103 protein-coding genes, 1 tRNA gene, 1 pseudogene and 2 riboswitches (1 of these 107 running past the window's edge) are annotated in these 115343 nt (G+C 63.7%); of the genes and pseudogenes, 39 read left to right on the forward strand and 66 right to left on the reverse strand.

The features are described from left to right. Window positions 1-1808: FAD-dependent oxidoreductase (locus FJ986_RS17385; protein WP_140675220.1), on the forward strand; the 1808-nt coding region annotated here is incomplete at its 5' end. A 9-nt stretch (window positions 1809-1817) separates the two neighbouring features. Next, window positions 1818-3173: a Xaa-Pro peptidase family protein gene (locus FJ986_RS17390; RefSeq protein WP_140675222.1), complete on the forward strand. Its 1356-nt coding sequence runs from the start codon at window positions 1818-1820 to the stop codon at window positions 3171-3173. On the opposite strand, the gene FJ986_RS17395 is transcribed toward FJ986_RS17390, so the two are convergent. Both FJ986_RS17395 and FJ986_RS17400 read right to left on the reverse strand, forming a co-directional pair. After that, window positions 3138-3968: a PhnD/SsuA/transferrin family substrate-binding protein gene (locus FJ986_RS17395; protein WP_140675224.1), complete on the reverse strand. Its 831-nt coding sequence runs from the start codon at window positions 3966-3968 to the stop codon at window positions 3138-3140. The genes FJ986_RS17390 and FJ986_RS17395 overlap by 36 nt on opposite strands. 91 nt (window positions 3969-4059) lie before the next feature. After that, a complete protein-coding gene (locus tag FJ986_RS17400) occupies window positions 4060-5067 on the reverse strand; it encodes a fatty acid desaturase (protein WP_140675226.1) in 1008 nt (335 codons plus the stop codon). 229 nt (window positions 5068-5296) lie between these two features. On the opposite strand from FJ986_RS17400, the gene FJ986_RS17405 reads away from it, so the two are divergent. Beyond that, window positions 5297-6154 carry a helix-turn-helix transcriptional regulator gene (locus FJ986_RS17405; RefSeq protein WP_140675228.1) on the forward strand — a complete coding sequence of 286 codons (858 nt, stop codon included), beginning with the start codon at window positions 5297-5299 and terminating at the stop codon, window positions 6152-6154. A gap of 116 nt (window positions 6155-6270) precedes the next feature. After that, window positions 6271-7293, forward strand: coding sequence for a betaine--homocysteine S-methyltransferase (bmt, locus tag FJ986_RS17410; protein ID WP_181171974.1), 1023 nt, complete (start codon window positions 6271-6273; stop codon window positions 7291-7293). 16 nt (window positions 7294-7309) lie between these two features. On the opposite strand, the gene FJ986_RS30490 is transcribed toward bmt, so the two are convergent. The 6 genes from FJ986_RS30490 to FJ986_RS17440 form a co-directional block, all read right to left on the reverse strand. Beyond that, window positions 7310-7573, reverse strand: a complete 264-nt coding sequence (locus FJ986_RS30490; protein WP_181181899.1) for a hypothetical protein — start codon at window positions 7571-7573, stop codon at window positions 7310-7312. A gap of 209 nt (window positions 7574-7782) precedes the next feature. Further along, entirely contained in the window at window positions 7783-9897 is a 2115-nt protein-coding gene (locus tag FJ986_RS17420; RefSeq protein ID WP_140675230.1) for a VWA domain-containing protein, read from the reverse strand. Window positions 9898-9899: 2 nt separating this feature from the next. Beyond that, the gene (locus FJ986_RS17425; protein ID WP_140516325.1) at window positions 9900-10460 is read right to left on the reverse strand and encodes an RNA polymerase sigma factor; all 561 of its coding nucleotides are present in this window, start codon (window positions 10458-10460) and stop codon (window positions 9900-9902) included. A gap of 146 nt (window positions 10461-10606) precedes the next feature. Further along, entirely contained in the window at window positions 10607-11344 is a 738-nt protein-coding gene (locus tag FJ986_RS17430; RefSeq protein ID WP_140516327.1) for a dienelactone hydrolase family protein, read from the reverse strand. 105 nt (window positions 11345-11449) lie between these two features. Continuing rightward, window positions 11450-12139 carry a 4Fe-4S dicluster domain-containing protein gene (locus tag FJ986_RS17435; protein ID WP_140495660.1) on the reverse strand — a complete coding sequence of 230 codons (690 nt, stop codon included), beginning with the start codon at window positions 12137-12139 and terminating at the stop codon, window positions 11450-11452. Between the two features lie 89 nt (window positions 12140-12228). Continuing rightward, on the reverse strand, window positions 12229-13803 hold the full coding sequence (locus FJ986_RS17440) for a trimethylamine methyltransferase family protein (RefSeq protein ID WP_140516329.1): 1575 nt from the start codon (window positions 13801-13803) through the stop codon (window positions 12229-12231). Between the two features lie 289 nt (window positions 13804-14092). On the opposite strand from FJ986_RS17440, the gene FJ986_RS17445 reads away from it, so the two are divergent. From FJ986_RS17445 to FJ986_RS17490, 9 genes are all read left to right on the forward strand, one after another. Next, window positions 14093-14791, forward strand: coding sequence for a B12-binding domain-containing protein (locus tag FJ986_RS17445; RefSeq protein WP_140495658.1), 699 nt, complete (start codon window positions 14093-14095; stop codon window positions 14789-14791). 286 nt (window positions 14792-15077) lie between these two features. After that, on the forward strand, window positions 15078-15704 hold the full coding sequence (locus tag FJ986_RS17455; protein WP_140555044.1) for a DUF1638 domain-containing protein: 627 nt from the start codon (window positions 15078-15080) through the stop codon (window positions 15702-15704). A 262-nt stretch (window positions 15705-15966) separates the two neighbouring features. Then, the gene (locus FJ986_RS17460) at window positions 15967-16542 is read left to right on the forward strand and encodes a DUF4893 domain-containing protein (protein WP_140516333.1); all 576 of its coding nucleotides are present in this window, start codon (window positions 15967-15969) and stop codon (window positions 16540-16542) included. A 93-nt stretch (window positions 16543-16635) separates the two neighbouring features. Then, window positions 16636-17418, forward strand: coding sequence for a formyl transferase (locus FJ986_RS17465; protein ID WP_140516335.1), 783 nt, complete (start codon window positions 16636-16638; stop codon window positions 17416-17418). Between the two features lie 202 nt (window positions 17419-17620). Then, window positions 17621-17923: a virulence factor gene (locus tag FJ986_RS17470; RefSeq protein ID WP_140495651.1), complete on the forward strand. Its 303-nt coding sequence runs from the start codon at window positions 17621-17623 to the stop codon at window positions 17921-17923. After that, the gene (locus FJ986_RS17475; RefSeq protein ID WP_140670275.1) at window positions 17916-18536 is read left to right on the forward strand and encodes a methylenetetrahydrofolate reductase C-terminal domain-containing protein; all 621 of its coding nucleotides are present in this window, start codon (window positions 17916-17918) and stop codon (window positions 18534-18536) included. Before FJ986_RS17470 ends, FJ986_RS17475 begins: the two co-directional genes overlap by 8 nt. Then, window positions 18533-19624, forward strand: a complete 1092-nt coding sequence (locus tag FJ986_RS17480) for a methylenetetrahydrofolate reductase (RefSeq protein ID WP_140675233.1) — start codon at window positions 18533-18535, stop codon at window positions 19622-19624. The genes FJ986_RS17475 and FJ986_RS17480 overlap by 4 nt, the downstream gene beginning before the upstream one ends. 81 nt (window positions 19625-19705) lie before the next feature. Continuing rightward, window positions 19706-20680 (forward strand): methyltetrahydrofolate cobalamin methyltransferase, encoded by a 975-nt coding sequence (locus FJ986_RS17485; protein ID WP_140495648.1) that lies wholly within the window; start codon window positions 19706-19708, stop codon window positions 20678-20680. Beyond that, entirely contained in the window at window positions 20631-22760 is a 2130-nt protein-coding gene (locus FJ986_RS17490) for an ASKHA domain-containing protein (RefSeq protein WP_140495647.1), read from the forward strand. Before FJ986_RS17485 ends, FJ986_RS17490 begins: the two co-directional genes overlap by 50 nt. 41 nt (window positions 22761-22801) lie before the next feature. Here FJ986_RS17490 and FJ986_RS17495 read toward each other — a convergent pair whose 3' ends face one another. Further along, complete coding sequence (locus FJ986_RS17495) at window positions 22802-23830, reverse strand: acyltransferase (RefSeq protein WP_246681810.1); 1029 nt, start codon at window positions 23828-23830, stop codon at window positions 22802-22804. A gap of 101 nt (window positions 23831-23931) precedes the next feature. Here FJ986_RS17495 and FJ986_RS31170 point away from each other — a divergent pair, with 101 nt between their 5' ends. Continuing rightward, entirely contained in the window at window positions 23932-24321 is a 390-nt protein-coding gene (locus tag FJ986_RS31170) for a hypothetical protein (RefSeq protein ID WP_348640449.1), read from the forward strand. Between the two features lie 246 nt (window positions 24322-24567). Next, window positions 24568-25548: an alpha/beta hydrolase gene (locus tag FJ986_RS17505; RefSeq protein WP_140559611.1), complete on the forward strand. Its 981-nt coding sequence runs from the start codon at window positions 24568-24570 to the stop codon at window positions 25546-25548. On the opposite strand, the gene FJ986_RS17510 is transcribed toward FJ986_RS17505, so the two are convergent. Then, window positions 25549-26448, reverse strand: coding sequence for a LysR substrate-binding domain-containing protein (locus tag FJ986_RS17510; protein WP_140495644.1), 900 nt, complete (start codon window positions 26446-26448; stop codon window positions 25549-25551). It abuts the gene before it with no gap. Between the two features lie 217 nt (window positions 26449-26665). Between FJ986_RS17510 and FJ986_RS17515 the strand changes: the two genes are divergently transcribed. From FJ986_RS17515 to FJ986_RS17525, 3 genes are all read left to right on the forward strand, one after another. Beyond that, window positions 26666-26851, forward strand: coding sequence for a hypothetical protein (locus tag FJ986_RS17515; protein ID WP_140495643.1), 186 nt, complete (start codon window positions 26666-26668; stop codon window positions 26849-26851). Window positions 26852-27209: 358 nt separating this feature from the next. Further along, complete coding sequence (locus FJ986_RS31095; protein WP_127853696.1) at window positions 27210-27344, forward strand: hypothetical protein; 135 nt, start codon at window positions 27210-27212, stop codon at window positions 27342-27344. 272 nt (window positions 27345-27616) lie between these two features. Then, window positions 27617-28618 carry a GlxA family transcriptional regulator gene (locus FJ986_RS17525; protein WP_140495642.1) on the forward strand — a complete coding sequence of 334 codons (1002 nt, stop codon included), beginning with the start codon at window positions 27617-27619 and terminating at the stop codon, window positions 28616-28618. Between the two features lie 9 nt (window positions 28619-28627). Here FJ986_RS17525 and FJ986_RS17530 read toward each other — a convergent pair whose 3' ends face one another. The 15 genes from FJ986_RS17530 to FJ986_RS17600 form a co-directional block, all read right to left on the reverse strand. Then, a complete protein-coding gene (locus FJ986_RS17530; RefSeq protein WP_140675238.1) occupies window positions 28628-29413 on the reverse strand; it encodes an ABC transporter ATP-binding protein in 786 nt (261 codons plus the stop codon). Further along, on the reverse strand, window positions 29410-30186 hold the full coding sequence (locus FJ986_RS17535; protein ID WP_140495640.1) for an ABC transporter permease: 777 nt from the start codon (window positions 30184-30186) through the stop codon (window positions 29410-29412). Before FJ986_RS17535 ends, FJ986_RS17530 begins: the two co-directional genes overlap by 4 nt. Window positions 30187-30248: 62 nt before the next feature. Further along, a complete protein-coding gene (locus tag FJ986_RS17540; RefSeq protein ID WP_140555034.1) occupies window positions 30249-31193 on the reverse strand; it encodes an ABC transporter substrate-binding protein in 945 nt (314 codons plus the stop codon). Window positions 31194-31333: 140 nt separating this feature from the next. Continuing rightward, entirely contained in the window at window positions 31334-31678 is a 345-nt protein-coding gene (locus tag FJ986_RS17545; protein ID WP_140495638.1) for a peptidase inhibitor family I36 protein, read from the reverse strand. Window positions 31679-31888: 210 nt separating this feature from the next. After that, window positions 31889-32734 (reverse strand): DUF1194 domain-containing protein, encoded by an 846-nt coding sequence (locus FJ986_RS17550; RefSeq protein WP_140564158.1) that lies wholly within the window; start codon window positions 32732-32734, stop codon window positions 31889-31891. Between the two features lie 102 nt (window positions 32735-32836). Next, complete coding sequence (locus FJ986_RS17555; RefSeq protein ID WP_140675241.1) at window positions 32837-35398, reverse strand: FAD-dependent oxidoreductase; 2562 nt, start codon at window positions 35396-35398, stop codon at window positions 32837-32839. 148 nt (window positions 35399-35546) lie between these two features. After that, on the reverse strand, window positions 35547-36305 hold the full coding sequence (locus tag FJ986_RS17560; protein WP_140670271.1) for an FkbM family methyltransferase: 759 nt from the start codon (window positions 36303-36305) through the stop codon (window positions 35547-35549). Beyond that, window positions 36302-37534 carry a DUF2029 domain-containing protein gene (locus FJ986_RS17565; RefSeq protein ID WP_140670269.1) on the reverse strand — a complete coding sequence of 411 codons (1233 nt, stop codon included), beginning with the start codon at window positions 37532-37534 and terminating at the stop codon, window positions 36302-36304. The genes FJ986_RS17560 and FJ986_RS17565 overlap by 4 nt, the downstream gene beginning before the upstream one ends. An 11-nt stretch (window positions 37535-37545) precedes the next feature. Further along, entirely contained in the window at window positions 37546-38976 is a 1431-nt protein-coding gene (locus FJ986_RS17570) for an aspartate aminotransferase family protein (protein WP_224681054.1), read from the reverse strand. 105 nt (window positions 38977-39081) lie between these two features. Beyond that, entirely contained in the window at window positions 39082-40089 is a 1008-nt protein-coding gene (locus tag FJ986_RS17575; RefSeq protein ID WP_140670265.1) for an NAD(P)-dependent oxidoreductase, read from the reverse strand. After that, a complete protein-coding gene (locus FJ986_RS17580) occupies window positions 40086-40535 on the reverse strand; it encodes an EamA family transporter (RefSeq protein WP_140521117.1) in 450 nt (149 codons plus the stop codon). Before FJ986_RS17580 ends, FJ986_RS17575 begins: the two co-directional genes overlap by 4 nt. A 123-nt stretch (window positions 40536-40658) precedes the next feature. Further along, a complete protein-coding gene (locus tag FJ986_RS17585) occupies window positions 40659-42011 on the reverse strand; it encodes an FAD-binding oxidoreductase (RefSeq protein WP_140670263.1) in 1353 nt (450 codons plus the stop codon). A gap of 2 nt (window positions 42012-42013) precedes the next feature. After that, window positions 42014-43447, reverse strand: coding sequence for a UbiA family prenyltransferase (locus FJ986_RS17590; RefSeq protein WP_140670261.1), 1434 nt, complete (start codon window positions 43445-43447; stop codon window positions 42014-42016). A 205-nt stretch (window positions 43448-43652) separates the two neighbouring features. Then, on the reverse strand, window positions 43653-43916 hold the full coding sequence (locus FJ986_RS17595; protein WP_140521120.1) for a hypothetical protein: 264 nt from the start codon (window positions 43914-43916) through the stop codon (window positions 43653-43655). A gap of 154 nt (window positions 43917-44070) precedes the next feature. After that, complete coding sequence (locus FJ986_RS17600) at window positions 44071-46560, reverse strand: mechanosensitive ion channel family protein (RefSeq protein WP_140675243.1); 2490 nt, start codon at window positions 46558-46560, stop codon at window positions 44071-44073. Between the two features lie 442 nt (window positions 46561-47002). Here FJ986_RS17600 and FJ986_RS17605 point away from each other — a divergent pair, with 442 nt between their 5' ends. From FJ986_RS17605 to FJ986_RS17625, 5 genes are all read left to right on the forward strand, one after another. Continuing rightward, window positions 47003-48262 (forward strand): sarcosine oxidase subunit beta, encoded by a 1260-nt coding sequence (locus FJ986_RS17605; RefSeq protein ID WP_140675246.1) that lies wholly within the window; start codon window positions 47003-47005, stop codon window positions 48260-48262. 54 nt (window positions 48263-48316) lie between these two features. After that, complete coding sequence (locus FJ986_RS17610) at window positions 48317-48613, forward strand: sarcosine oxidase subunit delta (RefSeq protein ID WP_140516363.1); 297 nt, start codon at window positions 48317-48319, stop codon at window positions 48611-48613. Further along, window positions 48610-51603, forward strand: coding sequence for a sarcosine oxidase subunit alpha (locus FJ986_RS17615; RefSeq protein WP_140675249.1), 2994 nt, complete (start codon window positions 48610-48612; stop codon window positions 51601-51603). Before FJ986_RS17610 ends, FJ986_RS17615 begins: the two co-directional genes overlap by 4 nt. Next, window positions 51596-52183, forward strand: a complete 588-nt coding sequence (locus tag FJ986_RS17620; RefSeq protein WP_140559599.1) for a sarcosine oxidase subunit gamma — start codon at window positions 51596-51598, stop codon at window positions 52181-52183. Before FJ986_RS17615 ends, FJ986_RS17620 begins: the two co-directional genes overlap by 8 nt. Window positions 52184-52343: 160 nt before the next feature. Further along, entirely contained in the window at window positions 52344-53786 is a 1443-nt protein-coding gene (locus FJ986_RS17625) for an MFS transporter (RefSeq protein ID WP_140631071.1), read from the forward strand. Between the two features lie 24 nt (window positions 53787-53810). Here the strand turns inward: FJ986_RS17625 and FJ986_RS17630 are convergent, their stop codons facing one another. Beyond that, a complete protein-coding gene (locus FJ986_RS17630; protein WP_181169597.1) occupies window positions 53811-54515 on the reverse strand; it encodes a nitroreductase in 705 nt (234 codons plus the stop codon). A 224-nt stretch (window positions 54516-54739) separates the two neighbouring features. On the opposite strand from FJ986_RS17630, the gene FJ986_RS17635 reads away from it, so the two are divergent. From FJ986_RS17635 to FJ986_RS17650, 4 genes are read left to right on the forward strand one after another with little or no spacing between them, the layout of a single operon-like run. Beyond that, on the forward strand, window positions 54740-55282 hold the full coding sequence (locus tag FJ986_RS17635) for an XRE family transcriptional regulator (RefSeq protein ID WP_224681008.1): 543 nt from the start codon (window positions 54740-54742) through the stop codon (window positions 55280-55282). Between the two features lie 30 nt (window positions 55283-55312). Further along, window positions 55313-57766, forward strand: a complete 2454-nt coding sequence (locus FJ986_RS17640; RefSeq protein WP_140631067.1) for an FAD-dependent oxidoreductase — start codon at window positions 55313-55315, stop codon at window positions 57764-57766. After that, window positions 57766-58947 carry a pyridoxal phosphate-dependent aminotransferase gene (locus FJ986_RS17645; RefSeq protein WP_140656972.1) on the forward strand — a complete coding sequence of 394 codons (1182 nt, stop codon included), beginning with the start codon at window positions 57766-57768 and terminating at the stop codon, window positions 58945-58947. The genes FJ986_RS17640 and FJ986_RS17645 overlap by 1 nt, the downstream gene beginning before the upstream one ends. Continuing rightward, window positions 58944-61403, forward strand: a complete 2460-nt coding sequence (locus FJ986_RS17650; RefSeq protein ID WP_140656970.1) for an FAD-dependent oxidoreductase — start codon at window positions 58944-58946, stop codon at window positions 61401-61403. The genes FJ986_RS17645 and FJ986_RS17650 overlap by 4 nt, the downstream gene beginning before the upstream one ends. 46 nt (window positions 61404-61449) lie before the next feature. Here FJ986_RS17650 and FJ986_RS17655 read toward each other — a convergent pair whose 3' ends face one another. From FJ986_RS17655 to FJ986_RS17690, 7 genes are all read right to left on the reverse strand, one after another. Then, window positions 61450-62037, reverse strand: a complete 588-nt coding sequence (locus FJ986_RS17655; protein ID WP_140656968.1) for an NAD(P)H-dependent oxidoreductase — start codon at window positions 62035-62037, stop codon at window positions 61450-61452. Then, window positions 62037-62618, reverse strand: a complete 582-nt coding sequence (locus FJ986_RS17660; RefSeq protein WP_140656966.1) for an NAD(P)H-dependent oxidoreductase — start codon at window positions 62616-62618, stop codon at window positions 62037-62039. Before FJ986_RS17660 ends, FJ986_RS17655 begins: the two co-directional genes overlap by 1 nt. 286 nt (window positions 62619-62904) lie before the next feature. Continuing rightward, window positions 62905-64308, reverse strand: coding sequence for an FAD-binding oxidoreductase (locus tag FJ986_RS17670; protein WP_140675252.1), 1404 nt, complete (start codon window positions 64306-64308; stop codon window positions 62905-62907). Continuing rightward, window positions 64308-65609, reverse strand: coding sequence for a cytosine deaminase (locus FJ986_RS17675; protein WP_140675255.1), 1302 nt, complete (start codon window positions 65607-65609; stop codon window positions 64308-64310). Before FJ986_RS17675 ends, FJ986_RS17670 begins: the two co-directional genes overlap by 1 nt. A gap of 4 nt (window positions 65610-65613) precedes the next feature. Then, window positions 65614-66462 carry an ABC transporter permease gene (locus tag FJ986_RS17680; RefSeq protein ID WP_140675258.1) on the reverse strand — a complete coding sequence of 283 codons (849 nt, stop codon included), beginning with the start codon at window positions 66460-66462 and terminating at the stop codon, window positions 65614-65616. Next, window positions 66449-67279, reverse strand: coding sequence for an ABC transporter ATP-binding protein (locus FJ986_RS17685; protein WP_140623229.1), 831 nt, complete (start codon window positions 67277-67279; stop codon window positions 66449-66451). Before FJ986_RS17685 ends, FJ986_RS17680 begins: the two co-directional genes overlap by 14 nt. An 11-nt stretch (window positions 67280-67290) precedes the next feature. Then, entirely contained in the window at window positions 67291-68295 is a 1005-nt protein-coding gene (locus tag FJ986_RS17690; protein ID WP_140495611.1) for an ABC transporter substrate-binding protein, read from the reverse strand. A gap of 269 nt (window positions 68296-68564) precedes the next feature. Between FJ986_RS17690 and FJ986_RS17695 the strand changes: the two genes are divergently transcribed. Next, the gene (locus FJ986_RS17695) at window positions 68565-68948 is read left to right on the forward strand and encodes a RidA family protein (protein ID WP_140495610.1); all 384 of its coding nucleotides are present in this window, start codon (window positions 68565-68567) and stop codon (window positions 68946-68948) included. 54 nt (window positions 68949-69002) lie between these two features. Beyond that, window positions 69003-69806, forward strand: coding sequence for a creatininase family protein (locus FJ986_RS17700; protein ID WP_140675261.1), 804 nt, complete (start codon window positions 69003-69005; stop codon window positions 69804-69806). A gap of 2 nt (window positions 69807-69808) precedes the next feature. Here FJ986_RS17700 and FJ986_RS17705 read toward each other — a convergent pair whose 3' ends face one another. Together FJ986_RS17705 and cobD are read right to left on the reverse strand one after the other, a co-directional pair. Beyond that, a complete protein-coding gene (locus FJ986_RS17705; protein ID WP_140675264.1) occupies window positions 69809-70318 on the reverse strand; it encodes a tyrosine phosphatase family protein in 510 nt (169 codons plus the stop codon). Continuing rightward, window positions 70315-71361: a threonine-phosphate decarboxylase CobD gene (gene cobD, locus FJ986_RS17710; RefSeq protein WP_140675267.1), complete on the reverse strand. Its 1047-nt coding sequence runs from the start codon at window positions 71359-71361 to the stop codon at window positions 70315-70317. The genes FJ986_RS17705 and cobD overlap by 4 nt, the downstream gene beginning before the upstream one ends. Between cobD and cbiB the strand changes: the two genes are divergently transcribed. Continuing rightward, complete coding sequence (cbiB, locus tag FJ986_RS17715; RefSeq protein WP_140675269.1) at window positions 71360-72328, forward strand: adenosylcobinamide-phosphate synthase CbiB; 969 nt, start codon at window positions 71360-71362, stop codon at window positions 72326-72328. The genes cobD and cbiB overlap by 2 nt on opposite strands. Window positions 72329-72659: 331 nt before the next feature. Here cbiB and cobO read toward each other — a convergent pair whose 3' ends face one another. Genes cobO through FJ986_RS17735 form a run of 4 tightly spaced genes read right to left on the reverse strand, consistent with a single transcriptional unit; the run spans window position 72660 to window position 74776 of the window. After that, the gene (cobO, locus tag FJ986_RS17720) at window positions 72660-73274 is read right to left on the reverse strand and encodes a cob(I)yrinic acid a,c-diamide adenosyltransferase (RefSeq protein WP_140555012.1); all 615 of its coding nucleotides are present in this window, start codon (window positions 73272-73274) and stop codon (window positions 72660-72662) included. Window position 73275: 1 nt separating this feature from the next. Next, entirely contained in the window at window positions 73276-73791 is a 516-nt protein-coding gene (gene cobU / locus FJ986_RS17725) for a bifunctional adenosylcobinamide kinase/adenosylcobinamide-phosphate guanylyltransferase (RefSeq protein ID WP_140675272.1), read from the reverse strand. Beyond that, entirely contained in the window at window positions 73784-74581 is a 798-nt protein-coding gene (locus FJ986_RS17730) for a CbtA family protein (RefSeq protein ID WP_140675274.1), read from the reverse strand. Before FJ986_RS17730 ends, cobU begins: the two co-directional genes overlap by 8 nt. 15 nt (window positions 74582-74596) lie before the next feature. Then, window positions 74597-74776, reverse strand: a complete 180-nt coding sequence (locus FJ986_RS17735) for a CbtB domain-containing protein (RefSeq protein ID WP_140495602.1) — start codon at window positions 74774-74776, stop codon at window positions 74597-74599. A gap of 35 nt (window positions 74777-74811) precedes the next feature. Next, window positions 74812-75008, reverse strand: a riboswitch (cobalamin riboswitch). A gap of 133 nt (window positions 75009-75141) precedes the next feature. Between FJ986_RS17735 and FJ986_RS17740 the strand changes: the two genes are divergently transcribed. Next, window positions 75142-76311 (forward strand): aromatic ring-hydroxylating dioxygenase subunit alpha, encoded by a 1170-nt coding sequence (locus FJ986_RS17740; protein WP_140559588.1) that lies wholly within the window; start codon window positions 75142-75144, stop codon window positions 76309-76311. A 3-nt stretch (window positions 76312-76314) separates the two neighbouring features. Here the strand turns inward: FJ986_RS17740 and FJ986_RS17745 are convergent, their stop codons facing one another. Further along, entirely contained in the window at window positions 76315-77514 is a 1200-nt protein-coding gene (locus FJ986_RS17745; RefSeq protein WP_140675277.1) for an MFS transporter, read from the reverse strand. A gap of 232 nt (window positions 77515-77746) precedes the next feature. Between FJ986_RS17745 and FJ986_RS17750 the strand changes: the two genes are divergently transcribed. Then, complete coding sequence (locus FJ986_RS17750) at window positions 77747-78751, forward strand: DUF1624 domain-containing protein (protein ID WP_140559586.1); 1005 nt, start codon at window positions 77747-77749, stop codon at window positions 78749-78751. Next, entirely contained in the window at window positions 78748-79224 is a 477-nt protein-coding gene (locus FJ986_RS17755) for an isoprenylcysteine carboxylmethyltransferase family protein (RefSeq protein ID WP_140559585.1), read from the forward strand. Before FJ986_RS17750 ends, FJ986_RS17755 begins: the two co-directional genes overlap by 4 nt. A gap of 298 nt (window positions 79225-79522) precedes the next feature. Here the strand turns inward: FJ986_RS17755 and FJ986_RS17765 are convergent, their stop codons facing one another. The 3 genes from FJ986_RS17765 to FJ986_RS17775 form a co-directional block, all read right to left on the reverse strand. Continuing rightward, window positions 79523-79909: a MerR family DNA-binding transcriptional regulator gene (locus FJ986_RS17765; protein ID WP_006203215.1), complete on the reverse strand. Its 387-nt coding sequence runs from the start codon at window positions 79907-79909 to the stop codon at window positions 79523-79525. 125 nt (window positions 79910-80034) lie between these two features. Further along, window positions 80035-81453: a magnesium transporter gene (mgtE, locus tag FJ986_RS17770; protein ID WP_140495597.1), complete on the reverse strand. Its 1419-nt coding sequence runs from the start codon at window positions 81451-81453 to the stop codon at window positions 80035-80037. A gap of 195 nt (window positions 81454-81648) precedes the next feature. Continuing rightward, a tRNA-Leu gene (locus FJ986_RS17775) sits at window positions 81649-81733 on the reverse strand. Between the two features lie 180 nt (window positions 81734-81913). On the opposite strand from FJ986_RS17775, the gene lipB reads away from it, so the two are divergent. Beyond that, entirely contained in the window at window positions 81914-82657 is a 744-nt protein-coding gene (gene lipB / locus FJ986_RS17780) for a lipoyl(octanoyl) transferase LipB (RefSeq protein ID WP_140555005.1), read from the forward strand. Window positions 82658-82673: 16 nt separating this feature from the next. Here lipB and FJ986_RS17785 read toward each other — a convergent pair whose 3' ends face one another. The 23 genes from FJ986_RS17785 to FJ986_RS17895 all read right to left on the reverse strand — a co-directional run bounded on the left by FJ986_RS17785 (window position 82674) and on the right by FJ986_RS17895 (window position 107834). Next, window positions 82674-83921, reverse strand: a complete 1248-nt coding sequence (locus FJ986_RS17785; protein ID WP_140675280.1) for a site-2 protease family protein — start codon at window positions 83919-83921, stop codon at window positions 82674-82676. Between the two features lie 711 nt (window positions 83922-84632). Further along, complete coding sequence (locus FJ986_RS17790) at window positions 84633-85316, reverse strand: ABC transporter ATP-binding protein (RefSeq protein ID WP_181165304.1); 684 nt, start codon at window positions 85314-85316, stop codon at window positions 84633-84635. Then, window positions 85313-86599, reverse strand: a complete 1287-nt coding sequence (locus tag FJ986_RS17795) for a lipoprotein-releasing ABC transporter permease subunit (RefSeq protein WP_140559583.1) — start codon at window positions 86597-86599, stop codon at window positions 85313-85315. The genes FJ986_RS17790 and FJ986_RS17795 overlap by 4 nt, the downstream gene beginning before the upstream one ends. Then, window positions 86596-87924 carry a proline--tRNA ligase gene (proS, locus tag FJ986_RS17800; RefSeq protein WP_140495593.1) on the reverse strand — a complete coding sequence of 443 codons (1329 nt, stop codon included), beginning with the start codon at window positions 87922-87924 and terminating at the stop codon, window positions 86596-86598. The genes FJ986_RS17795 and proS overlap by 4 nt, the downstream gene beginning before the upstream one ends. Window positions 87925-88555: 631 nt before the next feature. Then, a complete protein-coding gene (locus FJ986_RS17805) occupies window positions 88556-88840 on the reverse strand; it encodes a DUF1467 family protein (protein WP_140495592.1) in 285 nt (94 codons plus the stop codon). Then, window positions 88837-89241: a methylmalonyl-CoA epimerase gene (gene mce / locus FJ986_RS17810; RefSeq protein WP_140495591.1), complete on the reverse strand. Its 405-nt coding sequence runs from the start codon at window positions 89239-89241 to the stop codon at window positions 88837-88839. Before mce ends, FJ986_RS17805 begins: the two co-directional genes overlap by 4 nt. Window positions 89242-89350: 109 nt before the next feature. After that, window positions 89351-91021 carry a ribonuclease J gene (locus FJ986_RS17815; RefSeq protein ID WP_140495590.1) on the reverse strand — a complete coding sequence of 557 codons (1671 nt, stop codon included), beginning with the start codon at window positions 91019-91021 and terminating at the stop codon, window positions 89351-89353. A gap of 94 nt (window positions 91022-91115) precedes the next feature. Next, complete coding sequence (locus tag FJ986_RS17820) at window positions 91116-91937, reverse strand: biotin--[acetyl-CoA-carboxylase] ligase (RefSeq protein ID WP_140656949.1); 822 nt, start codon at window positions 91935-91937, stop codon at window positions 91116-91118. Between the two features lie 4 nt (window positions 91938-91941). Then, entirely contained in the window at window positions 91942-93378 is a 1437-nt protein-coding gene (nuoN, locus tag FJ986_RS17825) for an NADH-quinone oxidoreductase subunit NuoN (RefSeq protein ID WP_140623207.1), read from the reverse strand. Between the two features lie 19 nt (window positions 93379-93397). Further along, a complete protein-coding gene (locus FJ986_RS17830) occupies window positions 93398-94903 on the reverse strand; it encodes an NADH-quinone oxidoreductase subunit M (protein WP_140675283.1) in 1506 nt (501 codons plus the stop codon). Beyond that, the gene (nuoL, locus tag FJ986_RS17835; protein WP_140516407.1) at window positions 94903-96876 is read right to left on the reverse strand and encodes an NADH-quinone oxidoreductase subunit L; all 1974 of its coding nucleotides are present in this window, start codon (window positions 96874-96876) and stop codon (window positions 94903-94905) included. The genes FJ986_RS17830 and nuoL overlap by 1 nt, the downstream gene beginning before the upstream one ends. A gap of 10 nt (window positions 96877-96886) precedes the next feature. After that, window positions 96887-97195, reverse strand: a complete 309-nt coding sequence (nuoK, locus tag FJ986_RS17840; RefSeq protein ID WP_019858930.1) for an NADH-quinone oxidoreductase subunit NuoK — start codon at window positions 97193-97195, stop codon at window positions 96887-96889. Between the two features lies 1 nt (window position 97196). After that, complete coding sequence (locus tag FJ986_RS17845; protein WP_140495585.1) at window positions 97197-97817, reverse strand: NADH-quinone oxidoreductase subunit J; 621 nt, start codon at window positions 97815-97817, stop codon at window positions 97197-97199. 225 nt (window positions 97818-98042) lie between these two features. Beyond that, window positions 98043-98534, reverse strand: a complete 492-nt coding sequence (nuoI, locus tag FJ986_RS17850) for an NADH-quinone oxidoreductase subunit NuoI (protein WP_140495584.1) — start codon at window positions 98532-98534, stop codon at window positions 98043-98045. Beyond that, complete coding sequence (gene nuoH / locus FJ986_RS17855; protein ID WP_140495583.1) at window positions 98534-99577, reverse strand: NADH-quinone oxidoreductase subunit NuoH; 1044 nt, start codon at window positions 99575-99577, stop codon at window positions 98534-98536. Before nuoH ends, nuoI begins: the two co-directional genes overlap by 1 nt. Window positions 99578-99579: 2 nt before the next feature. Next, window positions 99580-101661: an NADH-quinone oxidoreductase subunit NuoG gene (nuoG, locus tag FJ986_RS17860; RefSeq protein WP_140675286.1), complete on the reverse strand. Its 2082-nt coding sequence runs from the start codon at window positions 101659-101661 to the stop codon at window positions 99580-99582. A 73-nt stretch (window positions 101662-101734) separates the two neighbouring features. Continuing rightward, window positions 101735-102430: an NADH-ubiquinone dehydrogenase gene (locus tag FJ986_RS17865; protein WP_140495581.1), complete on the reverse strand. Its 696-nt coding sequence runs from the start codon at window positions 102428-102430 to the stop codon at window positions 101735-101737. A gap of 76 nt (window positions 102431-102506) precedes the next feature. Continuing rightward, window positions 102507-103811 carry an NADH-quinone oxidoreductase subunit NuoF gene (gene nuoF, locus FJ986_RS17870; RefSeq protein WP_140516413.1) on the reverse strand — a complete coding sequence of 435 codons (1305 nt, stop codon included), beginning with the start codon at window positions 103809-103811 and terminating at the stop codon, window positions 102507-102509. Window positions 103812-103821: 10 nt separating this feature from the next. Continuing rightward, the gene (locus tag FJ986_RS17875) at window positions 103822-105099 is read right to left on the reverse strand and encodes an NADH-quinone oxidoreductase subunit E (protein WP_140675289.1); all 1278 of its coding nucleotides are present in this window, start codon (window positions 105097-105099) and stop codon (window positions 103822-103824) included. Next, window positions 105100-106290 (reverse strand): NADH-quinone oxidoreductase subunit D, encoded by a 1191-nt coding sequence (locus FJ986_RS17880; protein WP_140495578.1) that lies wholly within the window; start codon window positions 106288-106290, stop codon window positions 105100-105102. Further along, complete coding sequence (locus FJ986_RS17885) at window positions 106290-106892, reverse strand: NADH-quinone oxidoreductase subunit C (protein WP_140495577.1); 603 nt, start codon at window positions 106890-106892, stop codon at window positions 106290-106292. Before FJ986_RS17885 ends, FJ986_RS17880 begins: the two co-directional genes overlap by 1 nt. Before the next feature lie 4 nt (window positions 106893-106896). Beyond that, the gene (locus FJ986_RS17890; protein WP_140495576.1) at window positions 106897-107478 is read right to left on the reverse strand and encodes an NADH-quinone oxidoreductase subunit B; all 582 of its coding nucleotides are present in this window, start codon (window positions 107476-107478) and stop codon (window positions 106897-106899) included. Further along, window positions 107469-107834 carry an NADH-quinone oxidoreductase subunit A gene (locus FJ986_RS17895; protein ID WP_140495575.1) on the reverse strand — a complete coding sequence of 122 codons (366 nt, stop codon included), beginning with the start codon at window positions 107832-107834 and terminating at the stop codon, window positions 107469-107471. Before FJ986_RS17895 ends, FJ986_RS17890 begins: the two co-directional genes overlap by 10 nt. Before the next feature lie 333 nt (window positions 107835-108167). Here FJ986_RS17895 and FJ986_RS17900 point away from each other — a divergent pair, with 333 nt between their 5' ends. The 5 genes and pseudogenes from FJ986_RS17900 to cobG all read left to right on the forward strand — a co-directional run. Continuing rightward, the gene (locus FJ986_RS17900; protein WP_140495574.1) at window positions 108168-109367 is read left to right on the forward strand and encodes a winged helix-turn-helix domain-containing protein; all 1200 of its coding nucleotides are present in this window, start codon (window positions 108168-108170) and stop codon (window positions 109365-109367) included. 29 nt (window positions 109368-109396) lie between these two features. Continuing rightward, a riboswitch (cobalamin riboswitch) is annotated at window positions 109397-109601 on the forward strand. Window positions 109602-109638: 37 nt separating this feature from the next. Beyond that, on the forward strand, window positions 109639-110085 hold the full coding sequence (locus FJ986_RS17905; protein WP_140495573.1) for a DUF1636 family protein: 447 nt from the start codon (window positions 109639-109641) through the stop codon (window positions 110083-110085). A 2-nt stretch (window positions 110086-110087) separates the two neighbouring features. Continuing rightward, entirely contained in the window at window positions 110088-111140 is a 1053-nt protein-coding gene (gene cobW, locus FJ986_RS17910) for a cobalamin biosynthesis protein CobW (RefSeq protein WP_140495572.1), read from the forward strand. A gap of 16 nt (window positions 111141-111156) precedes the next feature. Beyond that, complete coding sequence (locus FJ986_RS17915) at window positions 111157-114900, forward strand: cobaltochelatase subunit CobN (protein WP_140675291.1); 3744 nt, start codon at window positions 111157-111159, stop codon at window positions 114898-114900. Beyond that, window positions 114897-115343: pseudogene (gene cobG / locus FJ986_RS17920) on the forward strand (precorrin-3B synthase) (it continues 1123 nt past the right edge of the window). Before FJ986_RS17915 ends, cobG begins: the two are co-directional and overlap by 4 nt.

Here is a 115343-nt window from a genome sequence, read left to right on the forward strand (position 1 = left end):
CCCGCCAGGAGCGCAACGGCATCCTGCTTGGCACTTACGAAAAGGCGTGCAAGCCGTGGTCGCCGGTCAACACGCCCTGGGATTTCGGCCACGAGCTGTTGCAGCCCGACCTCGACCGCATCGCCCCGTCGCTGGAGGTCGGCTTCAAGCATTTCCCCGGCATCGAGAAAGCCGGCATCAAGCAGATCATCAACGGTCCCTTCACTTTCGCATTGGATGGCAATCCGCTGGTCGGCCCGGTGCAGGGCCTGACCAACTTCTGGTGCGCCTGCGCCGTCATGGCCGGCTTCAGCCAGGGCGGCGGTGTCGGCCTGGCGCTGTCCAACTGGATGGTGCATGGCGATCCCGGCTTCGACGTCTGGGGCATGGACGTCGCCCGCTTCGGCGAATGGGCCAGCCTGCGCTACACCAACGCCAAGGTGCGCGAGAACTATTCGCGCCGGTTCTCGATCCGCTTCCCCAACGAGGAACTGCCGGCAGCGCGCCCGGCGCAGACGACGCCGCTTTATGACACCATGCTCGCCAACAACGCCGTCATGGGCGACTCCTGGGGCCTTGAGACCCCGCTATGGTTCGCGCCGAAGGGCAAGGAGCCGAAGGATATCGTGTCCTTCCACCGCTCCAACGATTTTGGGCCGATCGGCGAGGAAGTGCGCGCCACGCGCGAGCGCGTCGGCGTCACCGAAATCGCCAACTTCGCCAAATACGAAGTCTCCGGACCGGGGGCGGAGGATTTCCTCAACCGGCTGATGACCAACCGCATGCCGAAGGCCGGCCGCATCGTGCTGACCCCGATGATCAACGAATTCGGCAAGCTGATCGGCGACTTCACAATCGCCAAGGCCGCGGAAGACCGCTTCATGATCTGGGGCTCGTCGGCCGCGCAGAAATATCACATGCGCTGGTTCGAAAAGCACCTGCCGAAGGATGGTCCAAGCGCGTCAGAGGTGCGCATCCACCGCTTCGACCAGACGCTTGTCGGCCTGTCGATTGCCGGACCGAAGTCGCGGGATCTCCTGCAGAAGCTGGTCGATGTCGACATCTCGACCAAGGCCTTCCGCTTCATGGATTTCCGCGAAATGGCGGTCGGCGGCGCGCCCTGCATGGTCAACCGCATTACCTATACCGGCGACCTCGGCTACGAGATCTGGATGGCGCCAGCCTATCAGCGCCTGGTTTACAAGGCGATCAAGGACGCAGGCGAAGAATTCGGGCTGGTCGATTTCGGCATGCGCGCCCTGCTCTCGATGCGCCTGGAAAAGAACTTCCCGACCTGGTTCCGCGAATTGCGGCCGATCTACGGACCGTTCGAAGGCTCGATGGACCGCTTCATCAAGCTGGAGAAGAACGACTTCATCGGCCGCGACGCGGCCGCCAGGGAACGGGCTGAAGGACCGAAGCTGCGCCGCGTGTCCTTCATCGTCGAGGCGGCCGACGCCGATGTGATGGGTGACGAGCCGATCTGGGCCAAGGTCGGCAAGGACTATGGCACAGTGGAAAAGCCGCATGGCTTTGGCGCGCCGCGTTTCGATGCAGCCGGCAAGGAAGTTCGGGGCTCCAAGGCGGCGCAAGGCGCGTCCGCTGTGCGCGGCATCGTCGACGGCGACTGGCGCGTGGTCGGTTGGGTTACCTCCGGCGGCTATGCCCACTATATCCAGAAGTCGATGGCGCAGGGCTACGTGCCGGCGGCGCTGGCCGAGGATGAAAGTGCCGGCCTGTTCGAGATCGAAATCCTCGGCCATCGCCGTCCGGCCCGCATCAATGTCGAGGCGCCGTTCGACCCGAGCGGCGAGAAGATGCGGAGCTGAGGTTTCGCCATGGACAGCGCGGCGCCAAAGGGGAGCTTCGGCCGCCACCGCAAGATCATGCCGTTTGTGCCGGGCTCGATCGAGGCGCTGCGCGACGCCTCCCGCCGGAAGGCGGCTGATCTCAACCAGCATGTGCTGGGCTACGGCGCGACAGCCGAAGCGGAATGGGCGGCGGCAGGCATTGCCGCCCCCGACCTGGCCGAAATGCGCAAATACCGGCTGGAGCGCATCCGCACCGAGCTGAGGCGCCGGGGCTACGCCGGCGCGCTGCTCTACGATCCCATCAACATCCGCTATGCGACCGATTCCACGAACATGCAGCTTTGGGTGGCGCACAACCCGACACGGCATTGTTTCGTCGCCACCGAAGGGCCGGTGGTGCTGTTCGACTATTTCTCCTGCGAACATCTGTCGGACCATTCCGGCGTCGTCGACGAGGTTCGCCCCGCCGTCTCGTGGATGTATCTGTACAGCGGCGAACTCACCGAGCAGAAGGTCCGCCGCTGGGCGGGCGGGATCGCCGATCTGGTGCGGGAACATGGCGGCGGCAACAGCCGCATCGCGGTCGACCACATCAATCCGGAAGGCGTCGAGGAACTTGCGCGCCTTGGCATTTCCATCGGCAATGGCGAAGCGGTGATGGAGAATGCGCGGCTGATCAAATCCCCTGACGAGATCCTTGCCATGCGACGCGCCATCGTCGCCTGCGAGTCGGCAATGGGCGAGATGGAACAGGCGCTGAAGCCCGGCATCTCTGAGAATGAATTATGGGCCGAACTGCACCGCGGCAACATTGCACGCGGCGGCGAATGGATCGAGACGCGGCTGCTGACGTCGGGACCGCGCACCAATCCCTGGTTCCAGGAATGCTCTTCGCGCGTCATAGAAGCCGGCGACCTCGTTGCCTTCGACACCGATCTGATCGGCCCTTACGGCTTCTGCGCCGACCTGTCGCGCACCTGGCTGTGCGGGGATGTGATGCCAACCGACGAACAGCGCGATCTTTTCCGCATCGCCGCCGACCAGATCGCGCACAACACCGAATTGATACAGCCGGGCACCGCCTTCCGCGACCTTGTCGACCGCTCGGCGGTGCCGCCCGGCGACTGTTTCCCGATCCGCTATGGTGTGCTCTACCATGGCGTCGGGCTGGCGGACGAATACCCGACCTTGCCGCATGCCGACGACTGGACATCGGACACGCCCGACGGCGTGATCGAGCCAGGCATGGTGCTGTGCGTGGAGAGCTATATCGGCAGGCTCGGCGGGCGCGAGGGCGTCAAGATCGAGGAACAGATCCTGGTCACCGGCACCGGCAACGAAAAGCTTTCAACCTATCCGCTGGATGCGAGGCTGCTCGGCTAAGCCGGCAAGGGCCTCGCGCATCGCGGCAACCGTTTTTTCCGGCGTCGTTTTCGCGGTGATGAAGGGCAGGCCCTTACGCAGGCCCGTCCAGCCGACGACCTTCACTTGCCGGGCGGCCCGCTCGAAGCGCTGCGCCAGCGCCCAGCTCTCGCAGTCGATCGCCGCGACATCGGCCCTGCCCTCGGCCACGGCGACGATCGAAGCGCGATGTCCGCCGCTTTCGCTGCGCGAGGAAAACACATCAAGGCTTTCGCCCAGCGCCTCCAGGTCTCGCGTCGGCGCGATGATACCGGACATTGAATCGAGGCTGTTGAAGGTGAAGCGCTTGCCCCGGATCAGATCGAGCGGGATGACGGGCCTGCCATTGCCAGGCGCAGGCACCGACGCCTTGCCGTCCGCCCGCATCACCAGCGCGCTCGAATAAAGCTCGCCCTGGCCGCCTTCGTAGACGTCATAGCTCGGCTGGCCGACAACCTGCACATGGCCGGCCAGGCCAAGCTCCATCGGCCCCCAGCAAGTCTGCGCGAACAGCAGTGCGGGATGCAGCCAGAGCTGGTGAAAATCGAGCGCGTCCGGCGGCAGTGTCGCGGGGTCGGGCGCGATCAGAACGCCGGTGCCACTATGAATGCCACCCGGCACCGGCGGCAGATCGCCGTTGCGGCGAATGACGGTCTCCGGCGCATCGATTATCCCCCCTTGACGGAAGGCATCGCGCAGCAGTGCCCATTGGTCGTCGACCTCGCGGCGCACTTCCGGCCAGTCGTACATCGGCAGCGCTGCAACGAATTCGCTCATGCCGGGATCTGACCATTAAATCTGGAGAGAGGTTCACAAAAACGCGGCGTCGGATTTGAGTTAGCCGACACCGTCCGTCGTGTCGCGGGCTTCATTCCTTGGGCGGCTCGGCCGGGACTGGCGCGGTGCCGAGCCCGCTGATGCTCCGCGCCCTGACGCGCGGCTTGAACGCCCTGCCCGGCTCCGGCTGGCGCCGCAACACCGGATGCACGATCGGCTCCTTGGCCTTGAAAGCATAGGACCTGATCAGCGCGAAATAGCTGGGATAGGCATAGCCATTGTTCATCCGCAGCCATTCCTCGCGACGCTCGCGAAACAGCTGAGGCAGCCGGTACCAGGCCACCGTCGGGGTCTTGTGGTGGACGAAGTGCAAATTGTTGTTGAGGAACAGGAACGACAGCGGCGAGCGCTCGATGATCACCGTGCGGCCTTCCGGATGCTCGGACCATTGATGCTCCGCAAAAGTGCGGATCGCGATCAGCGACTGGCCGAGCCACACCGGCAGAATATAGAGCCAAAGCGGAATGCCAAAGCCGAACTGCACGATCGGCGCCACGACGGCGAGGCCGATCGCATGCAGCAGCCAGGCTTTGCGGATGGCCTTGTCGCCGGCCATTATGTGCTTGGCATCGTCGATGAAGAAGCCGATGCAGGACAGCCAGGGACCGAGCAAGAACCGGCCGGCCATGGTGTTGTTGACCTTGAGCAGGAATTTCATCGTCGGCGGCAGGTCGTCATGCTGCCACAGCGCCTGGTAATAGCTCTCCGGATCGTCGAGCGGATCGGTCAGGCGCTCGTCGGCATGATGGCGCAGATGAAGCGTCTTGAAACGGCGGAACGGCCAGACCAGACCAATCGGCAGGAAAACGAAAGCCTCGTTGATCAGGGCATTGCGCGTCGGATGGCCGTGCAGCACTTCGTGCATGATGGACGACTGAAGTGCCAGGATGAAACCGAGGAGAGCGAGCGCGAAGATCGGATAGGACGGCCAGAGCAGAAGGCCGGTGGCGAGCCATGCTCCGTAACAGAAGAAAGCGAGGGCTACGGTTGGCCACTCGATGGCCGGTGTATTGCGTCGCCTGATGCTCTTGCCAGTCATGCTATCGACCACTGCCCCTCAGTCGCCGGAACCCCAGTGGCTCCTGACAGCATAGTGTCAGGAGAAACGATTCCACTCAACGAGACAAAGTGTACAAAATGTTGCGATTGCGCATTTTCAACCGCACATGTTACAGATTGTAAACAGACCTAAAGATTCATTTGCGCCTGAAGCGCCTCGTCAGGGCGTTCCGGCGAAAATTTTTCCTCATGATTCGGAGAGTCGGGAGATGGACAAACGGGATTTGTCAGCGATCTTTCGGGAGCGTCTTAAGCTGCTCCTGACACGGTCCGACCTCAACCAGTCCGCCTTCGCCACCGCCGTCGGCATCGATCGGTCGGCGCTGTCGCAGCTGATGTCGGGCGCGTCGACGCGCTTGCCGCGGGCCGAAACGCTGCTCAACATCGCGGCCGAGTTCAAAGTGTCGCTGGATTGGCTGCTCGGCCTCAGCCAGGACGAGGGCGTCACTGGTGAAATCCGCGAAAGCCTGGAAATCGAGGAAGCACCCGACGGTTTCGACCGCACGCTTCTGGCCAGATGGTTCGCCGAGGCCGCAGGCACCAAGATCCGCTATGTGCCGGCCGGCATCCCCGATCTTCTGCGGACGCACGCGCTGGTCGACTATGAGGCAAACATCACCAACAGGAGCAGGCTCGCACAGGCCAGCGAGACCCAATACCGCATCGAATACAACCGGCGCCCAGAGACCGACATGGAAGTCTGCATGCCGCGACACACGCTGGAGATTTTCGCACGCGGCCTCGGCGTCTGGGACCGCTTTCCGGAGGCCGACCGTCGGCAGCAACTCGCCCATATGGCGACGCTGCTTGACGATCTCTATCCGACTTTCCGGCTGTTTCTCTACGACGGCCGCATGCGCTATTCGATCCCGCTCACCATCTTCGGACCATACCGCGCCGCTATTTATGTCGGCGACATGTATGTCGTGCTGAACGCCACCCAGCCGGTCCAGGCATTGACCCGGCATTTCGACAATCTGATCAGGGCCGCCGACGTCAACCCGCATGAGGCAGCAAGCTTCGCGCGCAATCTGGCCAGCATGTCGTTCCCATCAGGTTCCGCATGACAGCGCGCACCCGTAACCGCGCCCTTTAACTGCGACTCCGCCGTCGCTATTTTATTGACTGGACATAAAGACTTCTTTATATCCTTATTCGAATTCAGAATGTGAAAGCCAATCCGATGACGACGACCAACCCGATCGACGCGCTGCTGGCGCAAAAAGGCGTGCTTTTGGCTGACGGCGCCACCGGCACCAATTTGTTCGCAATGGGTCTGGAGGCTGGCGAGGCGCCGGAGCTGCTGAACGAGACCAAGCCCGACACCATCACCAGCCTGCACCAGAATTTCGTCGATGCCGGCGCCGACATCATCCTGACCAACTCCTTCGGCGGCACCCGTCACCGGCTGAAGCTGCATCATGCCCAGGACCGCGTGCACGCTCTGAACAAGCGCGCCGCCGAGATCGCCCGCGCCGTTGCCGACAAGGCCGGGCGCAAGGTGATCGTCGCCGGCTCCGTTGGCCCGACCGGTGAGTTGCTGGTGCCGCTCGGCGCCATGACCTATGACGAGGCGGTCGACGCCTTCGCCGAGCAGATCGAAGGCCTCAAGGAGGGCGGCGCCGAGGTCGCCTGGATCGAGACCATGTCGGCGCCCGACGAGATCCGTGCCGCCGCCCAAGCGGCGATCCGCGTCGGCCTGCCCTATACCTATACCGGTTCCTTCGACACCGCCGGCCGCACCATGATGGGCCTGCTGCCGAAGGACATACACGGCGTCGCCGATGGCTTGTCGCAAGCACCGCTCGGCGTCGGCGCCAATTGCGGCGTCGGCGCTTCCGACATCCTCGCCTCGCTGCTCGACATGACCCAGGCGAAGCCGGAGGCAACCGTGATCGTCAAGGGCAATTGCGGCATTCCCGAATTCCGCGGCACCGAGATCCACTATTCCGGCACGCCCGAACTGATGGCCGACTATGTGCGCCTTGCTGTCGACGGCGGCGCGAAAATCATCGGCGGCTGCTGCGGCACCTCGTTCCAGCACCTGGCCGCCATGCGCAAGGCGCTCGACGCCCACACCAAGGCGGATCGTCCGACCGTCGAGACGATCGTCGAGCGCATCGGTCCGATGCGCAACAAGGTGGCCACGGCGAACACCGCCGAGACCAGTGAGGCCCGACGCGAGCGTCGTCGCAGCCGGGCCTGAAGCCACCGCTTTCTAATTATTCGCTGTTGTCGGCGTAGCTCGACTGCGCCGATTTAAGATCGACGACATTGGCGCCGCGCATCGTCATCAGCGCTCCGGATGAAACCGGATCGGTGATCTGCTCCAGCATGATGCGGAAACGATCGTTGGTCAGAGCCGACATGGCGGTGTGGCACGCCTGCGCGACATCGTCGCCGATGCGCCTGGATTCGGCTGATTGGGCGGCCGCCGAAGCGTCCCGTGCCGGCGGTGTCGAGTTGGCGGTAGTCCTGATCTGCAATTCCGACTCCCTCAAGCCCCACACACCTATCCGGCGTAACAAGAGGAAATTGCGATCCGGTACCGGAAATGCCGCGCAATTTAACGATCGCAAATTCCGAAAAAAACGGGCCGGCAGGGAATGCCCCCTCGCCGGCCTCGCCTCACCCGCCCGTGGCCGGTTTTCCCATCAGAACGACCCCATCTGGAAGAAACCGACCGTCATCAACATCAGCGGTTGCCGCTCAGCGCCGAGGCAAGGCGCACAAGCGAGAGGAACTCGGACCTGTACCCAAACGGGTCGGCTCCCCGGGCGGCTGTGGCGATCTCCAAGATCTTGTCGTAGCCGAACTTCGCCGTTGCATCCTCCTCGCGCAGCTTCTGGCCGAACGCCGCGACGGCGACGGAGAAACGCTGGTCGGTGCTGGCCTGGTCGAAGGACGCAACCTCGTTGGCCGACGTCACCGGCGTGGTGATCAGCTTCGAGACGTCCTCGTTGGGCAGCTTGTAGCGGATCTTGACGAAGGCGTATTCGTCCGCGTTGGCGACGCCGCCATTGTTCACCGCGGCCTGGCCATAGCGCAGCGGTTCGATCTGTTCGCCGCCGCTGCCTTTGGGCGTGATCTCGTAGATCGCGGTGACCGAATGGCCCGAGCCGATGTCGCCGGCATCGACGCGGTCATTGTTGAAGTCCTCGCGGTTCAAGGCGCGGGTCTCATAGCCGATCAGCCTATATTCCGAGACCTTGGCGGGATTGAACTCGACCTGGATCTTCACGTCCTTGGCAATAGGGAACAGCGTCGACGAGGCATCCTCGACCAGCACCTTTTCCGCCTCGGCCAGCGTGTCGATATAGGCGGCGGTGCCGTTGCCGTTCTGGGCGATGGTCTGCATCATCTGGTCGTTGAGATTGCCGCGGCCGAAGCCGAACACCGACAGGAAGACACCGGTCTTGCGCTCTTGTTCGATAAGGCGCTTGAGATCGTCGTCGTCGCTCTGGCCGACATTGAAGTCGCCGTCGGTGGCGAGCATCACGCGGTTGATGCCACCCTTGATGAAGGACTGCTCGGCCAATTTGTAGGCCTCCTTTATGCCCGCCTCGCCGGCCGTCGAGCCACCCGGCTGCAAATTATCGATGGCGTTGAGGATCTTGTCCTTCTCGGCAACCTTGGTCGGCATCAGCACCGTGCCGGCATCGCCGGCATAGGTGACGATCGAGATGGTGTCGTCGGTCTTCAGCTTGCTGACCAGAAGCCGGAATGCCGACTTGAGCAGCGGCAGCTTGTCCGGCTCGTCCATCGAGCCCGAGACGTCGATCAGGAACACCAGATTGGCCTTGGGCTGTTCGGCCGGCTTGACGTCGAAACCCTTGATGGCGACATGCATCAGCTTGCTGTGCGCGTTCCACGGCGTCGGCATGACGCTGACGGTCGAATTGAACGGCGTCGACGCCGCATCCGGCCCCTTCCAGTCATAGGGGAAGTAGTTGATCATCTCTTCGACGCGCACCGTGTCGGCCTGCGGCAGGAAACCCTCCTTCAGCGAACGGCGCACGAAGGAATAGGAAGCGGTGTCGACATCGATCGAAAAGGTCGAGACCGGGTCCTCGAGTGCCGAATGCACCAGATTGGTCTTGAAATCCTGGACGCGGTCGCGATTTTCCTCCGGTGGTGCGATCTGGTCCGCCGGCGCCACGGCCGGCTGCTGCGGTGCTATCATTTTGGACATGCGTGCGGCTCGCGACGTGCTGGGCGCGGCAGTGCTATCCAGGGCGAACTCGCCCGTTGGGGCAGGTGGCGCAGGTTCCGCCGGCGCAACCTGTTCCTGCGCATTCTGCGGCGCCAGGCCTCCAGCAACGGCCGATTCGGATCTGTTCGGCGCCGCCAAGGCCTCCGTTTCGTCGCGGCTTTCTGCGTCGGTCTTCTTGTCTTTCTCAGGCGCGCTCGTTGCGAGCGGTTTGTCGATCGCCTGATCGCCCGTGGCCTGTTTAGCCAGCGGCTTCACCGTGGCGGGCTTGTCGGCCAGCGTCTCGGTGATCTTTTCGCCGCCGCCGAAAGTGGACGGCTGTTCCCTCAGCATATGGAAAGTGGCGTATCCGGCAATCGGCAGGGCGACGAGCCCGGCAATAGCCGGCGTGGCAATGAGTTTCTTTTGCATGATTTCGCTCCAGAGCTTTCGTGCTCGCTCTGTGAGACGAAGACCGCCGACCGATCCTTGGCTGACAGCGGAAATATTTTCCTCATCATAGGCGCGCATGGCGGCCTCGAAGGCGCGCGCCTTCGCGCTCTCGCCGGGAGCCGGGATCACTATGTCGCGCAGCCTCTTGAGTTCGTTCTCGTCGACCATGGTCACACTTCCCCGGCTGAACGCATGAGCGTCTTCAGCCGTTTCTTCGCTTCATGGATGTGCCAGGAAACAGTCGTCTCCGAGATCGCCATCGCCTCGGCGGCGGCCGCGTGGCTCAAGCCCTCGCCATAGACCAGCAGCACGGCGTCGCGCTGCTTGTCCGGCAGTCGCCGCACCGCGGCCCACAGCGCCTCGGCAAGATCCTCGTTCTCGGCCGGAGCCTCGCCCGAAATCAGCGCATGAACGCCATAGGCTTCGGTCTTGACCGTCTCGCGGGCGCTCTTGCGCATCATGTCGCGCGCGGCGTTCAGCGTCATGGCATAGAGCCACGTGGTGAAGGCGCTGCCGCCGCGATAGTCGCGGATCGCCTTGCCGAGCCGGACGCAGACTTCCTGGGCGATGTCTTCGGCGTCCGCCTTCCGACCGCACCAGCGGTAGGCGGCGCGATAGACGAAGTCATAGTGCCTTTCGAGCAACGCGCCGAAAGCTCCCCTGTCTCCGCCCTTCGCCCGCCCGATCAGTTCGGCGTCGGAGGCTTCGCTCTCATCCAGCATCATCGCCATCATTTGCCTGTTGGACGAAGGCTAATGGCCAATCCTTGGGGTGAGGGAAAGATTTTTTTACTGGTACCTCTTCCTTCTCCCCGTTCTACGGGAGAAGGTGCCCGAAGGGCGGATGAGGGGCGGCGCCGACCTCTCGAAGATTGGCTTTACCCGAGCGTCTCGGAAAACAGGGTGATCAACCGGTTCCAATGCCGCTCGGCGCCATCTTCGTTGTAGACGCTGTGGTCCGGCACGCACCAGCCATGCGCCATGCCGACATAATTCTCCAGCACGTAATCGACTTCCGCCGCCCTGAACGCCTCGGCCAGCCGCGCTGATTGTTCGGGCGGAAAACTCCTGTCGACGCCGGCCATGCCGACATGGACGCGTGCCTTGACCGACCCCGCCTTGCGGTGCGGACTGTCGGCCGCGTCGCTGGCGAGATTGCCGCCGTGGAAACTGGCCGCCGCCCTGATGCGATCCGGATAGGAGGCGGCTGCGTTCAGCGCCCGCGCGCCGCCCATGCAATAGCCGACAACGCCGATCGGCCCGGTGACGCCTTCGGCAGCGAGTGCGTCGAGGAAGGCGCCGCTGTCGGCAATCGTCATCTCCTGCGTCGTGGCGCTGATCAGCGCCATCAGCGGCACCTTGGTTCTTTCCTCGACGAACGCGGTTTTGGCATCGAACGGACCGTAGGGCGCGTTGCGATAGAAGAGATCGGGCACCAGCACCGGATAGCCCTCGTCCGCCAGCCGCCCGGCCATGCCGTCGAGCGCGGGGCGCGGGCCGAAGGCATCCATATAGAGGATGATGCCGGCCTTGGGCGGGGAAGCGTTGGCCGGGCGGAACAGCCCCGCCCTCGCCATACCGTCCCTGGTCTTGATCTGAAGGTCTTGTTTCGCCATCGCCAGCTCCGTTCGGTTGCTGGGCGATACATATCCGGGCACGCCGACAGGGCAAGCTGTTGCCTGATTTTGGCAGTCAACATTTCGTGCGGCAGCGCGACGAGCTTACCGGCCCGCGAACGCTGCCATGTGGAAGGCCTGCACCTCTGAGGGGTAGCGATAGGCTGTGCCATAGGGACAGGCGTTGCGGTCAAGGCAGCCGCCGTCACAACAGGGCCCGCCACTCGGCCCGCGCACATGCGCCAGGCAGGCCTGGTAGGCGAAGCCTTGGATGGAATAGGCATCGACCGGACAGGATTTCAGGCACGGTTTGTCGACACAGGTGTCGCAAAGATGGACCGCCTCGCGAGCCTCCGGGAGCGCGATCTCGTCCTCGAACAGCAGCGCGCCGCGATAGGCATGCCAAAGCCCATATCGCGGATGCATGAGGATGCCGAGCGGTGACGGCTTCAGGCCCTCGGCCCGCATCGCCCATCGCTGGAACGGCAGATAGGGCTTGTCGGACGGCGACACGGCGCGTGCGCCGAATTCTTCCGCGACCGCGCCTATGACCTGCCGGGACCAGGTGTCGAGCGGATTGGCGATTGCTCGCGGCTGCTTTTCACGCCAGCGCAGAAAATGCGGCCAGGGTGCTGCCCCCGCCTGTCCCACCAGCAGCGCCGACCTGGTTGGTGCACCGGAGCGGCCACAAGGCGCCGCCTCGCCGTCCCCAAAGGTGAAGCCGCCACGCAGGATGAGGCCGTCGGCGCCAAGCGCGGCCGCAATCTCCTCCATCCTGCCGCGCGAAGGAATCATCCCTTCTTGACCGGATCGGAGAAGGCGCTCCGCCAGACTTCCTTGTGGATGATGTTGGCGACTTTAGCCCCGCCTGACTCGGGCTCCTTTCACGTGAAGGCGTCGGGCATCGACCCCTTCTTCTTGGCGATGAAGTCCTTCAGCGCTTCGTCGATCGCCGGATCGAGATGCGGCGCCTCATAAGATTCCAGCCAGCGGCGGGCGAGTTCGTTGGCGCGCTGCGGCGCGGTCTTCTCGCCTTCGGCCAGCCACTGCTCGTATGAATTGTTGTCGGCGATGTTGGAGCGATAGAAGGCAGTCTGGAAATTCGCCTGCGTGTGGTCGCAGCCGAGATAGTGGCTGCCCGGCCCGACTTGGCGGATGGCGTCCATCGCCTGGCCGTTTTCCGACAGGTCGACGCCTTCGGAGAATTTTTGCGTCATGCCGAGCTGGTCGATGTCCATCATGAATTTTTCGTAGCAGGACGCCAGCCCGCCCTCGAGCCAGCCGGCCGAATGGAGGACGAAATTGGTGCCGGCCAGAATGGTCGAGTTCAGCGTGTTGGCACTTTCATAGGCTGCTTGCGCATCCGGGATTTTGGAAGCGCAGAGCGAACCGCCGGTGCGGAACGGCAGGCCGAGGCGCCGTGCGAGCTGTGCGGCGCCGTACGACACCAGCGACGGCTCCGGCGTGCCGAAGGTCGGCGCGCCCGACTGCATCGAGATCGACGAGGCGAAGGTGCCGAACAGCACCGGCGCGCCGGGCCGGATCAGCTGCGTGAACGAAGCGCCGGCAAGCACCTCGGCAAGCACCTGGGTCAGCGTGCCGGCCACCGTCACCGGGCTCATCGCGCCGGCGAGGATGAACGGCGTGACGATGCAGGCCTGGTTGTGGCGCGCATAGACCTTCAGCGCGCCAAGCATGGTCTCGTCGAAGACCATCGGCGAGTTGGCGTTGATCAGGCTGGTCAGGACCGTGTTGTTTTCGACGAAGTCGTTGCCGAACACCAGCTTGGCCATGGCGACCGTGTCCTCAGCACGTTCCGGCGCGGTGACCGAACCCATGAACGGCTTGTCGGAATATTTGATGTGCGCGTAGATCATGTCGAGATGGCGCTTGTTGACCGGTACGTCGACCGGCTCGCACACGGTGCCGCCCGAATGGTGGATCGAAGGCGCCATGTAGGCGAGCTTCACGAAATTCTGGAAATCCTCGATCGTCGCGTAACGCCTGACGCCGTCGAGGTCGCGCACGAAGGGCGGTCCGTAGACCGGGGCGAAGACGGTGGCATTGCCGCCGATCTGCACCGAGCGTTCGGAATTGCGGGCATGCTGGGTGTAGATGGGGGGCGCGGTCTTCAAGAGCGAACGGCAGAGCCCCTTCGGGAAATGCACGCGTTCGCCCTTGACGTCGGCGCCCGCCTCTTTCCACAGCTGCAACGCCTCCGCATCGTCGCGGAAGATGATGCCGATTTCTTCCAGCACCGTGTCGGTGTTCTTCTCGATCAGCGCCAGGCCTTCCTCGTCCAGCACTTCATAGACGTTGATCTTGCGCTTGATGTAGGTGAGCTGGGTGCCGGGACCGCCGCCCGAACGCGCCGCCCGCCGTGCCGCCGCCCCGCCGCTGGCGCCGCGTCCACGTCGCGCGTTTGACGCTTCCTGGTCCACTGCCGCGTGTTCGCTCATGATCGTTCTTCCCTGAATTTGGACCGGCTTGACTAGCGCCCGGCCCGGAACCGTTGTGGCCGCCGAACGCGGCTTCCGGCGGATCGTAGCCATGCACCCTATTCGAAACGGCCCGTCCGCGCCAACGCCTGTCGCAAAATCGACAAGAAAACCGATAGATTTTTCAGTCGCTTTCCTTTTGCGGGAAGTCGCAAATCAGCTATGGATACCCGCCCCTTGCGGGTTAGGTATTGGCGCGTTGATTTTAAGCTGCCATGGTCGTTCCCGGCAGCAAGGAGCCTGAGAAACAATGTCCGACGACGAGATTATCCTCTCCGAGCTTTCCGACGACGAGTTGGTGCAGCAGATGCACGACGATCTCTATGACGGTCTGAAGGAAGAGATCGAGGAAGGCACGCGCATCCTGCTCGAGCGCGGCTGGGCACCCTACAAGGTGCTCACGGAAGCGCTGGTCGAAGGCATGCGCATCGTCGGCGAGGATTTTCGCGACGGCATCCTGTTCGTCCCCGAAGTGTTGCTGTCGGCCAATGCGATGAAGGCCGGCATGTTCATCCTGCGCCCGCTGCTCGCCGCCACCGGCGCGCCCAAGCAGGGCAAGATGGTGATCGGCACCGTCAAGGGCGACATCCATGATATCGGCAAGAACCTCGTCGGCATGATGATGGAAGGCGCCGGCTTCGACGTCATCGACCTTGGCATCAACAATGCGGTCGAGAAATATCTCGATGCCATCGAGCAGCACCAGCCGGACATTATCGGCATGTCGGCGCTGCTGACCACGACCATGCCTTACATGAAGGTCGTCATCGACACTATGAAGGAAAAAGGCATCCGCGACGACTACGTCGTCCTGGTCGGCGGCGCGCCGCTGAACGAGGAATTCGGCAAGGCGGTCGGCGCCGACGCCTATTGCCGCGACGCCGCTGTGGCGGTCGAGACCGCCAAGGACTACATGAAGCGCAAACACAATGTGCGCGCTTCCGCCTGATACAAGGGCAAGGCGGACGCTCAACAAACGAAGCCGCGCCTTGCAGCGCGGCTTTTTTGTTCCCAGATGTTGGGAGCGGCGGTCAGGGTTTTTTGACGGTATCGTCAACGGCCTTCGCGGTAGACTTGATATCCCTGCCGACGCCGCGGACGGTGTTGGCACAGGCCGAAAGGGCCAGGGCACAAGCCAGGATTGCGATTGGCGCAATGCGTAACAGTTTCATCGACGGTTTATCCCTCTCTCGGTAGATCGCCCCACAGCAACGAAAGCCGGCTCGGCTGGTTTCATGAAGATGCCCAGACCCAAGCAGAATCAAGCGGACAAGCTGCTCATCATCGCCTGCGGGATGATTGCGCGCGAGGTGTTGGCCGTCAAGGAACAGCTCGGGCTCCATCACCTCGAATTGACATGCCTCCCGGCCGAGTTTCATTTCTATCCGGACCGCATCGCGCCGGCAATGGACAAGGCCATCGAAAAGGCCAAGGCGGAAGGCTACAGCAACATCTTCGTCGGTTACGCCGATTGCGGCACCGGCGGCCTGCTCGATCGGGTCTGCGAGAAGCATGGCGTCGAACGCATGGCCGGTCCGCATTGCTTCGCCTTCTACCAGGGCATGGATGCCTATGCGAAGGTCGCCGACGACGACATGATGTCCTTCTACATGACCGATTTCCTCTGCCGCCAGTTCGATGCCTTCTTCATGAAGCCGCTCGGCCTCGACAGGCATCCGGAGCTGATCAAGGACTATTTCGGCAATTACGAGAAGCTGATCTACCTGGCCCAGACCGACGATCCGGAGCTCGACAAGGTCGCGGAAAAGGCCGCGAAACTGCTTGGCCTCGTCTATGAGCGGCGCGCGACAGGCTATGGCGATCTGACGGCTGGGCTGGCCAAGGCCGCGGCTGACGTCTGACGTCTGACGCTGGCTGGGCTGCGGCCCTCTTGCGCGGCGATTGGCGATTATCGCCCTTTCCGAAGGCGAAGACAGGACGGATCGCCGCCTTCTACTGGAGAATGGCCTTGATCTGTTCCCAGGCCAATTGCCTTAATTTGGATCGCGGCGTGGTTTCGTTGTTAAGCACGGATGACAGCCTGCCGCGAATGGGTAAATTGCGCGCAACCCATGCAAAGGCGCCGTCCAGTGGTCGGCTGCCGGACACCGACGAGGAATGCCGATGACCCTTCGCCTGATGCTTGCCGTTGCCGGCCTTCTCTGCTGCACCTTGCCCGCGCTTGCTGACGGCGAGGTGCAGAAGCTGATCACCGCCGCCGACAAGGCGCGGCTGGACAAATATGGCGAGACGCGCAAGGCGGCTCTTGCCGAGGCGAAGGCGGGCAATCCTGGCGAGGTCAGGCAACTCGACGCCTTGCTTGCCAAGCCGCTGGTTGCCTTCTCCGACAAGGACCTCACCGGCAAGTGGCAATGCCGCACCATCAAGGTGGGCGGGCTGAGCCCGCTCGTTATCTATGGCTGGTTCAAATGCAGGGTGACCGACGACGGCTCCGGCTGGCGGCTGGAAAAGCTCACCGGCTCGCAGCGCACCAAGGGCCGCTTCTTCGACGACAGCGAAAAGCGTGCGATCTATCTCGGCTCCGGTTCCGTCAACAACGATCAGGCAAAACCCTATGGCAGCGGCCCCCGGACCGACCAGGTCGGCTACGCCTTCCGCAATAGCGCCGGGGAATGGCGCATCGAGTTCCCCGCTCCCTATTACGAATCGAAGCTCGACATCATGGAGTTCAAGCGCTGAGCGGAGCCTTCCTGACGACTCCGGCATACCAAGGATTAACCCGCCTCGTCTAAGCTCCGGCCGTGGCAGTTGGTCCCAGGGGTGGCAAGATCAATGGCAGTACCGGAAACCAATCCGAGACCGATCGTGGTTGTCACCGGAGGCGGCCAGCACGTATGGGCAATGGTCAACGCCATTGCCGATCGTGTCGGCCCAGTCATCGTGATCCTGGAAGTCCCTGAATCCAAAAAGCGATTGCTGCTTGGCCGTGCCCGTCGCCAGGGCTGGCTGCAGGCCATCGGCCAGTTCGGCACGATGGTGCTGAGCAGGCTGGGCAAGCGGCTCTACGCCAGCCATGCCGCCCGGTTGATTGCGCAGGAGAAGCTCGATACCGAGCCGCGGCCGGGCCAGGAGATCATCCATGTTGCCTCGGCCAATGGGCCGGAGTGTCTCGCGGCGATCCAGAGAATCCAGCCAGGCGTCGTCCTGCTTAACGGCTGCCGACTCCTGTCGAAGGACGTGTTGGCCAGGATGCCTTGCCCGGTGCTCAACTATCACGCAGGCATCACGCCGAAATATCGCGGCATGAACGGCGGCTACTGGGCTTTGGCATCAGGCGATTCCGCGAATTTCGGCACCACGGTGCATCTGGTCGATGCCGGCGTGGACACGGGCGGCGTGCTGAAACAGGCATACGGCCAGCCGAAACCAGGCGACACGATCTCAAGCTATGCGCTGCGCCAAACGGCGTTTTCGCGCGACATCTGCGTCGAGGCGGTCAGCGATGCTCTGGCCGGAAAACTGACGACGTTCGATCCGGGCCTGCCATCGAAGCAGTGGTACCATCCGACGATCTGGTATTATCTCTGGACAGGGTTCAGAACCGGCATCTGGTAGCGCATTCCGCGTCCGGCGCCGCGTGCCGAAGGCAGGGCTATCCCAGCGTCTCGAGCCTGCCGACGCGCAAGCCGGAACGAATAAACGCGCCTTTCATTTTACGACATCCAAATGCGTCGCTTTTGAATGCGCGCGCGTCGTCCCATAACAAGCGACCCAATTGCGCATGCGGCAATGCTCGCAGATCGAGGAGTGAGAATTCATGGCCGATCTGATCGTCGTCTACTGGCGCGACATCCCTGCCCAGGTCATCGTCAGGAAAGGCCGCCAGAACGCCAAGCGCGAACTGCCGTTGCGCTTCACCGAGGCGATCGACATGTGCGCCATGCGCACCGGCGCCGGCGGCACCGACGACTATCTGGCCGAATGGCGCAAGGCCGATCCGGTTCCGGTCGGCGACGACCTCGAAGCCGAGGTCGAGAAGGCATTCCAGGACATCGACGCGAAATATGACCGCGAGCGGCTGATCGCTCTGGTGAAGGCGGGCGGCAAAGAAAATGTCTGAAACCATTCCCGCCAAGGAGAGCCCGGCTCTCCAGCCGATCACCCAGGCGACCCTGGTCAAGAAGGCAGCACCGAAATCCGACTACAAGCCGGCCGACGTGTCGCCACAGCGCCGCGTGCAGCGCTCCTTCGCGGTGAGATTGTGGTCGGTCCGGCACTCGCGCCTGCTCGAATGGTTCTATGCCCGCTTCGCCGACATGTTCCTTCTGCTGCATCCCTTGTGGAAAGGTATCGGTTACAGCCGTGTCGAGGCCCCGGTGAAGTTTGTCGAAAAGCGCGTCAAGGGCTTCATGTTCGACTGCCGCATGTGCGGCCAGTGCATCCTGTCCTCGACCGGCATGTCGTGCCCGATGAACTGCCCAAAACAGCTGCGCAACGGCCCCTGTGGCGGCGTGCGCGCCAACGGCAATTGCGAGGTGGAGCCCGACATGCCTTGCGTCTGGGTCAAGGCCTGGGAGGGGGCGCGCAACATGGAGCACGGCGACAGGATTCTCGCCGTGCAGAAGCCGGTCGACCAGTCGCTGCGCGAAACGTCCGCCTGGCTGCGCGTCACCGCGCAGGCGGCAGCGGCCCGTGAAGCCGCGGCCGATGGGACGACCGGAGCGGCCGCATGATCGCCCGCCAGCGTGACGAGAACCCGGCCGGCATCCATCTGCCGCTCGACCCCTTGCCCGGCCATACCTCGCGCGGCCGGCTCGAACGCGTCCTGCGACGCGGTGAATTCGCGGTCACCACAGAGCTCAACCCGCCCGACAGCGCCGATCCCGAAGACGTCTACAACAGGGCGAAGATCTTCGACGGCTGGGTCGATGCCATCAACGCCGTCGATGCGTCGGGCGCCAATTGCCACATGTCGTCGGTCGGCATCTGCGCGCTCCTGACCCGCATGGGCTATGCCCCGATCATGCAGATCGCCTGTCGGGACAAGAACCGCATCGCCATCCAGGGCGACGTGCTGGGCGGGGCTGCCATGGGCGTCGCCAACATGCTGTGCCTGACAGGCGACGGCGTGCAGGCCGGCGACCAGCCCGGCGCCAAGCCGGTGTTCGACCTCGATTCCATGTCGCTGCTCGAAACCATCCGCATAATGCGCGACAACGGCAAGTTCCTGTCCGGCCGCAAGCTCACCACGCCGCCGCAGCTGTTCCTCGGCGCGGCCGTCAATCCATTCGCGCCGCCCTTCGATTTCCGCCCGATCCATCTCGGCAAGAAGATCGCCGCCGGCGCGCAGTTCATTCAAACGCAGTATTGTTTCGACGTGCCGATGTTCAAGGCCTTCATGCAAAAGGCACGCGATCTGGGCCACACGGAGAAGGTGTTCGTCCTGTGCGGTGTCGGACCGCTCGCCTCGGCCAAGACCGCCAAATGGATCCGCTCCAACGTGCCGGGAATCCATATTCCCGATACCGTCATCAAGCGGCTGGAAGGCGCCCAGGACCAGAAGAAGGAAGGCAAGCAGCTCTGCATCGACATCATCAACGAGGTGAAGGAAATCCCAGGCGTTTCAGGCGTCCATGTGATGGCCTACCGCCAGGAGGAGTATGTCGCCGAGATCGTCGATGAATCGGGCGTGCTGAAGGGCCGCCAGCCGTGGAAGCGCGAAATCCGCCGCGACGACCAGATGGTCGCCGACCGGCTCGACCATATCCTGCACGACGATGTTACCGAAACCCAGGTGGACATGGTGAAGACCGCGCATTGACTTGCGCGGAGAACCACCATTCGCTTGATCGACAAGAGATAACGATATAAAGAACTCTTTATATCACGACGGAGAGATTTCATGACCCGGACCATCGTTGCCTCGGCGACACGAGAAATCATCATCGGCTTCGACCAGCCCTTCTGCGTGATTGGCGAGCGCATCAACCCGACCGGCCGCAAGAAGCTCGCCGCCGAGATGATCGCCGGCAATTTCGAAACCGTCATCAAGGACGCGCTGGAACAGGCCGCTTGCGGCGCCACCATGCTCGACGTCAATGCCGGCGTCACCGCCGTCGACCCCAACGCGACCGAGCCGGCATTGCTGGTACAGACGCTGGAGATCGTCCAGGGTCTGGTCGACCTGCCGCTGTCGATCGACTCCTCGGTCACCGCTGCGATCGAGGCGGCGCTCAAGGTCGCCAAGGGCCGTCCGCTGGTCAACTCCGTCACCGGCGAGGAGGAAAAACTCGAAGCCATCCTGCCGCTGATCAAGAAATACAACGTGCCGGTCGTCGCCATCTCCAATGACGAGACCGGCATTTCGATGGATCCGGATGTGCGCTTCGCCGTCGCCAAGAAGATCGTGCAGCGCTGCGCCGATTTCGGCATTCCGGCGCATGACGTCGTCGTCGACCCGCTGGTCATGCCGATCGGCGCGCTCGGCGATGCCGGCCGCCAGGTGTTCGCCCTGCTGCGGCGCCTGCGCGAGGAACTGAAGGTCAACACCACCTGCGGCCTGTCCAACATCTCCTTCGGCCTGCCGCACCGCCACGGCATCAACGCCGCCTTCATCCCGATGGTGATCGGCGCCGGCATGACATCGGCCATCATGAACCCGGTGCGTCCGCAGGAAATGGAAGCCGTGCGCGGCGCCAACGTTCTGAACGGCACCGACGAGAATTGCACCAACTGGATTCGCACCTATAAGGATTACAAGCCGGCCGAAGGCGGCCAAGCGGTCGCCGCTCCGACGGCGGTCAATGCACCAGGCGAAGGCGGCGGCAATGGCGGTCGCCGTCGTGGCGGTCGTGAAGCCCGCATGGCAAGGGGATAAGCGCGCAATCGTGAATTCGCATACCAACATCACCGATCCGCTCGTGCTGTTCATGCCGTCGGGCAAACGCGGGCGGTTTCCGGTCGGCACGCCGGTGCTCGATGCCGCACGCCAGCTCGGCGTCTATGTCGAGAGCGTGTGCGGCGGGCGCGCCACTTGCGGGCGCTGCCAGATCGAGGTGCAGGAAGGCAATTTCGCCAAGCACAAGATCGTCTCCTCCAACGACCACATCTCGCCCAAGGGGCCCAAGGAAGAGCGCTATGAGCGCGTGCGCGGCCTGCCGGAACGGCGCCGCCTCTCCTGCTCGGCGCAGATCCTCGGCGACCTTGTCATCGACGTGCCGCAGGACACGGTCATCAACGCACAGACCATCCGCAAGGATGCCGACACCAGGGTGATCGCGCGCGATACGGCGATCCGCATGTGCTATGTCGAAATCGAAGAACCCGACATGCACAATCCTTCAGGCGATCTCGACCGGCTCAAGATCGCGCTGATGAAGGACTGGAACTTCAAGAACCTCGAATTCGATTTCTATTTGCTGCCGCAGGTGCAGGGCATCTTGCGCAAGGGCAACTGGACCGCGACCGCCGCCATCCACAAGGATGCCGACAGCGATATCGCGCGCGTCATCGCTTTGTGGCCCGGCCTCAAGAACGAGGCCTATGGGCTGGCCTGCGATATCGGCTCGACCACCATCGCCATGCATCTGGTGTCGCTGCTGTCGGGCCGCGTCGCCGCTTCGTCAGGCACGTCGAACCCGCAGATCCGCTTCGGCGAGGATCTGATGAGCCGCGTCTCCTATGTGATGATGAACCCGGATGGCCGCGAAGGCATGACGGTCGCGGTGCGCGAGGCGATCTCGGGCCTCGTCGACAAGGTCTGCGCGGAAGGCAGTGTCCAGCGCAACGACATCCTGGATTCCGTCTTCGTCGGCAATCCGATCATGCACCATCTGTTCCTCGGCATCGATCCGACCGAACTCGGCGGCGCCCCCTTCGCGCTCGCCGTCTCGGGCGCGGTGCGCATCAAGGCCTCGGATATCGGCCTCAAGCTCAACCCGGGCGCACGCCTCTACATGCTGCCCTGCATCGCCGGCCATGTCGGCGCCGACGCGGCGGCGGTGACGCTGTCGGAGGGCCCGCATCGCCAGGACGAGATGATGCTGATCGTCGACGTCGGCACCAACGCCGAGATCGTGCTCGGCAATCGTGCCCGGGTCGTGGCTGCTTCCTCGCCCACCGGTCCGGCCTTCGAAGGCGCCGAAATCTCCGGCGGCCAGCGCGCCGCGCCCGGCGCCATCGAGCGCGTGCGCATCGATCCCGACACGCTCGAGCCGAAATACCGCGTCATCGGCTCTGAACTGTGGTCCGACGAGCCGGGTTTCCTCGACAGCGTGCAGGCGACCGGCGTCACCGGCATTTGCGGCTCCGGCATCATCGAGATCGTTGCGGAGATGTATCTGGCCGGCATCATTTCGGAAGACGGCGTCGTCGACGGATCGCTCAGCATGCGCTCGCCGCGTATCGTCGCCAACGGCCGCACCTTCTCCTACGTGCTGAAGGAAGGCGAGCCGAAGATCACCATCACCCAGACCGATGTGCGCGCCATCCAGCTCGCCAAGGCGGCGCTCTATGCCGGCACCAAGCTGTTGATGGAAAAGCAGAACACCGAGCATGTCGACCGCATCCACTTCGCCGGCGCCTTCGGCTCCTTCATCGATCCGAAATACGCCATGGTGCTGGGCCTGATCCCCGATTGCGACCTCGACAAGGTCTCGGCCGTCGGCAACGCCGCCGGCGCGGGCGCGCGCATGGCGCTGCTCAATCGCGGCTATCGTCGCGAGATCGAGGAGACGGTGAGCCAGATCGAGAAGATCGAGACCGCACTGGAGCCCAAATTCCAGGAGCACTTCGTCTATGCGATGGCGTTGCCGAACAAGGTCGATCCGTTCCCGAAACTGTCGGCGGCGGTGAAGCTGCCGCCGCGCAAGACGGTGAGCGAAGACGGCATCGCCGGCGACGCCACCCCGCGCCGGCGCTCGCGCGAAGGCCACGCCGCGCGACGTGGCCGGGAATAAAATTAGGGCACAATGCAACGCCGAGGCGCCTTGGCCGCTTGTCAGTCGTTTGCCTCATTCGATGGCAAGCGCAAGCTGGGCCGCTGAGCCAGCAACGGCATGCTTTTGACGCGCGACCGGTTGAGAAAGCCCGTCAGCGGCTTTTCAATCGACAGGTAAAGCATCGCGGAAAGCGCGATGCTGATCAAGGCAATCGGCGCCGGCTGCCAATTTGGCGGAACCCCAAGCCGCAGCATGAGGCCAGTTACCACGACAACCACCAGCACATGCCACAAGTAGATCGAATACGAGGCACTACCAAAAAATGTAAGCAAGGCCACGGGGTTGAACGGTCTGGCACGCTCGGCAAAAACCGCTCCGGCAACGATCAGGGTCGCCGGAATACCCCAACGCAGAACACGAGGCAGCTCGGGGTCAAGCATCTGGATCGTCATCAACAGGAGAAATCCGCCAACAACCAGCGCCAGCGCCGGCACAAGCCGGAGCCGAATATCCTCCATCCACAGCCGCCCGATAACAATGCCGGCCGCGAACTCGAGCATGAGGGGAGAGGTAAAGCGGTAGCCTTTGAGCAGCAAGTTCGATGCGACCATCACCGTCAGCACGCCGATCAGCGCGGCAAAACGCTGCTTCTCGCCTAAAAAGAGCGCCAAGGCGAAAATGACGTAAAACATCATTTCATAGCACAGCGTCCAGCCCTGGATCACCACGGGATGAAGTACCCCATCCTGCACGATCGGAAGAAACACCAGCGAGCCGAAAAAATTTTCCGGGCTCAGCACATGTCCGTAGAGAAATTGCGGCTTGAGGAAAATTGCCAGCGCGGTCAGCACCGTGACGATCCAATAGAGCGGCACGATGCGAACAATCCGACGCCATATGAAACGCCGTGGATTGGCAGGGCGATCGGCCGTGGTCACCCACATGATGAAACCGCTGATGACAAAAAACAGGTCGACGCCAGCAGCACCGACCGCGAACGGACCGCCGAACTGCTCGTTGATGTGAAAGCAAACTACCGCGGAAGCGGCGAGTCCTCGAAGGTATTGGATACTGTGAATGTCATTCACGCCATACTCCTTACCCGCACCCCCGATGCTGCAGTGCACAATAGCAGACATCCGCCATCTGCTGTCAACGGGCAAGCTAGGTAGGATCGCGGCACGCCCTCTTGGACGCGGCCGAGAAGCGATCGCTCGGGGGTGTCAATCACCTGCAATTTCATTTGTATGCAAATGTTTCCGGATTGACTGATCCGGAAACCAAATCACCGTTTTCGCGAAATCCGACCGATACATGGCAGGCGCATTTACCCGGCATCGAACGGCGGTCGAAGATAATCCTCGGCCGCCGCCGTTCTTCAAGGGAGATGAAAATGTCGATGTTCGAAAATCTCGGCCGCTACGGTGCGACCATCAGGCAGGCCCGTGCCAGGAACAAGGCCGTCCGCGCCCTGAACAGCCTGCCGGCGCATGTCCAGAAAGACATCGGCTGGCCGGCCTCGCCGCCCAGCGACCCGCAGGCGGCGCTTTCCGCCCTGCTTTTGGGCTTTACGCGCTGATGACCTTCGCCGAAAAGTGCAAACTGCTCGGCACGCGCCGGAGCCCGCGCGGGGCTCCGGCCGTCACCAGCAACCGCCTGCGCGCAGCCCTTCTGCCGCAGCGCTGATCCCTCCCGCGAGAAATGCGGGGCCCATCACAGCGACGTGTGCACACAGCGTAAATCTTGACATCTTCGACCAGGGCACGATCTTCAAATATGAAGGGGACTTCTCTTAGTCGGCAGCCGCCGAAGTTCGTGTATCCGCATGCCAAGTTTGAAAAGCCACGTCGTATCCTTCGTGCTCAGGCACAGTCGCAAGAAGGCGTTTTCCAGCCCGGAAAACCTGCAGCGCTGGATCGCTGCGGCGCGCCGGACAGAGGACCATCACCCTCCGGTGTCAGTGCAGCAGCGCTTCAACATCGAGACGCGCACCGTCGACGGCTTTCCCGTCTACGAGATCGCCCCCAGGGCCGGCGAGCGCAAGCGGGTTCTCTATCTGCACGGCGGCGCCTATGTCTTTGAAATCACGCCCTATCATTGGCACCTGATCGCCGACATGGCCGACCGGCTGGGCTATGCCTTTACGGTGCCCATCTATCCCATCGCGCCCGAGCATGACTTCCACGCCATGTTCGGCATGGTCGGCGACGTCTATCGCCGGATGCTCGGCGAGACGGAGGCGGAAGACATCATCTTCATGGGCGATTCCGCCGGCGGCAACATGGCCGTGGTGCTCACCATGATGGCTGCCGAAGAAGGCCTGCCCTTGCCGTCGCGCCATGTGCTGATCTCACCCGGGCTCGACGTCTCGCTTGCAAACCCCGAGGTGTTCGAGGCGGAGCGGAACGATCCCTGGCTGGGAATCGCGGGCGGACGGGAGGCCATCCGGCTCTACAGTGCCGGAATAGACCCGACGGACTGGCATATCAGCCCCGTCTATGGCGACCTCTCGGTGCTGCCCAGGACATTGCTCCTGGCGGGCTCTCGCGATCTTCTCACGCCCGACAATCTGATCTTCGCACAAAAAGCACGGGCCGCTGGCGTCGAGGTAGAGCTCGTGCACGAGGAAGGCATGTTCCACGTCTGGCCGCTGATCGACATGCCGGAATCGCGCCGCGCGCGCGAACGGATCGTGGCGTTTCTGACCGAGAACCCCTCGCCCCCTGTTGAAGGCGCCGGAGCAGGCTTCGAAGCGCCGTCCACCGAGGCTTCGGGGCAGGGCCTCCAGTCAGAGTACCCCGGTTGATCAGAACTTGCCGGTTTCCCGGAAGACTTCGAACGTCGCCCGGATGTGGTCGGCCACCGCCTTGACCGGCGCGCTGGCGTCCGGCGCTACCACCATGGCGAGGTTGTAGGTGCCGATATCGGGCATGCCGTCCTTGGGACAGAGCTCGACCATGTCGTTGCCGAGGAAAGACTTCGGCAACGGCGCCACGGCGAGATCGGACATGATGGCGGCGCGCTGGCCGGCCGTGTGCGCGCTCATATAGGCGATGCGGTAGTTGCGGCCCTCGCGGCTCAGCGCTTCGAGCGCCCCTGCCCGCCAGGCGCAGCCCTCTTCCCACAGCGACACCGGCAAGGGTTCGCGCAGATGCGCGCAGCCGCCCTTGGCGCCGGCCCAGACGATCGGCTCCGTCAACAGCACCTCGGCGCCGAGCGCGCTGGTCTTGTAGGAATTGGTGAGCAGCGTGATGTCGAGCGCCCGGTCATCCATGCGCCGGCGCAGATTGCTGCTCTGGTCGATGGTGACGTCGACGGCGATCGATGGATGCGACTGCGCAAAACGCTTCAGCACATGCGGCAGCACGCGCTCGCCATAATCGTCCGGCGAACCCAGCCGCACCACGCCGACAATGTCGGGAATGATGAACTTGGACACCGCCTCGCGATTGATCGACAGCAGACGACGGGCATAGCCCAGCAGCATTTCCCCGTCGGTGGTCAGCGTCACCGAGCGCGCATCGCGCGCGAACACCGAGCGGCCCAGAATATCTTCCAGCTTCTTGATCTGCATGGAGACCGCCGAGGGCGTACGGAAGACCGCATTGGCCGCGGTGGTGAAGCTGCCGGTTTCGGCGATCGCCACGAAAGTGCGCAGCACGTCGAGGTCCAGCAGCGGCAGCGGATGATTGAGTGGGGCGTTCATGACGATCGACCTTCAATTTTTCTGATGCAAACTATCATTCCATTTCGTTTGATTGAACATCAGTTCGAGCGCATAGTCAACTCCATCGAAGCAGGATGCTGCCAAGGCAGCCACGAAACGATCACGACACAGACCTGCCTTCGACATGCAATGAAGCTGATACAGACCTGACGTAAGGCATTGCCGGGCACTTCCGCCCCGACATGAGGAGATCGAAATGTCTATCCTGTCATCCATCGGTCGGCTTGCGACCGAATTCAGCGCGGCCCGCGCCCGCTACCAGACCGAACGCGCCATCCGCTCCCTGCCGATCGAGCTGCAGAAGGATATTGGCTGGCCTGAAGCGGCCGACACGAAGGCCGGCATACGCGCCGGCGTCGGATCCTGGGCTGGAGCAAAGTAAACCGTGTGTACCATGCATTGAAGGCCTGCCGCGCAAACCGCCGGGCAGGTCTTCTTGTTTTACCGACCTGTTTTGCCGTTTTATTTGCGTTCACATGAATTTCGGAGCCATGCTGCCGCTGCATGGCGCATATGAACAAGCCGCATAGCGGCTGCGTTTTGAGCTAACGCTTTGTAAGCTAACGAAAAATCCGGGAGTGCCTACAAAGGCTCCCGCCTTGCGTGTCGCTTTTCATATCAAGTGCTTCGCTTTTGCGATTTAGTTTTTACTTACACAAGCCTATATCCACGCCAGCAAACGAGCTGCCCCACTCCATCAAGCGAAGGCGACCCGTCTGAGCAACCGATTGGAGATGAACATGAAGCTTTTTGCCCGCCTTTTCCCTCGCCGCGAAATGAACCTGACCACGGCCCTCGAGCGCCAGCGCCTTGCCAACACCATGCCCGGCCAGACCGGCGCCATGGCTGCCGCACGCCTCGGTTTTGTCGCCTGAACCGATCCCGCAGGCAGCGCTCCCTCGCGCTGCCTGAATAGATGACGCCGCCCGGTTCCGCCGAGGCGGCGTTTGTTTGCACACCCCTGACGGCGCTTCCATCATGGACGGCGCCGCGGCTGCGCGGCATCGCAACACGATTGCTCATTTGCGACCCATGTCGCAAATTAAATCTTGCTAAAGCTCCTTAGCCGATTGACAAGGATGGTTTTTCCTGTTGTCGCTATGCTATTCGCGACATTCTGTTCGCGCCATGGCTGCGTGAGGTTCCCGTGAACGCCGTTAAGCATCCGATCAAGCGATCGTTTGTATTTTTTCTCATTCCCGACTTCACCATGATCGCCTTTGCGACGGCGCTCGACCCGCTGCGCTCGGCCAATCGCATGCTCGGCTACGAGGCCTATCGATGGCGCCTCGCCAGCATCGACGGCAAGCCGGTGCGCGCTTCGAACGGTGTCGAATGCGCGGTCAACACCTCGCTGGAGGAGGAGCGCAGGAAGATGGGAGGGCCGGATCGCCCCAACATGGCCATCGTCTGTAGCGGCACCAATGTCGAGCGCTATCAGAACAAGTCCGCCTTTGCCTGGCTGCGCGAGGAATACAATCGCGGCGTCTCCGTCGGCGGCCTGTGCACCGGAGCGCATGTTCTGGCCGCTGCCGGCCTGTTGTCCAACAAGCGCTGCGCCATCCATTGGGAGAACCTGCCCGGCTTCTCCGAGGCATTCCCGAAGGCCAATGTCTTTGCCGACCTGTTCGAGATCGACCAGAACATCTACACCTGCGCCGGCGGCACCGCCGCGCTCGACATGATGCTGAAGCTGATCGGCGACGATTTCGACGAGAATCTCGTCAACCGCGTCTGCGAACAGGTGCTGACCGACCGTGTGCGCAGCCCCACCGACCGCCAGCGCCTGCCGCTGCGCGCCCGGCTCGGCGTACAGAACTCGAAAGTGCTGACCATCATCGAACTGATGGAAGGCAATCTGTCGGAGCCGCTGTCGCTGATCGAGATCGCCGACCATGTCGACCTGTCGCGTCGCCAGATCGAGCGGCTGTTCCGCACCGAGATGGGACGCTCGCCGGCCCGTTACTACCTCGAAATCCGCCTCGACCGTGCAAGGCATCTCTTGATCCAGTCCTCGATGCCGGTGGTCGAGGTGGCGGTCGCCTGCGGCTTCGTCTCGGCCTCGCATTTCTCGAAATGCTACCGCGAGCTCTACGCCCGCTCGCCGCAGCAGGAGCGCGTCGACCGCAAGCAGCTGCTGGCGGCATAGAGGCGCGCCTCAGAGCACCTCTGTCGACCGCATCGCCTCGACGCGGATGTCCTCGGTCAGCCGCGCCTTCAACACGGAGAATTCCGGACTGGTCTTCAGCGTGTAGTGGCGCGGGTGCGGCAGGTCGATGGCGACGTCCGACTTGATCCGGCCGGGCCTGGCCGTCATCACCACCACGCGCGATGCCATGAAGATCGCCTCCTCGATGTCGTGGGTGACGAACAGAACCGTCTTCTTGCGCCGTTCCCAGATGCCGAGCAGCAACTCCTGCATGAGCCCGCGCGTCTGGTTGTCGAGCGCGCCGAACGGCTCGTCCAGCAAAAGGATCGCGGGGTCATTGGCCAGCGCCCTGGCGATCGCCGTGCGCTGCTGCATGCCGCCGGAAAGTTGCTTCGGCCAGTGGTTCTCGAAGCCCTTCAGCCCGACGAGGTCGATATAGGAGGCGACGATTTCGCCCCTCTCCCGCTCGGCCATGCCGCGTTCGCGCAGGCCGAAGGCGATGTTTTCGGCGACCGTCAGCCAAGGGAACAGCGTATAGGACTGGAAGACCATGCCGCGATCCGGCCCCGGCCGGATCACCGCTTTGCCGTCGAGCAGCACGCGCCCTTCGCTCGGCGCCTCCAGCCCGGCGACGATGCGCAAGAGCGTCGACTTCCCGCATCCCGAAGGTCCCAGGATGGTGATGAAATCATTGGCCGCGACCGCCAGGTCGACAGGCATCAGCGCCTGGACCGGTGAGCCGCCGCGCACGCCGGCGAACGTGCGCGAGACGCCCTCGATGAGAAGCTTGCTCATGCCAGGCTCCATGGGAAGAGCCAGCGATTAAGCGCCTTGAAGGCAAGATCGGACAACAGCCCGATCAGCCCGATGACGATGATGCCGAAGATGATCTGGCCGGTTGCCAGTCGCGACTGGCTGTTGATGATCATGTAGCCGATGCCCGACGACGAGCCGATCAGTTCAGCGACGATGACATAGGTCCAAGCCCAGCCGAGCACCAGCCGCAGCGTCTCGGCGATCTCGGGCGCATTGGCGGGCATGATTACACGCTTGACGATGCCGTTGTCCGTGGAGCCGAGCGTGTAGGCCGCCTCGACGAGATCGCGGCGCGTTGAGCCGACCTTTACCGCGATGATCAGGATGATCTGGAACACGGAGCCGACGAAGATGACCAGCAGCTTCTCCAGTTCGCCTATGCCGGCCCAAAGGATGAGCAGCGGAATGAAGGCCGAGGCCGGCAGGTAGCGGGCGAAGGAGACGAACGGCTCCAGGAACGCCTCGACAGGTTTCCACGCGCCCATCGCTATGCCCAGCGGCACGGCGACGGCCGATGCCAGCACAAAGCCGCCGAAGACGCGCCAGATGGTGATCAGTATGTCGAGCCAGAACCGGTCCTCGACCAGCAGCCGCCAGCCATCCCGCAGCATCGACAGCGGATCGGCGAGAAAGATGCGGTTGACGTGGCCGCCAAGCGTGATCCACGCCCAGAAAACGACGAACAGCACGAAGAAGGAAATGCCGAGCACGGTTCGCGTGCCCGGCGAGATCGGATGCAGGGGGCGCGGCATTTACAACGGTCCTTGTGGAAGCGAAACGGCGGCGCGGGGCGCCGCCGCAAGACAGCGGCCGCTCAGTTCGCCACGGCGCTGGTATCGGCCAGCGTGGAGACGTCAGGCGCTTCCTTGATCAGCCCCATCTGCAGCAGAAGCTCGCCGGCGGTCTTGGAGAAATCCTGGAACTCCTTGGTGAAGAACTGCTTGTTCTCCGCCCGGTCGGCCCATTTCAGGTACTTCGCCGAATCCTCGAACTCCTTGGCCGACTGTTTCACGTCCGCGCCCATGATGCCGTAGGATTTCTGCGGGTCCTTCTTGATCAGGTCGAGCGCGTCGAAATAGCTGTCGGCAAGCGCCTTGGCGGCGTCCGGATTGGCTTTGAGGAATTCGGGCGTGCAGCCGACCGTGTCGAGCACCATCGGGTAATCGAGCGTGGTCGCCAATATGTGGCCCTGGTCGGCCTTGTCGCGCACCGCCGAGATGAACGGCTCATAGGTGACGGCCGCGTCGTTCTGGCCGGCAAGGAAGGCCTGCGCCGCCGCGTCCGGCTCGAGATTGACGACCGTGACATCCTTTGTCGACATGCCGTTCTTGTTCAGCACCCAGGCCAGCAGGAAATAGGGCGAGGTGCCCGGCGCCGAGGACGCGACAGTCTTGCCCTTGAGGTCGGCGACGGTCTTGATGTCGTTGCGCACCACGATGCCGTCGGCGCCGTAGGATTTGTCGAGCTGGAAGATCTGCTTGGTGGTCACGCCGCTGGCGTTCCACACCTGCCACGTCTCGACCGTGGTGGCGGCGCATTGCAGGTCGCCGCTGGCGATGGCGAGCGGGCGGCTGGCCTGCGGCACTTTCTTCAAGGTCACGTCGAGGCCGTGCTTCTCGAAGAGTCCCGCCTGTTTGGCGAGCGTTAGCGGCGCGAAGCCGGTCCAGCCGCTGATCCCGATAGTGACCGATGTGGCGGCCGTCGCCGGCGCGGACAAGCCGGCGGCAAGCGCCAGCGTAAGGATAATGGTCCTGTTCATGTCAGTTCCCCTTTGTTTTCTCTGGGGGAATGTTCACGGACGCCGCCCGGCTGTCAATGAACAGGGCCGTGTTTGCCCACATCGTCGGCGACGAAGGTTCGCCTTGCCGCCACAAAACGGCAAGGCCGAGGACCTTGTCGTCAATACTGGTCGCAGTAGCACTCCGCGGACGAGATTCGGTCGTTCCAGTCGCTACCGCCGAAATCGCGGACCCTGCGCCTGATCTCGATCGATCGGCCTCCCCTGCGCGAATCCTCATAGGCAACGAGAGTGCAGCCTCGGCGAACGATCACCGACGACACGCGGTCGTTCCAGAACTCGCGGCCGCGAAAATTGACCGAATCGTCGGCCCCGAGCGCGATCGACCGTCCGCGAAAATTGCCATTTTCGAACATGATGCAGGCGGCCTGATCGTCGTATTGGGCGCTGGCGCCGTCGGCGTAAAGCATGGACGCGACCGCAGTCAGGATAGCTAGACGTCTCATCTGGTGTTTCCTCGGTTTGACCGCGTCACCCCGCCCGCCGGATGGCGCGGCAAGATCAGTTTGCCACTGCTTCTGCCGGACTGGCAAGCCTGGAACAGTTCGGCATTTCACGGAAACGCCGAACCGCTTTAACTATTTTTTTCAATCAATTCCAAAGGGAAAGCGTTACGCGCGTACCGGCAAAGCGCTATGCGCTTTTTCTGGAATTTCTCAGCGGCTATCGAGCATCCAATTGCGGTTGCGCCACATCTTTTCGCCGACCAGGCAATCGCTGGTTTGTTCGGCCTGCGCCAGCACCACCGGCGGACGATTGGCCTGGTCAACCGACCGCGGCGAGGCCGGGCCGGCGAGCTCAAGCACAAGCTTGCGGCGGATAGCTTCGGGAAACTGCGTCCAGTCGTTGACCGGAACCATGAAGGCTCCGGGACCGCCGATGACGCAGTCGCTGTAATAGCGGTCGAGATCGTTGACATCGTAGGCGCTGGTGAAACCGCCGCGGGTCATCAGCGGCAAGCCGTTTATGACGATGCCTTGCTTGACCACCTCGTCGCGGATGATATCGACCGGCGCGCCCTGGTTGTTGGGGCCGTCGCCGGAAATATCGATGACCCGCTTCGTCCCTTGAAAGCCACTTTCTGCGAAAAGGTCCGCGCCGAATTCCAGCGCGCCGGAGATAGACGTGCGCCGCGCGCTGTTGGGAGGCTGGGCGGACAGCCGCGCCACCACCTGCTCGGCGTCGGCGCGAGTGGAGATCACCGTCCACGGCACGATGACGTGCTGCGAGTTGGTGCCAGCCCATTCGACATAAGTAACGGCGATCCTGCCATAAGCGCCGGCGGCGATGGCTTGCAGCACATGATCGTGCGTCAATGCAGCCGCGTAGCCGCGACGCTGGATCTCGAGCTCGTCCGCCGACATGGACAGCGAGACGTCGACCGCCAGCACCAGTTCGACGTCGACGGGTTCGTCCGCGAGCGACACCGGGGCCAGCCACAGCATCAGCGCCAGGGCGGCGGCGCCTGAAAGCAGATGTCTTGCGCGAGCAAAAGCAGACATGCCGCAGGGTAAGCCAGAATCGCCAGCCGAAAAAGAGAAAAGCCCGACCTTGGCCGCCGGGCTTATCCAAAAATTTGCTCACGAGTCCTGCTGGGAGGTTGCCTAGCTTCTCGGCTTCAGATTCTCCGGATCGTAGAGCGGCTTGTAGCCGACACCAGCGACTTCGACCGGATAGGTCTCGCCGAAATACTCCACCTTCAGCTTGCGGCCCTCTTGGGCATAGGCCCATGGCAGATAGGCGAGCGCGATGTTCTTGCCGATGGTCGGGCCGTAGGCGACCGACGTGGTGAAGGAACGGCGGCCGAGTTCGTCGACCAACGTCTCGCCGGTCTCGGGGTCCAGCACCGGCATCGTGCCCACCGGATAACGCGCCACACCCTTGGAATCGGTGTTTTCGGTCATCACCAGCGTGCACAGCATCGCCGGCTGGTGCTCGCGGGCGCGGTATTCCAGGTGCTTGGCCTTGCCGCAGAAGTCGTTCTCCTTGACTTTCGGGCGGGCAAGATCGGCCTCGAGCAGGTTGTACTCGGTGAGCAGATCGGCATTCTGCAAACGCAGGCTCTTTTCCATGCGCCGCGTATTGGCATAGGTCTCGACGCCGAACGGCATGACGCCGGTCGAGCGCAGCGCATCCCAGACGGCCAGGCCGTCCTCGTAGCGCATGTGCAGTTCCCATCCCTGTTCGCCGACATAGGAGATGCGGAAGGCGGTGACGTCCTTGCCGGCGATCCGGATCGGCTTGATCGCGGCGAACGGGAAATTCTCCAGCGCAAGGCCCTCGGGATTCTCGACCACCTTTTGCAGGGTTGCTCGCGCGTTCGGGCCCCAGATGCCGATGGTGACGTATTTTTCCGTCACATCGGTGATGGTGACATCGAAACCTTTATCCTGCGCGGTGCGGCGCATGTACTGGAAGTCGCGCGGGCCGGCGTCTGCGCCATCGATCAAACGGCAGCGGTCGGCCATGCGGATGACCGTGAAGTCGGCGCGCACCATGCCTTCCTCGTCGAGGAAGTGGGTGTAGATGCCCTTGCCGATATTGTTGTCGCCGCCGATCTTGGCCGCGCACAGCCACTCCAGCAGCGCGACGTGGTCGGGTCCCTCGATGTCATACATCGAAAAGTGCGACAGGTTGACGATGCCGCAGTCTTCGCTCATCGCCAGATGCTCGGCATTGGACACGCGCCAGAAATGGCGGTTGTCCCATTCGTTCTCGCGCACCGGCACCCGGTTGGCGTATTTCTCCAGAAGATGCTCGTTGGCGGCATAGCCGTGCGCGCGCTCCCAGCCGCCCAGCTCCATGAAATAGCCGCCGAGTTCCTTCTCGCGCTCCCAGAACGGCGAGCGCCTGATATTGCGGCCCTTGGAGAAGGGCTCGCGCGGATGCACGGCAGGATTGTAGACCTTCATCGCCGTCTCGGTGCAGCGATCCCAGATGAACTGCTCCTTGGTCTGGTGCGGATAGAAGCGCGCATAGTCGATGGCGTGATGGTCGATCGAGGTGCGGCCGTCCGTCATCCAGTCGGCGATGAGCTTGCCCATGCCGGGGCCGTCCTTGACCCAGATGGCGACGGCATACCACAGCCCCCTCACCTTCTGGCTCTCGCCCATGGACGGACCGCCATCCGCCGTCACCTGCAGCAGGCCGTTGAAGGAATGGCTTTCGTTGTAGCCGAGTTCGCCCAGGATCGGCGTCAGTTCCATGGCGCGCTCCAGCGGCGCCAGGATCTGCTCCATGTCGAGGTCGCGCTGCGAAGGCGAAAGCCGGGCCTGGTCCTTCTCGAGCAGGTCGCGCGGATGGCAAAGGCGTGGATTGGTCTCTTCGTAGTAACCCCACTCGATCTGCCCGCCCTCGGCGGTCTTGGGATCACCGGTGTCGCGCATATAGGCGGAATTGCCCTGGTCGCGCAGCAGCGGCCAGCCGATCTCCTTGCCCGTGCCAGCGAACTCGTTGTAGGGGCCGAAGAAGGTGAGCGGATGGTCGATCGGCATGACGGGCAGGTCCTCGCCCACCATCTCGGCGATCAGCCGCCCCCAGATGCCGGCGCAGACGATGACGTAGTCGGCCTCGATGGTGCCGCGGTCAGTCACCACGGCGCTGATGCGGCCGTCCTTGACAACGAGCGACCGGGCCGGCGTGTTGGCGAAGGATTTGAGCTTGCCCGAGGCTTCCGCCTGGTCGACGAGCTTGCCGGCGACCGTCTGCGAGCGCGGGATGACCAGGCCGGCGTCGGGATCCCACAGGCCGCCCTGCACCATTGCCTCTTCGATGAGCGGGAATTTCTCCTTGATCTCGGCCGGTTCGATCAGCCGGGCGCGCGTGCCAAAAGCCTTGGCCGAGGCGATCTTGCGCTTGATTTCGTCCATGCGGCTGTCATCGCCGAGGCGCGCGACTTCGAGGCCGCCGATGCGCGCGTAATGGCCCATCTTCTCGTAGAAATCGATGGAGTAGAGCGTCGTCCAGCAGGACAGGAAATCGTGGCTGGTGGTGTAGCAGAAGTCGGAAGCGTGCGCCGTCGAGCCGATGTCGGTCGGGATGCCTGATTTGTCGATACCGACAATGTCGTCCCAGCCGCGTTCGATCAGGTGATGGGCGATCGACGCGCCGACAATGCCACCCAGGCCGATGATGACGACCTTCGCCTTGTTCGGAAACTCTGCCATTGCCCGCGACTCCAGGTGCTGTTGCGGGCGGCGTCGGCGCCCGTCTGATCGGCGCACAATATGCAGACGACGATGAGCGCGCTACCGCCTGTTTGCGACACGCCGCGAATGCGTCGCGACCCGATTTGGATCAGGAAAATCGCTGCCGTCAGGCGAAGGCCCAGATGTCCTCGGCCTGGAAACCGACCTGGTAGCCGGCGGTCTTGAGCTTGACCACGATCTGGCCGATCTCCGGAGCGGGCAGTGCGCCGACCTCGACCTTGATCATGCCCGGACGGTAGCGTTGGAGATCGAGTTGCTCGAAGACCATCCAGTCTGCGCCCTCGCAATCGACGAGGAAGGCGTCGATATGGCTGATGCCGTTGCGGTCGAGCAATGTCTGCAAGGTCTCGGACGGCACTTCGATGTCCCTGAGATAGGGCGCGAATTTGTTGAAATTCACGTCATCCTCGCCCCAGGCATTCTTGCCCGACATCAGGTTGGTGTCGGTAACCGAGGAGCAGCCGATGAACTCGATCGGCAGCGTGCCGGCCTCGAGCGCGGCGGCATCGAAGGTGTGGACGGTGATCGTCCCCCTTGTTTTCGTGACGGCAACCGGCTCGATGATGAAGCGGCTGGTATCGGGATAATTGGCGCGCAGGCGCTTCTGGTTATAGGGGATCGGCTCGACCAGCAGGGCACGGGCGCCCGGTATGCGATGCAGCCACGGCGTGACGTCGTCGAACAGGGCGCCGTCGCAGGCACCGACATTGACCATCTGGAAAGGCCGCCTTGTCCCGCCGAAGCGCGCTTTCAGTGCCGCCCCGGCCAGGAATTTCGTGCCGCGCAGCGACGGACCGCGGTCGAGCAAACCAGCCGGAAGGCCAAGCGACAGCGCGATGCGCGTCAGGCTGGATAGCGAACTCATGGCGTGTCTCCGGGAATGGCATGCAAGGCGGCGCGGTGCTGGCCGCGGGCGATCGTCGCCCACAGCGCCATGAAAGGGGCGGCCAGCAGCAGGAATGGCGGGACCAGATGCGGGAAATAGATGCGCGTGTCGTGGATCGGGAAGACGGTGAATTTAGCCAGCGCGCCGAGCACGAGCGCCGCGAACAGAATGCCGGCGCGTCGGTTGATCCGGAAGCCGGCACGGCCGACCGCGTACCAGCCGGCCAGCGCCAGCACCGAGACGCCGACCCAGCTGTTCAGGTTGACGGCGCGCAGCAGCGATGCGGCAAATGCCTTGAGATAGGCAACGACGGAGAACGGCGGCTCGAACCCGTCCATATTGTAGTGCTGCTCGACGCTGGAGAACCACAGATGCGGCCACCAGCCAGGATGATGCGCCCAGTGCGAGATGGCGAAATAGGCGACGAAGGACGCCGCAAAACCGACCAGCGCACCCCATGCCTGCTGCCGGAAGGCGATGAGCAGAACGGCGAAAACGGCAAGAAAGACAATATTGTCCGGCCGCACCATGAAGGCGAGGAAGAGCAGGATCGCCGTCGCCGCCTCGCGGCCCCTGACATAGGCGTAAAGCCCGCCGAGCAGCAGCGCCGAAGTCAGCAGATCCGGCGTCGAGGCGCGCGCCGCATCGCCGAAATCGGCCATGATCAACACCGCGCCGATCACCGGCGCCAGCGCCAAGGCCTTTTCCGAGCGCAGCCAGAGCAGCGTGATCGCGCCGAACAGCAGCACCGAGGCTACCTGCACCAGCCGCATCGCCTCGACCGGCGACATCGCCGCGCTCAGCGTCGACAGGATCTCGGCGTAGAGGAACTTGATCCGGTACATGCCGAGCAGCGAATGGAAGTCGGCGGCATTCTCCGCCATGTGGCTGCGGAAGCCGCCGCCATCATCGGTCAGCGTCTTGTAGTCACCTGCCGAGACCCCGGCCTTGACGGTGTTGTAGGCATAATCATGCAGCGCCTGCGCATCGGGGTATGTGCCTTCCTCTGATATGGCGAGATAGGGAAGCATGTCCCAATTAGAATCGGGCATCAACCAGGCCGTCAGCGCCGTCAAAAGGATGTAGAGCGCGAAAGCCGCCGCGCCGATGGGTGCCGCCAGCCGCGCATAGGTCCCCTCACCCCACGCCAGGCCGGCCGCTGTGAGCCGGTCGAGCGGGTTTTGCGGAGTGGGCGACTTGGTCAGCATCGTCGTGGGGCTCAACGAACCTGGCTTTTGACGAAATCCTTCACGATTCCCACAATGCCGCGCGACAAAAGGCTGTCGAAAGCATCGACAAACCGGTCGACATGCTCGCGCTGGCAGATCAGCGGCGGCTCGAGCCGGATGACGTTGCGGTTGTACTCGGTGAAGGCGACGAGCACGTCATAGTCACGCAGCAGCAGCGCGCCGACGAAGCCCGACAGCGAGCCCTTCAGCTTGTCGTCAAGCACGCTGACCACCGGCCGCAACACGGTCGGCAATGTCTGCGAGAAATCATGGAACTCGAGCCCGATCATGAGCCCCTTGCCGCGGACGTCCTTGATGATCTTGGGGTATTTGTCCTTCAGTGCCTGGAGGCGCTGCAAAAGGTACTCGCCGGTAGCGGCGGCATTGTCGATCAGGCCCTCGTCATAGAGAACGTTGAGCGCTTCGATCGAGGTGACGCAGGCCTCGCCCATGCCGCCGAAAGTCGCCATGGCATGGATCATCGCCGTCTTCGGCGTGCCGTAGGCCTTCATATAGATCTCGCGCCTGGCGACCATCGCGCCGACCGCCGCCTTTCCGCCGCCGAGCGACTTGGCGAGCGCCGTCACGTCGGGAACGACGCCATAATGTTCGAAAGCATAGAAGCGGCCGGAGCGGCCATAGCCGCACTGCACTTCGTCGGCCACCCACAGCACACCGTATTGATCGCACAATGCGCGCAGCTTCTGCCAATATTCCGCGGGCGCCTGGATGATGCCGCCGCCGCCCTGGATGGTTTCCAGCACGATGACGCCGATCTCGGGATCGGCGCGGAATGCGCGCTCGACCGCTTCGATGTCGGCGAACGGAATCCGGACCGCATTGTCCGCCACCTTGAAATCGGCGCGGTAGAGCTGGCCGTCGGTGATCGCCAGCACACCCTTGGTCTTGCCGTGGAAGGAATTCTCGGCATAGACGATTTTCGGCCGCTTCGGGCCGGCGGCACGCTCGGCGAGTTTTACCGCCGCTTCCATCGCTTCCGAGCCGGACGAGCCCAGAAACACCATGTCGAGATCGCCGGGCGAACATTTGGCGATGTTGTGGGCCAACGCGGCCGCATATTGCGACATGAAGGCGATGGCGATCTCCTGGCGCTTCTCCTCCTGGAATTTCTTGCGCGCTTCGAGGATGCGCGGATGGTTGTGGCCGAAGGCCAGCGAACCGAAGCCGCCGAAGAAATCCAGGATCTTGCGGCCGTTCTGGTCGATGTAGAACATGCCCTCGGCGCGCTCGATCTTGATCTTGTGGAAGCCGAGCAGCTTCATGAAATGCAGCTGGCCCGGGTTGAGATGCGCCTTGAACAGGTCGGTCATCGCAGCGACGTCCATCGCCTTGGCCTGCTCGACGCTGATCAGGTCAGGCTTGGCGATGGTGGCTGGCGACAGCGCCGGCGCGCTGACCATGGTGCGCGCGCTCGCCTGATCGGGCTTGGCCATGACGGTCATTTTCAATCTCCTGTCCGCGCGCAGGATCGGGGATCGTGCGCAGATGAAACTGTTGGCGGGCTGCTATTCGGCGGGCACATGTTTGGCGGCGACGGCGTGGCCGGCCTTCCTGGCGCGGTATTCGCTGTAGGCGGCGATCAGCATGTCCTCGTCGCGATGTTGCGGCACCCAGCCGAGCTGGCGTCCCGCTTTAGAGACGTCGAGCACGCACTCCTCGTCGGCGATCAGATATTGCTCCGGATCCATGATCGGCAGGTTCATGAGGTCGAGCAGATCGAGCGTGCGCTTCACCGCCCAGCCCGGCGTCGGAATCAGGATCGATTTCGAACCGGCATGCCTGATCAGGTCGCCGAGCAATTTCCTGACCGGCGGCGGGTTGAGCGAACCCAGATTATAGACCTCGTTCGGTACGCCGGCTTTCCAGGCCGCGCGGGCAGCTTCCGCACAATCGAAAACAGAAATGAACTGGTATGGATTCCGGCCCGAGCCGATCATCGGCACCGGAAGGTTCCAGTCGATCAGCTTGAACAGTTTTTCAAGGATGCCGAGCCGGCCGGGACCGATGATCAGGCGCGGACGAAACAGCGAGATCGACATGCCGCGCTTGCGCCATTCGGCGGCCAGTTCCTCGGTCATCTGCTTCGACCAGCCATATTCGCCGAGCGGCGCGACCGGATGTTCCTCGGTCATCGGGAAGGTGACCGTATGGCCGTAGATCATGTCGGTCGTGTAATGCACGAGCCGGGGCGCGCCGGCCTTGTCCATCGCCTGCATGATATGCTCGGTGCCATGGAAATTGACCGGAAAGAAGAAATCGTGCCGCTTGGCGCGCACCTGGATCGGCGACAGCATCTTTGCCGACAGATTGTAGATCATGTCGTCGGCCTTCAGCCCAACCGCCGCCACCGATGCGGGATCGGTCACGTCGCAATGGATGAAGCCGACGTTGCGATAATGCGCCAGGTCGCTCTTGACGATGTCGGCGACGACAACCTCCTCGCCATCCGCCACGAGCTTCGGGGCAAGGTGGCGACCGACAAAGCCGTCGCCGCCGAAAATCACATGTCTCATCGAACGATCTCGCTGGTGCCGATCTTGTCGGAGGTGATGGAAACGGTCTGCTCGTCATGCCCGTGGTCACCCAGGTCTCGGCCGCTTTGGGCGATTAGCACTGTGCCCACGCAGATGCAGCCGATACCTGCGATGCGCCAGCCATTGAGGTCCTCGCGAAAGACGAAATAGGCGAAGACCGCGACGGCGACATAGGCGAGGCTAAGGAACGGATAGGCAAAGGAAAGCTCGACCTTGGACAGCACGTAGAGATGCGAGGCCATGGAAATGACGAAGGTGCACAGGCCGAGGAACACCCAGGGGCTGAAGACGATCTGCAACAGCCTGATAAGCGGGTTGGCGCCTTCGAACGAGATCGGCCCAAGCGACATCATGCCTTGCTTCAGCATCAGCTGCGCGGCCGCATTCGTCATGACCGTAAAGAGAATGAAGACGATATATTTCATGTCAGCTCACCCACCCGTGACGCCTTCTATTACAAACCCGAAAAGATTTCGTGAACTCACAAGGACGTTTTGAGTAAATCTTCTCGTTAACCGATCGCTAACCACGATCCATTTCAATTTTATCTATTCCGCGGCCTCGGCACCCCGTCTTCGCAGGTCGATGTTTTTGGCTGTGCGCGCCCAGAAGCCGGACATGAAGGCCGGGTCGCGCTGCGCCTCCAGCCGTGACCACTCCGGAAAGGACGCGGCGAAGGTCGCGGCGCTCATACGCGCATCCTTGTAGGGGTTGACTGCCCCGCCGGCTCCGATGGCGATGCGGTCGAGTTCGTCCAGCAACGCCAGGGTCGCGGCTCCCCTGTTGGGGAAATCCAGCGTCAGCGTGTAGCCAGGTCGCGGGAAGGAGAGCAGCGCCGGGGATCGGACGCCGCCGAAGCGTTTCAGAACAGTGAGGAACGAGCTCTGCCCGGCCCGCCTGGCAGCCGCGAGCAGCATCGGCACCGCTTCACGCGCGGCTTCTTCCGGCACAACGCTCTGGTGCTGGAACAGCCCGTTCGGACCGTAAAGCCGGTTCCAATCGCGCACGCCGTCCAGCGGGAAGAAGAAGCCCTGGTAGCCGACCTGGCGCGGCGCGGCAGAGCGGCCCTTCCGCCATCGGTAGGCCGCATTGAAGGCGCTCAGGAACGGCCGGCTGAGCACATTGAAAGGCGGCTGGAACGGCACCGCGAAATTGCTGCCGGCGCGCGCGGCGGTATGCGAGCCATGCTCGGCGTGATTGCCCGTGAACAGCAGGCCGCGCCCGCTGCGCCGGCCGCCGGCGAGCTGATCGATCCAGGCGACCGCATATTCATTGGCCTGGTCCGCCGCCTCGGCCAGCTCGAAAAATTCGCCCAGGTCGCGAAACGGTGTCACCTTCTCGATGATGTCGAGGGAATGCACCCGCATCAACCGGATCGAGGCCGACAGGATCAGGCCTGTCAGCCCCATGCCGCCGATCGTCGCCCGGAACAACCGCGGATTGTCTGTCGCGGAGCAGCGGTAGGTCCTTCCATTGGACCGCAGCAGCGTGAAACTTTCGACATGGCAGCCGAACGTGCCGCGCCGGTGATGGTTCTTGCCGTGGACGTCGTTGGCAATGGCGCCGCCGAGCGTGACGAACTGCGTGCCCGGAACGACTGCCGGGAAGAAGCCGTAGGGCGCGGCGTGGGCAATGATGTCGGACAGAAGCACGCCCGCATCCGCTTCGAGAAGGCCGATCTCGGCATTGAAGGCGCGGATGCGGTTCAACGGCCGCATGTCGACGACCGCGCCGGCCTCGTTCTGGCAGGAATCGCCGTAGGATCTGCCATTGCCATAGGCAAGCAGCGAGGCGTGCCTGGCCTGGCCGCCCTTCAGCAGCACGATAGCATCATCGACGCCGATGGCGTGGGGCGCGGGCGGCGTCGCGCGCCCGAAGCTGTCGAAGCGCTCGCCGGCCATGTCTACCAGCCCCCGATCACCAGCAGCACGGCGCCGATCAGCACCACGATCTGGCTGCGCCAGTCGCGGATGATGAACACGACCGGATCGTCATGCATCTCATCGCGACGCGCCAGGATCCAGACCCGCATGGTGAGATAAAGCACGATCGGCGGCAGCGGCCAGATCAGCCAGGGATGCGGGTAGAGCTCACGCACTGCAACACTATCCATGTAGAGCGCCAGCACCAGTGCCGAGGAGAAGGCCGAAGCCATGCCGGCCTGGGCGACGATCTCCTGGTCCTCGGTGCGATATCCGCGCCCGGCAATGCGCTCGCCGGGTGGAATGGCCGTGGTGCGCAATTCGACGAAGCGCTTCACCAGCGCCAGCGACAGGAAGAAGAAGATCGAGAAGGCGAGCAGCCAGAACGAAACCTCGACGCCGGTCGCGGCCGCGCCCGCCAGAACGCGGATCGTGTAGAGGCCGGCCAGCGTCAGCACGTCGACCAGCAGCATGCGCTTGAATGACAGCGAGTAAGCCGTGGTGACAGCCATGTAGCCGCCGAGCACGGCGAGGAATTCGGGCGCCAGAAACAGTCCTGTGCCGATGCCGATCGCCAGCAGCACCGCGATCGCGCCGATCCCGAACGGGATGGAGAGCGCGCCGCTGGCGAATGGCCTGTGACGCTTGGTGGCATGCTTGCGGTCAAGCGCCAGGTCGAAGAAATCGTTGAGGATATAGATGGCCGACGCCACCGCGCTGAACGAGATGAACGCCAGCACGCACTCCCAGATCATGCCGGCGTTGAAATATTCGTGCGACAGCACCATCGGCACCGCGATCAGCGAATTCTTCAGCCACTGATGCACGCGCAGCATTTTGACGATGGTACGCAGTGTCGGTTTCGGCGCCGACATGGTTTCGGCGCCATGCGCAGCCTGCCAGCGCGCGGCGTGGCGATCCGGCGCCACCACGATCGCGCTGCGTGCCGCATCGAAAACCTTGAGATCATGGCGGCTGTTGCCGGCATAATCGAAGCCGCCATCGCCATAGGCCGCAATAAGCGAGGCACGCTTCTTGCCGGAAGTCAGATTGTCGACCCCGTCCGTCGCCAGCACCCTGTCGAAGACACCGAGGTGGCGAGCGATGGCGTCGGCGAATTTGCGCGGCGTGCCTGTCGCCAGCACGATCTTGCGGCCTTCGGCATGCTCGGCCCGTATGCGGTCGAGCAATGGCGCGCGGTAAGGCAGCGACGCGGGATCGATATCGACGCGCTGGGCGATGGCTTGCTTCAGCCGGGCCGGCCCGGCGGCGGCCCAGAAAGGCACGAGGAAAATGTAGAGCGGGTTCTTCTTGAGAAGGATGAACAGTCCTTCCCATAGCAGGTCGGTCGCGATCAGCGTTCCGTCGAGATCGACCGCAAGCGGTATTGCGTTTCCGTCGGACCGCGCGTCCATGTCGTCCTGCCCTGCCTCGAACCCGCCGCGCCGTTTGTCGGCGTCTTCGCAAGACGTATAGCGGGGAGATGGCGTAACGAACGTTAAAACGCCCGGTTGTGGGCGGCTGTCGCCGCGGTATTTCCGGCGTCATTGTTAAACAACCGCTACCGAAAACAATAAAAGGCCGGACAAATGTCCGGCCTTTCAAGGCATGCCGTCGAAATTACTTGATGCGGGCGACGCCGCCCGAGATCTCGACCGTTTCCGAGCCGGTCAGGGCTTCGAGGTCGCCATTGGGCAAGGTGACGAAACAGCCATTCGGGCAAAATTCCACGGTTTCGCCGGCGGCCAACGCCAGGTCGGTCTTGCTGCCACCTTCCGTCACGATCAGCGTGCGGGTCTCGGCGTCCTTGTTGACCGCGCTGGCGGAATGGGCCGAGCCGCTCACGGCGAGCAAGGCGACGGCAGCGACGAGAGACTTCCACATGTGCAATATCGGTGTTCCCACCGCCTCTGTTGCATTTCGCAAGGCATTCTCGCCTTTGCATGGGAGCTTATATGAGATGGAAGCTGAACCGCAACTGAATGCCGCATTCATGCCGCAATTGGTTTCGACGGCCTGAAACCTTCCGATCGCCGATCTAATCCGGATCAGGTTTCTTCGCCTTGCGTCCTGATCTGGCTAGACGTTTGGCCTCGGCCGCGGCTTCCGCCTTTGCCCGTTCCTGCTCGGCGAAATCGGCCTCGATCTTGTCGTCGTCGGTCGGCCAGGCCTTCGCATGCTTGGGCTCGACGACCGCGCGTGGCGTCGAGGGTATCTCGATATGCTGGTCGCTGAACGTCTCCAGCACGGTGAAGCGGATATCGTTCTGCACGATGTTGCCGTTCATCACATCCGCCAGGAACAGGCGGATCTCGAATTCCAGCGCGGCAGGCCCGAAATTGGAAAACAGCACGAAGGGTTCGGGGTTCTTCAGCACCAGCGGATGACCGCGGGCGATCTCGAGCAGGACGGCGTGCACCTGCTTGACGTCGCTGCCATAGGCGACGCCGACCTTGATGTCGATGCGGCCGAGCTTGTTGCGGTGCGTCCAGTTGCCGACGGCGTTGTTGATCAGGTTCGAATTGGGCAGGATCACCGACTGCCGCTGGAAGGTCTCGATCTCGGTGGCGCGCACGCTGATCTTCTTGACGGTGCCGCTGATGTCGCCGGCGACGATCCAGTCGCCGACCTTGAACGGCCGCTCGGCCAGCAGGATCAGGCCCGAGACGAAGTTCGACACCACGTTCTGCAGGCCAAAGCCGATGCCGAGGGAAAGCGCGCCGGCGACCAGCGCCAGGCTGGACAGATCGATGCCCGCCGCCGAGATGCCGATCAGTGCCGCGAGTGCCACGCCGGCATAGCCGACGGCCAGCCGGATCGAGTTGCGCACGCCCGTGTCGACCTTGCCGCGCGCCATCACCGAACCGTCGAGCCAGCCCTGGAACCAGCGCGTCAGGAAATAGCCGATGATGAAGACGACGATGCCCGAAAGGATGCCGGTGACCGAAATCGTCACCGAACCGATATTAATCCCAGTCGCCAGTTTGTAAGCCCAGGCCTGGATGTCGCCCGGTTGGAAGCCCCACATCAACAGGATCAGCGGCAGGAAGACCAGCACGATCATCACATTGATGGCGACGCTGACGACAAGGCCGAGCTGGTCGAGTGCGGTGTCCTCGTAGCTAGAATTGGCCGACAGCCAGCGCCCGACCGACGTGTTGGCGAAGGCGCCCTCGTCGCCGATCGCCTGTGCCGACAGGAAGCCGATATAAGCGGTGACGAGCGCCGTGCCGGTGACCACCACCTGCAGCGAGACGAACAGCGCAAGGCCGATATAGCCAAGCAAGGCGGCTATGATGGTGAAGAGTCCCAGAGCCAGCGCCAGGTAGCGCAGCCATGCCGGCCAAGGCCGCCAGCTGCCGTCACGGGCCTTGAACGGCCGCAGCATCGCCATCAGGATCAGGATGATGCCGACGACGATGGTGGCCACGAAACTGCGCGCGATCGTCAGCGACAGCGGCGATCCCATCTTGTCGTTGATGACGGACAGGAAGGTGTTGACGCTGATGACCACGGCCATGGCGGTAGTCAGGCGCACCAGCCAGCGCGCCGGGCCGGATTCGACCGGGATCAGGCGCCAGTTCGGCAGCCGTGGCTCGAGCGCCGCATTGGCCAGCCGATTGACGCAGAACACCACCCCGATGACCGTCGCCAGCGCGTTGAGGAAAAGGCCAATGTCGCCGCGCAAAACGTTGTAATAGTTGAAAAAGAAAATCGTCGACCCAAGAAAGGCGCCGACCGCCAGCGTCGGCAGCAATGTCGACCAGAAGGCCACCGACAGGCGGCTGAGATAGGACGGGTCCTCATTGGACGGATCGGCTTCGAACACCCGTCCAAACAGCCGCCTGCCGCCGACCAGAAGCACCAAGGCCAGCCCGAGCGCCACGAAGGTTGCCGCCAGAATGGCCTGGAACTTGAACCTGAAGGCGAAGCTCAGCCAGGACGAGACCGCCTTGTAGAAATTGCCGAACTCGTCGCGGGCGTCGGAAAAGACCTGTGGGCTCAGCGCATCCGACAGCACATAGCGCTTGGTCAGGAGATTGCGGAAAAGCGCGCTGCGCATGTTGCCGATCTTGTCGATCATCCCGCTGATGCGGATCGACAGCGTCTGCGCCTGCGCGATGACCGCGTTGATCTCGGCCTTTTCGGAGACCAGCGCCTGGCGCTCGGTGCCGACGATGTCGGGTTCCGGCGGCTGGCCTGCGGCGGGTGCCGGGCCAAGCTGCTCGAGCCGGCTGTTGATCTCGCTAAGGCGGGTGCGGAAGGCCAGCGCGCTGTTCAGCGATTGCCGCGACAGTTCCTCGAGTTGCAGGCGGATATCGACGAGAGTGGCGTCGTCGTCGCCGTCCTGCTGGATCTTCTTGTCGAAATTATCGGTCTTGGTCGTCAGGTCCTGAAGGATTTTCTGCTGGTCGGCGACCAGTCCGGCAGGCGCCTGGCCAAGCCCTTGCGCCGACGCATCGAACGAAAGCGGCGCCGAAACGACAAGCGCGAACATCAAGACGAGACGAAGCAATTTGAAAAACATGATTTGTTGGCGACTCAAGGCGGCAATGGCAATTGAATTTGCCTGTCCTTGATAAAGACGGCCATATCATGGGGCAAGCCGTCGCATCCGACCGCCAGGGCTCCGAACTCGGGGCAACAAAGACCTGACGACCGCCAGTCCCGTTGTGCCGGCAGCTTTGTGAGAGGAATTTTTTCTTGACTGGGTGAAGGCAGCTATGGTAGATATTCAGTCATGGTGCTGAGTTGCGCCAACGACCCGCCGCACAGGCGGGTTTTTTCGTTCAATGCTCCATCAACAGCGCGCCGGCGAAGGACCCCGTCACCCGGACTCGTCGCCTGATCCGACCGCACCTGCGCTGATCTGGAGCGTCGGCCAGTCGAAAGGCGATGGCGCAATATTGGCTTTGCGCGTGCGGCCTGCTCTATAGTCTGCCGCATCGCCCGAAACGGACATAATATCCATGGCAGAGTACTCGGCCCTTTCGCTGCTCGCGAACGCGCTCAAGGGAAACAAGGACTGGAAGCCGGCCTGGCGCAAGCCGGACCCGAAGGCATCCTACGACATCATCATCATCGGTGGCGGCGGGCACGGGTTGTCGACCGCCTATTATCTCGCCAAGGAACACGGCATCACCAATGTCGCGGTGCTGGAAAAAGGCTGGCTCGGCTCCGGCAATGTCGGCCGCAACACCACCGCCGTGCGCTCCAACTATCTGCTGCCCGCCAACACCCGCTTCTACGAGCATTCGATGAAGCTGTGGGAGAACCTGTCGCACGATCTCAACTACAACGTCATGTTCTCGCAGCGCGGCTGCCTGAACCTGGCGCACACGCCGGCCCAGTTCGACGACTATGCACGGCGCGGCAACGCCATGCGCCATCTCGGTGTCGACGCCGAACTGATGACGCCGGCGCAAATCAAGCGCCTGATCCCCGCGCTCGATATTTCCAGTGATGCACGCTTCCCCGTGGTCGGCGGCCTGATGCAGCGGCGCGCCGGCACCGCCCGCCACGACGCCGTGGCCTGGGGCTATGCGCGCGGCGCCGACCGGCGCGGCGTCGACATCATCGAGAATTGCGAGGTCACCGGCTTCCTGCGCGACGGCGACCGCATCACCGGCGTCACCACATCACGCGGTGACATCCGCGCCAAGAAGGTGGCGGTCGCGGTGGCCGGCAGCACCGGCCGGGTGATGCAGCTTGCCGGCATCGAGACGATGCCGATCGAGAGCCATGTGCTGCAGGCCTTCGTCACCGAATCGCTGAAGCCCTTCATCGATACGGTCGTCACGTTCGGCATGGGCCATTTCTACATGTCGCAATCGGACAAGGGCGGCCTCGTCTACGGCGGCGACATCGACGGCTACAACAGCTACGCCCAGCGCGGCAACCTGCCCATCGTCGACGAGGTGATGAGCGAGATGCTGGCGCTGTTCCCGGGGCTTGCCCGCGTGCGCATGCTGCGCTCCTGGGGCGGCGTCTGCGACATGTCGATGGACGGCTCGCCCATCATCACCACCGGGCCCCTGCCCGGCATGTATCTCAACTGCGGCTGGTGCTATGGCGGCTTCAAGGCGACGCCCGCCTCCGGCTGGTGCTTTGCCTGGACCATCGCCAAGGACGAGCCGCATGACCTCAACGCCCCCTTCACGCTCGACCGCTTCCATCGCGGCCTGGTGATCGACGACAAAGGCCAGGGCGCCAATCCCAGACTGCACTGAACAATATCTCTCCAAGCAAGGCTTCACCGAGCAAGGCTGCACCAGGAATATCCGATGTTGATCACTTGTCCCTATTGCGGCCCGCGCGACGTCATCGAGTTCACCTACCAGGGTGACGGCAACCGCGAGCGTCCCGACCCCGCCTCGCAGAACTTCGAAGCCTGGAACGCCTATGTCTATGACCGGCTGAACCCGGCCGGAGACCACAACGAGATCTGGCAGCATTCCGGCGGCTGCCGCGCGCATCTCAGGGTCGTGCGCAACACGCTGACGCATGAGATTTCCAGCGTCGCCTTCGCACGCGGCGATCACGGCCCGGTCGCGCGTCGCAAGGCGGAGGGCAGATCGTGAGCCCGCGCCGGGCCGAGACCGGCGGCCGCATCGACCGGCTGAAGACCATCCGCTTCACCTTTGATGGCGCGTCCTACACCGGCCATGCCGGCGATACGCTGGCTTCGGCACTGCTGGCCAACGGCGTCACGCTTTACGGGCGCTCGTTCAAATACCACCGCCCGCGCGGCCTCCTGACAGCAGGCGTGGAAGAGCCGAACGCGCTGGTGACGGTGCTGAAGGGCGAGGTTCGCGAGCCCAACATCGCGGCGACCATGGTCGAGCTTCATGACGGGTTGGTCGCCGTCAGCCAGAACCGTTTTCCCTCGCTGGCCTGGGACGTCAGCGCCGTCAACCAGCTCGGCGGCAAGCTCCTGTCGGCCGGCTTCTACTACAAGACCTTCATGGGTCCGGTGATCGGGCCGCTGAAGGGCACGCGCTTCTGGATGTTCTGCGAGCATTTCATCCGCCGCGCGGCCGGCCTCGGCCGTGCCGGTTCCGCCGCCGACCCGGCGCGCTATGAGCGCATGAACGCCTTTTGCGACGTGCTGGTGGTCGGCTCCGGCCCTGCCGGGCTGACGGCCGCCAAGGCCGCTGCTGATCAGGGCGCGCGCGTCATGCTTGCCGAACTCGATCCGCGTTTCGGCGGCTCTGCCAACTGGTCGAACGAGACGATCGATGACCTGCCGGCGGCCGACTGGGCCAGGCGAACCGTGGCCCAGCTCGAGGGTTACGACAATGTCCGGCTTCTGCCGCGCACCACGGTCTGGGGCTACTACGACAGCAATACGCTTGCCGCCCTTGAACGGGTCACCGATCACAAGGAGACACACGGCAAGGGCGAACCGCGCCATCGCTACTGGGCGATCCGCGCACGGTCGGTTGTGCTGGCCACCGGCGCTTTCGAACGGCCGCTTGTATTCCCGGGCAATGACCGCCCGGGCGTGATGCTGGCGCATGCCGCGGAGCGCTACGCCAACGAATTCGGCGTGCTGGCGGGGCAGACGGTCGCGCTGTTCACCAACAATGACAGCGCCTATCGCTGCGCCCTGGCGCTGAAGAAGGCCGGCGCAAGGATTGCCGCGATTGTCGATGTCCGTCCCGAGCTTTCGGGCGAAATGCGCAAGCTGGCCGAGGAGACCGGAGCCGAGATCTTTCCCGGCCATGCCGTGATCGCCACTGAGGGCGGCAAGGCGCTCTCCGGCGTCAAGCTGCAGCGCTTCGACATGGCCAACGGCACGCTCACCGGCGACGCCCGCAGCATCCATGCCGACTGCCTCTTGATGTCGGGGGGCTGGTCGCCAACCATCCATCTGGCCAGCCAGGCCGGCGCCAAGGCGGAGTGGAATGCCGCCCGACAAGCCTTCCTGCCGCCGAAGCCGACGCAGAACTGGATTGGCGCAGGCGCCTTCACCGGCAGCTTTTCCACCGCCGAAGCGATGACCGAGGGCCGCGCCGCGGGCCTTGCCGCGGCAGGCGCGCAAGCCACGCCGGCCGCACTGCCCTCGGTCGAAGCCGTAGCTTGCGATCCCGATCCGGCGCCGGTGTTCGAGATCAGGGCCAGCGGCAAGAGCTTCGTCGACTTCCAGCACGACGTGACGTCGGAGGACGTGCGGCTGGCGCACCGCGAAGGCTTCGTCTCGGTCGAGCATCTGAAACGCTACACCACGCTCGGCATGGCGACCGACCAGGGCAAGAATTCCAACGTCCCCGGCCTGGCCATCATGGCCGAGGCGCTGGGCAAGCCGATCCCGGAAGTCGGCACGACACGCTTCCGGGCGCCCTTTGCACCGGTTTCGATCGGATCGCTGGCGGCGGAGCGCTTCGGTGACCTCAAGCCCGAACGGCTGACGCCGATGCATGACTGGCATGTCGCCAATGGCGCGACCATGTATTCCGCCGGCCTGTGGTACCGGCCGATGATCTACGGCCTTGCCGGTGAGACGATCGAGCAGGCCTATGTACGCGAGGCCAGGGCAACGCGCGAAAGCGCCGGCATCGTCGATGTTTCGACGCTGGGCAAGATCGCGGTGCAAGGTCCGGACGCGGCCGAATTCCTCGACCGTGTCTACACCAACATGTTTTCCACGCTGGCCGTCGGCAAGGCGCGCTACGGGCTGATGCTGCGCGAGGACGGACTGGCCTTCGACGACGGTACCACATGGCGGCTCGGCGAACAGGATTTCCTGATGACCACCACCACGGCCAATGCCGGCAAGGTTATGCAGCATCTGGAATATTTCCTCGATGTGGTCTGGCCGGAGCTCAAGGTTCATGTCACCTCCGTGACCGACCAGTGGGCGGGTGCCGCGATCGGCGGGCCGAAAGCCAGGCAGATCCTGGCCGGCTGCGTCGCCGGCACCGCTGTCGACAATGCGGCGCTGCCGTTCATGGGCATCGTGCATGGCCAGATCGCTGGCGTGCCGGTGATGATCTGCCGGCTGTCCTTTTCCGGCGAAATGGCGTTCGAGGTCTATTGCGGCGCCGACCACGGCACGCATGTCTGGGAAGCGCTTATCGAGGCCGGCAAGCCGTTCGGACTGGTAACCTACGGACTGGAAGCACTGGGCACCATGCGCATCGAGAAAGGCCATGTGACGGGCGCCGAGATCGACGGCCGCACCACGGCGCGCGACCTGCATCTCGACTGGATGCTGTCGAAGAAGAAGCCGTTTATCGGCTCGGCGATGATGGACCGCGAGGGCCTCATCTCGCCCGACCGGCTGGAACTTGTCGGCCTGGTCTCGCTCGACAACAGGCCGCTCAACGGCGGCGCGCATCTCGTCGAGGAGCTTGACGAGTCCAACCCGCACGGCTCCATCGGCCACATCACGGCCTGCTGCTATTCGCCGGCGCTCGGCAAGCACATCGCGCTGGCGCTGATCAAAGGCGGCAAGGCCAGGCACGGCTCGCGCGCCCATGTCTCCGATCCGCTGCGCAACCGGTTCGGACCGGTCGAGATCGTTTCCAACCACTTCTACGATCCGGACGGGAGCCGCATGCATGGTTGAGCGCCTTTCACCGCTGGAACCGGAATTCCATGTCGGCTCGCACGGCAATTTCGAACATGGTGTCGAGGTCATCCTGACCGAGACGAGACCGGGTTCGATCGTGCAGCTCGCCGCCTGGCCGGGCGAAGAGAAGAAACTGATATCAGGCATCCGCGCCGTCACCGGGCTTACGTTGCCCGACGGTGCCGGCGGTGGCGCCACCAATGGCGCCAAATCGGCATTCGGTTTCGCACCGGGAAAGTTCACCGTAGCCGACGAAGCCGAGGGGCTGGCCGCGGCCTTCGCGGGCGTGGTGACCCCCGCCATCGGCACGGTGACCGATCTTTCGCATGGCCGCACCGCGATCCGCATCGCCGGTCCGAAGGCCGAATGGGTGCTGGCGAAGTTCTTCGCCATCGATTTCGCGCTGCCGGCCTTCCCGCTCGGCGCCGGCCGCTCGACCACCCATCACGATGTCTTCGCCCAGATCCAACGCACCGGCGGCGACCAGTTCGACATCTACGTCTTTCGCTCGTTCGCGCGCTCCTTCTGGAAGGCGCTGTGTCACGCCAGCGAGGAAGTCGGCTACGAGGTCCAGTAGGCTCGGGGTCGACGAATTCTGGCATCAAGGCCGGCCGGCTCTGACGCTACAGCAATGCGCCGGCGGCCGTCATACTGGCATGACATGGCCGTCAAGCCGGTCCGAAGGGTAACAAAACCCGTCTCCAGAATCCGCGCATCCGTTTGGTTCGAATATCTCCATGACCGCAGAAATATCCGCCGGCGCCACCGATCGCGCCGATGTGCCAGCCAGAGCCCTGCTCCTGCTGCCGCTGACGGTCGCCTGCGGCGTGTTCATGACCAGTCTCGACCAGAATGTCGTGGTGACGGCGCTGCCCGGCATCAGCGAAAGCCTTGGCCGTCCACCGAGCCAGCTTGGCCTGCTGATCACGGTCTACGTCGCCAGCCTGATCATCTCGATGCCGCTCGGCGGCTGGGCCGCCGACCGCTTCGGCCTGCGCAACGTCTATTGCTTTGCGCTGCTGGTATTCGCCGCCTCGTCGGCGCTGTGCGGCCTATCGAACAATATCTGGACGCTGGTCGGCGCCCGCGCGCTGCAGGGCTTCGGCGGCGCACTGATGGGCACGCTCGGCCAGGTCGTCATCCTGTCGACCTTCCCTCGAAGCCGGACGCTGAAGATCAACATGTATATCTCGCTGGCCGGCCAGTCCGGGCCGCTGGTCGGTCCGCTCGTCGGCGGCGCGCTGACCACTTACATTTCCTGGCGCTGGATCTTCTTCATCAACGTGCCCTTCGCGCTGGCCGCGGCTGTCCTTGCCGCCTCGCTGTTTCCGACGGTGACCAAACCCGTGCGCACGCCGTTCGATTTCCCGGGCTTCCTGCTGGTCGGCAGCGGCATGGTCCTGCTTGTCTTCGGCATGGATTCGCTGGCGGCGAAAGATGCGGCCGCCGGCGTGATCGCGGCCGAGCTTGTCCTGGCGCTGGTCATCCTGACGGTCGCCTCGTTCTATTGCCTGCGCGTGCGCAATCCCCTGCTCGACCTCAAGCTCCTGCGCATCCGCACCTTCCGCATCTCCTTCCTCACCGGCGGCGGTCTGGACACGATCGGCCTCAGCTCCGTCGTCTTCCTGCTGCCGCTGATGTTCCAGCTCGGCTTCGGCATGAGCGCGGTACAGGCGGGGTCGCTGACCTTCGTCGCCGCGGTCGGGTCGGTGGTCATGCGTGTCTTCATGCCTCGCCTGCTCAACCGCTTCGGTTTCCGCCGCGTGCTGGTTTTCAACACGCCCGTCGTCGCGGCCATGGTTGCGGGCTTTGCCCTGATGCAGGCGACCACACCGGTGTGGATCGTGCTTGCCTACATCTTCATCTTCGGCGTCTTCCGCTCCGCGCAATGGGCGTCGACCGGCAACCTTGCCTATTCCGACATCGCGCCCGAGCAGCTCGCTCGCTTCAGCGCGCTCTATTACATATTGTGGCAACTGGCGGTGGCGATCAGCGTCGGCCTGGCCGCCGCTGCACTATCGTTTCTGGCCGGCGGCGGCCCGGCCGTCGCCAATCACTTCCGGATACTGTTCGTGATCGAGGGTGTCATCACGCTGTGCGCGCTATCAGCCTATCTCAAGCTGACGCCGCAGGATGGCGCCCATGTCAGCGGCCATGGCGCCCAGATGAACACGGAATAGCGGATGTCGCAGCGCAGCAGCGGCCTACTCGCTGAACGTCACCCATTCCTCCAGCGGCACGCGGTCGGTTCGGAAGGCGTTTTCGGGCTTCGACGTATCTTCATAACCGAGCGCCATGCCGCAGACGACGATCTCCTCGTCGGGAATGCCGAGCACCGGCCTGATCTGCCGGTGATAGGGCGCGAACGCCGCCTGCGGACAGGTGTGCAGGCCCCTGCCCCGCGCGGCAACCATGATGTTCTGCAGGAACATGCCGTAGTCGATCCAGGAACCCTGGTTAAGCCGGCGGTCGATGGTGAAGATCATGCCGACCGGCGCGTCGAAGAAGACGAAGTTGCGGTCGTGCTGGGCACGCATCTTGTCGACCTCGCGGCGACCGATGCCGAGCGCGCCGTAGAGCCCGAAACCGTTGGCGCGGCGGCGGGTCAGGTAGGGTTCGAAGAACTGCGTGGGATAATAGCGATATTCGTCCCAGTCGGCCTTTTCAGCACGGATGCCGGAATTCAGGATGGCATCCGATATCCGCTGCTTGGTGTCGCCCTTGGTGACATAGACCCGCCATGGCTGCATATTGGTGCCGGAAGGGGCGCGTGCCGCGACCGCCAGTATGTCGCGGATCGTATTGTCGTCGACCATGTCAGGCAGAAAAGCGCGCACCGACCGGCGCGATACGATCGCGTCGTCGACGATCTCGGCATCGGCCGTGATTCGAGCCTTCTTTTCAAGCATGGGCCGTCCCTTACCCTGTGTCCCGATCGGACGTCCCCATTCGCCGTTCGCGGCCGAGCCTTTGCATGAACCGCCAAAATCGCGCAAGCAATTCTTGTGCACCTGTGAAAATCCGCTTGATTTTTTCACCGCACCGGCATCTCATGAAATTTAATCGGATTTTTTCACGAGGACGCGGTTTGCCTCCAGCTACAGCGAAAGCATTGCAGGGAAATTACGAGCGATTGCTGGCCAGCGACATCAGGGCGTTGCGCAAGGCGCGTGGGCTGACGCTCGCCGAGATCGCCCTGAAACTCGGCCGGTCGGTCGGCTGGGTCAGCCAGGTCGAACGCGGCCTGTCGACACCGTCGCTCAGTGATCTCAGGGCCTTTGGCGAACTGTTCGGCGTACCGGTCAGCCTGTTCTTCGGCCACGACGTTCCCATTGAAAGCGAGCGCGGCGCGGTCGTGCGGGCCGGCAGCCGCCGCACCCTTGGCACAAGCGAATCCGGCCTCATGGAGGAGCTTCTGTCGCCTGATCTCGGCGGTAGCTTCGAGATGCTGCGTTCCGTCTTCGCGCCGGGCGCTGAGCTCAAGAGCGAGGCGCGCCGGCCAACCGAAGAGGCTGGATATGTCGTGTCGGGGACGTTCGACATCGAAATATCGGGGACATGGCACCGGCTCGGCGAAGGCGATTCCTTTCGCTTCGAGGGCAAGCCATTCCGCTGGCGCAATCCGGGAATGGAGCCGGCGGTCGTCATCTGGGTGGTTTCGCCGCCAGTTTATTGAATGAAATTGGACCAAGGGTTGGAGAAGAACATGGCCGGTTTGCCGAGCACGGCACGCGTGGTGATCATCGGAGGCGGTGTCGTCGGCGCCTCCTCGCTCTACCATCTCGCCAAGGCGGGCTGGACCGACTGCGTTCTCCTTGAAAAGAATGAACTCACCTCCGGCTCGACCTGGCATGCCGCCGGTAACGTGCCGACCTTCTCCTCGTCCTGGTCGCTGATGAACATGCAGCGCTATTCGACCGAGCTCTATCGCGGGCTGGCCGAGGCCGTCGACTATCCGATGAACTACCATGTCACCGGCTCCCTGCGGCTTGCCCACACGCAAGAGCGCATGCAGGAGTTCCAGCGCGCCAAGGGCATGGGCCGCTACCAGGGCATGGACATCGATATCGTCGGCACGGACGAGATCAAGCGCCGCTATCCCTTCATCGAGACGCATGAGCTGGAAGGCGCCCTCTACGACCCGAGCGACGGCGACATAGACCCGGCGCAGCTGACCCAGGCGCTGGCCAAGGGCGCGCGCGACATGGGTGCCCGGATCATACGCTTCTGCCCGGTGACAGGCGTGCGCCGCGAAAGGGACGAATGGGTGGTCGTGACGCCGCAAGGCGAGATCCGCTGCGAGATCGTCGTCAACGCCGCCGGCTACCGTGCCGCCGAAGTTGGAAAAATGTTCGGCCGCGAGGTGCCGATGATGGTGATGAGCCATCAGTACATATTGTTCGAGGAGATCCCCGAGCTCGCCGCATGGTCGAAGGAACAGGGCAGGAAGCTGCCGCTGCTGCGTGACGTCGACACTTCCTACTATCTGCGCCAGGAAAAGAACGGCATGAATCTCGGCCCCTATGAGCGCAATTGCCGCGCGCATTGGGCGGGTCACAACGATCCGATGCCGGAGGATTTTTCCTTCCAGCTTTTCCCCGACGATCTCGACCGGCTGGAACATTATCTGGCAGACGCCGTCGCCCGCGTGCCGATCCTGGGCACCGCCGGCCTGTCCAAGGTCATCAACGGCCCGATCCCCTATGCGCCGGACGGCAATCCGCTGATCGGGCCGATGCCGGGCGTCCCCAATGCGTTCGAGGCCTGCGTCTTCACCTTCGGCATCGCGCAAGGCGGCGGTGCAGGCAAGGTGTTGGCCGAATGGGTCACGCAAGGCCAGACCGAATGGGACATGTGGTCTTGCGACCCGCGCCGCTTCACGTCCTTCGCTTCGGCTCCGGATTACTGCGTTGCCAAAGGCATGGAGATCTACGGCAACGAATACGCCATCCAGTTTCCGCGCCATGCCTGGCCGGCGGGACGCGACAGGAAATTGTCGCCGATCCATGATCGCATGAAGGCGTTCGGCGCGCGCTTCGACGCCTATAATGGCTGGGAGCGCGCCACCTGGTATGCGCAGGATGGCGACGACGTCTCGGAGGAAGCAACGCTCACCTTCCGCCGCGACGGGCCGTGGCAGCACCGCGTGCGCGAGGAATGCCTGGCCGTCCGCGACGCCGCCGGCATCCTCGACCTGCCGGGTTTTTCGCGCTTCAACCTCGAAGGTCCGGGCGCCGCCGAATGGCTTAGCCGGCAAGTGACCGGCCTCGTGCCGAAGCCCGGCCGCATCGGTCTCGTCTATTTCTCCGACGACAAGGGCCGCATCGTCACCGAAATGTCGGTGGTGCGCCACGGCGAGGAATCCATGACGCTGATCACCGCGGCGGTGGCGCAATGGCATGATTTCGAATGGCTGAAATCGCACATGCCCGTGGACGCGACTTTCAAGCTGATCGACCGGACCGAGGAATTCTCCACCCAAATCCTGGCCGGACCCAAGTCGCGGGAAATCCTCGCCGCCGTCTGTGAGGCCGACCTGACCTTGCCGTGGCTCACGCATCAGGAAACCAAGATCGCCGGGCGCTGGGCGAAGCTGGTCCGCGTCTCCTTCGCCGGCGAACTCGGCTGGGAAATCCACACCAGGGTCGACGACACCGCCGCCGTTTTCGACACCATCTGCGCGGCGGGACAGCCGCACGGCCTGAAACCATTCGGCATGTACGCGCTGGATTCGTTGCGGCTTGAAAAGGGCTATCGCACCTGGAAAGGCGACCTCTCGACCGACTACTCGATCCTGCAAGGCGGGCTCGAGCGGTTCGTCAAATGGGACAAGCCCGAGTTCCGCGGCAAGGCGGCGCTCCAGAACGAGAAGCAGCAGGGCGTCAAGAAGCGCTTCGTCACGCTGGTGGTCGAAAACCCCGGCGATTGCGACGCCCCCTACATGTCGACGCTGTGGCATGACGGCCAGATCGTCGGCGAGACGACGTCGGGCGGCTGGGGCCATCGCGTCGGCAAGTCGATCGCGCTCGGCATGCTGCGTGCCGATCTGGCGGAGCCCGGCACCGCCGTGGAGATCGAGATCTTCGGCGACCGTTTCAAGGCGGTCGTGCAGAACGATGAGCCTTTGTGGGATCCGAAAAACGAAAGGTTGAGAGCCTGATGCCAAAACCATCATCGCGCATTTCAGGCATCGTGCCGTCGGGCAAGGATGGCTGGGAAGTCCATTTCGCCGCGTGGGCCCGCAAGGAAGCCGGCGAGGACATCATCATGCTGTCGGTCGGCGATCACGATTTCGACACACCTTCCGAAACGATCGAGGCCTGCGTGACCGCGGTTCGCGGCAGCAATCACCACTATACCCCTTTGCCCGGCCTGCCGCGCCTGCGCAAGGCGATGGCGGCGGCCTCGGTCGCCTGCACGGGCGTCGGGACGACGCCGGACCAGGTCATCGCCACGCCGGGCGGCCAGGCGGCGCTCTACGCCGCCGTGCAGGCCGTGCTCGACCCGGGCGACCACGCCATCGTGGTCGCGCCATACTACGCGACCTACCCCAACACCTTCAGCGCCGCGGGCGCGACCTTCACGGTTGTCGAGACGCCGGCCGAGGACGGTTTCCAGCCCCGCGCCGACATGATCCGCGCGGCACTTCGGCCGAACACACGCGCCATCCTGATCAACACGCCGAACAACCCGACCGGAGCCGTCTATTCGCGCGAACGGCTGGAACAGCTGGCCGAGGTCTGCCGCGAGCACGATTTGTGGCTGCTGTCCGACGAAGTCTATTGGACGCTCGGCGGTGGCGAGCACATCTCGCCGCGTTCCCTGCCCGGCATGGCCGAGCGCACGCTGGTCATCAATTCCATGTCCAAGAGCCACGGCATGACCGGTTGGCGCATGGGCTGGCTGACCGGCCCCAGCGAGATGATCTCGCTGCTGACCAACCTCAATCTGGTGACGACCTACGGCCTCCCGGCCTTCATCTCGATCGCTTGCACCGAGGCGCTGGAGAAGGGTTATGGCGTGAAGGAAATCGCCGAACGCTATGCGGCGCGACGCGCCGTCCTGCTCGACGCCGTGCGCGGCATGAACGATGTCGGCGTGCGCGGCTCCGAAGGCGGCATGTATGTCATGCTCGACATATCGGCCGTCGAATCCGACGACGAGAAATTCGCCTTCGCCTTCCTCGACAACGAGAAGGTCGGCGTCATGCCCGGCTCCAGTTTCGGCGAGGCCGCGGCCGGACATATCCGCGTCAGCCTGTGCCAGCCGGAACCCGTCTTGCGGGAAGCAGCGCTCCGGCTGCGCCGCTTTGTCTCCAGCTACCGCCGCGAGGCCGCATGAACACCCCTTCCCCCAGAACCATTCCCGCCAAGGCAAGAGCCGTCATCATCGGCGGCGGCGTTTCGGGCTGCTCGGTCGCCTATCACCTGGCCAAGCTCGGCTGGACCGACATCGTCCTTCTGGAGCGCAAGCAGCTGACCTCGGGCACGACATGGCATGCCGCCGGCCTGATCGGCCAGTTGCGCGGCTCGCAGAACATGACGCGGCTGGCGAAATATTCGGCCGACCTCTACGTCAAGCTGGAAGCCGAGACCGAGGTCGGCACCGGCATGCGCCAAGTCGGCTCGATCACCGTCGCGCTGACCGAGGAGCGCAAGCACGAGATCTACCGTCAGGCGTCACTCGCCCGCGCCTTCGATGTCGACGTGCGCGAGATTTCGCCCAGGGAAGTCAAGGAGATGTACCCGCATCTCAACGTGTCCGACGTCGTCGGCGCCGTGCATCTGCCGCTTGATGGCCAGTGCGACCCCGCCAACATCGCCATGGCGCTGGCGAAGGGCGCGCGCCAACGCGGCGCCACCATCGTTGAAAATGTGAAGGTCACCAAGGTCCACACCAAGGCAGGCCGCGTCACCGGCGTGTCCTGGGCGCAGGGTGAAGAGCAAGGCACGATCGAGACCGACATCGTCGTCAACTGCGCCGGCATGTGGGCGCGCGAACTGGGCGCCCAGAACGGCGTCACCATCCCGCTGCACGCCTGCGAGCATTTTTACCTCGTTACCGAGCCGATCCCGGGGCTGAGCCGCCTGCCGGTGCTGCGCGTGCCCGACGAGTGCGCCTATTACAAGGAAGATGCCGGCAAGATGATGCTCGGCGCCTTCGAGCCAGTGGCCAAGCCGTGGGGCATGGATGGCATCCGTGAGGATTTCTGCTTCGACCAGTTGCCCGAGGACATGGACCATTTCGAGCCGATCCTGGAAATGGGCGTCAACCGCATGCCGATGCTGGCCACCGCCGGCATCCATACTTTCTTCAACGGCCCCGAAAGTTTTACGCCCGACGACCGCTACTATCTCGGCGAGGCGCCGGAACTGCGTGGCTACTGGATGGCGACTGGCTACAATTCTATCGGCATCGTCTCGTCAGGCGGCGCCGGCATGGCGCTGGCACAGTGGATCAACGACGGCGAGGCACCGTTCGACCTGTGGGAAGTCGACATCCGCCGCGCCCAGCCTTTCCAGAAGAACCGCCGTTACCTCAAGGAGCGCGTCTCCGAAACGCTCGGCCTGCTCTATGCCGACCATTTCCCCTATCGCCAGATGGCGACGTCGCGCGGCGTGCGCCGTTCAGCCCTGCATGAGCATCTGAAGGCGCGCGGCGCCGTGTTCGGCGAGGTCGCCGGCTGGGAGCGCGCCAACTGGTTCGCGCGCGAGGGACAGGAGCGCGAGTACCGCTATTCCTGGAAGCGGCAGAACTGGTTCGACAACCAGCGCGAGGAGCACCTCGCCGTCCGCAACAAGGTCGGCCTGTTCGACATGACCTCGTTCGGCAAGATCCGCGTCGAAGGCCGCGACGCCTGCGCCTTCCTGCAAAAACTCTGCGCCAACAACATAGACGTGGCGCCGGGCAAGATCGTCTATACGCAGATGCTCAACCGGCGCGGCGGCATCGAGAGCGATCTCACGGTGTCGCGCCTGTCGGACACCGCCTATTTCCTCGTCGTGCCCGGCGCCACGCTGCAGCGCGACCTTGCCTGGCTGCGCAAGCACGTGACAGATGAGTTCGTCGTCATCACCGATGTAACCGCAGCCGAAAGCGTTCTCTGCCTGATGGGCCCGGATGCGCGAAAGCTGATCCAGAAGGTCAGCCCCAACGACTTCTCCGACGAGAACAATCCGTTCGGCACGTTCCAGGAGATCGAGATCGGCATGGGCCTCGCCCGCGCCCACCGTGTCACCTATGTCGGCGAACTCGGCTGGGAGCTCTATGTCTCGACCGACCAGGCGGCCCACGTCTTCGAGGCGATCGACGCGGCCGGCGCCGATGTCGGCCTCAAGCTGTGCGGGCTGCATGCGCTCGATTCCTGCCGCATCGAAAAGGCTTTCCGCCATTTCGGTCACGACATCACCGACGAGGACAATGTGCTGGAAGCCGGCCTCGGCTTCGCGGTGAAGACGGCCAAGGGCGATTTCATCGGCCGCGACGCGGTGTTGAAGAAGAAGGAAGCCGGGTTGAGCCGCCGGCTGATCCAGTTCCGGCTGAAGGACCCGCAGCCGCTTCTCTTCCACAACGAGGCGATCCTGCGCGACGGCAAGATCGTCGGTCCGATCACCTCAGGCAATTACGGCCACCATCTCGGCGGCGCGATCGGGCTGGGCTATGTGCCCTGCCAGGGCGAGACCGAGGCGGATGTGCTGGCCTCGTCCTATGAGATCGAGATCGCCGGCGAGCGGTTTGCGGCGGAGGCATCGCTGAAGCCGATGTATGATCCGAAGGCGGAACGGGTGAAGATGTAGCGCGGTTTTCCCTTCTCCCCTTGTGGGAGAAGGGAAAAACGCCCCCTCAAAACCGCTCCAGCTTCGCCCGCACCTTCGCCAGAAACGCGGCTCTCGTCTTCGGCGTCGAGGCGTCCATCAGATAGTGCGCCAGGAAGAAGGTCCGGCAGCGCGTGGCGCACAGCGCGCGCATGCCGCGCAGCAAGGTCTTGCGCCCGGGCTGGCCGACGACGACGCTCCACCATGTCGGCGCGCCGCAGGTGGTGATGACGCCAACCTTGGTCACATGCCGCATCAGCGACTTGATCCGCCCCTTGCCGGCCGGCAGCTTGAAGGCGACGTCCGTCGCCCACACCCGGTCGAGCCAACCCTTCAGCATCGCCGGCAGCCCGTACCACCAGGTCGGATAGACGAAGAGGATCGCCTCGGCCCAGTTGAGCAGCTCGAAATGCGGCTTCAGCGCAAGGTCCTGCGGCGCCTGGTTGTTGTAGAAACGCCGTTCCTCGCAGCTCATCACCGGATCGAACTTCTCGGCGTAGAGGTCGAGCAGCCGCACCTCCCAGCCCTTTCGCATCAGCACCTCCACGGCGGTGTCGCGGATAGCGGCGCAAAAACTCTCCGGCACCGGATGGCAATAAACCACCAGCGCGCGCATCAGAATCTGTCCATGCTGGCCGTGACCTTGGCCAAGAACGCCTTGCGCGTCTCGTCGCTCGAAATGTTCATCGAATAATGCGCCAGATAGGAAACCGAAGCGCCCGGCTTTACCGTGGCGCGCAGTACGCGCTTGACCAGTTTGCGCGGCGGGTCCCCCATCAGCATGGCGCGGAACCGGGTGCCGCCATAGGTGGTGACCGCCGCGATCTTCCTGATGTTGTGCAGCGACGGCTGCGCCTTGCCGTCGACCAGCTTGAACGACACGCCGGGCAGGAAGACGCGGTCGAAGAACCCTTTCAGGATTGCCGGAAAGCCGTAGTTCCAGACCGGATAGGAAAGCACCAGCGCATCGGCGCGCAGCAGGCGTTCGACATACGGCGCCGCAGGGTCGGCGGAGCCGCGCGGATTGTGGTAGTCCAGCCGCTCCTGGCGAGAGAGCCGCGGATCGAAATCCTCTGCATAGAGGTCGCAGTCGTCAATCGCATGGCCGGCAGCCGTCAGTCGCTCGACGATCGTCCGGTGCAGGCCGGCATTGAAGCTGGTTTCGACCGGATGGGCGTGGACGACGAGGATGTTCATGGCGGAGCATTGCCTGGGTCAGCGCGAGGCACCCCCCTCTGCCCTGCCGGGCATCTCCCCCGCAAGGGGGGAGATCGGATTATCTCCCTGCTTTCGCCAATTGTCAGCGCGGCAGGTTGGCGGCAGCGCTTAAGCTGCCGATCTCCCCCCATGCGGGGGGTGAGGAGTGGTCCGCGCAGCGGACGGGAAGCCAATTTCTTGGCTTTCCGAGCGACGAACGCCCGAAGCGACAGCGAAGGGCCCGGGCCGGCAGGCCAGAGGGGGGTGTTCAAGCGCGAGCCTCTCCTCATCCCGTCCTCTGCAGCCCCTTGAACAGAAAAGTTCGTCCCGAACGGTAGTCATAATCCGGGTTTTCCCAGGCGATCATCTTGCCGGGATTGAGCAGTCCTTGCGGGTCGGTCTCGCGCTTGAAGGCGAGTTGCACCGCATCGGTCTGCTTCATGCCGCCCTCTTCCAGCGTGTAACGATGCGGGTTGAAGATCGGGCAGCCATTCTCTTCATGCAGGCGGATGATCTCGTCGAGCCGCGCCTCGGTGGTGAATTTGATCAGCGGCAGGCCGAAGCAGGTGATGTTGCCATCCAGCCGCACGAACTCCAGATGCGAGAACACTTCGCCCGGAAACATCGCGTCCATTTTCTCGACCAGCGCCAGCTGGTTGGGAAAGGGATAGAGCGACTGCAAATAGGTGATGTCGGGGTCGACCCGCAGCGCCCTGAGCGTCGTGTGGTTCCAGGCCAGCTCATAGGCCGGCGGCAGACCCTTTTTCTCCTCCGGCGTCGCCGTCGCGGCATTGAAGACCACCTCGCCTCCAGCCCGCCGCGTGAAAGCGAGAAAGGCGTCCAGCCCATGCCGCGCCACCATGACGACGCAGATGCTCTGCCCATCCTTCAGGAATTTCTGGTGCCGTTTGAAATAGAGCTGCGGCACCGGTGCCGCGATCGGCGTGATCAGCTTGGTCAGGATGCCGTCCTGGCAGGCCAGCGCGTTGCCGTAGCGCGCCGCATTCATGAAGGCGTCGAAGCCGACAATGATGTCGATCCACTCATAGGCCGCGGTCAGCGGCATCTCGACTTCGGTGATGATACCGTTTGTGCCGTATGCATGCGTCACCTTGTGCAGATCCTCGCCGGTGAGTTCGAGCGCCCTCGGCTCGGCCTCCATGGTTACCACGCGCAGGCGCAGCACATTGCCGAAATCACGCAAGCCGCCGAAATTGATCGAACCGACGCCGCCCGAACCGCCGGCGATGAAGCCGCCGATCGAGGCGGTGTTGTAGGTCGAGGGTGAGAGCCGCAGTTCCTGCCCTGAATGCGCCCGCGTTGCCTTGTCGATGTCGGCCAGCACCGCGCCCGGCCCGGTCACCACGCGCCCCGGCGCGATCGACTTGATCTCGTTCATCTCGGCGAGGTTGAGCACCACGCCGCCCGAGAGCGGCATCGCCTGGCCGTAATTGCCTGTGCCGCTGCCGCGCGGCGTCACCGGCACGCCATGCCGGTGGCAGGCGGCAAGCACGCGGATCAGCTCGGCCTCGTTCTTGGGTGTCACGACTAGGTCGCCGGTGACGTGATCGAGCTGCTGCTTCAGCACCGGGCTGTACCAGTAGAAATCGCGGCTTTTCTGCTGGACGATGGCCGGATTGTCGTCGAGTTTTATCCCGTCGAGATCGCGTTTCAGCGCGGCGATATCCATCAGTCCACCATCAGCTCGTCGAGTTCGGCATAGTCGGGCAATTGCCGGTCGATTGCGCGCCCGGCGCGCACAACGATGCGATCCGATTCGGGCCGCGACAGCAATTCCGTCCAGCTGCGGCCCTTGAAGACAATGAAATCGGCATCCCCGCCGGCGGCAAGCGTGCCGAAACCATCGAGCCGCATCACATCAGCCGGCGTTGCCGTGACGGCCTGCGGCCAATCGGCGACCGGATGATCGAAATGCAGGATGCGCGTCGCCATGCGGTAGACCTCCAGCATGTCGAGATCGCCATAGGCATAGAACGGATCGCGGGTATTGTCGGAAGCGACCGCGACCGGAATGCCCCTCGCCTTCATCTCGTGCAGCATCGTCACCCCGCGCCAGCGCGGCGTAGTCTGATCGCGCCGCCGATCCTGCAGATAGAGATTGCACATCGGCAGCGAGACGATCGCCAGCCCGGCTTTCGCCACCTTGTCCAGAGTGTCCAGCACGTCGAGGTCCGGCTGGCGCGCCAGCGAACAGCAGTGGCCGACGAGGATCTTGCCCTCGAAGCCGCTCCATAGCGACGCCTCGGCGATCTTCTTCAGCGAGATCGCCGCGACGTCGTCGGTCTCGTCGGCATGGAAATCGAGGTCGAGGCCATGCTTGACGGCTTGGGAGAAGACATGGTCGAGCAGTTCTTCCAGATCCGGCACCATGTAGGTGACGACGCCAAGCACGCCCTTGGCGGCGGCCACCCTTTTGGCCAGCCTGTCGAACCAATTCTTGTCGCGCACGCCCTCGACGCCAATCAGGCAGGCGCCCTGCAACTCGATGCGGCCGCGCCACCTCTCGCGCATCGTCTCGAACACCGGCCAGGAGATTTCCTCCTGCGGCGGGACACTGTCCAGATGCGTGCGCAGTGCTTTGGTGCCATGCGCGTAGGCGCAGCGCAGCGAGAAATCCATGCGCCGCGCCACGTCCTCGGCACTCCAGCGGTCAGTGCGGTCGGCACCTGTGGCATTCAGCGCCCCGATGAAAGTGCCGTCAGGATTGGGTTTTCGCGGCCAAATATGGCCCTTGTCGATATGGGTGTGGCAATCGATGAAGCACGGCAGCAGAATCCGCCCGCCGAGGTCGATCGCATCGGCAGGTGCGTTCGATCTGCCAGGAACAGCAATGCTGGAAATCTTGCCGTCGCCCACCGCGATGTCGGCAAGTGCGAAACCGTCGCCGTCGAAGGGCGCGGCAAGGCCAGGCGTGACGGACCGATGAACGCGTGCGTTGGCGAGCCGGTATGAACCTGTGTTTGGAATCAAGGCGCTACCGCTCCTGCTTCAGCGCGCTCTCGTGCCAGCGCCGTAAGATGAGATGCGAAATCAACGACAGCACGAGGAAGATCAGGATGCCGGTCAGCGAGATCAGGAACAGCGCCGCGAAGAGCCTGGGCGCGTTCAGCCGGTAGCCGGCCTCGATGATGCGCGAGGCGAGGCCCGAAGACTGGCCGGTGGCGCCGGCGACGAACTCGGCCACCACCGCGCCGATCAGCGACAGGCCGCCGGCGATCTTCAGCCCGCCGAGGAAATACGGCATCGCCGCCGGCAGCCTGAGATAGCGCAATTGCTGCCAGCGCGTTGCGCCGTTGAGCTTGAACAGGTCGCGCAGATTGCGGTCGACCGAGTTCAGGCCGAGGGTGGAGTTGGAGAGGATCGGAAAGAAGGCGACGATCCAGGCGCAGAGCAGAAGCTTGGTCGTCTGGTTGTCGACATAGATGTTGATCAGCGGGAAGATGGCCACGATCGGCGTCACCTGCAGCACGATGGCGAAGGGAAAGAACGACATCTCCACCCATTTCGACTGCGCGAACAGCACCGCCAGCCCGACGCCGCCGATGACGGCAAGGAGGAGACTGAGGAAGGTGATGCGCAGGGTGACCAGCAGTGCGGAGAACAGCAGGCCGGCGTCGTTGTAGAGCGTTGCCAGCACCACACCGGGACGCGGCAGGATGTATTGCGGAATTTCATTCCACACGCAGATACGGTCCCACAGCCAGATCGCCAGGATCATGATCGCCAGCGGCAGAACCCAGCGGCCGATCCGCTCGAGCCGCTCCTGGCGCGCGCGGCGTGCTTCCTCGGGGTCGAGTTTCAATGCACCGTCAAGGGTCGTCATGATGCGAGCCTGCAATTGAATTGATGGCCTTGGCCAGCACGTCGGACGTCTGCCGGCACAGCGCCGCATAATCGGGGGAGGTGCGAAAGGCCTCGTCGCGCGGATAGGCCGCATCGATGGCAAGCTCGTCGAAGATCCTGCCTGGCCGCGCCGCCATCACGACAACCCTGTTGGACAAAAACACGCTTTCGAAGACGCTATGCGTGACGAAGACGACGGTGAAGCGCTCGTCCTGCCACAACTCCAGCAGATCGTTGTTGAGCTTGAAGCGGGTGATTTCGTCGAGGGCCGCGAACGGCTCATCCATCAAAAGCACGCGCGGTTTGGTCACCAGGGCCCGTGCGATCGAGACGCGCATCTTCATGCCGCCCGACAGTTCGCGCGGCACCGCGTTCTCGAAACCGGTGAGATGAACCCTTGCCAGCATCTCGGTCACCACCGGTGCCGCCTTGGCGCGGCTGACGCCCTTCAGCCTAAGCGGCAGCCAGACATTGTCGAAAACGCTGGCCCAGGGCAGCAATGTCGGCTCCTGGAACACGAAGCCGATGTTCGAGCGGTCGAGCGAACCGCCCGCACGCCAGTCGAGCATGCCGGAGGTCGGCGTTGACAGGCCAGCGATCAGCCGCAGCGCCGTCGACTTGCCGCAGCCGGACGGCCCGAGCAGGCTGAGGAAATCCCCTTCCCGGATCGTCAGGTCGACGTCGGCGAGCGCCGTCACGCCATTGGAAAAGACCTTGCCGACGCCCCGCAGCGCCAACAATGCCGGAGCCGTGTCGGACCCGTTCGCCGGCGCCTGCGCTACCTGTTCCCGCATCATGCTGGGACGGCCTATTTCTTCAGCTCGAGCCCGACGCCCTTGTTGACGAAGGCCAGCGTGTAGGCTTTCGTGATGTCGATGCCGGCGGGCGTGACCTTGGCCTTGACCATCTTGTCGTAAAAACTCTTGATCCGCGCCTCGTTCATGGCGCCGATGCCGAGCTTCTCGGTGTCGCCGGAATCGGCTAGGCCGAACTTCTTCATCTGCTCGATTGAGAAAGCGATCTGCTCATCCGTCATGTCAGGATTGTCTTTCTTGATCATGTCGTTGGCGGCCTTGTTGTCGCCGTAGAGATATTTGTACCAGCCCTTGGCCGAGCCATCGACGAAGCACTGGACCACCTCCGGCTTCTTGTCGATGGTGTCCTGCATCACCTCGATCGTCGTCGAATAGGTGTCCCAGCCATAGTCGGCGAGCAGGAACTGGTTGGGCACGAAGCCGCCTTCCTTTTTGACCGCGAACGGCTCGGACGTGACATAGCCTTGCTGGATCGACTTCTTGTTGGCGAGGAAGGGAGCAGTGTTGTAGGTGTAGGGCACGCGCTTGGCCGCGTCGAAGCCGAGCTCGATGATCATCCACTGGAAGAAGGTCTGCGCGCCCTCGTCACCCAGAATGTACTGCTCGGCGTTCTTCAGGTCCTCCCATTTGTCCAGCCCCTCGCCGGGATGGGACATGATGACCTGCGGATCCTTCTGGAAGTCCGCCGCCACCACGCGCATCGGAATGCCTTGCTGGACGGCGTCGAAGGCCGACAGCAGGTTGCCGCCCATGTAGAAATCGATCTTGCCGGCCAGGAGCATCGGCCGGCCGCTGACCTGCGGGCCACCCTGCATGATGGTGACGTCGAGGCCGCAGGCGGCATAGGTGCCGTCGGCCACGGCCTGGTAGTAGCCGCCATGTTCCGGCTCGGCCAGCCAGTTGGTGCCGAAGGTGACTTTTTCATTTGCCGCGGCACCAAGCGTGCTCGCTGCAAGCACGGCCACCGCCGCTACCGACATCTTCAGTTTTCCGTACATCGACACCACCACCCTTTGTTTGCTCCGGCGCGCCACGCGCCAGGCTCGACACCAGAGATTCAAGAAGCAAGACACATGCCACCGGCGTCTCGCGCCGGGACCCGCCCGCCTGCACCACAGCCATCTGCGAACGCCGGAAAGGTCGTGCTGCACCGGAGGCATCGTGCCTATTTTTTAAACGCCTGTCCACAATCGCACCGGCGACATGCACCGCCATCTTGAAGCTGTGATGAATCCAGTCTTAGGCTGGCGGTATCCAGGAGATTGCCATGTTCAAGTTCCTCACCCCGAAGTCGATCAAGCCGCCTTTTGCCCGCTACAGTCACGGCGTCGAAGTGCCCCCGGGCAAGCGGCTGGTGTTGTGTTCAGGCCAGGTCGCGATCACGGCGGACGACCAGATCCCCGAAGACGCCGGCGCCCAGGCCGAGCTTTGCTTCAAGAACATCGCCGCGATCCTCGGCGAGGCGGGGCTGGGGCTCGGCGATATCGTTCGCATCAACGCCTATGTCACCGACCGCGCGCATCTGAGACCCTATATGGATGTTCGCGACCGGCTTTTTTCGAACCCCGCGCCGGCCTCGACCCTGATGATCGTCAGCGGATTTGCCCGGCCTGAATTCAAGGTCGAGGTCGAGGCCATCGCGGCCGGGTGATCGACACGCCGTGTATCTCGCGCTAGGTCTCACCGTTCATCGAAGAGGCATGACATGACCGTAGCAAAAAGACGTGTGTGGTGGGGTGACTATCGGACCACCGAATATGCCTCGATCGATCCCGAAGCGACGATCGCCGTACTGCCGGTGGCGGCGATCGAGCAGCATGGACCGCATCTGCCTGTCTCGACCGACACCTCGATCATGAACGGCATGCTCGACACGGTGATCGCCCGCCTGCCCGACGATCTCGACATCCGCATCCTTCCGGTCCAGGCGGTGGGCAAATCGAACGAGCATCTTCACGCGCCGGGCACGCTTACTTTGCCGGCAACGGCGCTGGCGGACGCCTGGACCGAGCTTGGCGTGTCGATTGCGCGGGCAGGCGTGCGCAAGCTGGTCGTCGTCAACTCGCATGGCGGCAACGAGGAGATCATGGGCATCGTCACGCGCGAATTGCGGGTGCGCGAAAAGATGCTGGCGCTGAAGACCAGTTGGCAACGCTTCGGCCGCCCGGCCGGCATGTACACCGAACTCGAGGACCGCCACGGCATCCATGGCGGCGACGTCGAGACCTCGCTGATGCTGCATTTCCGGCCGGATCTCGTCGACATGGCCAGGGCCGACAATTTCGTGTCCAATGTCGCCAAGGCCGAGAAGGAATTCGCGCTGCTGCGGCACACCGGCACCCACGCCTTCGCCTGGATCGCCAGCGATCTCAACCCGAACGGCGTGGTCGGCGACGCCAGCATTGCCACGGCTGAAAAAGGTCGGCTGACAGCGGAACATCAGGCTGATGGTTTCGTCAGCCTGCTTAGGGACGTACGCAAGGCGAAGCTCGCCGATTGGTTGAAGTAGCCCTACATATCGATCTTCAGTTCGAACGGTGTGCCTTCAAAGGCATCGGCGCCGCGCCCGATCGCTTCGATTGCCGCGATCATGCGGCCGCCTCGACCAAGCAGCGCGTCGGCCACCGCGATCAGCCGCGGATTTGGCGTCGCCGAAGGCGACAGCGTCCGCAACGTCCGGGCCAGCTCGGCCTCGTCGCGTTTCGGCGCCAGCGCGGCAGCGATGATATAGGCGGAGGCTGTCGAGCGGCTGATGCCGGCATAACAGTGAACGACCATCGGCCTTGCGCGGTCCCAGCGGCGCGCGAAATCGAGCAGATTGCGCACATGCTCCTCGCCCGGCATGGTCATGCCATCCTGCGCCGCCGCGATGTCGTGCATGACCAGGTGCAGATGGTTTTCCCTCATGATCGAGGCCGGGCGGAGCACATCGGTGCCGGCGGCCAACAGCGACAGCAGCCGCTCGGCGCCGGTCCTCGCCACCGTTTCCTCGACCTTTGCCAGCGAGCAGACATGGATCATGGTTTGATACCTTCCGCTCGATCCTCGCGCCGGGCCGCCCATTCGGCAAGGGCGGATTCAAGCCGCAGCCACTCCTCCCCGTTCCCCGGCAGGCCGGCCCGCAGGACATGCGGGCGGTCGGTGAAATGGCGAAGCAGGATGCCGCGTTCCCCAAGCACAGAAAACAAGCCGGCGGCATCCGACAGCCTGAGATAGCGGAACAATGTGGTGCCGCCCGCGGCAGGCACGCCGAAACGACCGAACAGCCCGTCGAGCCGAGCCGATACCTCCGCCAGCGACGCGCGCATCGCGTCCTGCCAGCCGATATCGGCAAGTGCGCGAATGCCATATTCGAGCGCCGGGCCGGCGACGGCCCAAGGTCCGAATTGCGTTTCCAGCCGTTGGGCCGTCGGCGCATCGGCAAGCGCGAATCCAAGCCGCAGGCCGGCCAGCCCAAAAAACTTGCCGAAAGAACGCAGCACGACGATGCCGCCCTGGCCGACATCGCCGGCAAGGCTGTGTTCGCGCGGGCCGACATCCATGAACGCCTCGTCGACGACCAGCAGCCCGCCCTTGGCGCGCAAACCGGCGGCCAGCGCCAGCAGCCGGTCGCGCTCGACGATGCGCCCATCCGGGTTGTTCGGGTTGACCACGACGGCAAGGTCGGCATCCGCCAGATCAGCGAAATCGCTGACTTCGATCACCTCGTGCCCCGCGATCGCCGCCGCGCGGGCATGTTCGGCATAGGTCGGCCCTAGAACGAGCGCCCTGCCCGGCGCGACCAGCGATGCCACGCGCGGCAGCAGGATCTGCGTACCGGGCGCAGCGACGACATTGGCTGGCGAGGGCGCACCATAGCTACTGGCTGCGATCGCCGTCAGCTCACGCGCCCGCCCCGCTTCCGGCAATCGCGACAGCGAGGTGGCGGGCAGCTCGAAAAGCGGGTAGGAGTGCGGATTGATTCCGGTCGAGAGGTCGACGAAAGGCTGGGGGGCGTTGGGGAAAAGCGCCCTTGCCCGGCCGAGACTTCCACCATGGTCCACCGCTCCTTCAAGAAGCTTCATGTCAGTCCTGATCGCTTTCCTGTCATTGGCCATCGAATCCGCGCTGGGCTACCCCGACTGGCTGTTTCGCGCCATCGGCCATCCCGTGACGTGGTTTGGCTGGCTGATATCCTTTCTCGATCGCAGGCTCAACCGCGCCACTGATCCCGACGCACTGCGTCGCCAACGTGGTGTCCAGGCGCTTCTGGTCATCGTGCTGGTGCCGGCGCTAATTGGCCTGTGCGTGCAGATCCTGCTCTGGTTCATTCCCCTGGGACTGTTCATCACCGCCCTTCTGGCAACATCGTTCCTGTCGCAGCGGAGCCTTTATGAGCATGTCGAGGCCGTCGCCGATGCGCTCGACTCGGGCGGCCTCGACATGGGCCGCGCCGCCGTCTCGCGCATCGTCGGCCGCGATCCCGAAACCCTCGACAGGGCCGGCGTCTGCCGCGCGGCGATCGAGAGCCTGGCCGAGAATTTTTCCGACGGCATCGTTGCCCCCGCCTTCTGGACGGGCGTCGGCGGCCTCGCCGGCGGCGCCGCCTACAAGGCCGCCAACACCGCCGATTCGATGATCGGCCATCGCACGCCGCGCCACGAAGCATTCGGCAGGGCAGCCGCACGCTTCGACGATTGGATCAACCTGCCGGCGTCGCGGCTGACGGCGTTGCTCATCACCTTGGCGGCTTTCCTGGTGAAAGGCGCCGACGCGAAAGCCGCATGGCAGGCGGTGCGGCGCGACGCGAAAAAGCACCGCTCGCCCAATGCCGGCTGGCCGGAGGCGGCGATGGCCGGCGCACTTGGCCTGGCGCTCGCCGGGCCGCGCAGCTATGGCGGCGTAACGGTCGACGACGCGTTCATGGGCGAAGGCGGCCGGCGCGAAGCCGACAGCATCGACATAAGGCGGGCGCTGAAACTCTACCGCGTCGCCGACTGCCTGTTGATCGCGCTGTTCGGCGTGGTTTCGGCGATCGTCATTCTGGCATGATCTCACCCCCCCGTGAGTTCTCTCCCGAAGGGGAGGAAGGGAGCCGGGCTGCAACAGGTTCGCGCCTTTCCTCTCCCCCGTCGATCGGGGGAGAGGTGGCTCGGCGAGCCGAGACGGAGTGGGGGTCGACGAGCTCGGCAGTCGCGTTTCTCGCACCCGCCGGGTTGCGCCTGCCTGTCTGCGGACCGCGCGTTCGATAACCGCCTTCCCCCAATCCGTCGCTGCTTCGCAGCGCCACCTTTCCCCCCTCCGGAGGGAAAGGAAGTGAGCCCTGCTGGAAGCGTTTGGCGACCAGACTTGAATGCTCATCCACAAAAGGGGACAACAGCTCTCAAAACTCCACCCCCTGCTGCGCCTTCACGCCCGCCGCGAAATGGTGCTTGGTCAGCCCCATCTCGGTCACCAGGTCGGCCGCCTCGACCAGCGCCGGCTTGGCGTTGCGACCGGTGACGACGACATGCAGGCCCTCGCGGCGCGCTTTCAGCGCGACAACCACCTTGTCCAGATCGAGATACTCGTAGCGCAGCGCGATGTTGAGTTCGTCGAGCACGACGAGACTGATCGACGGATCGGCCATCAGCTCCAGCGCCTTGGCCCAGGCGGCCTCGGCCGCCGCGATGTCGCGCTTCAGATCCTGTGTCTCCCAGGTGAACCCCTCGCCCATCGCGTGCCAGACGACGCGGTCGCCGAAGGCGGCGAAGGCCTCCTTCTCACCCGTATGCCATTTGCCCTTGATGAACTGGACGACGCCGACGCGCTTGCCGTAGCCGAGCATCCGCAGCGCCAGGCCAAAGGCAGCCGTGGTCTTGCCTTTGCCCGGGCCGGTGTTGACGATCAGCAGCCCCTTTTCGACCGTCTTGCTCGCCACCTCGGCGTCTTGGACCGCCTTGCGCTTGGCCATCTTGGCGCGGTGGCGCTCTTCGTCCTTTTCGTCGATGTCGGTCATGTCACTTCACCTTGAGCGGCAGCCCCGCCACCATCAAAAGCACGGTCTCGGCAATCGCCGCGACCTGCTGGTTGAGCCGGCCGGCGGCGTCGCGGAACCGGCGCCCCAGCGCATTGTCGGGCACGATGCCTTGCCCGACCTCGTTGGATACCACGAACCAGGGTCCGCGCGGCCGCGACAGCATGTCAGCCAGCCGCCGACATTCGGCCTCTACATCATGATCGGCCAGCATGTGATTGGTCAGCCAGAGCGTCAGGCAGTCGACAAGGACCGGCTGGTCCTCCGGTAGGGCCTCGAGTGCACCGACAAGGCCAAGCGGTGCATCGATGGTCGTCCAGCCCTCGCTGCGCCGCGACCGGTGCAACGCGATGCGCTGCCGCATCTCGTCGTCATAGGCTTGCGCCGTGGCGATGTAGGTCCATGGCGAAGGCAAGGCCGTCATCAGCGTTTCGGCGTGCGCGCTCTTGCCGGAGCGCGCACCGCCGATGATGAAGGTCAGTCTTCCGCGATCAGGCAAAGCTGTCGCGCAGGCTCGTCGCGCTGCCGGTGAAGCGTCCGCGCACCACGCCGACGACAGCGCCGAGCACGAGCCAGAACACCAGGTTGGTTACGGTTACCGCCACCACGAACTGATGGTGCAGGCCTTCCGGAATCGGCGTCTCGAAACTGTCCGGCTGCGGCGCGCCGACAATATGCGGCGCGACGATCAACACCACGCCCAGAATCGCCAGCGGCAGTGATTTGCGGAAGGCGATCAGGGCAAGGCCGATCGCCGTCGCCGCCACCGTCGCCGTCCACCATGTCTGGCGTGGCAGAAGCTCGGCGGCAGGCATGGCCGGCAGTTCCGGCGGCAGGCCGAGGCCCGGCGCCAGCGTGAACACGGCAAAGCCGGCCAGTCCCCAGAACACGCCCTGGCGCCAGTTGCCGATGCCGCCGGCGAATTCCGAAACCGCGACCAGGACCAGCGCGAAGCCGATGCCGGTGACGATGTTGGCAAGCACGCTGAAGGCGAAGCGCTCGAAGCCGTCGGCCGGCGCCCAGCCTTCCTCTTCAGCCGGAACAGCTTCAGCGGCTGCCGGCGCGGCGGAGCTCATGGCATTGCCCGCCGGGGCGGCAGAGTTCATGGCGTTGTTGTCGGTCGGGGCCGGTGCGGTATGGTCGTGGTGGTGGCCGCCGCCGGCCTGTTCGTAGACTTCCGCCTTCAGGATCAACGGCACGGTGGCATAGGCCTGCATGCAGGCGAGAACGACACCTGCCACGAGCCCTGCGATCGCCGCGATGAACACGACGTTGCGAAACAGGTTCATGATGTCAAATCCCTATCAGTGGCAGGGAAACGCCATCGAGTGGCGATAGTCGTGCGCGGCATTGTGGACCGCGTCGATATGCGAGAAACCGACAAAGCCTACGACGAAAACGCCGAGCAGCGCCGCGAGCGCGAGCTGCAGGAGGCGCGACTGCGAGGAGATGGAGGCGCCGAGGGAGACGGAAGCGGTATTCATGTCTTGTCCTTTCACCCTCCACCCGAGGGCATCGAAGTCAGTTTCCTGTCGCCGGCAGGTCTCCTGGCTCGCGGATCAGCGCCCTTCCCCACCTTCCCGAAGAAAATCTTCAGTGGCATATGGAGAGGACTACCGCACACAGTTGCGGGGGCAGCCACGGCATTGGGCAACAAATCTGCCCGCACCGCATTCCCTCTTGGCTCCAATCGGAACCGACGACGAAGGTGACTATAAGGAAAATCGCCGCATCCGGCAAACCAAATTCCGACGGCGACAAGCGCTTTAGCGCCGTCCGGCCGCTTGCTCCGCTGCAATTGACAATTTCCGTGGCCGGGTGTCGGCTGCCATCTCACAGGAGGCCAGCCATGCAGCCCGTCCAGAGCCAGCACGCCCCCTATAACGGCCTCACCCGGGCCGAGCCGACATTGCCGTCGTCGGCCTATTGGGATGCGGCGGCCTACCAGCGCGACCTCGACGCCATCTGGTACAGGAACTGGCTGCTCGTCTGCCGTGAAGCTGATCTCGCCCAACCGCTGGCTTTCCGCACCTTCCGCGTCGGCACCCAGGAGATCGTCGTGCTGCGTGACGATACCGGCGAACTGCGCGCCTTCCACAACACCTGCCGGCATCGCGGCTCGCAGCTTTGCCAGGAACGCGAGGGCCGGCTGAAGGCGCGGCTGATCACCTGCCCCTACCACGCATGGTCCTATTCGCTGCGCGGCGATCTCGTGCGCGTGCCATCGAAAACGCTGCCCGAAGGTTTCGACAAGGCGGACCATCCGCTCTATCGCGTCGCGCTGTCGGTCTGGCGCGGCTTCGTCTTCGTCAATCTCGCGGAAGATGCCGCCGGCTCGGCGCACTCATCCTTCGACCCGGCCTCAGGCGATCTCGGCAACTGGCCGCTGGAATCGCTGGTATCGGGCCATGTGCTGCGCAAGGTGATGAACTGCAACTGGAAGATCTTCTGGGAAAACTTCAACGAATGCCTGCATTGCCCCGGCGTCCACAAGGACCTGTCGCGGCTGGTGCCGATCTATGGTCGCGGCCTGATGGGCCGGCATGACGACCCCGAATGGACCCGCCATGCCGACAATGACGCGCCGGAATTTTCCGGCGGGCTGCGGGCGGGTGCCGAAACATGGTCACGTGACGGCCAGGCGCATGGGCCGGTCTTTTCGGGCCTGACGCCGGCCGAGCACGCCGCCGGCCAGACCTACGCCACCAGCCTGCCCTCGATGTTCATCGTCGGCCACGTCGACTATGTCAGGTCCGTACGGCTGGTGCCGCTTGGCCCCGAGCAGACCGAATTGACCGCCGAATGGCTGTTCGCGCCTGACGCGCTCGCCGCCACCGACATCGACAACATCGTCGGCTTCGGCACCCAGGTGCTGGAGGAGGATGCCGCGATCTGCGAGGTCAACCAGAAAGGGCTGCGCTCCATGCGCCATAAGGCCGGCGTGCTGATGCCGGAGGAGTACGACCTCCACCGCTTCCACGATTGGGTACGCGAACGACATGCTGCGCTTGTGCCGTAAGCTTCACAGCGACTTCGGCAGATACCGCCAGGTGACATAACCGCAGACCGCCGCAAGCAGGCCGAGCGTGACGAAAACCGAGCCCAGTCCGAAAAAGGCCAGCACCACCGAGTAGACCAGCGGCGGCGTCAGTTCGGAAAAGTCGAGATAAGTGCGGTAGACCGCAGCCATCTGCGCCCGCTCATAAGAGCGGACCGAGCGCATGAAGGCGGTCGAGCCCAGCGCGTCGAGCGCGATGGTGAAGAAGGCGCCGCACAGCAGGCAGGCGCCGGTGACGAGCGGCGCGCTTTCGCCGACGGCACCCGCCGCCAGCAGCACCACCGACATGGCGAAATAGGCAAAAGTCATGGTCCTGCGGCCGCCGAAGCGCTTGCCGGCCTTGCCCCAGAAAATCGCCATGAACAAAAGCGCGTTGCCTGCCGAAACCAGAATGCCGCCGGCAAGTTCGCCCTCACCGGTGATGACCATGAACAGCGGGCCATAGACGAAAAATGTCGTCCAGAAGCAGGAGCGGCCGAAGGCGATCAGCCAGGCCAGCCTCAGCCTCGGCTGCGCGACGAAACGGCCGATATTGGCCAGCGGGTTGACCGGGCGCGTCTTGCCCGGCCGGATCGAGGGATTGTCGCCGAGCCGGTAGGTCCAGAACAACGCCAGCAGGGCCAAGGCGAATACGGCGACCGCGCCATGCGCGGCATAGATGCCGAAGCGCGTATAGAGAAAGATGCCGAGCGTCGGCCCACCCGTCCAGGCAAACATCGACCACGCCATGCGCAGCGATTCGGCCTGCATGAAATCGGTCTTGCGGATGTGGTCCATGATGTAGAGGTTGAGCGTGATCGACAGCGCACTGGCGCCCATGACACGGCACAGCATGCCGGCCAATTGCCCGGCGAGCGTATGCGTGACGAAGAACAACGAGCCGATCGCCAGCAGGCAGGCGCCCGCCGTGTAGACCCAGCGCCGTGCGAAGCGCTGGATCAGCATCGGCATGAACAGGGTCACCGACAGGCCGAGCATCGCCACTATGGTGTAGAGGATCGAGACGATCTGCTCGTTGTGGAGGATCTCGTAGGCCTGGATCGGGATGACGCTCGACACCGTGGCGCGAGCGAAGGATTCGACCGCGTAGAGCGAGGCGAAGGTGCGGGCATCCGCGGCCTTGAGGGCCGGTAGCCAGATCGGATGGCGCACATGCGTGGACATTGCTTCCCCAAAGCAGAATCAGCAGCCAAATCTGCGGCCATCAGTTCGCGACCGGTAACAGGAAACCGACGTGCCCCGGATAAAAACGAAGCCGGTCAAAGGCTTTCCGGTGCTGGCCTAAAGGGGTGCCTGATGCAGCGCCGGCTGACTGTCTGTATCGAAGCTCACGGCCTTCTTTTGTCCGGCGTAACCGTGATAGTCCTCGTACGGGGCTGAATCAGATCGCGAGACCATGAGCATCCAGACGCCGACCATGCCCGCCGCGGAGTTGCCGAAGACCAAGCGCATCGTCGCCATCGACATGCTGCGCGGCATCGCGCTGATCGCCATGGCGAGCTACCATTTCACCTGGGACCTGGAATTCTTCGGCTACACCGATCCCGGCCTGACCGCCTTCGGCTGGTGGAAGTTCTATGCTCGCTGCATCGCCTCGACCTTCCTGTTCCTGGTCGGCGTCAGCCTGTATCTCGCCCATGGCAAAGAGATCCGCTGGAACGGCTTCTGGAGACGCTTCGCCATGGTCGCCGGAGCGGCGATCGCCATTTCGGTCGCCACCCGTATCGCCACGCCGGACGGGTGGATCTTCTTCGGCATCCTGCACCAGATCGCGCTGGCGAGCCTGCTCGGGCTGGCATTCCTGCGCCTGCCGGCGCTGCTCACACTGCCGATCGCCGCGGCGGTCATCGCCATTCCCTTCTATTTTCGGCTGGAATCGTTCGATCACCCCTGGCTGTGGTGGGTCGGCCTTTCCGCGGTCAACCCACACTCCAACGACTATGTCCCGCTGTTCCCGTGGTTCGGTGCGGTGCTTGTGGGCCTCGGAGCGACCAAGCTTGCCTCCGGCTTCGGCGCCTTGGCGCGCCTGGCAGATGTGGCACCCGGGCGCTGGTCCAACCCGCTGGGCTTCATCGGCCGGCACAGCCTGGCCTTCTACCTGATTCACCAGCCGCTGCTGATCGGCAGTGTCTGGTTGTTCTCGCAAGTAATGCCGGCCAAGGTCGAAACCCCGCAGGTGAACTTTCTCAAGACCTGCCAGATCTCGTGCGAGCAGCAGCGCGACAGCAAGTTCTGTTCGAGCTATTGTGGGTGCATGCTGGACACGCTGGAGGGCGAGGCAACGCTTGATCGGCTCTACAAGAACGACCAGACCGCCGAATGGAGAGCGCATCTGGCGGATCTCGCCGGCACCTGCACGGCCCAGACCGACAGCAAGATGACGGAGGAAGGTGTCGAATGACCGAGACCCCGCCCAAACCTGGGCTGATACCGTGGCCGCCGCTGATCTACATCGCCGCCATCGCCATCAGTATCGCGCTCGGCCTGCTCTTTCCCCTGCCCTGGATCGGCGACCTCCTGGGCGACCTCCTCTACGCGGCCGGCTGGGTGGCGCTGTTCGGCGTCGCCGCACTCTGGTTCACCGCCATCCGCACCATGACGCGGGCCAAGACCACGCTCAACCCCAACGCCGTGCCGGACCATCTCGTCACCACGGGTCCTTTCGGCGTCACCCGCAATCCGATGTACCTCGCCAACACGCTGCTGTTGATTGGCGTCGCCTTCATCTCCGGGATCGTCTGGTTCCTGCCGCTGGCGTTCATCGCTGCCTTCGTCACGCAGAAGGTCGCGGTGGAAAAGGAAGAAAAGATGCTGGCGGCAAAGTTCGGCAAGAAATACCGCGACTATGCCAAAAGAGTGCGGCGCTGGATTTGAGCATCTGAACGCCGGCTGCCAGAGCCATATCGGGAAGATAACGGTTTCCGATTTGTGGCGGAGACCAACAATTTGTCGATGTCGGCGCCGCCCCTCACCTGCCTGCCGGCATCCTCTCCCCGTATAGTGACGGGGAGAGGGGCGCTGTCATCAGCGGTTTCGCCAGCCACCAGCGTTGCAGGAAGAGACCGAGATCACGGTCAGCCCCCTTCTCCCCGTCACTATACGGGGAGAAGTGCCCGGCAGGGCGATGAGGGGCGGCGCCGACTCTAAAGCGATTGTCCTGCCTGGAAGGCCGCTACGTATTAACCCCGAGCTCGACCAGCCGCTCAACGCAGGATTCCTCGGCCTGGTCGAGTTCGGCCAATGTCTCCTCGAGGTCGCGGCGCTTTTGCCTCAGATCCTCGCGCTTTTCCTCGATGCGCTTGATCATCAGCTTGAGCTGACCGACCTCGCCGGGCGGTTCCTTGTACATCTGGATGATTTCGCGGATCTCGTTGATCGAGAAGCCGAGCCGTTTTCCGCGCATGATCTGCCGGATCAGGTGTCGGTCGGATGGACGAAACAGCCGCGTGCGGCCCCGCCGCACCGGCTGCACCAGGCCCTCGTCCTCGTAGAAGCGCAACGTCCGTGTCGACACATCGAATTCGCGCGTCAGCTCGGTGATCGAATAATATTCCCGCATTCTCGCCCCATAGCCGGAGATTGGCGATTGCTGCTCTCCGTCCGCGGCAGACCTGCCGGAATAGGCCGCAGTCTGCCTGTCGCCGAGCCTCGCACGGCATTTACGTAAAAGTCAATTGAGCCTGATCAATGGACGCCGAACCACCACGTGGCAAGGCCGAGAAAGGCGAAGAAACCAACGACGTCGGTGACCGTGGTGACAAAGACCGCCGAAGCGACCGCGGGATCGACCTTGAAGCGGTCGAGCAGCAGCGGGATCAGGATGCCGGCAAGGGCCGCAACGAACATGTTGATGATCATGGCCGCGGCGATGATGCCGCCCAGATTGGCATCGCGGAACCAGACGGCGGCTACGATGCCGATCAATATGGCGAAAACGATGCCGTTGATGAAGCCCACGCCTATCTCGCGGCGAATGATGCGGCCGGCATTGTAGATGTCGAGATCCCTTGTCGCCAGCGCCCGCACGGTGACGGTCATGGTCTGCGAACCGGCATTGCCGCCCATCCCGGCCACGATCGGCATCAGCACGGCGAGCGCCACAATGCGCTCGATCGTGTGGTCGAACAGGCCGATCACCGATGCCGCAAGGAAGGCGGTCAGGAGATTGACAAGCAGCCATGGCACACGCGAACGCGAGGTCGAAAAGATGCTGTCGGAAAGCTCTTCGTCGCCGACGCCGCCCATGCGCAGGAGATCTTCCTCGGCTTCCTGCTGGATGACGTCGACGACGTCGTCGATGGTCAGCACGCCGACCAGCCGCTCGTTCTCGTCGACGACGGCGGCGGACAGAAGGTCATATTGCTCGAACTCCCGCGCGGCCTCTTCCTGGTCCATCGTGGCCGGAATGGCGTGCCGCGTCTCATGCATGACCTCCTCGACCTTGACCGAGCGCTTGGTGCGCAGGATCTGGTCGAGGTCTATGGCGCCAAGCAGCTTGAAGCTCGGGTCGATGACGAAGATCTGGCTGAAGCGGTCGGGAAGGTTCTTGTCCTCGCGCATGTAGTCGATGGTCTGGCCGACCGTCCAGAACGGCGGCACCGCGACGAACTCCGTCTGCATGCGCCGCCCGGCGGTCTCCTCGGGGTAGTCGAGCGAGCGACGTAGCCTGATGCGCTCGGTAAACGGCAGCTGCGACAGGATCTCGTCCTGGTCCTCCGGTTCGAGATCCTCGAGGATGTAGACCGCGTCGTCGGAATCGAGTTCCTGCACCGCCTGGGCAATCTGCGCGTTGGGCAGATTGTCGACGATGTCCATGCGGATCGCCTCGTCGACCTCGGTCAGCGCGGAAAAATCGAAGTCGGCCCCCAAAAGCTCGACAAGGGCGCGCCGCTGGTCGGGATGCAGCGCCTCGATCAGGTCGCCCATTTCCGACTGGTGCAGGTCGTCGACCTCACGCTTGAGCGTGAGCGTATCGCGGTCGGCGATCGCCGCGCCGATCTGGGCGAGAAAGGACGAAAGGACAGCGCCGTCCTCACCGTAGATGTCGGCGCGGTGTTCGTCAGCGACCCCAGCGCCGGTCGTCCGTTCGTCCTGGCCTTCCACCAGCGCCTCCCGCCATTGCAATCCTGGAAAAGGTGCATCTCAGGTCTAGAACATCGGACCCGAAAGTGGAAACCGGTTTCGGGAAAATCCGACGCTCAAAAAGAAACTGGCGTAACGCGCGGGAATATCAAACGAAATGCGCGGTGTCCGTAGGGCTGGAGGTGCCGCTACAAATCAGATTCTGGGGAGAGAGAATGGTGCGGTCGAGAAGACTCGAACTTCCACGGGTTGCCCCACAGCGACCTCAACGCTGCGCGTCTACCAATTCCGCCACGACCGCACGTGGTAGGAGCCGGAACCGACCGGCTCGCGGCGTGTAGCAAATCGTTTCCGGCGAAACAAGTGCGCCCCGAGCATTTAATCGCTGGGAATTGCCATAACGGATCAAAGCGCCAAAATGCACCGCGAACTGGACGTTTCGGCCCGATATCGCCATATGGAGTACAACAAGAGACATCCCATGCCAGAACGCAGCCAGATCGCCACGTCGTTCCTGCCTTTGCCCGGTTCGGCGCCCGTCGAATGGGCGATCGAGCCCGGCCTCACCGCCTACCCCGAGGCGCTTGCCTTCATGGAGGCGCGCGCCGAAGCGATCCGCAGCGGGGCCGCCGGCGAGATGGTCTGGCTGGTCGAACATCCGCCGCTCTATACCGCCGGCACGAGTGCGCGCAGCGAGGACCTGATCGACGCCAACCGGTTCCCGGTGTTTTCGGCCGGCCGCGGCGGCGAATACACCTATCATGGGCCGGGCCAGCGCGTCGCCTACGTCATGCTCGACCTGAAACGCCGCCGGGAGGATGTGCGCGCCTTCGTCGCCGCCCTCGAACAATGGATCATCGGCACGCTCGCCGCCTTCAACGTCAATGGCGAGCGCCGTGAGGATCGCGTCGGCGTCTGGGTGGTACGGCCCGATCGCCCTGCCCTGCCGGACGGCTCTGCCGCCGAGGACAAGATCGCGGCAATAGGCATTCGGCTCAGGCGCTGGGTGAGTTTTCACGGTATCGCCATCAATGTCGAGCCGGACCTCGGCCATTTCAGCGGTATCGTGCCGTGCGGCGTGCAGGACCACGGCGTCACCAGCCTCGTCGATCTCGGGCTGCCGGTGACGATGGCCGATCTCGACCTGGCGCTGAAATCAGCGTTCGAGGATGTCTTCGGCCCAGCCACGGCCTTGCCCGTGGAAACAGCCCGCGAGGCCGGCTGAACGCTTCCCGGACAGCTCAGATCAGCCGTGCCGACGCCCAGAGCACTCCATAACCGTGGATGAGGAACACCGCCAGCAGCGCGCCCGCGATGACGAAACGGTCGGCCGTGCGGATCGGCTTCAGTTCGTGGCGCGGCTTCACCCCGCTGCCCGCTGTCAGAAGGCTGAGGATTGCAAAGACCGCGCCGGCCACGAGCAGAAAGCCGATGGAAAAGCCGGCCCGCCAGCCAAGCGCCAGGAACGCCGAGAGCAGGAAGAAGGAGGCCAGCGCCAGCGCGACCGGCCCCGGGCAGATCTGGCGCAGCACCTGGCCGCCATCGAATTTCCACACCGGCACCAGATTGGCGATGTTGAACAGGGCAGCACAGCCCGCCAGTGTCGCCAGCAATGTCGCGGCAAGCCAGTGCCCTTCCGCGCTTGCAAACGTGCTGCCCATCATCGCCAACGGCACCAGGAAAGCAGAGAAGCCGGCGCCCATCAGCGCCACGAACGCAACTTCGAAACGGCTGTCATAGGGCCGGCCGCCAATGGCGAGGCCGCCGAGCAGCGGGATGAAGATCATGCGCGCCCTGCGATGGCCCATCAGGCGGAATGCCGCCATGTGGCCGAGCTCGTGCAGGGCGACAACGGAAGTCAGGATCGCGGCCAGAGCAAGCCCGCCGCGGTGAAGCCCGAAGAACGGCCACAGGATGAATGCCGAGAGAGCGGCGAAGCCGAACTGGCTCAGCGGATGTTCGAACCAGCCGCCCTTGCGATACCGCCCTGTCCTGGCCCAGCCATCCAGCTTGGCGAGTTCGCGGCGCATGGCGAAATAGCGGAACGCCAGGAAGGCCACGCCGCGGTAACGGTCGGTCTGGGTGAGCGTAACCCGGGTGGCCTCGCCAATCGAGACCAACTGCGCGGTTTCCCGATAATGCGCCCAGAAAGACGGATCGAGCGCCGTGTCCTCGATGACGCGCATCGAAAAGCATCTGCCATGCACGACATTCTCGAGCAGGGCCTTGCGTTCGATCGGCAGGCCGTCCCGGCCCTCCCAGGACATTCTGGTGCGGACCACTCCCTCGCCCAGCATCTCTGCCGAGAGGATTTCGCCGGACCAGCCGGCATTGCTCCCGAGCGGCCACAGCGCCTGCCACAGACGCTGCCGGTCGGCCGCGACCGTGCGGCTGAGCCTGATTGTGCGCAAACCAAGCGGCACGCTCATCAGGAGAAAAATCAGCCCTAGATTGCTGGCCACGAGGAAGGCGGCGACGATGGGCGACACGCGGCGCTCCTGCTTTCAGGAGCGACACCCTAGCGCCATGGGCGGCAAGAAAGGCTTAACGGCAAGGCGGACTTTCGTCCGCCGGAACAGCGACGGCAGAGACGGTCACCTCACATGGCTCCGATCCAGATCGCCATGGAAATGAGGAAGGTGCTCATGCAAACCAGCGAGATGACATCCTGAACCAGATCGGTCATAACTCTCTCCTGTTGTTGATATGTTCGCAATTTGTTCTAATTTTGTTTCAAAGTCAACGAGAATTTTCGAGCGATCAAACCGGCAGGGTTAAGAAAAGGTTGACGGCGCGGGACCTATCAACAGGTCAGGAAGATGTCGGCGACGCTATCGTCAGTTAGCGTATGGGATGAGCGCCTGCTGCCCTCAATCTCAGTCGAGACAATAGTGGGTAAGCTACGACTGCCGAGTGATGACGTGAGGCAACACCAAGGCGCCAATCAAGCTGATCGCTGGCGAAAGCGCATGAGGCAAGGCCGCCGGTGGCGCCTCTCGCGCAACTTTGTGACCCTGGCTGCTCATCCTGGTGATGACCGCGATCTCTTCCGCCCTGATCGCACTGAAGGCTCACTGGCGGTTCTGATCCAGAGGACTCCCGGAGGGATCAGTATCCCCGAAGGCAAACTAAACCCGCGGAAATCTCGCTGGACGTTGTTAAGGTTGAACCCAATCTCGCAGCGGACATCGAGGTACCCCTTAGAGCGGCACCACCTTGCCCTCGGCCAGGGTGACCCGCCGGTCCATGCGCGCTGCCAGCTGGTGATTGTGGGTGGCGATCAGCGCCGCGAGGCCGGATTGCCGCACCAATGCCTCCAGCGCCTCGAACACATAGGAGGCAGTGACCGGGTCGAGATTCCCGGTGGGCTCGTCCGCCAGCAGCACCAGCGGCGCATTGGCGACCGCGCGTGCGATTGCCACGCGCTGCTGCTCGCCGCCCGACAGTTCGGACGGCCGGTGCGATGCGCGCTTGCCGATCTGCATGTAGTCGAGCAGCTGCGCCGCGCGCTCGGCCGCCTCCTTGCGCGGCAGACCTTTGATGAGCTGCGGCATCATGATGTTTTCCAGCGCCGAAAACTCCGGCAGCAGATGGTGGAACTGGTAGACGAAGCCGACATCGTTGCGGCGGATCGAGGTGCGCTCGTCGTCGGATAGCCGGCCGCAGGCCCGGCCGGAGAGAATCACGTCGCCGGCATCGGGCCGCTCCAGGAGCCCTGCCGTATGCAGCAGCGTCGATTTGCCGGTGCCGGACGGCGCCACCAGTGCCACCATCTCGCCGCGCTTCAGCGAGAAGTCCGCGCCGTTCAGAATGGTGAGCTTGCGCGGTCCCTGGACATAGTGCCGCTCGACGCTCTTCAACTCGATAATGGCCTGCGCCATCATTCGTACCTCAGCGCTTCGACCGGATCGAGGCGGGCCGCGCGCCATGCCGGAAACAATGTCGCCAGGAACGACAGGGCGAGCGCCATGATGACGACATAGGTCGTCTCGCGCGGATCCATCTTCGCCGGCAACTGGCTGAGGAAATAGAGCTCCGGATTGAACAGCACCTTGCCGGTCATCCAGGAGAAGAACTCGCGGATCGATTCGATGTTGAGGCAGATGACCACGCCGAGCAGCACGCCGGCGATGGTGCCGGTGACGCCGATCGCCGCGCCCGTCATCAGGAATATGCGCAGGATGGCGCCGCGCGAGGCGCCCATGGTGCGCAGGATGGCGATGTCGTGCCCCTTGTCCTTCACCAGCATGACCAACCCGGAGATGATGTTGAGCGCCGCCACCAGCACGATCAGCGTCAGGATCATGAACATGACGTTGCGCTCCACCTGCAGGGCGGAAAAGAAGGTCTCGTTGCGTTGCCGCCAGTCGACGAGGTCGATGGGTCGCTGCGCCGCTTCTTCCACCTTCGGCTTCAGCGCGTCGACATCATCGGGATTGTCGACATAGATCTCGATCGTCTGCGCCCGTCCGTCCATGTTGAAATAAAGCTGCGCTTCCGAGAACGGCATGTAGACGATGGAGGCGTCATATTCCGACATGCCGACTTCGAAGATCGCCGCGATCTTGTAGCCCTTCATGCGCGGCGTCGTGCCGAGCGGCGTCACGTCGCCGTCCGGCGAGATGAGCGTGATCGTGTCGCCGAGCGCCAGGCCGAGATTCTCCGCCATGCGCTTGCCGATGGCGACGCCCTCGCCCGTGTCGAAATCGGCGATCGAGCCCTGCTTGATGTTGCTGGCGACGATGGCGATCTTGCCCAGGTCCTCGCCCCTGATACCGCGCACCAGCGCGCCGGAGCCGCCGCCGACATTGCCTTGCGCCAGCACTTGGCCGTCGATCAGCGGAATGGCGTATTTGACGCCGGCCACGCCGTTGATGCGGCCGGCGACCTGCGCATAGTCCTCAAGCGGCGAATCCAGCGGCTGCACGATCAGATGGCCGTTTACGCCGAGAATGCGGGTGAGCAGCTCGGCCCTGAACCCGTTCATGACGGCCATCACCACGATCAGCGTCGCCACCCCCAGCATGATGCCGAGGAAGGAGATCGAGGCGATGACCGAGATCACCGTCTCCTTGCGTCGCGAGCGCAGATAGCGCCACGCCACCGTGCGTTCGAAGATGGAAAACGGTCCGGCGCCTGCCGGTCTCGCTGCCGCCGCCTCGCTCATGCGGCGGCACCGAAGCGTTTTTTAGCATCGGCGATCGGCAGCGTCACGCGCTCGCCGGTCTTGCGGTTCTTGATCTCGACCTCGCCGGCGGCCACGCCGCGCGGTCCGACGATCACCTGCCAGGGCAAGCCGATCAGGTCGGCGGTGGCGAACTTGCCGCCCGGCCGCTGGTCGGTGTCGTCATAGAGCACATCCTTGCCGGCGGCGGTGAAAGCTGCGTTGAGTTCATCGCAGACGCGGTCGCAATCGGCATCGCCGGCTTTCATGTTGATCAGGCCGATGTCGAACGGCGCCACCGCTTCCGGCCAGATGATGCCGTTCTCGTCATGGCTGGCTTCGATGATCGCCGCAACCAGCCGCGACGGGCCGATGCCATAGGAACCGCCGGAAGCGAAATGATCCTTGCCGTCGGGCCCGGTCACCTTGGCGCCCATCGGCTTGGAGTATTTCTCGCCGAAATGGAAGATATGGCCGACTTCGATGCCGCGCGCCGAAACCTTGTCGCTGTCGGGAACCTCAGCCCAGGCCGCTTCGTCATGCATTTCGTCGGTCGCGGCGTAAGGCGTCGTCCAGGTCTTGACGATGCCTGATATCTCGGCGTCGTTGGAGAAATCGGTGTTGGCTCCGGGCACGCCGAGCGACAGATAATCGCGATGGCAGAACACCTGGCTCTCGCCGGTGTCGGCCAGGATGATGAATTCATGGCTGAGATCGCCGCCGATCGGACCGGTGTCGGCCCGCATCGGGATCGCCTGTAGGCCCATGCGGGTGAAGGTCCGGAGATAGGACACGAACATCCTGTTGTAGGCGGCTCTCGCGCCTTCGAAGTCGAGATCGAAGGAGTAGGCATCCTTCATCAGGAATTCCCGGCTGCGCATGACGCCGAAGCGCGGCCGCACCTCGTCGCGGAACTTCCACTGGATGTGGTAGAGGTTGAGCGGCAAGTCCTTGTAGGACTTTACATAGGCGCGGAAGATCTCGGTGACCATTTCCTCGTTGGTCGGGCCGTAAAGCATGTCGCGGTCCTGGCGGTCCTTGATGCGCAACATCTCCTTGCCGTAGTCGTTATAGCGGCCGCTTTCGCGCCAAAGGTCGGCCGACTGGATGGTCGGCATCAGGATTTCCAGCGCGCCGGCGCGGTTCTGTTCCTCGCGGATGATCTGGCAGACCTTGTCCAGGACCCGTTTGCCCAGCGGCAGCCAGGAAAAACTGCCCTGCCCCTGCTGGCGGATCATGCCGGCGCGCAGCATCAGCCGATGCGAGACGATCTCCGCCTCGCGCGGATTCTCTTTGAGGATGGGCAGGAAATAGCGCGACAAACGCATGGACTGGTCCGTGAATGAGGAGGCCGCGCCAGAATCGGTGCGACGCAGGCTTGCTTGCCCCGGCTTCATAGCCATTTCATGGCGCAATGGGAACCCGGACGCATCGACCCGGAAATCGGAAATTCAGCTTACGAACGGCGTGGCGCGCGGAATGAAAACGTTTTGAGCACCCCTCGCGCGCGCCGCGAATGCTGGACGATCGAAGGAGCCACGGTTGCATAAAACGCCCGGCTGGTGGTTTCCCAAGCAAAGCCTGCCGTACTATTGTGCAGTGCAGCACGAGAATGCCCGTTTCAAGGCAAAATTCTTCGTGACATTTTCATTTCCGTTGGGCTAATGTGCCCCGATAACCGAGAGAGCAGAGAAAAATCTGTTCTCCTACGCGGTCAAAGTCTTGGGAGGATGCGATCTAGGCGCGGTTACTCGCTGCCGCCGGAAACCGGAAACAGATCGGACGCGTTTAAATTGCAAGGCCTTGTGCCTTGCATTTTTTTTGTGCAATCACCTGCTTAGCGCAATGCGTTGCCAAACCACCTTACCCTGCGTCATGATTTTTGAAGCCTGAACAGATGAGCCGGCGCCGAATGGCGGCATGACCTCGCCCGAAGCGCAAGAGCCGGTTTGAATGCTGCTATTTTGCCGTGGCCTGGCCGAATTCCGGCACGATGTGCGGGATGTCGTTGAGGCTATATCCCAGCCCGTGCGTCAGGCCGTAGAAAATGCCCATGAGCACCGCCGTGGCGACGGTGGTGCGGATCACCGCACGCAGCATATGTGGTCCGCGCGGCGCGCTAGGCACCGTGCCCAGCGTCACGTCACGATCGTCATCCTGCGTCCTGACGCTGAACGGCAGAACGGCAAACAGCACCACCCACCAGGTCGCGAAAAACAGTGCGGTGAACGAAACCCAGCTCATGGTTGCTCCAGTTCGATCAGCGTGCCGAAGAAATCCTTCGGATGCAGGAACAGCACAGGCTTGCCATGCGCGCCGGTCTTCGGCTTGCCGTCGCCCAGAACCCGGGCGCCGGCCGCCTGGAGCCGGTCCCGCGCGGTAAGGATATCGTCGACCTCATAGCAGAGATGGTGCATGCCGCCCGACGGGTTCTTCTCGAGGAAAGCCGCGATCGGCGAACCCTCGCCGAGCGGCTCCAGCAACTCGATCTTGGTGTTGCCGACATTGACGAACACCACGGTGACGCCATGCCCGGGCAGCGCCTGTGGTTCGCTCACTTCGGCGCCTAGCGTGTCGCGATAGCAAGCGACAGCCGCAGCCAGATCCGGCACCGCAAGCGCGACATGGTTCAGGCGTCCAAGCATAGAGCGCTCCGCTTTAGGGGAGTAAGGGAGTAGGGGAACAAGACAGAAGAAAAGCAACGGCTCATTCTCCCCTACTCCCCTACTGCCTTATTCCCCTATTCCCTATTCGTCACCGCGTGACAAATACAGTCACCAGCGGTTTCTTGCCCCAGGCTTCGTTGGCGGCGCCACGTACGGCACGGCGTACCGCCTCCTGCACCAGATCGAGGTCTTTTCGGCGCTGACGGGGGATGGAGTCCACCGCGCCGATTGCCGCATCGATCATCAGGTCCTCCAGCGTCTCGCCTCTGGCGTCGGCCTCGGCGACGCCGATTGCGACCAGATCGGGATCGCCGGCGAGCTCATACTTCTCGTCCAGCACCACATTGACCGCGACATGGCCGGCAAAGGACAGTTTGCGACGGTCGCGAATGCCCATCGCCTGGTCGGTGCCGATCAACCTGCCGTCCTTGTAGATGCGGCCGAACGGCACCTGGTCGATGATCGTGGCAGGGCCGGGAGCAAGCCGCAGCATGTCGCCGTCGCGCACCTGCGCCACCTGGCCGATGCCCGACGTCGACATCAGCGAGCCCTGCGCCACCAGATGCGCGGCCTCGCCATGCACTGGAACGCCGATCTGCGGCCGTACCCATTCATACATCTTGCGCAATTCGCTGCGCCGCGGATGGCCGGAGACATGAACCAGCGCATCGCCGTCCTCGATGATCTTGATGCCGAGATCGACGAGGCGGTTCTTAATTTCGAGGATCGCCTTCTCGTTGCCGGGAATGGTGCGCGAGGAAAACACCACCGTGTCGCCGGCCGTCAGCGACACCGACTTCATCTCGTCGCGCGAGAGCTTGGCAAGCGCCGCCAGCGGCTCGCCCTGGCTGCCGGTGCAGATGACGACCAGGTTTTCGCGCGGAATGAAGCCGAAATCCTCCTCGGCGATGAACTCAGGCAGACCGTCCATGTAGCCGAGTTCGCCGGCGACATCGATGACGCGCTTCAGCGACCGGCCGAGCACCAGGCACTGACGGCCGGCATCGCGCGCCGCCTTGGCGATGGAAACGATACGGCCGACATTGGACGAGAAGGTGGTGACGGCGACGCGGCCCTTGGCGGCCTGGATAACCCCTTTCAGCCCCTCGCCGACCGCGACTTCCGATGGCGATTCGCCTTCGCGCATAGCATTGGTCGAATCGCAGACCAGCGCCAGCACGCCCTTGTCGCCATAGGCGCGGAACCGTGCTTCGTCGGTCTTGGGTCCGATCGTCGGCGCCGGGTCGATCTTCCAGTCGCCGGTGTGGATGACGGTGCCTGCCGGCGAGGTGATGGCCAGCGACATCGGTTCGGGAATCGAATGCGCGACCGGGATCGCCTCGATTTCGAACGGACCGACAGTGAATTTTTCGCCCGCGCGGTAGATGGTCAGCGGGATCTTCGGCGCGCCCTGCTCGCCCTGGCGCTTGGCTTCCAGCAGCCCGGCGCTGAACGGCGTCATCCACACCGGCGCCTTGAGCCTCGGCCAGATATCCAGCAGCGCGCCATAGTGGTCCTCATGCGCGTGGGTGATCACGATACCGCGCAAATTGGCGATGTTCTCTTCGATGAAGCGCGTGTCGGGCAGGATCAGGTCGACGCCCGGATGCGCCGCGTCGGGAAAGGTGACGCCGACGTCGATGACGATCCATTCGCGCGCGCTCGGCGGACCATAGCCGTAGAGAGCGAAGTTCATACCGATCTCGCCGACGCCGCCCAGCGGCACGAAGACGAGTTCGGCGTTTTCCGCTTTCGCCATGATTTTTTCCTTCCTGGCCCTCAGGCCAAGCCATTGAAGCAATTCCGGGAAAAGTCTGTAACGGTTTTCCGTCTGGAATTGCGCAAAAACAAAACTATACCCGGGCGGATGCGACCGCGCCGAAATGCACATCGCCGGCGGCGATCGTCAAAACCGAGCCCTCATCGTCGCGGATCACGAAACGGCAGTCCTCGTCAATGGTCTCGAACACCCCGCGCACCACATTACCGTCAATTCTGACAGCAACCTCGCCGCCAAGCCCTGCCGCGCGTGCCAGCCAGCGCCGCCTGACGGCGGCAAGTCCCCGCCCGTCGTCCCACAGGCGGGCATTCTCGCTCCAGGCATCCGACAGCGCCAGGAACAGCGTTTCGGCATCGCATGCCGCACCCAATGCGTGAAGCGACGTCGCGGGATACGGCAAATCCTCAGGGTATGCCACAACATTGACGCCGATGCCGACCGCCACCGCGAAACGGCCGCCGTCCAGCATGGCCGATTCCAGCAGAATGCCGGCAAGCTTGGCGCCGGAGGCGAGCACGTCGTTCGGCCATTTCAGCTCGAAACGGTTCTTGCCTTCATTGCCGCCGTCGAGGCCGATGGCGATCCGGCCCCCCGGCACCACGGCATCGAGCGCATCGGCCAGCGCCAGGCCGGCGACGAAACCGAGCGTCGCGGCGAGTCGAAGCTCGCCCCCGGTGAGGACGAGCAGCGTCGCCGCCAGATTTCCCTCGGGTGTCGCCCAGACGCGGCCGCGCCGCCCGCGCCCGCTTTCCTGTTTCTTGGAAACGACCCACAATCTGCCGGGGTCGCCGGCCCGGGCGTGATCCAGCGCCAGCGCATTGGTGGAGCCGACGCTGTCATGCGCCTCCAGCCGGAATCCTTCCGACGCCGAGGTTGGAGCCAGCCGAAATGCCATCCCGTCAGAAGAATGTCTTGGCGGCGGCTTCGGCATAGGTGCCGATCGGACCGCCGATCAGCACATAGAACAGCACGAAAGCGCCGGAGACACCGAGTACGAGGCGCAATTCACTGGCCATCGGCACGAAGCCGCCGACCGGTTCGTCGAACCACATGATCTTGATGATGCGCAGGTAATAATAGGCGCCCACTACCGAGGCCAGCACGCCGATGATCGCCAGCGCGTAGAGGTTGGCATTGATGGCGGCGAGAAAGACGTACCACTTCCCCCAGAAGCCGGCAAGCGGCGGGATGCCGGCCAGCGAGAACATCAGGATGGTCAGGATCGTCGCCATGATCGGGTTGGTCGAGGACAGGCCTGCCAGGTCGCTGATCTGCTCGACATTGCCTTCCTTGCGCCGCATGGCGAGGATGAAGGCGAAGGTGCCGAGCGTCATCACCAGATAGATCAGCATGTAGATGGCGACGCCGCGCACGCCGGCCTGGCTGTTGGCGGCAAGGCCAACCAGCGCGTAGCCCATATGGCCGATCGAGGAATAGGCCATCAGGCGCTTGATATTAGTCTGGCCGATCGCCGCGAAAGAGCCGAGCGCCATCGACGCGATCGAGATGAAGACGATGATCTGCTGCCAGTCGGAAGCGATCGGCTTGAACGCGCCCATGGTGACGCGCACGATCAGCGCCATAGCCGCCATTTTGGGTGCCGCCGCCAGGAAAGCCGTCACCGGTGTCGGCGCACCCTCATAGACGTCGGGCGTCCACATGTGGAACGGCACCGCCGAGATCTTGAAGGCGAGGCCGGCCAGCACGAAGACCAGGCCGAAGACGAGGCCAAGCTGGCGCTCTCCGCCGCCCAGCGCCGTCGCGATCTCCTGGAACCCGGTGTTGCCGGTATAGCCATAGACCAGGCTGATGCCATAGAGCAGCATGCCCGATGATAGCGCGCCGAGGACGAAGTACTTCAGGCCCGCCTCGGTCGAGCGCAGGTTCTCGCGGTTGATCGCGCACAAGACATAGATCGCCAGCGACTGAAGCTCGAGGCCGAGATAGAGCCCGATCATGCTGTTGGCGGAGATCATCAGCATCATGCCGAGCGTGCACAGAAGGATCAGCACCGGATATTCGAACTTGTCGAACCGCTCCGCCCTGGCGAAGCGCATCGACATGATCAGCGTCACCGCCGAGCCCACCAGCGCCAGCAGCTTCATGAAGCGGGCAAAGGAATCCTGGATGAAGGCATTGCCGTAGGCGCTGCCCTGCCCGGTGGAGAAGATCAGCCAGGCGCCCGATATCACCAGCACGGCAACGGCAAGGCCGGTCACGGTGTTGGCGGTGTTGGCGCGCGAATAGGCCCCGACCATCAGCAGCGCGAGCGCGCCGATGGCAAGGATCAGCTCGGGCGTCGAGAGCGACAGGCTGGAGAGAAGGTCCGGCGTCATGGTTCGCAAAACCCCTGGGTCAGTTCGCCGCCGCGGTCTGCGCGGCGCCGATGGATGCGGTGACATTGGTGACGAGCGACTTGACCGACTGGGCCGTCGCGTCGAAGACGGGAGCGGGATAGACGCCGAAGAAGATGACCAGCACGACCAGCGGATAGATGATCGCCTTCTCGCGGGTCGACAGGTCGAGCAGGCCCTTGAGGCTGTCCTTGGTCAGCGCGCCGAAGATCACCCGGCGGTAGAGCCAGAGCGCGTAGGCGGCCGACAGGATGACGCCGGTGGCAGCGAAAAACGCCACCCAGGTATTGACCCGGAACACGCCGAGCATGGTCAGGAACTCGCCGACGAAGCCTGACGTGCCCGGCAGGCCGACATTGGCCATGGTGAAGATCAGGAACACGGTGGCGTATTTCGGCATGTTGTTGACCAGGCCGCCATAGGCGGCGATCTCACGCGTGTGCATGCGGTCATAGATGACGCCGACGCACAGGAACAGCGCGCCCGAGACCAGGCCGTGGCTGAGCATCTGGAAGATCGCGCCCTGCACGCCTTCCTGGTTCATGGCGAAGATGCCCATGGTCACGAAGCCCATATGGGCGACCGACGAATAGGCGATCAGCTTCTTCATGTCCTCCTGCATCAGCGCCACCAGCGAGGTGTAGATGATGGCGACGACCGAAAGTGCGAAGACCAGCGGCGCGAACATCTCGGACGCCAGCGGGAACATCGGCAAGGAGAACCGCAGGAAGCCGTATCCGCCCATCTTCAGCAGAATGGCGGCCAGGATCACCGAACCGGCTGTCGGCGCCTCGACATGCGCATCCGGCAGCCAGGTATGCACCGGCCACATCGGCATCTTCACCGCGAACGAGGCGAAGAAGGCGAGCCACAGCCATGTCTGCATGTTGGCGGGGAAATTGTGCGTCAACAGCGTCGGGATATCGGTCGTGCCGGACTGGTAGAACATCGCCATGATGGCGAGCAGCATCAGCACCGAGCCGGCGAGCGTGTAGAGGAAGAACTTGAACGAGGCATAGACGCGCCGCTTGCCGCCCCAGACGCCGATGATGATGAACATCGGGATCAGGCCGGCTTCGAAGAAGACGTAGAACAGCACGATGTCGAGCGCGCAGAACACGCCGATCATCAGCGTCTCGAGCAGCAGGAAGGCGATCATGTAGGCCTTGACGCGCTTTTCGATCGCTTCCCACGACGCCAGGATGCAGAGCGGCATCAGGAATGTCGTCAGGATGACGAACAGCATCGAAATGCCGTCGACGCCCATATGGTAGGAGATGCCGGAATCGAGCCAGGCGACCTTCTCGACGAACTGGAAGCCGGCTTGCGAATTGTCGAAGCCGGTCCAGATGAACAGCGAGACGATGAAGGTGAACGTCGTCGTCAGCAGCGCGATGGCGCGGATGTTGCGGCGTTCGTTTTCGCTGTCGTCGTTGATGAACAGGATGAGCAGCACACCAACCAGCGGCAGGAAGGTGACCAGCGAGAGAATTGGCCAGGCGGTCATCAGAGCATCATCCAGGTGACGAATGCGGCAACGCCGATCAGCATGGCGAAGGCATAGTGATAGAGATAGCCGGTCTGCAGCTTGACGACGCGGTTGGTGACATCGACGACGCGTGCCGAGATGCCGTCAGGCCCGAGACCGTCGATGACGGTGCCGTCGCCGGTCTTCCACAGGAAGGAACCGAGGCGTTTGGCCGGCCGCACAAAGAGGAAGTCATAGAGCTCGTCGAAATACCATTTGTTGAGCAGGAAGGCATAGAGCCCGCGATGCTGGGCGGCCAGATTGACCGGCATTTCCGGCGAGCGGATGTAGAACTTCCACGCCAGCGCCAGGCCGATCAGCATGGCGATGAACGGCGACAGCTCGACCCATAGCGGCAGTTCGTGAATGTCGTGCAGGATGTGATTGTCCGGCAGCGTGAACAGCGACGCCTTCCAGAATTCGGCATAGCCTTCGCCAATGAAGGCACCGTGGAAGATGATGCCGGCAAACAGCGCGCCCGCCGCCAGCACGAACAGCGGCACCAGCATCACCGGCGGCGATTCATGGACATGGTGCATCACCTCATGGCTCGCCCGCGGCCTGCCGTGGAAGGTCATGAAGATCAGCCGCCAGGAATAGAAGGAGGTGAAGCCGGCGGCGATCACCAGCAGCACGAAGGCGAGGCCCGCCACGGAATTATGCCCGGCAAAGGCCGTCTCGATGATGGCATCCTTGGAGAAGAACCCGGCGGTGCCGATGACGGTGACCGGAATGCCGACGCCGGTCAGCGCCAGCGTGCCGATTACCATCATCCAGTAGGTCGTCGGGATCAGCGTCCTCAGGCCGCCCATCTTGCGCATGTCCTGCTCGTCGGAAACCGCATGGATGACCGAGCCCGAGCCGAGGAACAGCAGCGCCTTGAAGAAGGCATGCGTGAACAGGTGGAAGATCGCCGCGCCATAGGCGCCGACGCCGAGCGCCACGAACATGTAGCCAAGTTGCGAGCAGGTCGAATAGGCGATGACGCGCTTGATGTCGTTCTGGACCAGGCCGACGGTCGCCGCGAAGAAGGCGGTGAAGGCGCCGATGAAGGTCACCACCGTCAGCGCCGAATGCGACAGCTCGAACAGCGGCGACAGCCGCGCCAGCATGAACACGCCGGCCGTCACCATTGTGGCGGCATGGATGAGCGCCGAGACCGGCGTCGGACCTTCCATGGCGTCCGGCAGCCAGGTGTGCAGCGGCACCTGCGCCGACTTGCCCATGGCACCCATGAACAGCAGCAGGCAGACGATCGTCATCGCTGCCTGCTTGTCCAGCGCATAACCGAGGAAGGTCAGCACCGCAGCACCTTGCGGGGCGCCTTCAGCCGGGATGAACGTCGCCGCATTGGCGAAGATGGTGCCGAGATTGACCGAGCCGAACAGCACGAACACGCCGAAGATGCCGAGCGCGAAGCCGAAATCGCCGACGCGGTTGACGACGAAGGCCTTGATGGCCGCGGCGTTGGCCGAGGGCTTCTTGTACCAGAAGCCGATCAGCAGGTAGGACGCCAGGCCCACCCCTTCCCAACCGAAGAACATCTGCACGAGGTTGTCGGCCGTCACCAGCATCAGCATGGCGAAGGTGAACAGCGACAGATAGGCAAAGAAACGCGGCCGGTTCGGATCGTGGTGCATGTAGCCGATCGAGTAGATATGGACCAGCGCCGACACGGTGTTGACCACCACCAGCATGACCACCGTCAGAGTGTCGATCCTGAGCGCCCAGGACGCCTCCAGTCCGCCGGACTGGATCCAGCGCAGCACCGGCACGGTGAACACCTCGCCATGGCCGAAGCCGACGGTGAAGAAAGCAACCCACGACAGCACCGCCGCGATCACCAGGAAGCCGGAGGTGATGTATTCGGACGCCTTGGCGCCGAGCGACGTGCCGAACAGGCCGACGATCAGGAAGCCGAGCAGCGGAAGGAAGACGATGGCCTGGTACATGGTGGTTCCGTCAACCCTTCATCATGTTCACGTCTTCGACCGCGATCGAGCCGCGGTTGCGGAAGAAGACGACGAGAATGGCAAGTCCGATGGCGGCCTCCGCCGCCGCGACCGTCAGCACGAACAGCGCGAACACCTGGCCGACGAGGTCGCCGAGAGCCGCCGAAAAGGCGACGAAATTGATATTGACCGCAAGCAGGATCAACTCGACCGACATCAGGATGACGATCACGTTCTTACGGTTCAGGAAGATGCCGAACACGCCGAGCGTGAAAAGGATCGCCGATACGGTCAGATAATGTGCGATGCCGACGACCATCTCAGACTCCTTCGCCCGACTTGACCTTGCGGATTTCCATGCCCGTCGCCGCCGTGCGGGCGACCTGGGCTGCGATCGACTGCCGCTTGACCCCTTCCTTGTGGCGCAGCGTCAAAACGATGGCACCGATCATGGCCACCAGCAGCACGAGGCCCGAGATCTGGAAGTAGTAGAGGTAGTCCGTATAGAGGATGTCGCCGAGCGCTGCCGTATTCGAGCGCGCCGCGAGATCGGGAATCGGCTTCGATACCGTCGAGGCGAGCTGCGGCGCGAAGGTATAGCCGCCGAGCACCACGATCAGTTCCGCCGCCAGGATCAGTCCGACCAGCGCGCCGATCGGCGCATATTGCAGAGCGCCCTCCTTCATCTCGGCGAAGTCGACGTCGAGCATCATGACGACGAACAGGAACAGCACCATGACAGCGCCGACATAGACGACGAGCAGAATCATCGCCAGGAACTCGGCGCCCGTCAGCATGAACAGGCCGGCGGCGTTGAAGAAGGTCAGGATCAGGAACAGCACCGAATGCACGGGGTTGCGCGACGAAATGACCATGAACGCCGACGCCACGGCGACAAAGGCGAAGAGGTAGAAAAAGGCCGCCTCTAGTCCACTCAGCATTGGGGTTCCCCCGGTTCCTGTCCAAACAGGACGTTCGTCCTGTTTGTTGTCTGTGGCTTCGTTCCGCCTCCGGTGCGAAGCCGCGTTGTCCTAGCCCATGTTCCAACCGGGTTGAAAGACCCGGCGCAAAGAAACATGGGCAACTCTGAAGTCCTGAGGGATGACCTTGCCTGAAATGCTTCGGGTCATCCCCGGACAAGGGCCCTCGCCCCTGTCCATGCGATATCAGCGGTACGGTGCGTCCAGCGAGATGTTGCGCGCCAGTTCGCGCTCCCACCGGTCGCCATTCGCCAGCAGCCTATCCTTGTCGTAGTAGAGTTCCTCGCGCGTCTCGGTCGCGAATTCGAAATTCGGCCCCTCGACGATGGCGTCGACCGGGCAGGCTTCCTGGCAGAAGCCGCAATAGATGCACTTCACCATATCGATGTCGTAGCGCACGGTACGGCGCGTGCCGTCGTTGCGGCGCGGGCCGGCCTCGATGGTGATGGCCTGCGCCGGGCAGATCGCCTCGCACAATTTGCAGGCTATGCAGCGTTCCTCGCCATTGGGATAACGGCGCAAGGCATGCTCGCCGCGGAAGCGCGGGCTCACCGGCCCTTTCTCGTGCGGATAATTGATCGTCTCCTTCGGCGCGAAGAACTGGCGCATCGACAAGAAGAAGGCGCTGACGAAATCCTTCAGCAGCAGCGATTTGGCGGCCTGGGACAGAGCGGACATCACGCAAACCCCGTGATCTTGAGGAAGGCGGCGGTCAGCACCACCATGAACAGCGAGATCGGCAGGAACACCTTCCAGCCAAGCCGCATCAGCTGGTCGTAGCGGTAACGCGGCACGAACGCTTTCACCATGGAGAACATGAAGAACATCAGGCAGATCTTGAGCACGAACCAGATCACCCCCGGCACCCAGGTGAAGGGCGCGAAGTCGAACGGCGGCAGCCAGCCGCCGAGGAACAGGATGGTGGCCAGCGCGCACATCAGCACGACGGCGACATATTCGCCGAGGAAGAACAGCAGGAACGGCGTCGACGAATATTCGACCATGTGGCCGGCGACCAGTTCCGATTCGGCTTCGACGAGGTCGAAAGGCGGGCGATTCGTCTCGGCTAGCGCCGAGATGAAGAAGATGACGAACATCGGCAACAGCGACAGCCAGTGCCAGTCGAGGAAGGTGTTGGGCAGGCCGAGCCTGGTGCCGAGCCCATCCTGCTGCGACAGCACGATGTCGGACAGGTTGAGCGAGCCGACGCAAAGCAGCACGGTGACGATGACGAAGCCGATCGAGACCTCGTAGGACACCATTTGTGCGGCCGAACGCAGCGCCCCGAGGAACGGATATTTCGAATTGGACGCCCAGCCGCCCATGATCACGCCATAGACCTCGAGCGAGGAGATGGCGAAGACATAGAGGATACCCACATTGACGTTGGCGACGGCCCAGCCCTGGCTGACCGGAATGACCGCCCAGGCCGAGATCGCCAGAACCGCCGATACCAACGGCGCCAAAAGGAACACGCCCTTGTTGGCGCCGGACGGGATCACCGGCTCCTTGAAGACGAACTTCAACAGGTCGGCAAAGGCCTGCAGCGTGCCCCAGGGGCCGACGACGTTCGGGCCGCGGCGCAGTTGCACCGCCGCCCAGATCTTGCGGTCGGCATAGAGCAGGTAGGCGACGGCGATGAGAAGCACGACGATCAGCACGACCGACTTCAACACGATGATCAGCGCCGGCAGCACGTAGAAGGAGAAGAAGGTGTCCATACTTATTCCGCCGCCTGCTTGAAGCCGCTCTTGGCCAGCGCAGAGCACTCCGCCATCACGGCAGAGGCCCGCGCGATCGGGTTGGTCAGGTAGAAGTCCTGGACCGGCGACGTGAACGTGCCCTTGTTCAGCCGTCCGCCAAGCTTCGCCACATTGGCGATATCCTCGGCATTGCCCGCAGCAACCTGGTCGATGCGGGCAAGATGCGGGTATTCGCCGTAGAGTTTAGCGCGCAGCTGCGGCAGCGAATCAAACGGCAACTTCTTGCCCAGTACATCCGACAATGCCCTGACGATGGCCCAATCCTCGCGCGCGTCGCCCGGCGCGAAGCCGGCGCGGTTGGTCTGCTGCACGCGCCCTTCCGTGTTGACATAGGTGCCCGACTTCTCGGTGTAGGCAGCGCCCGGCAGGATGACGTTGGCGCGGTGCGCGCCGGCATCGCCATGGGTGCCCACATAGACCACGAAAGCGCCGCCGGTCTTTGCCATGTCGATCTCGTCGGCGCCGAGCAGGAACAGCACGTCCGTCTCGCCCAGCATGCCGGCGACGTTCCTGCCGCCCTCGCTCGGCACGAAGCCAAGGTCGAGGCCGCCGACGCGTCCAGCCGCATTGTGCAGCACGGCAAAGCCGTTCCAGTCCGCGCGCGCGGCGTTCACGGCCATGGCGAGCTTCGCTGCCTGGCCGAGCACCGCCGCGCCATCGGGGCGTGCCAGCGCGCCCTGGCCGACGATGATGAGCGGATGCGTGGCCTTCTTCAGCACCTGGAAGAACTTGCCATCGCCGTCGGCCAGATCCTTGAGCGATTCCGGTCCTGCGCCCAGCAGTTCGTAGTCATAGCGTGTATCCCCGACATCGCCGATGACGCCGACCGGCAGATTGCCGACCCGCCAGCGCTTGCGGATGCGGGCGTTGAGCACCGAGGCTTCGAAGCGCGGATTGGCGCCGATGATCAGCACCGCGTCCGCCTGTTCGATGCCTTCGATGGTGGGGTTGAAAATGTAGCTTGCCCGGCCAAGCGACGGGTCGAGCGCGGCGCCGTCCTGGCGGCAATCCATGTTCTTCGAACCGAGTGCGGCCATCAGGAGCTTCAGCGCGTAGATTTCCTCGACCGCGGCAAGATCGCCCGCTATGGCGCCGATCTTCTCGGGCGTAGTCTTCGACACGGCGTCCTTGATCGCCGTGAAGGCCTCGGCCCAGCTCGCCGGGACCAGCTTACCGTCCTTGCGTACATAGGGCCGGTCGAGACGCTGCGTGCGCAGGCCGTCCCAGATGAAGCGGGTCTTGTCGGAGATCCACTCCTCGTTCACCGCCTCGTTGACGCGCGGCAGGATGCGCATCACCTCGCGGCCGCGGCTGTCGACGCGGATCGCCGAGCCGACGGCATCCATGACGTCGATGGATTCGGTCTTGGTCAGTTCCCACGGCCGTGCCTGGAAGGCGAAAGGCTTGGAGGTCAGCGCGCCGACGGGGCACAGGTCGATGACATTGCCCTGCAGCTCCGAGGTCATCGCCTGCTCGAGATAGGTGGTGATCTCGGCATCCTCGCCGCGGCCGATCAGGCCGAGTTCGGAAATGCCGGCAACCTCGGTGGTGAAGCGAACGCAGCGCGTGCAGTGGATGCAGCGGTTCATCACCGTCTTGACCAGCGGGCCGATATACTTGTCTTCGACCGCGCGCTTGTTCTCGTGATAGCGCGAGGAATCAACGCCGAAGGCCATCGCCTGGTCCTGCAGGTCGCATTCGCCGCCCTGGTCGCAGATCGGGCAATCCAGCGGATGGTTGATCAGCAGGAATTCCATCACGCCTTCCCTGGCCTTCTTGACCATCGGCGTGTTGGTGAAGATTTCCGGCGCTTCTCCGTTCGGACCGGGACGCAGGTCGCGCACGCCCATGGCGCAGGACGCTTGCGGCTTGGGCGGCCCGCCCTTCACCTCGATCAGGCACATGCGGCAATTGCCGGCGATCGACAACCGCTCGTGGAAGCAGAAGCGCGGCACTTCCGCGCCCGCGTCCTCTGCCGCCTGCAGCAGCGTGTAATGGTCGGGTACAGTGATTTCTTTCCCGTCGACCTTGAGCTTTGCCATTCGCCTCAAACCTCTGCGGATTTCCCGCAATCTCATTTCCCGGGCGCGACAGACGCGGCGCCCGGCATTTCACTCACTTCTTCGCGGCCAGCACAGCCGCCTGGGCAATCCAGTCGTCGCGCACGATACGGCCGTTGAACGACAGGTAGTCGTCGACCCAGGCGATCTCTTCGGGCGACCAGTCGGCGATCTGGCGGAACGTCCATATGCCGAGCCCGTTGAGCACCGTCTCCAGCTTCGGGCCGATGCCCGATATCTTCTTGAGATCCGAAGGCTTCGCCGGCCTCTCGATAGCCTTGGGCTGCCGGAAATCCTCGGGCAGCAGCACATCCGAAAGCTCGTCCGCTGACCGCCCCGCCTGTGCCGCCGGCACCGTGGTGGCGGCCTCCCTGGCGGCAATGTCGGTGACTTCCTGCGCGAAGGACTGCGCCTCCGCAATCAGGGTCTTGGCCGTCGCCCGCGCTCTGGTGGATGAAAGGCTCGCATCCTCGAATTGTTCGACGCGCGCCTCGAAATCCTCGATGAGCGGCTGCATGAGGCGTTGCGACGCCTCGGCTGCGCCCGACAGCGCGCCCAACCAGACGCCGAAAGCGTGGTTGGCGAGCCCAAGTCCCAGAGCCGACATCGCCGCCGCGCCCGCGACAGGGTGCGCCAGAAGGTTGACGGCGCCGGCCATCTCCTTCGGCATCATCCTGGTCAGGTCCTGGTTCATCTTCTCGATCTGGTCCAAATTGGGCATCAACGGGTGGGGTGTCGAATACGGCGCCATAGAATTCTCCTGGTCGTTTCTTCGTTCGCCCCGCCCCGTTCTTCTCGCTCCGGGCTATCGCCCATTCAATGCTTCTCTATTCCGCCGCCACCAACACCGGCTCGGCCCGGTGCGCGTTGCGCGAAAACTCGTCGATGCGCCGCTCCACCTCGCCGCGGAAGTGCCGCATCAGGCCCTGGATCGGCCAAGCGGCCGCGTCGCCCAGCGCGCAGATCGTGTGGCCTTCGACCTGCTTGGTCACGTCGAGCAGCATATCGATCTCGCGCTTCTGCGCCTCGCCGCGCACCAGCCGTTCCATCACCCGCCACATCCAGCCGGTGCCTTCACGGCACGGCGTGCATTGGCCGCAGCTCTCATGCTTGTAGAAGTAGGACAGCCGCGCGATGGCTTTGACGACATCGGTCGACTTGTCCATGACGATGACGGCCGCCGTGCCGAGGCCGGATTTGAGGTCGCGCAGCGCGTCGAAATCCATCGGCGTATCGATGATCTGCTCGGCCGGCACCAGCGGCACCGAGGCGCCGCCAGGAATGACCGCCAGAAGATTGTCCCAGCCGCCACGGATGCCGCCGCAATGCGTCTCGATCAGCTCGCGGAACGGGATCGACATCGCCTCTTCGACGGTGCACGGATTGTTGACGTGGCCGGAGACGCAGAACAGCTTGGTGCCGACATTGTTGGGCCGGCCGAAGGATGAGAACCAGGCCGCGCCCCGGCGCAGGATCGTCGGCGCCACCGCGATCGATTCGACGTTGTTGACGGTGGTCGGGCAGCCATAAAGGCCGACATTGGCCGGAAATGGTGGCTTCAGCCTGGGCTGGCCCTTCTTTCCCTCGAGGCTTTCGAGCAGCGCCGTCTCCTCGCCGCAGATATAAGCCCCGGCGCCATGGTGCATATAGACGTCGAAATCGTAGCCTGAAGTGTTGCCCTTGCCGATCAGCCTGGCCTCATAGGCCTCGTCGATGGCACGCTGCAGCGCCTCGCGCTCGCGGATGAACTCGCCGCGCACATAGATGTAGGCCGCGACCGCGCCCATGGCGAAGCCGGCGAGCAAGGCGCCTTCGACCAGCGTGTGCGGATCGTTGCGCAGAATGTCGCGGTCCTTGCAGGTACCGGGCTCGGATTCGTCGGCATTGATGACGAGATAACTCGGCCGGCCATCGCTCTGCTTGGGCATGAACGACCATTTCAGGCCGGTCGGGAAACCGGCGCCGCCGCGGCCGCGCAGGCCCGACGCCTTCATCTCGTTGACAATCCACTCGCGCCCCTTGGCGACGATGCCGGGCGTGTTGTCCCAGGCGCCTCGCGCCATTGCGCCGGCCAGCGACTTGTCGAAGAGGCCGTAGATGTTGGTGAAGATGCGGTCTTTGTCCTGAAGCATTGTTCGTCCCTCAGACCGGCTTCTTGCCGAAGACGCGGATATATTCGGCGACGCCGCCCTTGGCGAGCGCCTTGGCCTGCTTGACCCAGTCGTCTCGCTCGATGCGGCCGCGGAAGGAGAGATAGCTGTCCACCCACTCCCGTTCGGCCTTCTTCCAAGACGCAACCTGGGCGAAGGTGAAGATGCCGAGCGAATGCAGGATGCTCTCGGTCCTCGGGCCGACGCCGGAGATCAGCTTGAGATCGTCGACCAGCGCCGGCCTGGCGATGCCGGCCGGCCGGTTCGTGTCTTCCAACGAAGGCTTGGCCGCTTTGGCGGGAAGCTTGGTTTCCGGCGACTTGAACGCGGAAGCCGGCTCAGCCTTGTTCAGGGGGCCGCTGCGCGGCTTCAAAACTTTCTCGACCTCGGGCGCCGCCTTGTTGGCGTTTGTCGCCGAGTGGCGGGGAGCCGCGACGCTCGCCGCTTTTTCCGTTGCCGACGCGACCTTGGCCGGCGACGGCGTTTTCAGCGCCGGGCTGGTTTCAGCCGCATCGGTTTTCGGCTTGCTGGCATTGGACGGCGCGACAGGGGTGGCGGCCGGCGTTGGCACCGGCGCCGCGATGATCGCGTCGGGTGCCGCCTTGGCGGCCTTGGCGGCTTCCCTGGCCTCCCTGTCACGGGTCGACTTGAGGATCGCCTTCTCGCTTTTCAGCGTCGTGAGGCCGGCGGCCGGCTCCGAGCCGGTGCGGCCGTTCTGCGGCCCCGGCGTCACCGAGGCGCCCTTGCCCGCATCGTAGAGATCTATGATTTCGGCCAGCCGTTCCGGCGTCAGGTCTTCGAACGTGTCCTTGAAGATCATGACCATCGGCGCGTTGACGCAGGCGCCGAGGCATTCGACCTCTTCCCACGACAGCGTTCCCTTGTCGTTGGCGTGGAACTGGTCATGGTGGATCTTGGAGCGGCACACGTCCATCAGCGCTTCCGAGCCACGCAGCATGCAGGGCGTGGTGCCGCAAACCTGGATGTGCGCCCGCGTGCCGACAGGATTCAGCTGGTACTGCGTGTAGAAGGTCGCGACCTCGAGCCCGCGGATGCGCGGCATGCCGAGCATGTCCGAAATCGTCTCGATCGCCGCCTTGGTGACCCAGCCTTCCTGCTCCTGCGCCAGCATCAGCAGTGGAATGATCGCAGACTGTTCCCGGCCCTTCGGGTACTTCTTGATCCATTGCTTGGCCGCGGCCGCGTTCGCCCGGTTGAAGGCGAAGGATGCTGGCTGGACGCTGGCTTCTGCGAGACGACGGACTGACATTTAGCGATCGACCTCACCAAACACGATGTCGAGGGAGCCGAGGACGGCGGTGACGTCGGCCAGCATGTGACCGCGGCACAGGAAATCCATGGCCTGGAGATGCGCGAAACCGGGCGCGCGCAGCTTGCAGCGATAAGGCTTGTTGGTGCCGTCGGAGACCAGATAGACGCCGAACTCGCCCTTGGGCGCCTCGACCGCCGCATAGACCTCGCCGGCCGGCACGCGGTAGCCCTCGGTGTAGAGCTTGAAGTGGTGGATCAGCGCTTCCATCGAGCGCTTCATCGCCTGGCGCTTCGGCGGCACGACCTTGCCGTCGAGGTTCGACACCGGCCCGGCGCTTTCCTTGCCGAGCAGGAGATCGATGCACTGGCGCATGATCTTCGCCGACTGGCGCATCTCTTCCATGCGCACGAGGTAGCGGTCGAAACAGTCGCCGTTCTTGCCGATCGGAATATCGAAATCGAGCTCCGAATAGCATTCATAGGGCTGCGATCTGCGCAGGTCCCAGGCAGCGCCCGAGCCGCGCACCATGACGCCGGAAAAGCCCCAGGCCCAGGCGTCGGCCAGCGAAACCGTGCCGATATCGACATTACGCTGCTTGAAGATGCGATTGCCGGTCAGCAACTGATCGAGGTCGTCGATCGACTTCAGGAACGGATCGATCCACTTGCCGATGTCCTCGAGCAGCTTCTGCGGCAGGTCCTGGTGAACGCCGCCCGGACGGAAATAGGCGGCATGCATGCGCGAACCCGAGGCGCGCTCATAGAACACCATCAGCTTTTCGCGCTCGACGAAGCCCCACAGAGGCGGCGTCAGCGCGCCGACGTCCAGCGCCTGCGTCGTCACATTGAGGATGTGCGACATGATGCGGCCGATCTCGCAGTAGAGCACGCGGATCAGCTGACCGCGCTTCGGCACCTCGATGCCGAGCAGGCGCTCGGCGGCCAGTGCGAAGGCATGCTCCTGGTTCATCGGCGCGCAATAGTCGAGCCGGTCGAGATAAGGCACTGCCTGCAGGTAGGTTTTGTGCTCGATCAGCTTTTCGGTGCCGCGATGCAAGAGCCCGATATGCGGATCGACACGATCGACCACTTCGCCGTCCAACTCCAGAACCAATCTCAAAACACCATGCGCGGCAGGGTGTTGCGGTCCGAAGTTGATGTTAAAATTGCGGACGGAAGTTTCGGCCATTACTGCTTTGCCTTCTCATCCCCTGGCAGCACGTAATCGGTGCCTTCCCATGGGGACAGAAAATCGAAATTGCGGAATTCCTGCTTCAGTTCCACCGGCTCGTAGATGACGCGCTTAGCTTCGTCGTCGTAACGCACCTCGACGAAGCCGGTCAGCGGGAAATCCTTGCGCAGCGGGTGACCGTCGAAACCGTAATCGGTGAGAATGCGCCGCAGATCGGGGTGACCCGAAAACAGCACGCCATAGAGATCGTAGGTCTCGCGCTCGAACCAATCGGCGCCGGGATAGACGCCGGTGATCGACGGCACCATCGTCTCCTCGTCGGCCTGCACCTTGATGCGGATACGCACGTTCTGCTTCGGCGACAACAGGTGATAGACGACGTCGAAGCGCTTGGCCCGTGACGGATAATCGGCGCCGCAGACATCGATGACCGAGATGAATTGGCAGCGCGGATCGTCGCGCAGGAAAGTCACCACTTCGATCAGATCGCGCGGTTCGACATGGATGGTGAGTTCGCCATAGGCGAACACTGCTTCATTGACGCGGCCAATCAATTTTTCGCCGAGATAGGTCGACAGTTCGCTCAGGGATGCGGCCATGGATTTACCGTTCGATCGTGCCGGTGCGGCGGATCTTCTTCTGCAGCAGAAGAATGCCATAGAGCAGCGCTTCGGCGCTCGGCGGACAGCCGGGCACATAGATGTCGACCGGCACGATGCGGTCGCAGCCGCGCACCACCGAATAGGAATAGTGATAATAGCCGCCGCCATTGGCGCAGGAGCCCATCGAGATGACGTAGCGCGGCTCCGGCATCTGGTCGTAGACCTTGCGCAGCGCCGGAGCCATCTTGTTGGTCAGCGTGCCGGCAACGATCATGATGTCGGACTGGCGCGGAGACGCGCGAGGAGCAACACCGAACCGCTCCGAATCGTAGCGCGGCATCGAGGTGTGGATCATCTCGACGGCGCAGCAGGCGAGGCCGAAGGTCATGAACATCAGCGAGCCGCTGCGCGCCCAGGTGATCAGCGCCTCGGTCGAGGTGACGAGAAAGCCCTTGTCGGCGAGTTCGTTGTTGATTTCGAGGAAGAACGGATCATCGGACCCAACCGGCCTGCCGGTATTGGGATCGATCAGACCCTTGGGCTTCGGCGCGACGAGCGTGCCGGAACTGTCGCTCAATCCCATTCGAGCGCTCCTTTTTTCCATTCATAGGCAAAGCCGATGGTCAGCACCGCCAAAAACACCATCATCGACCAGAAACCGAGCATGCCGATTTTCGAGAACGACACCGCCCACGGAAACAGGAAGGCCACTTCCAGGTCGAAGATGATGAACAGGATCGACACCAGGTAGAAGCGGATGTCGAACTTCATACGGGCGTCATCGAACGAGTTGAACCCGCATTCGTAGGCGGAAAGCTTTTCCGGGTCGGGATTGCGGTAGGCCACCAGGAACGGCGCCACGATAAGCGCGACGCCGACAGCCGCCGCCACTGCGATAAACAGGACGATGGGCAGGTACGAACTGAGAAGTGCGTTCATGCTGCGGCTTTCCGTTGGCGCCAATCCATTTTGATTACAGCACCAGACCCCATTTCGGAAGCGTGACAGTTTAACCGCTGAACCGTTTTAAGGGGCCTTTGCTGCAACGCGGCGAGGGTTAGCGCAGCGCTTCCGGCGAAGCAAGTCAAACCTTGTTCAAAACACTGGCCTGGACGGCATAAGGGAAGAAACTGGTCCGATCCGCTCCTGTCTGATTTCCTTCGCTTTTTACTCCACTTTTCTCTCCTGACAGAGTTGCCGCCAAAACCCTGCTAGCATGGCCGGAATCAACTGTCCGAACGACGCTCAACAAGCCATCAGAGTCGCATCCGAATGAAGGAAAAGATCTCGCTTGCCACGGCCCGGCGTATCGCGCTCGCCGCCCAAGGGTTCACTGATCCCCGCCCCGCCGGCACGCCCGACCGACGCCACTTCGCCCGCGTGCTCTCACGTACCGGCCTGCTGCAGATCGATTCCGTCAGCGCGGTGGTGCGCGCTCACTACATGCCGCTCTATTCGCGCCTTGGTCCCTACCCGTTCGCCTTGCTCGACAACGCCGCCGTCACGCGCAAGCGCACGGTTTTCGAATACTGGGCGCACGAGGCTTCCTTCCTGCCGGTCGAGACCTATCCCCTGATGCGTTGGCGCATGCAGCGCGCGGAGCGTGGCGATGAAATGTATCTGGGTCTCGCCAAATGGGGCCGCGAGCACGCCGCCTATATCGAAGAGATCTACCGCGAGGTCGCGGAGCGCGGCCCGATCGCCGCCTCCGCGCTCGAAGGCCAGAAAGGGTCCGGCGGCTGGTGGGGCTGGAGCCACGCCAAGCATGCCTTCGAATGGCTGTTCTGGGCAGGACGCATCACCACCGCGCACCGCCGTGGCTTCGAACGCTTCTACGATCTGCCCGAGCGCGTGCTGCCGCAGGCGATCCTCGATCTGCCGGTGCCGTCAGCCGAGGACGCGCATCGGGAATTGCTGCGGATATCCGCCCGCGCTCATGGCGTCGCGACAGCAAGCGACCTGCGCGACTATTTCCGCCTGTCGCCGGCCGACATGAAGGGCCGGCTGGAGGAGCTGGTTGAAACAGGCGAGCTGGTGCCGGTGCGTGTCGAGGGCTGGAACAAACCGGCTTACCTCCATAAGGAGGCCCGTATTCCACGAAAAATCGAGGCCCGCGCCTTGCTGGCGCCGTTCGATCCGGTCGTTTTCGAGCGCTCGCGCACGGAGCGGCTGTTCGATTTCCACTACCGCATAGAAATCTACACCCCTGCCGAAAAACGGCAATACGGCTATTACGTCCTGCCGTTCCTGCTCGGCGACAGGATCGTGGCGCGCGTCGACCTCAAGGCCGACCGGCCGGCCAGCGTGCTACGCGTCCACGCGGCCTATGCCGAGCCCGGCGCGCCGCCTGAAACCGCCGCGCAACTCTTCCAGGAATTGACGCAGATGCAGGGCTGGCTCGGCCTCGAACGGATCGAGGTTACGCCCGCCGGCGACCTTGGGCAGCCGCTCGCCGACATTGCCGTGTCGTAGACGCGCGTTGACACCGCCGCCTGCAAGAGCCTAAATCCATTCCAGACGGTCTCCTCTCGGCAAAGGGAGGAGCCAAGAGGGAATGCGGTGCGAAATCTCGATTTCAAATCCGCGGCTGTCCCCGCAACTGTAAGCGACGAGCCAAGGCCGAAAACCACTGGGACGGTCCCGGGAAGGCGGCACGAAGGCGATGACCCGCGAGCCAGGAGACCTGCCGTCTGAGACATAAGAATCCGATCGCCCGGCGGGTTTTCCGGGCAAGGAGCCCGATTTGGAACGCGACAGCAGTTTCCCGGCTGAAACAGCGGACATTTTGTCTGGCGATAGCGACTTGTCTGGCGATAGCGACGCCTTGGCCGGCGTCACTGTCATCATCTGCGCTTCCTGCCGCGACGAGACCGGTTCCGATGCCCATCCCCGCGCCGGCGAAGTTTTGGCTCAAGATACGCGCCAAGCCGCAACGGCCGACAATGTCCGTGTCCGCACCGTCGAATGCCTCGGCAACTGCAAGCGCCGTCTCAGTGCCGCGATTCTTCGCGACGGCTGCTGGAGTTATGTCTTCGGCGACCTGAACATCGCCAGCGGCGCCGATCTCGTCACCGGCGCGAAACTCTTCGCCGCTTCGACCAACGGCCTCATTCCGTGGCGTGGTCGCCCGGATTCCCTCAAGCGCGGCCTCGTCGCCCGCATTCCTCCCCTCGACATGCTGAAGGACTGATCATGACCGCCGCAGTTTCCGCCGCCACTCTCTCCCGCGTCCCCTGTACCGTGGTCACCGGCTTCCTGGGTGCCGGCAAGACCACGCTGGTCCGCCATCTCCTGGAGAACGCGGGCGGCAAGCGGATCGCCATCATCGTCAACGAATTCGGCGACATCGGAATCGACGGCGAGATCCTCAAGGGCTGCGGCATCGACACCTGCCCGGAGGAAAACATCGTCGAACTGGCCAATGGCTGCATCTGCTGCACCGTCGCCGACGATTTCGTCCCGGCGCTCGACCAGATCCTGTCGCTGACGCCGAAGGTCGACCACATCCTGATCGAGACCTCAGGCTTGGCTCTGCCCAAGCCGCTGGTCCAGGCCTTCCAGTGGCCGACAGTGAAGAGCCGGGTGACAGTCGACGGCGTAATCGCCGTGGTCGACGGTCCGGCATTGGCCGAGGGGCGCGTCGCCAACGACATGGACGCCCTGCAGGCGCAACGCGCGCAGGACCAGACACTGGACCACGACGACCCCGTCGAGGAGGTGTTCGAGGACCAGATCGCCTGCGCCGACCTCATCATCCTGTCGAAGAGCGACCTGATGGATGCCGCAGGTTCGGCTCGCGCCAACGCCATCATTGGCGAACACTCCGCCCGCGCCGTGAAGGTCGTGCCGACGGCTCATGGCAAGGTCGATCCGTCCGTGCTGCTCGGGCTAGGCCTCGCCGTCGAGGACGACATCGAGAACCGCAAGTCCCATCATGACGGCGCCTTCGACCACGAGCACGACGACTTCGATACGTTCATCGTCGACATCCCCTCGATCGCCAACCCGGACGACCTGGCAAAGCGCGTCGCGACCGCCGCCGAACAGGAGAACGTGCTGCGGGTGAAAGGCTTCGTCGAGGTCGGCGGCAAGCCGATGCGGCTTTTGCTCCAGGCCGTTGGTCCGCGCGTCAATCATTATTATGACCGCGCCTGGACGGCTGACGACGACCGCCGCTCGCGCCTGGTCGTCATCGGCCTCAAGGGGCTGAACCGCCCGGCGATCGAGCATATCCTCGCCGGCTGAGGCAACACCGACCGCGATGCACATCCTCACCACCACATCCGCCTCGCTCGACGATCTCGCCGAGCCGGTCGATCTGCGGCAGACGCCGGCGGAAATGGTGGCGCTGTCCTTCACGGACAGCGACCTGGCCGGACTGGCAGCGGCCTGGAAAGGCGACGCCGATCGGCTGCCCACGATGCGGCTGGCCGCGCTGCGCGACCTGCGCCACCCCATGTCCGTCGACCTCTGGATCGACAGCGTCGCCCGTCACGCCAAAGTCATTCTGGTGCGTATTCTCGGCGGTTACGAGTGGTGGCGCTACGGCTGCGACCAGTTGGCCGTGGTTGCCCGTGAGCGTGGCATAAAGCTGGCACTACTTCCCGGTGAAAGCCACGACGAGGATATCAGGCTGATCGAAGCCTCGACGCTGCCGCGCGAGGAACTGGACGGGCTGCTCAATTATTTCCGCCAGGGCGGCCCGGCCAATATGAGCGCGCTGGTGCGCAGGCTGGCGCGGTTGGCGGGGTCTGATGGCGAGATTGCCGAGCCGGTAAGCGTGCCGAAAGCCGGGTTTTATGAGCCGGGGCGCGGAGTCGTGGAGAAGCCGGACTTATCGAATGTTGACGATCCTTCACACCCCCCTCTGTCCGGCAGGACATCTCCCCCGCAAGGGGGGAGATCGGCTGTCATCAAGGCCGGCTCCTCTTCTGTCCCCTTGGACAGGGATTTATCTCGACCATCCGCGATAGGCGAAATCGTCGATGAAAGAGCAATCTCCCCCCTTGCGGGGGAGATGTCCGGTAGGACAGAGGGGGGTGTGACGGAACTCGACGCCGGCAACGTCAACCCACCCGTGATTCCCATCCTCTTCTACCGCTCGATGCTGCTCGCCGCCGATGTCGCGCCCATCGACGCGCTTTTCGAGGCGCTACGGCAGCGCGGCATGCTGCCGGTGCCGATCTTTGTCTCCAGCCTGAAAGACCCGGAATCTCTGGCTTTTGTTGAAACCGCGATTGCCCAGCCCAAGCCCGCCGCCATCATCACCGCGACCGCTTTCGCGTCCGGCGCCGAACCCGGCGTCGAAACCCTGTTCGACCGCGCCGGCGTTCCCGTCTTCCAGGTCATCGTCGCCACCACCCGCCGCGACGTATGGGAGAAGAACCAGCGCGGGCTGGCCCCCGCCGACCTCGCCATGCATGTCGTTCTGCCCGAACTGGACGGCCGCATCCTCGCCGGCGCCGTTTCGTTCAAGGGCGAAAGCGAGACCGACCCGGCGCTCGGCCACCGCGCCTTTGCCAACCGGCCGGAGCCCGATCGCGTCGAACAGGTGGCGGACCGGGTCGCGGCCTTCATCAGGCTTCGGGAAACGCCGCGCGCCGAGCGCAAGGTCGCCATTCTGATCCCCGATTACCCGAGCGCTCCCGGCCGCACCGGCTATGCGGTCGGGTTGGATGTGCCATCCAGCGTGCTGGCGATGCTGCACGACCTCCAGGAACAGGGCTATGTAGTTGAGGGAATTCCCCAAACGTCGCGTGCGTTGCTGGATGCGCTGGAGCGCAGCAAGGCTGGGTTGGAGTTGGATGAGTACCTTGCCTTCTCAACGGAATTGCCGGGCGCAGCAATTGCTGCCGTAGAAGCAGCTTGGGGCAAAGCCGAAGGCGAGACAGGTTTGCGCGAGGCACCCCCCTCTGTCCTGCCGGACATCTCCCCCGCAAGGGGGGAGATTACGCCGTCATCTCTGTCTTCGCCAATCTCCAACGTTGCAAGAGTAGCTCCAGCGTCTAAACTGCCAATCTCCCCCCTTGCGGGGGAGATGTCCGGCAGGACAGAGGGGGGTGTTCAAGCGCTGCCCGCCGCCAAATTCCCCTTCCGCGCCGCGACCTTCGGCAACATCACCGTGGCCCTCGCCCCCGATCGCGGCCGCTCGGCCGACCGCCGCGCCGACTATCACGACCCGACGCTGCCGCCGCGCCATGCATTGCTCGCCTTCGGCCTGTGGCTGCGCAAATTGCTCGGCGTCCATGCGCTCATCCATGTTGGCGCGCATGGCACGCTGGAATGGCTGCCGGGCAAGACGGTTGCGCTTTCGCAAAGCTGCTTCCCCGAGATCGTCACCGGTCCCCTGCCCGTCATCTATCCCTTTATCGTCTCCAATCCCGGCGAGGCGGCGCAGGCGAAGCGGCGGATCGCCGCCGTCACGCTCGGCCATCTGCCGCCGCCGCTCACCGGCGCCGGATTGGACAAGAACCAGCACAGGCTCGAACGGCTGGTCGACGAATACGCCCAGGCTGACGGTCTCGACCGCCGCCGCCGCGACCGTCTGGCCAGTCTGATCGTCGAAACCGCGCAGACGACGGGCCTCGCCGCGGAGGCCGGCGTTGCCCGCACCGACGCGCCGGACGAGGCCCTGCGCCGCATCGATGCCTGGCTCTGCGACCTGAAGGATTTCGCTATCAAGGATGGGCTGCATGTCTACGGCCGCGCGCCCGACGAAGAGCCCGACCTTATGCGCCGGCAAAGCGCCGAGGCCGAAAAGGCCGCCCTTCTTGCCGCGCTCGACGGTCGTCATGTCACCGCGGGCCCGGCCGGCGCGCCCGCGCGCGGGCGTTCCGACGTTCTGCCCACCGGCCGCAACCTGTTCACGTCGGACCCGCGCGCCATGCCGACGCCGACGGCTTACGACATCGGCAAGGCTGCCGCCGAGGAAGTGGTGCGCGCCTATATGCAATCGCATGGCGACTGGCCGCGCTCGCTGATCATCGACCTCTGGGGTTCGGCGTCTTTGCGCACCGGCGGCGAGGAGATCGCGCAGGGGCTTTCGCTGATGGGCTGCCGCCCGCAATGGGATGCCGCCACAGGCCGCGTCACCGGCATCGAGGTGTTGGCGCCGGCAGCGCTTGGCCACCCGCGCGTCGACGTCACCTGGCGCATATCGGGCCTGTTCCGCGACATGTTCCCGACCCAGATCGCGCTGATCGATGCCGCTGCCAACGCCGTTGCCGCGCGCGACGAGGACGATTCGGAAAATCCGCTCGCCGCAAGGACCCGCGCCGAGGGCAAGATCAGCCCGCGCATCTTTGGCACCTCGCCTGGCACTTACGGCGCTGGCGTCGAGGAAATCCTGTCGAGCGGCGACTGGGCGGCGCGCGAGGAAATCGGCCGCGCCTATCTCGATGCCACGTCGCATGCCTATGGCGGCGCCGGCGGTGAGGGGATCGCCGCGCCCGGCGCATTCGAGAACCGCATCGCCGAAGCCGATCTTCTCGTCCACACCGGCGACGATCCCGGCCGCGACATCCTCGAAGGCTCGGCCGATGTCGCTTTCATCGGCGGCTTCTCGGCCGCCCTTGCAGCGCTTGGCAGGAATGCCGACGTCATCGTGCTCGACACGACCGATCCGCAGAGGCCGAAGCCGCGTTCACTTAGTGAGGCCGTGACGCGCGTCGTGCGCGCCCGCGCCGTCAACGCCCGCTTCATAGCGGGCCAGATGCGCCACGGCCCGCGCGGCGCCTCGGAATTCGCCGAAACGGTCGACCGGCTGGTTGGCTTCGCCGAAACCACGCAGGCGATACCGGACGCGCTGATAGAGGCCGTGCACGATGCCTATCTCGGCGACGCGGACGTCCGCGCCTTCATCCTGCGCGAAAACCCGGCCGCCGCGAAAGCCATTGCCGAACGCCTCCTGTCGGCGCGACGGCGGGGCCTCTGGCATCCCTTGCGCAATTCGATCGACGACGACCTCGCGGCACTGATTGCCGAGGCACGGGAGTTGGCGGCATGAACGCCTACTCCCGACGCGGCGCCTGCCCGGCCCTTTCGGCGCCGATGCAGACCGGCGACGGCCTGCTGGTGCGGCTCAACCCGGTCGCCGGAGGCCCATCTTCTGGCGGATTGTCGCCGAAGCTTCTGATCGGGCTGGCAGAATCCGCCCTGCGGCACGGCAACGGCATCATGGAAGTGACAGCGCGCGGCAGCTTGCAAATACGCGGATTGACCACGCAAAGTGCAACCCTGCTGGCGAAGGAAGTCGATGCGCTGGGCATTGTGGTCCGCACTGGCGTACCAGTGGAGACCGGACCACTGGCCGGCATCGATCCGCAGGAGATCGCCGACCCCAGGCCGCTGGCTGATCGGATCAGGGAAGCGGTCGAGGACGCCGGGCTGACGCAGCGGCTCGGGCCGAAGGTTTCGGTCGTTGTCGACGGTGGCGGGCAACTGACGATG

This window comes from Mesorhizobium sp. B1-1-1 (genome assembly GCF_006442955.1).
In the GTDB taxonomy this organism is placed as follows: domain Bacteria; phylum Pseudomonadota; class Alphaproteobacteria; order Rhizobiales; family Rhizobiaceae; genus Mesorhizobium.

Excerpts from the sequence above, each read along its gene's own strand:
- FJ986_RS17690 (WP_140495611.1), bottom strand. The coding sequence starts at position 68,295 with ATGTACGGAAAACTGAAGATGTCGGTAGCGGCGGTGGCCGTGCTTGCA.
- FJ986_RS17895 (WP_140495575.1), bottom strand. The coding sequence starts at position 107,834 with ATGAACGCACTTCTCAGTTCGTACCTGCCCATCGTCCTGTTTATCGCA.
- FJ986_RS17885 (WP_140495577.1), bottom strand. The coding sequence starts at position 106,892 with ATGGCCGCATCCCTGAGCGAACTGTCGACCTATCTCGGCGAAAAATTG.
- FJ986_RS17915 (WP_140675291.1), top strand. The coding sequence starts at position 111,157 with ATGCACATCCTCACCACCACATCCGCCTCGCTCGACGATCTCGCCGAG.
- FJ986_RS17625 (WP_140631071.1), top strand. The coding sequence starts at position 52,344 with ATGACCGCAGAAATATCCGCCGGCGCCACCGATCGCGCCGATGTGCCA.
- FJ986_RS17430 (WP_140516327.1), bottom strand. The coding sequence starts at position 11,344 with ATGGCGAAACAAGACCTTCAGATCAAGACCAGGGACGGTATGGCGAGG.
- FJ986_RS17395 (WP_140675224.1), bottom strand. The coding sequence starts at position 3,968 with ATGAGCGAATTCGTTGCAGCGCTGCCGATGTACGACTGGCCGGAAGTG.
- FJ986_RS17660 (WP_140656966.1), bottom strand. The coding sequence starts at position 62,618 with ATGAACATCCTCGTCGTCCACGCCCATCCGGTCGAAACCAGCTTCAAT.
- bmt (WP_181171974.1), top strand. The coding sequence starts at position 6,271 with ATGACGACGACCAACCCGATCGACGCGCTGCTGGCGCAAAAAGGCGTG.
- FJ986_RS31095 (WP_127853696.1), top strand. The coding sequence starts at position 27,210 with ATGAAGCTTTTTGCCCGCCTTTTCCCTCGCCGCGAAATGAACCTGACC.
- FJ986_RS17640 (WP_140631067.1), top strand. The coding sequence starts at position 55,313 with ATGGCCGGTTTGCCGAGCACGGCACGCGTGGTGATCATCGGAGGCGGT.
- FJ986_RS17900 (WP_140495574.1), top strand. The coding sequence starts at position 108,168 with ATGAAGGAAAAGATCTCGCTTGCCACGGCCCGGCGTATCGCGCTCGCC.
- FJ986_RS17610 (WP_140516363.1), top strand. The coding sequence starts at position 48,317 with ATGTTGATCACTTGTCCCTATTGCGGCCCGCGCGACGTCATCGAGTTC.
- cbiB (WP_140675269.1), top strand. The coding sequence starts at position 71,360 with ATGTCAGTCCTGATCGCTTTCCTGTCATTGGCCATCGAATCCGCGCTG.
- FJ986_RS17795 (WP_140559583.1), bottom strand. The coding sequence starts at position 86,599 with ATGAGCGAGGCGGCGGCAGCGAGACCGGCAGGCGCCGGACCGTTTTCC.
- FJ986_RS17515 (WP_140495643.1), top strand. The coding sequence starts at position 26,666 with ATGTCTATCCTGTCATCCATCGGTCGGCTTGCGACCGAATTCAGCGCG.
- FJ986_RS17485 (WP_140495648.1), top strand. The coding sequence starts at position 19,706 with ATGACCCGGACCATCGTTGCCTCGGCGACACGAGAAATCATCATCGGC.
- cobO (WP_140555012.1), bottom strand. The coding sequence starts at position 73,274 with ATGACCGACATCGACGAAAAGGACGAAGAGCGCCACCGCGCCAAGATG.
- FJ986_RS17695 (WP_140495610.1), top strand. The coding sequence starts at position 68,565 with ATGTTCAAGTTCCTCACCCCGAAGTCGATCAAGCCGCCTTTTGCCCGC.
- FJ986_RS17435 (WP_140495660.1), bottom strand. The coding sequence starts at position 12,139 with ATGATTCCTTCGCGCGGCAGGATGGAGGAGATTGCGGCCGCGCTTGGC.
- proS (WP_140495593.1), bottom strand. The coding sequence starts at position 87,924 with ATGCGTTTGTCGCGCTATTTCCTGCCCATCCTCAAAGAGAATCCGCGC.
- FJ986_RS17510 (WP_140495644.1), bottom strand. The coding sequence starts at position 26,448 with ATGAACGCCCCACTCAATCATCCGCTGCCGCTGCTGGACCTCGACGTG.
- FJ986_RS17580 (WP_140521117.1), bottom strand. The coding sequence starts at position 40,535 with ATGAAATATATCGTCTTCATTCTCTTTACGGTCATGACGAATGCGGCC.
- cobW (WP_140495572.1), top strand. The coding sequence starts at position 110,088 with ATGACCGCCGCAGTTTCCGCCGCCACTCTCTCCCGCGTCCCCTGTACC.
- FJ986_RS17490 (WP_140495647.1), top strand. The coding sequence starts at position 20,631 with ATGGCGGTCGCCGTCGTGGCGGTCGTGAAGCCCGCATGGCAAGGGGAT.
- FJ986_RS17530 (WP_140675238.1), bottom strand. The coding sequence starts at position 29,413 with ATGAGCAAGCTTCTCATCGAGGGCGTCTCGCGCACGTTCGCCGGCGTG.
- FJ986_RS17655 (WP_140656968.1), bottom strand. The coding sequence starts at position 62,037 with ATGCGCGCGCTGGTGGTTTATTGCCATCCGGTGCCGGAGAGTTTTTGC.
- FJ986_RS17565 (WP_140670269.1), bottom strand. The coding sequence starts at position 37,534 with ATGCTGACCAAGTCGCCCACTCCGCAAAACCCGCTCGACCGGCTCACA.
- FJ986_RS17865 (WP_140495581.1), bottom strand. The coding sequence starts at position 102,430 with ATGGCGCCGTATTCGACACCCCACCCGTTGATGCCCAATTTGGACCAG.
- FJ986_RS17390 (WP_140675222.1), top strand. The coding sequence starts at position 1,818 with ATGGACAGCGCGGCGCCAAAGGGGAGCTTCGGCCGCCACCGCAAGATC.
- FJ986_RS17560 (WP_140670271.1), bottom strand. The coding sequence starts at position 36,305 with ATGAGTTCGCTATCCAGCCTGACGCGCATCGCGCTGTCGCTTGGCCTT.
- FJ986_RS17755 (WP_140559585.1), top strand. The coding sequence starts at position 78,748 with ATGACCGAGACCCCGCCCAAACCTGGGCTGATACCGTGGCCGCCGCTG.
- nuoG (WP_140675286.1), bottom strand. The coding sequence starts at position 101,661 with ATGGCAAAGCTCAAGGTCGACGGGAAAGAAATCACTGTACCCGACCAT.
- FJ986_RS17630 (WP_181169597.1), bottom strand. The coding sequence starts at position 54,515 with ATGCTTGAAAAGAAGGCTCGAATCACGGCCGATGCCGAGATCGTCGAC.
- FJ986_RS17805 (WP_140495592.1), bottom strand. The coding sequence starts at position 88,840 with ATGAGCTGGGTTTCGTTCACCGCACTGTTTTTCGCGACCTGGTGGGTG.
- nuoK (WP_019858930.1), bottom strand. The coding sequence starts at position 97,195 with ATGGTCGTCGGCATCGCACATTATCTGACCGTATCGGCGATCCTTTTC.
- FJ986_RS17735 (WP_140495602.1), bottom strand. The coding sequence starts at position 74,776 with ATGAATACCGCTTCCGTCTCCCTCGGCGCCTCCATCTCCTCGCAGTCG.
- FJ986_RS17765 (WP_006203215.1), bottom strand. The coding sequence starts at position 79,909 with ATGCGGGAATATTATTCGATCACCGAGCTGACGCGCGAATTCGATGTG.
- FJ986_RS17740 (WP_140559588.1), top strand. The coding sequence starts at position 75,142 with ATGCAGCCCGTCCAGAGCCAGCACGCCCCCTATAACGGCCTCACCCGG.
- FJ986_RS17555 (WP_140675241.1), bottom strand. The coding sequence starts at position 35,398 with ATGGCAGAGTTTCCGAACAAGGCGAAGGTCGTCATCATCGGCCTGGGT.
- FJ986_RS17480 (WP_140675233.1), top strand. The coding sequence starts at position 18,533 with ATGATCGCCCGCCAGCGTGACGAGAACCCGGCCGGCATCCATCTGCCG.
- FJ986_RS17455 (WP_140555044.1), top strand. The coding sequence starts at position 15,078 with ATGAAGATGCCCAGACCCAAGCAGAATCAAGCGGACAAGCTGCTCATC.
- mce (WP_140495591.1), bottom strand. The coding sequence starts at position 89,241 with ATGCTTGGACGCCTGAACCATGTCGCGCTTGCGGTGCCGGATCTGGCT.
- FJ986_RS17575 (WP_140670265.1), bottom strand. The coding sequence starts at position 40,089 with ATGAGACATGTGATTTTCGGCGGCGACGGCTTTGTCGGTCGCCACCTT.
- FJ986_RS17400 (WP_140675226.1), bottom strand. The coding sequence starts at position 5,067 with ATGACTGGCAAGAGCATCAGGCGACGCAATACACCGGCCATCGAGTGG.
- FJ986_RS17705 (WP_140675264.1), bottom strand. The coding sequence starts at position 70,318 with ATGATCCATGTCTGCTCGCTGGCAAAGGTCGAGGAAACGGTGGCGAGG.
- FJ986_RS17600 (WP_140675243.1), bottom strand. The coding sequence starts at position 46,560 with ATGTTTTTCAAATTGCTTCGTCTCGTCTTGATGTTCGCGCTTGTCGTT.
- FJ986_RS17405 (WP_140675228.1), top strand. The coding sequence starts at position 5,297 with ATGGACAAACGGGATTTGTCAGCGATCTTTCGGGAGCGTCTTAAGCTG.
- FJ986_RS17750 (WP_140559586.1), top strand. The coding sequence starts at position 77,747 with ATGAGCATCCAGACGCCGACCATGCCCGCCGCGGAGTTGCCGAAGACC.
- FJ986_RS17790 (WP_181165304.1), bottom strand. The coding sequence starts at position 85,316 with ATGATGGCGCAGGCCATTATCGAGTTGAAGAGCGTCGAGCGGCACTAT.
- FJ986_RS17445 (WP_140495658.1), top strand. The coding sequence starts at position 14,093 with ATGTCCGACGACGAGATTATCCTCTCCGAGCTTTCCGACGACGAGTTG.
- nuoI (WP_140495584.1), bottom strand. The coding sequence starts at position 98,534 with ATGTCCGCTCTGTCCCAGGCCGCCAAATCGCTGCTGCTGAAGGATTTC.
- FJ986_RS17475 (WP_140670275.1), top strand. The coding sequence starts at position 17,916 with ATGTCTGAAACCATTCCCGCCAAGGAGAGCCCGGCTCTCCAGCCGATC.
- FJ986_RS17595 (WP_140521120.1), bottom strand. The coding sequence starts at position 43,916 with ATGTGGAAGTCTCTCGTCGCTGCCGTCGCCTTGCTCGCCGTGAGCGGC.
- FJ986_RS17875 (WP_140675289.1), bottom strand. The coding sequence starts at position 105,099 with ATGTCAGTCCGTCGTCTCGCAGAAGCCAGCGTCCAGCCAGCATCCTTC.
- cobD (WP_140675267.1), bottom strand. The coding sequence starts at position 71,361 with ATGAAGCTTCTTGAAGGAGCGGTGGACCATGGTGGAAGTCTCGGCCGG.
- FJ986_RS17830 (WP_140675283.1), bottom strand. The coding sequence starts at position 94,903 with ATGACCGCCTGGCCAATTCTCTCGCTGGTCACCTTCCTGCCGCTGGTT.
- FJ986_RS17470 (WP_140495651.1), top strand. The coding sequence starts at position 17,621 with ATGGCCGATCTGATCGTCGTCTACTGGCGCGACATCCCTGCCCAGGTC.
- FJ986_RS17645 (WP_140656972.1), top strand. The coding sequence starts at position 57,766 with ATGCCAAAACCATCATCGCGCATTTCAGGCATCGTGCCGTCGGGCAAG.
- FJ986_RS17440 (WP_140516329.1), bottom strand. The coding sequence starts at position 13,803 with ATGAGCGAACACGCGGCAGTGGACCAGGAAGCGTCAAACGCGCGACGT.
- FJ986_RS17670 (WP_140675252.1), bottom strand. The coding sequence starts at position 64,308 with ATGGATATCGCCGCGCTGAAACGCGATCTCGACGGGATAAAACTCGAC.
- FJ986_RS17545 (WP_140495638.1), bottom strand. The coding sequence starts at position 31,678 with ATGAGACGTCTAGCTATCCTGACTGCGGTCGCGTCCATGCTTTACGCC.
- FJ986_RS17590 (WP_140670261.1), bottom strand. The coding sequence starts at position 43,447 with ATGGACGCGCGGTCCGACGGAAACGCAATACCGCTTGCGGTCGATCTC.
- nuoL (WP_140516407.1), bottom strand. The coding sequence starts at position 96,876 with ATGTACCAGGCCATCGTCTTCCTTCCGCTGCTCGGCTTCCTGATCGTC.
- FJ986_RS17425 (WP_140516325.1), bottom strand. The coding sequence starts at position 10,460 with ATGGCGATGATGCTGGATGAGAGCGAAGCCTCCGACGCCGAACTGATC.
- FJ986_RS17465 (WP_140516335.1), top strand. The coding sequence starts at position 16,636 with ATGGCAGTACCGGAAACCAATCCGAGACCGATCGTGGTTGTCACCGGA.
- FJ986_RS17585 (WP_140670263.1), bottom strand. The coding sequence starts at position 42,011 with ATGGCCGGCGAGCGCTTCGACAGCTTCGGGCGCGCGACGCCGCCCGCG.
- FJ986_RS17730 (WP_140675274.1), bottom strand. The coding sequence starts at position 74,581 with ATGAACCTGTTTCGCAACGTCGTGTTCATCGCGGCGATCGCAGGGCTC.
- FJ986_RS17460 (WP_140516333.1), top strand. The coding sequence starts at position 15,967 with ATGACCCTTCGCCTGATGCTTGCCGTTGCCGGCCTTCTCTGCTGCACC.
- FJ986_RS17680 (WP_140675258.1), bottom strand. The coding sequence starts at position 66,462 with ATGACGACCCTTGACGGTGCATTGAAACTCGACCCCGAGGAAGCACGC.
- FJ986_RS17880 (WP_140495578.1), bottom strand. The coding sequence starts at position 106,290 with ATGGCCGAAACTTCCGTCCGCAATTTTAACATCAACTTCGGACCGCAA.
- FJ986_RS17535 (WP_140495640.1), bottom strand. The coding sequence starts at position 30,186 with ATGCCGCGCCCCCTGCATCCGATCTCGCCGGGCACGCGAACCGTGCTC.
- FJ986_RS17845 (WP_140495585.1), bottom strand. The coding sequence starts at position 97,817 with ATGCTGAGTGGACTAGAGGCGGCCTTTTTCTACCTCTTCGCCTTTGTC.
- FJ986_RS17540 (WP_140555034.1), bottom strand. The coding sequence starts at position 31,193 with ATGAACAGGACCATTATCCTTACGCTGGCGCTTGCCGCCGGCTTGTCC.
- FJ986_RS17650 (WP_140656970.1), top strand. The coding sequence starts at position 58,944 with ATGAACACCCCTTCCCCCAGAACCATTCCCGCCAAGGCAAGAGCCGTC.
- FJ986_RS17745 (WP_140675277.1), bottom strand. The coding sequence starts at position 77,514 with ATGTCCACGCATGTGCGCCATCCGATCTGGCTACCGGCCCTCAAGGCC.
- FJ986_RS17815 (WP_140495590.1), bottom strand. The coding sequence starts at position 91,021 with ATGGCGAAAGCGGAAAACGCCGAACTCGTCTTCGTGCCGCTGGGCGGC.
- FJ986_RS17605 (WP_140675246.1), top strand. The coding sequence starts at position 47,003 with ATGGCAGAGTACTCGGCCCTTTCGCTGCTCGCGAACGCGCTCAAGGGA.
- FJ986_RS17505 (WP_140559611.1), top strand. The coding sequence starts at position 24,568 with ATGCCAAGTTTGAAAAGCCACGTCGTATCCTTCGTGCTCAGGCACAGT.
- FJ986_RS17820 (WP_140656949.1), bottom strand. The coding sequence starts at position 91,937 with ATGGCATTTCGGCTGGCTCCAACCTCGGCGTCGGAAGGATTCCGGCTG.
- FJ986_RS17550 (WP_140564158.1), bottom strand. The coding sequence starts at position 32,734 with ATGTCTGCTTTTGCTCGCGCAAGACATCTGCTTTCAGGCGCCGCCGCC.
- lipB (WP_140555005.1), top strand. The coding sequence starts at position 81,914 with ATGCCAGAACGCAGCCAGATCGCCACGTCGTTCCTGCCTTTGCCCGGT.
- FJ986_RS17685 (WP_140623229.1), bottom strand. The coding sequence starts at position 67,279 with ATGATGCGGGAACAGGTAGCGCAGGCGCCGGCGAACGGGTCCGACACG.
- FJ986_RS17890 (WP_140495576.1), bottom strand. The coding sequence starts at position 107,478 with ATGGGATTGAGCGACAGTTCCGGCACGCTCGTCGCGCCGAAGCCCAAG.
- FJ986_RS17700 (WP_140675261.1), top strand. The coding sequence starts at position 69,003 with ATGACCGTAGCAAAAAGACGTGTGTGGTGGGGTGACTATCGGACCACC.
- FJ986_RS17420 (WP_140675230.1), bottom strand. The coding sequence starts at position 9,897 with ATGGTCGACGAGAACGAACTCAAGAGGCTGCGCGACATAGTGATCCCG.
- nuoF (WP_140516413.1), bottom strand. The coding sequence starts at position 103,811 with ATGCTTCAGGACAAAGACCGCATCTTCACCAACATCTACGGCCTCTTC.
- FJ986_RS17570 (WP_224681054.1), bottom strand. The coding sequence starts at position 38,976 with ATGGTCAGCGCGCCGGCGCTGTCGCCAGCCACCATCGCCAAGCCTGAC.
- nuoH (WP_140495583.1), bottom strand. The coding sequence starts at position 99,577 with ATGGACACCTTCTTCTCCTTCTACGTGCTGCCGGCGCTGATCATCGTG.
- FJ986_RS17620 (WP_140559599.1), top strand. The coding sequence starts at position 51,596 with ATGGTTGAGCGCCTTTCACCGCTGGAACCGGAATTCCATGTCGGCTCG.
- nuoN (WP_140623207.1), bottom strand. The coding sequence starts at position 93,378 with ATGACGCCGGACCTTCTCTCCAGCCTGTCGCTCTCGACGCCCGAGCTG.